Annotated in this window: 66 protein-coding genes and 10 pseudogenes; 36 read left to right on the top strand and 40 right to left on the bottom strand. The window is 68.5% G+C overall.

Features of this window, described 5'->3' with window-relative positions; all coding sequences use genetic code 11:
* Positions 1–361: 361 nt before the first annotated feature.
* Positions 362–676 (top strand): CPCC family cysteine-rich protein, encoded by a 315-nt coding sequence (locus ACWGIH_RS35810; RefSeq protein WP_453449525.1) that lies wholly within the window; start codon positions 362–364, stop codon positions 674–676.
* Between the two features lie 1,399 nt (positions 677–2,075).
* Here ACWGIH_RS35810 and ACWGIH_RS35805 read toward each other — a convergent pair.
* On the bottom strand, positions 2,076–2,420 hold the full coding sequence (locus tag ACWGIH_RS35805) for a hypothetical protein (RefSeq protein WP_453449524.1): 345 nt from the start codon (positions 2,418–2,420) through the stop codon (positions 2,076–2,078).
* Positions 2,421–2,769: 349 nt separating this feature from the next.
* Here ACWGIH_RS35805 and ACWGIH_RS35800 point away from each other — a divergent pair, with 349 nt between their 5' ends.
* Positions 2,770–3,429, top strand: coding sequence for a hypothetical protein (locus tag ACWGIH_RS35800; protein ID WP_453449523.1), 660 nt, complete (start codon positions 2,770–2,772; stop codon positions 3,427–3,429).
* A 134-nt stretch (positions 3,430–3,563) separates the two neighbouring features.
* Here ACWGIH_RS35800 and ACWGIH_RS35795 read toward each other — a convergent pair whose 3' ends face one another.
* Positions 3,564–4,571, bottom strand: a complete 1,008-nt coding sequence (locus tag ACWGIH_RS35795; RefSeq protein ID WP_453449522.1) for a pentapeptide repeat-containing protein — start codon at positions 4,569–4,571, stop codon at positions 3,564–3,566.
* 475 nt (positions 4,572–5,046) lie between these two features.
* Here ACWGIH_RS35795 and ACWGIH_RS35790 point away from each other — a divergent pair, with 475 nt between their 5' ends.
* The 3 genes from ACWGIH_RS35790 to ACWGIH_RS35780 all read left to right on the top strand — a co-directional run bounded on the left by ACWGIH_RS35790 (position 5,047) and on the right by ACWGIH_RS35780 (position 7,511).
* A complete protein-coding gene (locus ACWGIH_RS35790) occupies positions 5,047–5,517 on the top strand; it encodes a hypothetical protein (protein ID WP_453449521.1) in 471 nt (156 codons plus the stop codon).
* A 1,164-nt stretch (positions 5,518–6,681) separates the two neighbouring features.
* Positions 6,682–6,912, top strand: coding sequence for a hypothetical protein (locus tag ACWGIH_RS35785; RefSeq protein WP_453449520.1), 231 nt, complete (start codon positions 6,682–6,684; stop codon positions 6,910–6,912).
* Entirely contained in the window at positions 6,909–7,511 is a 603-nt protein-coding gene (locus ACWGIH_RS35780; protein ID WP_453449519.1) for a class I SAM-dependent methyltransferase, read from the top strand. Before ACWGIH_RS35785 ends, ACWGIH_RS35780 begins: the two co-directional genes overlap by 4 nt.
* Before the next feature lie 243 nt (positions 7,512–7,754).
* Here the strand turns inward: ACWGIH_RS35780 and ACWGIH_RS35775 are convergent, their stop codons facing one another.
* The 13 genes from ACWGIH_RS35775 to ACWGIH_RS35715 all read right to left on the bottom strand — a co-directional run bounded on the left by ACWGIH_RS35775 (position 7,755) and on the right by ACWGIH_RS35715 (position 20,521).
* Positions 7,755–9,035: a hypothetical protein gene (locus ACWGIH_RS35775; RefSeq protein ID WP_453449518.1), complete on the bottom strand. Its 1,281-nt coding sequence runs from the start codon at positions 9,033–9,035 to the stop codon at positions 7,755–7,757.
* Positions 9,036–9,478: 443 nt separating this feature from the next.
* Positions 9,479–9,748, bottom strand: a complete 270-nt coding sequence (locus tag ACWGIH_RS35770) for a hypothetical protein (protein ID WP_453449517.1) — start codon at positions 9,746–9,748, stop codon at positions 9,479–9,481.
* A gap of 9 nt (positions 9,749–9,757) precedes the next feature.
* The gene (locus ACWGIH_RS35765) at positions 9,758–9,958 is read right to left on the bottom strand and encodes a hypothetical protein (protein ID WP_453449516.1); all 201 of its coding nucleotides are present in this window, start codon (positions 9,956–9,958) and stop codon (positions 9,758–9,760) included.
* Between the two features lie 606 nt (positions 9,959–10,564).
* The gene (locus tag ACWGIH_RS35760; protein ID WP_453449515.1) at positions 10,565–11,725 is read right to left on the bottom strand and encodes an oxygenase MpaB family protein; all 1,161 of its coding nucleotides are present in this window, start codon (positions 11,723–11,725) and stop codon (positions 10,565–10,567) included.
* A gap of 111 nt (positions 11,726–11,836) precedes the next feature.
* Complete coding sequence (locus ACWGIH_RS35755; protein ID WP_453449514.1) at positions 11,837–12,892, bottom strand: polyprenyl synthetase family protein; 1,056 nt, start codon at positions 12,890–12,892, stop codon at positions 11,837–11,839.
* Complete coding sequence (locus ACWGIH_RS35750; RefSeq protein ID WP_453449513.1) at positions 12,882–13,160, bottom strand: polyprenyl synthetase; 279 nt, start codon at positions 13,158–13,160, stop codon at positions 12,882–12,884. The genes ACWGIH_RS35755 and ACWGIH_RS35750 overlap by 11 nt, the downstream gene beginning before the upstream one ends.
* A 494-nt stretch (positions 13,161–13,654) precedes the next feature.
* Positions 13,655–15,028 (bottom strand): tryptophanase, encoded by a 1,374-nt coding sequence (locus ACWGIH_RS35745; protein ID WP_453449512.1) that lies wholly within the window; start codon positions 15,026–15,028, stop codon positions 13,655–13,657.
* Positions 15,001–16,257: a tryptophan dimethylallyltransferase family protein gene (locus ACWGIH_RS35740; protein WP_453449511.1), complete on the bottom strand. Its 1,257-nt coding sequence runs from the start codon at positions 16,255–16,257 to the stop codon at positions 15,001–15,003. The genes ACWGIH_RS35745 and ACWGIH_RS35740 overlap by 28 nt, the downstream gene beginning before the upstream one ends.
* Before the next feature lie 348 nt (positions 16,258–16,605).
* The gene (locus ACWGIH_RS35735; protein WP_453449510.1) at positions 16,606–17,964 is read right to left on the bottom strand and encodes a cytochrome P450; all 1,359 of its coding nucleotides are present in this window, start codon (positions 17,962–17,964) and stop codon (positions 16,606–16,608) included.
* The gene (locus tag ACWGIH_RS35730) at positions 17,961–18,566 is read right to left on the bottom strand and encodes a GTP-binding protein (RefSeq protein WP_160509866.1); all 606 of its coding nucleotides are present in this window, start codon (positions 18,564–18,566) and stop codon (positions 17,961–17,963) included. The genes ACWGIH_RS35735 and ACWGIH_RS35730 overlap by 4 nt, the downstream gene beginning before the upstream one ends.
* The gene (locus ACWGIH_RS35725; protein ID WP_363213271.1) at positions 18,541–18,930 is read right to left on the bottom strand and encodes a DUF742 domain-containing protein; all 390 of its coding nucleotides are present in this window, start codon (positions 18,928–18,930) and stop codon (positions 18,541–18,543) included. The genes ACWGIH_RS35730 and ACWGIH_RS35725 overlap by 26 nt, the downstream gene beginning before the upstream one ends.
* Complete coding sequence (locus ACWGIH_RS35720) at positions 18,927–19,325, bottom strand: roadblock/LC7 domain-containing protein (RefSeq protein ID WP_371749953.1); 399 nt, start codon at positions 19,323–19,325, stop codon at positions 18,927–18,929. Before ACWGIH_RS35720 ends, ACWGIH_RS35725 begins: the two co-directional genes overlap by 4 nt.
* Complete coding sequence (locus ACWGIH_RS35715; RefSeq protein WP_453449509.1) at positions 19,322–20,521, bottom strand: ATP-binding protein; 1,200 nt, start codon at positions 20,519–20,521, stop codon at positions 19,322–19,324. Before ACWGIH_RS35715 ends, ACWGIH_RS35720 begins: the two co-directional genes overlap by 4 nt.
* Positions 20,522–21,321: 800 nt before the next feature.
* Between ACWGIH_RS35715 and ACWGIH_RS35710 the strand changes: the two genes are divergently transcribed.
* A complete protein-coding gene (locus tag ACWGIH_RS35710; RefSeq protein WP_453449508.1) occupies positions 21,322–21,981 on the top strand; it encodes a DUF5701 family protein in 660 nt (219 codons plus the stop codon).
* On the opposite strand, the pseudogene ACWGIH_RS35705 reads toward ACWGIH_RS35710, so the two are convergent.
* Together ACWGIH_RS35705 and ACWGIH_RS35700 are read right to left on the bottom strand one after the other, a co-directional pair.
* Positions 21,978–22,870: pseudogene (locus tag ACWGIH_RS35705) on the bottom strand (IS630 family transposase); the annotation flags it as partial. The gene ACWGIH_RS35710 and the pseudogene ACWGIH_RS35705 sit on opposite strands and share 4 nt — an antisense overlap.
* A 478-nt stretch (positions 22,871–23,348) precedes the next feature.
* Positions 23,349–24,608, bottom strand: coding sequence for a DUF418 domain-containing protein (locus tag ACWGIH_RS35700; RefSeq protein ID WP_453449507.1), 1,260 nt, complete (start codon positions 24,606–24,608; stop codon positions 23,349–23,351).
* A 118-nt stretch (positions 24,609–24,726) separates the two neighbouring features.
* Here ACWGIH_RS35700 and ACWGIH_RS35695 point away from each other — a divergent pair, with 118 nt between their 5' ends.
* Both ACWGIH_RS35695 and ACWGIH_RS35690 read left to right on the top strand, forming a co-directional pair.
* On the top strand, positions 24,727–25,383 hold the full coding sequence (locus ACWGIH_RS35695) for a GNAT family N-acetyltransferase (RefSeq protein ID WP_453449506.1): 657 nt from the start codon (positions 24,727–24,729) through the stop codon (positions 25,381–25,383).
* Positions 25,380–26,282 (top strand): PaaX family transcriptional regulator C-terminal domain-containing protein, encoded by a 903-nt coding sequence (locus ACWGIH_RS35690; protein WP_453449505.1) that lies wholly within the window; start codon positions 25,380–25,382, stop codon positions 26,280–26,282. Before ACWGIH_RS35695 ends, ACWGIH_RS35690 begins: the two co-directional genes overlap by 4 nt.
* Positions 26,283–26,672: 390 nt before the next feature.
* On the opposite strand, the gene ACWGIH_RS35685 is transcribed toward ACWGIH_RS35690, so the two are convergent.
* From ACWGIH_RS35685 to ACWGIH_RS35660, 6 genes are all read right to left on the bottom strand, one after another.
* On the bottom strand, positions 26,673–26,918 hold the full coding sequence (locus ACWGIH_RS35685) for a hypothetical protein (RefSeq protein WP_453449504.1): 246 nt from the start codon (positions 26,916–26,918) through the stop codon (positions 26,673–26,675).
* A 61-nt stretch (positions 26,919–26,979) separates the two neighbouring features.
* On the bottom strand, positions 26,980–27,192 hold the full coding sequence (locus ACWGIH_RS35680; RefSeq protein WP_453449503.1) for a hypothetical protein: 213 nt from the start codon (positions 27,190–27,192) through the stop codon (positions 26,980–26,982).
* Between the two features lie 1,808 nt (positions 27,193–29,000).
* A complete protein-coding gene (locus ACWGIH_RS35675; protein ID WP_453449502.1) occupies positions 29,001–29,498 on the bottom strand; it encodes an ATP-binding protein in 498 nt (165 codons plus the stop codon).
* A gap of 179 nt (positions 29,499–29,677) precedes the next feature.
* Positions 29,678–30,280, bottom strand: a complete 603-nt coding sequence (locus ACWGIH_RS35670; RefSeq protein ID WP_453449501.1) for a class I SAM-dependent methyltransferase — start codon at positions 30,278–30,280, stop codon at positions 29,678–29,680.
* A complete protein-coding gene (locus ACWGIH_RS35665; RefSeq protein ID WP_453449500.1) occupies positions 30,277–30,465 on the bottom strand; it encodes a hypothetical protein in 189 nt (62 codons plus the stop codon). The genes ACWGIH_RS35670 and ACWGIH_RS35665 overlap by 4 nt, the downstream gene beginning before the upstream one ends.
* Positions 30,466–30,610: 145 nt before the next feature.
* Positions 30,611–31,129 carry a hypothetical protein gene (locus ACWGIH_RS35660; RefSeq protein ID WP_453510430.1) on the bottom strand — a complete coding sequence of 173 codons (519 nt, stop codon included), beginning with the start codon at positions 31,127–31,129 and terminating at the stop codon, positions 30,611–30,613.
* Positions 31,130–31,454: 325 nt separating this feature from the next.
* Here ACWGIH_RS35660 and ACWGIH_RS35655 point away from each other — a divergent pair, with 325 nt between their 5' ends.
* Positions 31,455–32,324, top strand: a complete 870-nt coding sequence (locus ACWGIH_RS35655) for a helix-turn-helix domain-containing protein (protein ID WP_453449498.1) — start codon at positions 31,455–31,457, stop codon at positions 32,322–32,324.
* A complete protein-coding gene (locus tag ACWGIH_RS35650; RefSeq protein WP_453449497.1) occupies positions 32,315–32,533 on the top strand; it encodes a DUF397 domain-containing protein in 219 nt (72 codons plus the stop codon). Before ACWGIH_RS35655 ends, ACWGIH_RS35650 begins: the two co-directional genes overlap by 10 nt.
* 319 nt (positions 32,534–32,852) lie before the next feature.
* Here the strand turns inward: ACWGIH_RS35650 and ACWGIH_RS35645 are convergent, their stop codons facing one another.
* Complete coding sequence (locus tag ACWGIH_RS35645; RefSeq protein WP_453449496.1) at positions 32,853–33,713, bottom strand: hypothetical protein; 861 nt, start codon at positions 33,711–33,713, stop codon at positions 32,853–32,855.
* Between the two features lie 322 nt (positions 33,714–34,035).
* The gene (locus tag ACWGIH_RS35640) at positions 34,036–34,347 is read right to left on the bottom strand and encodes a hypothetical protein (protein ID WP_453449495.1); all 312 of its coding nucleotides are present in this window, start codon (positions 34,345–34,347) and stop codon (positions 34,036–34,038) included.
* Here ACWGIH_RS35640 and ACWGIH_RS35635 point away from each other — a divergent pair.
* Positions 34,346–35,014 (top strand): annotated as a pseudogene (locus tag ACWGIH_RS35635) (NrtR DNA-binding winged helix domain-containing protein); the annotation flags it as partial. The gene ACWGIH_RS35640 and the pseudogene ACWGIH_RS35635 overlap by 2 nt on opposite strands.
* A 5-nt stretch (positions 35,015–35,019) precedes the next feature.
* Here the strand turns inward: ACWGIH_RS35635 and ACWGIH_RS35630 are convergent.
* From ACWGIH_RS35630 to ACWGIH_RS35615, 4 genes and pseudogenes are all read right to left on the bottom strand, one after another.
* Positions 35,020–35,262 (bottom strand): transposase family protein, encoded by a 243-nt coding sequence (locus ACWGIH_RS35630; RefSeq protein ID WP_453449526.1) that lies wholly within the window; start codon positions 35,260–35,262, stop codon positions 35,020–35,022.
* Between the two features lie 278 nt (positions 35,263–35,540).
* Complete coding sequence (locus ACWGIH_RS35625) at positions 35,541–37,040, bottom strand: SulP family inorganic anion transporter (RefSeq protein ID WP_453449494.1); 1,500 nt, start codon at positions 37,038–37,040, stop codon at positions 35,541–35,543.
* Positions 37,037–37,627 carry a carbonic anhydrase gene (locus ACWGIH_RS35620; RefSeq protein WP_453449493.1) on the bottom strand — a complete coding sequence of 197 codons (591 nt, stop codon included), beginning with the start codon at positions 37,625–37,627 and terminating at the stop codon, positions 37,037–37,039. The genes ACWGIH_RS35625 and ACWGIH_RS35620 overlap by 4 nt, the downstream gene beginning before the upstream one ends.
* Before the next feature lie 422 nt (positions 37,628–38,049).
* A pseudogene (locus ACWGIH_RS35615) lies at positions 38,050–39,140 on the bottom strand (IS701 family transposase); the annotation flags it as partial.
* 137 nt (positions 39,141–39,277) lie between these two features.
* Between ACWGIH_RS35615 and ACWGIH_RS35610 the strand changes: the two are divergent.
* The gene (locus ACWGIH_RS35610; protein WP_453449492.1) at positions 39,278–40,051 is read left to right on the top strand and encodes a hypothetical protein; all 774 of its coding nucleotides are present in this window, start codon (positions 39,278–39,280) and stop codon (positions 40,049–40,051) included.
* 129 nt (positions 40,052–40,180) lie between these two features.
* On the opposite strand, the gene ACWGIH_RS35605 is transcribed toward ACWGIH_RS35610, so the two are convergent.
* Complete coding sequence (locus tag ACWGIH_RS35605) at positions 40,181–40,378, bottom strand: hypothetical protein (RefSeq protein ID WP_453449491.1); 198 nt, start codon at positions 40,376–40,378, stop codon at positions 40,181–40,183.
* Positions 40,379–40,738: 360 nt separating this feature from the next.
* On the opposite strand from ACWGIH_RS35605, the gene ACWGIH_RS35600 reads away from it, so the two are divergent.
* Entirely contained in the window at positions 40,739–42,811 is a 2,073-nt protein-coding gene (locus ACWGIH_RS35600; RefSeq protein ID WP_453449490.1) for a tetratricopeptide repeat protein, read from the top strand.
* 39 nt (positions 42,812–42,850) lie between these two features.
* On the opposite strand, the pseudogene ACWGIH_RS35595 reads toward ACWGIH_RS35600, so the two are convergent.
* Positions 42,851–43,042, bottom strand: a pseudogene (locus ACWGIH_RS35595) (transposase); the annotation flags it as partial.
* A gap of 3 nt (positions 43,043–43,045) precedes the next feature.
* Here ACWGIH_RS35595 and ACWGIH_RS35590 point away from each other — a divergent pair.
* Both ACWGIH_RS35590 and ACWGIH_RS35585 read left to right on the top strand, forming a co-directional pair.
* A pseudogene (locus tag ACWGIH_RS35590) lies at positions 43,046–43,285 on the top strand (transposase); the annotation flags it as partial.
* A gap of 34 nt (positions 43,286–43,319) precedes the next feature.
* A pseudogene (locus ACWGIH_RS35585) lies at positions 43,320–44,356 on the top strand (ISL3 family transposase); the annotation flags it as partial.
* An 89-nt stretch (positions 44,357–44,445) separates the two neighbouring features.
* On the opposite strand, the gene ACWGIH_RS35580 reads toward ACWGIH_RS35585, so the two are convergent.
* Positions 44,446–45,186, bottom strand: coding sequence for an SDR family NAD(P)-dependent oxidoreductase (locus ACWGIH_RS35580; RefSeq protein ID WP_453449489.1), 741 nt, complete (start codon positions 45,184–45,186; stop codon positions 44,446–44,448).
* Between the two features lie 350 nt (positions 45,187–45,536).
* On the opposite strand from ACWGIH_RS35580, the gene ACWGIH_RS35575 reads away from it, so the two are divergent.
* From ACWGIH_RS35575 to ACWGIH_RS35535, 9 genes are all read left to right on the top strand, one after another.
* Positions 45,537–47,291 (top strand): non-ribosomal peptide synthetase, encoded by a 1,755-nt coding sequence (locus ACWGIH_RS35575; RefSeq protein ID WP_453449488.1) that lies wholly within the window; start codon positions 45,537–45,539, stop codon positions 47,289–47,291.
* A gap of 194 nt (positions 47,292–47,485) precedes the next feature.
* Entirely contained in the window at positions 47,486–52,261 is a 4,776-nt protein-coding gene (locus ACWGIH_RS35570; RefSeq protein WP_453449487.1) for an amino acid adenylation domain-containing protein, read from the top strand.
* Positions 52,258–55,686, top strand: coding sequence for a beta-ketoacyl synthase N-terminal-like domain-containing protein (locus ACWGIH_RS35565; RefSeq protein WP_453449486.1), 3,429 nt, complete (start codon positions 52,258–52,260; stop codon positions 55,684–55,686). The genes ACWGIH_RS35570 and ACWGIH_RS35565 overlap by 4 nt, the downstream gene beginning before the upstream one ends.
* A 78-nt stretch (positions 55,687–55,764) precedes the next feature.
* Complete coding sequence (locus ACWGIH_RS35560; protein ID WP_453449485.1) at positions 55,765–57,357, top strand: amino acid adenylation domain-containing protein; 1,593 nt, start codon at positions 55,765–55,767, stop codon at positions 57,355–57,357.
* Between the two features lie 5 nt (positions 57,358–57,362).
* The gene (locus ACWGIH_RS35555) at positions 57,363–58,700 is read left to right on the top strand and encodes an MFS transporter (protein WP_453449484.1); all 1,338 of its coding nucleotides are present in this window, start codon (positions 57,363–57,365) and stop codon (positions 58,698–58,700) included.
* A gap of 43 nt (positions 58,701–58,743) precedes the next feature.
* Positions 58,744–59,796 carry a MupA/Atu3671 family FMN-dependent luciferase-like monooxygenase gene (locus tag ACWGIH_RS35550; protein ID WP_453449483.1) on the top strand — a complete coding sequence of 351 codons (1,053 nt, stop codon included), beginning with the start codon at positions 58,744–58,746 and terminating at the stop codon, positions 59,794–59,796.
* Entirely contained in the window at positions 59,793–60,395 is a 603-nt protein-coding gene (locus ACWGIH_RS35545) for a flavin reductase family protein (protein WP_453449482.1), read from the top strand. The genes ACWGIH_RS35550 and ACWGIH_RS35545 overlap by 4 nt, the downstream gene beginning before the upstream one ends.
* Positions 60,392–61,255 (top strand): ACP S-malonyltransferase, encoded by an 864-nt coding sequence (gene fabD / locus ACWGIH_RS35540; protein WP_453449481.1) that lies wholly within the window; start codon positions 60,392–60,394, stop codon positions 61,253–61,255. The genes ACWGIH_RS35545 and fabD overlap by 4 nt, the downstream gene beginning before the upstream one ends.
* A complete protein-coding gene (locus ACWGIH_RS35535) occupies positions 61,252–62,037 on the top strand; it encodes a thioesterase II family protein (protein WP_453449480.1) in 786 nt (261 codons plus the stop codon). The genes fabD and ACWGIH_RS35535 overlap by 4 nt, the downstream gene beginning before the upstream one ends.
* A 374-nt stretch (positions 62,038–62,411) precedes the next feature.
* Here ACWGIH_RS35535 and ACWGIH_RS35530 read toward each other — a convergent pair whose 3' ends face one another.
* Positions 62,412–63,974, bottom strand: a complete 1,563-nt coding sequence (locus ACWGIH_RS35530; RefSeq protein ID WP_453449479.1) for a hypothetical protein — start codon at positions 63,972–63,974, stop codon at positions 62,412–62,414.
* Positions 63,975–64,386: 412 nt separating this feature from the next.
* Here ACWGIH_RS35530 and ACWGIH_RS35525 point away from each other — a divergent pair, with 412 nt between their 5' ends.
* From ACWGIH_RS35525 to ACWGIH_RS35495, 7 genes and pseudogenes are all read left to right on the top strand, one after another.
* Positions 64,387–66,594 (top strand): hypothetical protein, encoded by a 2,208-nt coding sequence (locus tag ACWGIH_RS35525; RefSeq protein WP_453691746.1) that lies wholly within the window; start codon positions 64,387–64,389, stop codon positions 66,592–66,594.
* Between the two features lie 1,289 nt (positions 66,595–67,883).
* Positions 67,884–68,991: pseudogene (locus tag ACWGIH_RS35520) on the top strand (helix-turn-helix domain-containing protein).
* Between the two features lie 12 nt (positions 68,992–69,003).
* Positions 69,004–69,585 (top strand): HD domain-containing protein, encoded by a 582-nt coding sequence (locus ACWGIH_RS35515; protein ID WP_453449477.1) that lies wholly within the window; start codon positions 69,004–69,006, stop codon positions 69,583–69,585.
* Between the two features lie 31 nt (positions 69,586–69,616).
* The gene (locus ACWGIH_RS35510) at positions 69,617–69,823 is read left to right on the top strand and encodes an abortive infection family protein (protein ID WP_453449476.1); all 207 of its coding nucleotides are present in this window, start codon (positions 69,617–69,619) and stop codon (positions 69,821–69,823) included.
* Between the two features lie 439 nt (positions 69,824–70,262).
* A complete protein-coding gene (locus tag ACWGIH_RS35505) occupies positions 70,263–70,640 on the top strand; it encodes a DUF6083 domain-containing protein (RefSeq protein WP_453449475.1) in 378 nt (125 codons plus the stop codon).
* A gap of 437 nt (positions 70,641–71,077) precedes the next feature.
* Positions 71,078–71,670: pseudogene (locus tag ACWGIH_RS35500) on the top strand (transposase).
* Between the two features lie 255 nt (positions 71,671–71,925).
* Positions 71,926–72,627: a phosphotransferase gene (locus ACWGIH_RS35495; protein ID WP_453449474.1), complete on the top strand. Its 702-nt coding sequence runs from the start codon at positions 71,926–71,928 to the stop codon at positions 72,625–72,627.
* Here the strand turns inward: ACWGIH_RS35495 and ACWGIH_RS35490 are convergent.
* The 3 genes from ACWGIH_RS35490 to ACWGIH_RS35480 all read right to left on the bottom strand — a co-directional run bounded on the left by ACWGIH_RS35490 (position 72,602) and on the right by ACWGIH_RS35480 (position 75,728).
* Positions 72,602–73,288, bottom strand: a complete 687-nt coding sequence (locus ACWGIH_RS35490; RefSeq protein WP_453449473.1) for a hypothetical protein — start codon at positions 73,286–73,288, stop codon at positions 72,602–72,604. The genes ACWGIH_RS35495 and ACWGIH_RS35490 overlap by 26 nt on opposite strands.
* The gene (locus ACWGIH_RS35485) at positions 73,285–74,775 is read right to left on the bottom strand and encodes a pyridoxal phosphate-dependent decarboxylase family protein (RefSeq protein ID WP_453449472.1); all 1,491 of its coding nucleotides are present in this window, start codon (positions 74,773–74,775) and stop codon (positions 73,285–73,287) included. Before ACWGIH_RS35485 ends, ACWGIH_RS35490 begins: the two co-directional genes overlap by 4 nt.
* A 359-nt stretch (positions 74,776–75,134) precedes the next feature.
* On the bottom strand, positions 75,135–75,728 hold the full coding sequence (locus tag ACWGIH_RS35480) for an ATP-binding protein (protein WP_453449471.1): 594 nt from the start codon (positions 75,726–75,728) through the stop codon (positions 75,135–75,137).
* A 186-nt stretch (positions 75,729–75,914) separates the two neighbouring features.
* On the opposite strand from ACWGIH_RS35480, the gene ACWGIH_RS35475 reads away from it, so the two are divergent.
* Together ACWGIH_RS35475 and ACWGIH_RS35470 are read left to right on the top strand one after the other, a co-directional pair.
* Complete coding sequence (locus ACWGIH_RS35475; RefSeq protein WP_453449470.1) at positions 75,915–77,192, top strand: XRE family transcriptional regulator; 1,278 nt, start codon at positions 75,915–75,917, stop codon at positions 77,190–77,192.
* Complete coding sequence (locus tag ACWGIH_RS35470) at positions 77,189–77,728, top strand: N-acetyltransferase family protein (protein WP_453449469.1); 540 nt, start codon at positions 77,189–77,191, stop codon at positions 77,726–77,728. Before ACWGIH_RS35475 ends, ACWGIH_RS35470 begins: the two co-directional genes overlap by 4 nt.
* 51 nt (positions 77,729–77,779) lie before the next feature.
* Here the strand turns inward: ACWGIH_RS35470 and ACWGIH_RS35465 are convergent, their stop codons facing one another.
* Together ACWGIH_RS35465 and ACWGIH_RS35460 are read right to left on the bottom strand one after the other, a co-directional pair.
* Positions 77,780–78,400, bottom strand: coding sequence for a DUF7691 family protein (locus tag ACWGIH_RS35465; protein WP_453449468.1), 621 nt, complete (start codon positions 78,398–78,400; stop codon positions 77,780–77,782).
* A gap of 174 nt (positions 78,401–78,574) precedes the next feature.
* A complete protein-coding gene (locus ACWGIH_RS35460) occupies positions 78,575–79,120 on the bottom strand; it encodes a hypothetical protein (RefSeq protein WP_453449467.1) in 546 nt (181 codons plus the stop codon).
* Between the two features lie 252 nt (positions 79,121–79,372).
* On the opposite strand from ACWGIH_RS35460, the gene ACWGIH_RS35455 reads away from it, so the two are divergent.
* The 3 genes and pseudogenes from ACWGIH_RS35455 to ACWGIH_RS35445 form a co-directional block, all read left to right on the top strand.
* A complete protein-coding gene (locus ACWGIH_RS35455; RefSeq protein ID WP_453691744.1) occupies positions 79,373–82,657 on the top strand; it encodes an NB-ARC domain-containing protein in 3,285 nt (1,094 codons plus the stop codon).
* A 524-nt stretch (positions 82,658–83,181) separates the two neighbouring features.
* Positions 83,182–85,938, top strand: coding sequence for an NACHT domain-containing protein (locus ACWGIH_RS35450; RefSeq protein WP_453449464.1), 2,757 nt, complete (start codon positions 83,182–83,184; stop codon positions 85,936–85,938).
* A 612-nt stretch (positions 85,939–86,550) separates the two neighbouring features.
* Positions 86,551–87,105, top strand: a pseudogene (locus ACWGIH_RS35445) (DUF4158 domain-containing protein); the annotation flags it as partial.
* Positions 87,106–87,367: 262 nt separating this feature from the next.
* Here ACWGIH_RS35445 and ACWGIH_RS35440 read toward each other — a convergent pair.
* Positions 87,368–88,264, bottom strand: coding sequence for a helix-turn-helix transcriptional regulator (locus tag ACWGIH_RS35440; protein ID WP_453449463.1), 897 nt, complete (start codon positions 88,262–88,264; stop codon positions 87,368–87,370).
* A pseudogene (locus ACWGIH_RS35435) lies at positions 88,240–88,324 on the bottom strand (IS5/IS1182 family transposase); the annotation flags it as partial. The gene ACWGIH_RS35440 and the pseudogene ACWGIH_RS35435, both read right to left, overlap by 25 nt.

Genomic DNA, 88,324 nt, shown 5'->3' with positions numbered 1-88,324 from the left:
CCCGCCCAACGGCGTCCCCCTCTCGCGGGGGCGGGCGGCGTGCCCGGGGGGCCTCCGGGCGAGGGGGGGCTGGTGTTGACGCCGCTCTGCGCGCTGTGCCCGACGGTCCTGGGAAGCTGCCGAGGCGCGCTGTGTCGAGCAGTTCCGTGCCGCCAAAGGCGACTTCCAGCACCAGGTGACAGCGGCTGCGTGGAGCTGCTCCCGTATTGGGAGACAGTTCCACGCAGCGTTCACACGGCGTCGTCAGGCGCCACCGAAGAGAGGCGACATCACCTCTTGCCCCTGCGCGGGATGGGTCAGATGGCAGTCAGCTGGGCGTGGCTTGGGCCGTTTATTGTGGGTCACTCCCGGGAGGGGAAGGATGATGGCCATGGTCTCTGGCGAAACGCCCACCAGTCCCGCGAATGCCCTCATCGCGTGCCCGTGCTGCTTCCAGCGAACGTTGGAGGAGCGGGCGAACTTCGAGATATGTCCAGAGTGCGGCTGGGAGGACGACGGGCAGGACGACGTGGATGCGCACCTCGTCCGGGGCGGCCCCAACGGTCGGCTGAGCTTGGCCCAGGCCCGGTTGGACTATCGGGAGGTAGTAGCCGAGGAGTGCGAGGAGTCGACGACACGCGGTGGTGCGGGGCTGTGGCTGTCAGAAGCACGGCGCCAGGTTCCGGACGTGGGTTAGGGCGTCGTCCAGAAGCGCTTTTCGCCACGCCGCGAATGCTTAACGGCGGCCACAGCTGACTTCGCGCGCTCACGGAGCGGCGTCTCACGACCGCCTCGAGGTGGTTCGTAGTTGAGGGTGCAGACACCGTCCGCGCAATGTCGTCGCGGACGACGCGGTGCCAGACGTCGACGTCGCCGACCCACGATGATGGTTCCTGCGGGGAAGTGGTCGGCAACCGGCACCGGTGCATGAGCAGAGCACGCCTCACGGGTGCGTGTAGAGGTAGCGCTTACGGATGCGTTCCCATCGGAGGCCGTTACCCCTTGGCCGTGGTCGTCCCTCGCCGTTGCTCGGGTTTCCTTGCATGTGCCGGGCAGTGTCCGCCCGTGGTGAGTTCGGGGCAGCCGGGGACAGAGCAAGAGGGCGGGACTTACGGGGCATGGAGGATCACCTCCATCGAGGGGCGGGGCGCGGGTGGAACGTTGCGTTCGCGCGGATAGTTATGCTCCGTAGCGCTTCGTGGGTAATACATCCGGCACACGGACAGCCCCACCAAGTCAGGGAGCCCGCTATGACGTCTGCACCGACCCGCAGCACCCCACCGCAGGTTGAACTGCGGTGCGGCGGATTGCACGTGACCATTCAGCGCGTGCCCGCGTGGCTCGTCTCGCTGATCAGTACGGCGGGCGGCATCGGTGCTGCGTGGTGGACCCATCAATGAGCGGGGTGGAGGGAATCGAACCGTTTCTACCGCCCGGTTTCAGTACGGGGACCACCCGCGCTTACTCGGGGCAGAGTGCACGCCTGCCCCGCACCGCTTCCGCTGGGGCGCATGGAGGCGGGTGGGGCTTGCGTGGCACAGGAGGCACCAAGTTAGAGGTAATTGACCTGTTAGGCTTCTATTTGTCGCACACTCACGTCATCGAGTGAAAGAACGCATTTGGCGCGGCGAAGCGGGTGCTAGAGGGCCAAGCTGAAGCCCAGCGGAGAGGCAACAGTCCCGCCCCATTAACCTTAACTGTAGTTGCGGTTGCTACATGTTCTGGCTTCACCGCGTGGTGCACAAGTCGCTGAACTCTCGGCTAGCCGTCAGAGCCGAGTACCCCAACCCACTCCTACTGATTTATCCGGTGGGTTGTCGGGTGTGCGGGTCAGGCGGGGTGAGGCTGAGTGTCGTGCCTTGGAGGCATCAGTCGATGAGGTCGGGCCTGCCTTGGATTCTGCGCAGGTCTCCTCGGACTGCCCGTTCCAGCTGATCGCGGTCGTTAAAGAGCACGTTCGCGGTGACGCTGCGCCGCAGCAGAGACCAGATGCCTTCGATGGGTTGAACTGGGCGCAGTAGCTGAGTGATTGGATGCCGGTGAGCCAGTCATGATCAGCCGTGTACTGGCGCGCATCCCGGCAGACCGGTGGACGTTCAGTTGTCCCAGATCAACACAATGGGGCCGTCGAGCTGGATGTGCGCCCGCACGATCAGGTCGCGATAGTCCTTCCAGGTGAAGCCCCGACGTGCGCCCTGGTGGCGGCTCTGGACCTGGGGCCGGTAGATCAGTTTGCTGGACCGGCCGAGCTTGTAACAGGCCAGCGCGGCAAGGGAGGTCCGGCCTCGGGAGCCACCACGAACCGGGACCGTGGGTGTGCGGCCTCGGGGCGCCCAGTTTCGCGAGTGGTGCGGCTTCATCAGTTCCACTCTGGACAGCGCCCACCGCTCATCCGACCAGCCACGGCTCACCGTGCCCTTCAGCAACTCCACCTCAAGCACCGCGAATTCCTCCGCGGAAACTTGGGGCGCTTGGCCGGGCCGGAAGACCGCAACGCCTCAATGCTCTGCTCGCGCCAGGCCCGCGGCCAGCGCTCCACCGAACGCAGGCTGACCCGCAACTCCCTGGCAATGATCGCGTTCTTCTCACTCCGGTCAAACCCCTGCCCCGCGACTATCCGTATCCGCTCCCGCGCAACCTGCTGGCCTGGCCCGAGCCCACCACCCTGCGCATACCGCATCCCTACGACATGTCACAGGGATCAAACACCGTCACCCTCCACGACAACCCACCGGAGAGATCAGTAGCTCGACGGCCGGTGCGGGGCAGGGCGTGGTTAGTGTGGCCTGTATGTCTGATCAGATGGATGTGGGCAGAGTCGCAGCAGCGTGGGGACGGATCAGCGGGTGGCTGGCGGAACATGCTCCGTTGTCGAGCGAGGCTTTGCTGCCGCCCGCTTCGCCGGAGGAGATCGCTGTCGCCGAGCAGAAGCTGCGGGATTACGCCGGGCATGGCTTCCCGGTCGAGTTGAAAGCCTTGTGGTCGCTGTGTGGGGGGCTTCGAACCGTTGACTTGCCGGAGGAAGACGAGGACGACGGAGATCTGAACCCGCATGGGTTCATCCCGGAAGGGGATCTGCTGTCCCCGCAGCGGGCTGTCCACGCGCGCCTTCGCTCCGATGGCTTTGCAGGCACGATGACGCCGCCGGGGATCCAATGGGTGCCGTTCTTGGGTGAGCATTGGGAGGGAGGTGTGTTCGGCCGGTACGTCGATGCCGCCCTTTCGCCGAGTCCCGTGGGCCGGTGGGATGCGATGGCGGGCCTGTACATCGGCGGTGTCGGTTTTACCTCGATCGCTGATCTGCTGGAGCAGACCGCCGACGGCATCATTCACGGCGGGGGGCCGTTGGTCACCGACGGCCAGGTGCCGGGGCTGGAGAAGGGTTGTCTGACGTGGGCGGACCCGAGCGACCCCCTGATGCGGCATCCTGCCTGGCGGCCTCTGCGCTAGGTGTGCCGCTCCGACACGGTGGTGACGCGGCTGGCTGGGGTCTGGCCGCTGATTCCGGTGTGGGGTCGGTGGTAGTTGTATCAGTCGAGCCAGTCGAGCCAGTCGAGCCAGTCGAGCCAGTCGGACCGCCGTCACTAGGCGGGATCGTGCGGGAAGAAGCTCAGGGGCTGGAGCGGCGGCGCGTTGTCTGAGCAGAGCACCCCGGCGGCCGCCGCGTCGAAGCCCTGGGGCCAGACCGTGGTGGCGTCGGCCACCGCTTTGGTGAACGTCGCCCCGGTCAGGTCGGTGCCTGTCAGATTCGCGCCGCGCAGATCAGCCAGCTCGAATCGCGCGGCACCGATGACGGCCGCTGTCAGGTCGGCATTGCTCAAGTCCGCCGCGCGCAGGTCGGCGTCGTCGAGCCGGGCGTGGCACAGCAAGACGGACCGCATCGAGGCCTGTCGCAGGTCGGCTCCCAGAAGTATGGCTCTGACCAGCCACGTTCCGGACAGGTCGACTCGTTGCAGCCGGGCCCCCTGGAGGTGCACGTTCGTCAGATCGGCGTAGTGCAGGTCCGCGTCGACGAGATCCGCGTGGTCCAGCATCGAGCGTCGGAGGTCCACCCGCTGGAGACGAAGTGTCAGCCCTTCGGGGCGTGGAGCACGGCCGAGCACGGTGACCGCCGCGTGCACATCCGGGGAGCGTAGGACCAGCAAGGTGTCACCCGCGTGCGCCAGGGCCACTTCACCGCTTCTCGCTATCTCGCCAGGGTCGGGGCGGGCTTCGAGCGGTGTGGCCAGTGCGTTGCGTTGTGCGAAGAGGCAGAGCACCTCGGCGACGGTCCCGCGATCGTCCCGTGAGTCGACAGCGACCCTCTCTAGAGCGAAGACCTCTCCTATGCGCACCTCCACGCTAGGGCTGCCCAACTGCTCCACCGCCGCGGTAAACCGCTCGCTGAGTTGTCCGTACCGCGTCACTTGCAATTGTCGCCAGGTGAAGAAGGCTCCAACAAGCAATGCCACCCCGGCCAGCCCCTGCAGCAGCGTGGTCCGAGTGTCGTTGATTGCCTTCGCGCGGTCCGGAACGCGGGCGCCGGCAGTGTCCCAGGCCAGGAGATGGCGCGGCGCGACGACGACGATCAGCGCGACGAGCAACGCGCTCACGAGGGCCGTACCGACGCCAAGCACCCACGTCCGGCCGGGCTTTCGCACCCCAGAGCCCCGCGCCGCAGGCGGCGACACGTCCCGCACGAGATGTCCGGGCAACGCTGCGGGCCTTCTCCTTCTACGCGCCATCTAAGGAGGCTGCGTCCCCGCGCCCGAACCAAAACGCGGGGCGCGCACACCGCGCCGCTGACCTCAGCTTCGTTCGCACGGCAGGCCGGTGGGCTGAGAGTGACGTCACCAACCACCGCACCGGGTACTGCCCAGACGTCACCTCCTGGCCGACCGTCGCTCGCGCCCTGCAAGATCTGGGGCTCGGTCGGCTGGCGGCGGCAGCAGAATCCGGACGTTGTCACGGCTGCGCAACAGCACCGCACGCCTCACCGTTCACTCCGGGTTCCCGGCTAGCGTTCCCGTCGCCAGCGCTTAAGACCCGGCGGCCGTCCAACGGCCGCGGGACATGGAAGGGAACCTCATGAGGCTCAAGCAACTCGGCCGGATCGGTACGGCTTGTGGGCTCACCGTCGCAGCGGTGGGCGCTTCGATCGTCTTCACACCGTCCATGGCGTCCGCGGACAGCACCTGGGAGTGCTACGGCAAGCAGGTCAAGCGCTGTGCGACCGTATGGTGGGACGACGAGGCCGACACCTACCGGGCACGGGCGAAGATCACCGACACCGCCGGCGGTGGCAACTACACGGTCGCGGTCAACGACGTGAAGCTCCTGCGCTTCAACGGCACCAGGACGCTCACGGTGAAGTCCGCCAAGGACAGCGACGGCTGGCACCGCACTCAAGACCTGGCAAGCACCTCGTCGGTCAACCCGTGCAGGTGGCCGACGAACAGTTTCCAGGTACAGGCCAAGTTCACCTGGAAGAAGCAGGGCGGGACCGCGAGCACCAAGACCTGGCGCCCCGACATGGGCTGGGGCCACGCCTGCAACTGACCGTGTCCGCTCGGGTTCCCCGCCCGAAGAGAACCATCGCGCTCTCGCTCCGGCCAGGGGCACCTGCCCGCCGCCCCTGGCCGATGCCCGTACGTTGAGGACACGGTTATCGCCCCCTGATCCCTACAGCAGTCACTGGACCCGTGGGGAGTGCGAGACCCGAGGGTGGTACTGGGTGAATCGGAACCCCTCGTGGACCTGGGAGTGTGCACCCGGCCTCGGCACTGACGGAAAGTTCAAGTACCACCTGTACCTGTGGTAATGAGGGGCAGGTGTAAGCCCGCGAGCAGGGCATCTCCCGCACGGTGTCCTGGAGTTGCGGACCGAGCGGATGCAGACGGGCACGTTCGCTGGGCTGCGGATGACGCCACCCATGGTGGCTTCCGCCGACTGACCGGATGCTGCCGGTAGCCGTGTGCTTCCGCGCACGACGGGGCCGTTAGCCCTGCTGTGCAGCGGCTCGGTCCGCTGCTCACGCAGGAGTCGGCCGAGCTGCTGTGGACCGTGGACGGCTCGCCGGTCCGGTCCGCAGCAGCCAGGTCTTTCGGAGTCCGGTCCCGGGGCGGTGGTCGGCATCTACCACCAGGCCTGTGCCGGCGCTCGGATGACGGCGGACGGCCCCCCGCGCACCCATTGCGCACTCTCTGCGCAGTGGCCCGTCGGCGCGCCGGGGCCGGGCGATGCACACCGGCAGCAACAAGTGATCGGCCTCGTGCGCATGGCGAGCTGAAGAGACACGTTCGCAGAGGTAGCGGACTCGCTCCACATGCGCCAGCGCCGCCGTCGACTCACCGCTTCTCGGCCCCCGCTGTAGGCGGGATGCGTGAGACTTTCGCTGTGTTGACGACCGAGGCTATCCCCGTGGTTATCGCGCTGGTGCCCGTCGTCGGCTTCGCTCTGTTCCTATTTCCCGGACCGAAGTGGCGGCGCAGGGCTGCGAGGCCATCTTTGCGGGGACCGGCGGAGACGAGATCAACGCGTGCCACTCAAGAGCAAAGGCTGAACTCCCCGACTCCGAGCCGGTTCCCTGGCTCGCCAGGTAGGCGCGGGACGCGGTCGCCGGCGTGAACGCGAACCTAGCCCCCCATCCCAGTCTTGCCCCTGCCGGCCATCATGGCGAGCGGGCTTCACAATCCGGGATACCGGCGGGTTGGAGTCTGGCCCGTGAACCAGCTGGTACATCCCCGCATCGTGCGGTTCATGGAAACCGGGTTGCGCACGTACGGGCTCCCCCTCCTCGACCGAATGTTGCGAGGATCGCTACTCGTCGATCTCGGCTACGTAGACCCCAAAGCGCTCGCTCCGGCCCGAGACCACGCCGAACGCGCGCCCACGGTGCCCGATCTGCTCTGCGACACACGCGCCCTGGAAATCGGGCTGCGGGCCCTCGCATGACCAGCCCCGACGGGAAGCCGAGCGCCATGGAAGCTACGAACGTCTTCTACCGGAACCCCGCGCTCCACGACGCAGTGCAGGCAGACAGCGGTACCGCCGAGACCTGCCAAGCACTGATCGACCAGCACCAGCCGGACGCTGCCACGTTGGTGGACTTCGGATGCGGCACTGGGCGAGACCTGGAAATCCTGGCGAAGCGGTTCGAGTGCGTCGGCGTGGACCTATGGGAACGCATGGTCTTCGCAACGTTCCCGGCGCACGCGCGCCCCGGCGCGACCCTCGTGCTCTGCTCTCCCGTATCGCCGATCACTCAGGCAGGGCCCACAACCGCCACCGTCGAGACGCCGGACACACGAGCCACGGTCACCGTCCGGTATGAGTGGGATCTCCGGACGCAGATCAACACCATGCACCGGCTGTGGACATTTGAATCCGGCGAGGAAGCGCAGGACGTGATCAGGCGACGGGTCCTGTTTCCGCGCGAGCTGGAGCACTACGCGGCAGGAACGGGGTTCGAGGTGGTCGACATGGTGGACGAGTCCGCGCCAGGCTCACTTACCGGACCGACCGCGTACACGGTGGCGCGCTACCGGCCGTGAACGCCTGACGCTATTTGCTGCCGTCGCCCTCGCCCTGTACCTGAACATACGTGCCGTGCTGGGGGGACAACGAAGAGCAGGTTTTCGGCGGCCAGGACCGCAACCGCGCGGCCACGTGTCGCGGTATGGCTGCCTGGATCACCAGCCGTGCACCGATGCCGCCAAGTGGACGCTGGGTCAGGGCCTTTGGGCGCGGTGAGCGGACCACGCGGTTGCCCCCGTGGGCAGCCGCCCTGCTCCCATCTACGGCATCAGACGGTGCAGACGACTGGGCACCTTCACGTTCACCTCGCCGCAGCCGACGCGCTTCGCCTCCGCCTTGACGTACGGCGGCAAAACGGCGAGGGCGAGTGACGTGCCCTCGTGCGACTCGCTGTCCGTTCCCGGCTCATGCGCCACGAATGCGACCCGCCCGCGCCGGCACTCGGCCGTGTAGACGCTCAGACCGCCCGCGTAGGCGCCCTGCCCGTCACCGCCGAGGGAGGCGGCCCTGTTGCCAAGGACGCGGGAGACGACGCCGGCCATCTCCGGGTCCGCCACAGTCATCAGCCGGAGCCTGCTCGGCCCGAAGGGCTGGCGCACGTCGCACGCCCGGATGCTGTCCGCCGAAGAGCCGCCCGGCTTGAGGCCCGGTGTGGTGCTCACGGCCTTCGTTTCGGGCCCCTTGGCCCACCTGGGCAGCCGGACGCCCTGGATCCCGCAGAGCCGGTCGGCGTCGACGTCCGGCAGCTTGTTGCCCTCCGGGACACGGGGGAGCTTCGGCGGGTCGGAGTAATGGCCGTCGCAGCCATACCGTTCCATGACCCCGTTGGCCAACCGCACCACCGCGCGGGACATCGCGTTCAGGCCCCGCCGCGCGTCGACCTCGTTTTGGCCCTCGGGGTCGGCCTCGTCCGAAGCGAGGGTGACCACCCGCAACGGCGGCTTCTCGCCGGGTTCATACGAGATTTCCTCACAGCTCGCGGGAAGCGCCACCCAAGCCCGGGTGGAGGAAGCCATGCCGGTGATCCCCTCGCCGAGCGGCGTCATACGGGAGGAGAGGTACTCCTCGGTCCAGCTCCATGCCTGCGCCCCCCGCAACTCGCCCAGCGTCCGCACCGACGCCGTGACCTCCGACTCCAGCTCGTCGGCCCCGAACCCCTGCATACTGCACTCCGTGTGCATGTGGTCCTCTGTGGCCCGGCGCAGCGGTAGCTCACGGCTGCGGACGTCCGTGTCCGAGAACAGCGCGTGCGCGACATCGGGCGAGAGTGAACCCCAGCACACGTCCCGCTCCACGAAGGGCAATTCGTTGGAGCGCCATGCCATGACGCCTACCCCGAGCAGCGCACCGACGAGCGCGCCGATGACACCGATGCCACTACGGCTACGGGACAAGCGGCGCATCCGGCCCGGGCGCTCCGGCGCGGAAGGCCGGGAGGCGGGGGCGGCCTGCCACAGGGCCCCACCCACGTCGGAGGCCCCCGGCCCAGAGTTGACCATCTTGGAGCTCTCCGGCCCGGTGCTCTCCGGTTCGTCCGGCATCTCGTCCTTCCTCTCGGGGCTGTCCAGGCGATCCGCCGCGGCCCCACGGCCGGGCAACCGAGACCCTGGGCAACGGTGACGGACCGCCTCCCCGCTCGCCATCGACGGTCCGAGGAGGCTACCTGTTGGTTACACGCGTTCAGGGAGCAGGGCAGCCTTGTGGAGGCCGACGCGCGGCCCGACGGAGTTCGCGCAGTCGGCGTGCGCGGAATACTTCACCCTCCACGCCACCCCCAACGGGGTGGACCTACGGGTCCGTGACGACGGCCATGGCGTCGGCCGGAGCTTGGAACCGCGCGCCGCCGAAAAGATCAGCCAGCCCCACCGGTTCGCCGACGGCTAGCAGGACAGGACCCCACCGGCCTCTATCACTACGAAACCCGCTACTACGACCCGGTCCTGGACGAGATCAAGGCCGCCGGCTCCTTCGGTCGCGGGCTTGCTCAGGCTTCGAAGTAGGCCACAGTGACGATGGTGCGCCTGATCGTCATCGTGTAGATGATCCGTACCGCGGTGCCGGGCGCCTTGTACTCCCACATGATTCCGCCGTGTTCGGTGCGGGTGCGCAGGACGCCGATGGTGGGGTCCGCTGCGATGGCGGCGAGGGCCCGGTCGACGGCGATCTCTTCAGCGGGTGTGAAGCGGCCGGCCTGTTGGACGGCGGTGGGGCCGAGGATGATGCGGGATCCGGGCCTGCGATGCGGGGGCGCCATGGCCCTGGATTATGCCGCGCTGCCGCTGACGTCGATGCCGTGTTCGGCATAGAGGTCGACGCGGAGATCTTCCCAGTCGACGGTGGGAGTCTTGCCGTCCCGGACGCCTTGCCAGTAGTCGGCGAGCTCGTCGTTGCCGGACTCCCGCGCGGCCGTGATGGTCTCGTCGAAGTCGGCGAGCTCGTCGGTGGTCCACGGCTGGTTGCTCATGCCGTCCTCCCGATCGCTGCGGTTTTCGCTTGGTAGTCCCGGAACGAATCGCCGATGTGATCGCGGATCTGATTCCGTATGTACCGAGCGATATCACCCTGATATCTCCGCCACCGTAGCGTACTCGCGTGGACGCGGGCAGGGCATCGACGACGGACGCTCTGACCTGCTGCTACGGGTTGACTGCGGGGGCCTTCGTCGCCCTGTACGCCGTCGAGGGTGCGGATGGTGGCGCGCCTTTCGCCCGTCTCCGTCCGTGGCCCTCGTCGTTTCCCAGACAGGTATGTGCACAGAAGGTCACTGACCATACACCTTGCGTCGTGGTGTGAGCGGATGGTGCGGGCGTTCGACACGACGCCGCTGACCGAAGGCCGAGCCGCCTGCACTTCGGGCGGGCAGCCGGGACGTTCGGCATCTTCCAGCAGGCGCTGTTCTTGTGTGCGTCGCAGCGGATCACCTGGTGGGCCAGGTAGCTGAACCACCGCTCGACCTGGTTGATCCAGGAGGATCCGGTCGGGGTGAAGTGCGGCTTGGACCGCGGGGGTTTGGTCAGCCAGGTCGGCGATCGTCTACGTGTTCCCCTCTGCGCCGGTGAGAGACTGGCGGTCAGTGGACCGTGGTGGCTGGTGGGGTCCACCGGTGGGTGCGGGGGACCGTGTTGGAGACGCCGAAATCCTTTTTGAGCTGCTCGGGGATGGCGTAGTGCATGACGCGTCCGCGGGTGAGGGAGGACAGTTCGAGAACGCTGGTCAGATGGCCGAGGCGGTCCAGCGCCCAGGCGCCGAGGGGGGAGCGGTCCTCGATCGTCTCCAGTACGCCCAGGAGATGGGGCACGGTCTTGACGACGGTGTCCCACGGGGTGCGGGGAACTGCCAGCCAGTCGGCGCAGGTGTCTCCGACGAGGAAGCGGATGAGGGCGGAGACGATCGGGTCGAGCACGGTCCCGGGCACCACTTCCTCGTAGAGGTCGATGAGTTGCCGGGTCAGATGCGCGCCCTCCTCGGAGGGCCCCATGTGCCGGACCATGTACAGGTCGAGGAAGCGGCGGGCGTCGTCGACGGTAGTGGGGACGGCTTCCTGGTCGACGCCGAGCATGGCGCCGACCACGCGCCAGGCGTAGTAGTACGCTTCCGCGCCTTCTGTCGACATGTGGATGCCCAGGCGGTGGAGGCTGTCCAGCACGAGCATCGAGAAGAACATCTGTCCGCCGATCATGTCCTCCTGACAGATCGGCGTCCCGAGCGCGCTGGTTTCCCACCGGTTCTCGCGGGTGAGGTGGTGGCGAATGGAGGCGTGCAGCAGGCGGACCTTCTGGGCGGCTGGAATGAAGCGGCTGCCGCTCTCGAAGGCGTCGGGCTGCATGAGGTAGACGGTGAACTGCCCGGTCTCCGCCATCCGTTTGGACGGGTACTTCAGTCCATGGGTGGTCGACAGCAGCTTCGCCACGTGCGGGACGACGTAGCAGGCGGGCATGGAGGCGAAGGACAGCGCAGTGGAGATGTGCACGTTGTTGTCGATGAAGAACAGCCGAGCCTTCTCCATCTCTCCCCAGTCCACCCACGCCGGCGGGGTACGGGTCGCTTCGAGGTACTCGCGAGCGACGTCTGGAAGCCCGTCCGGCAGGGGTGAACCGGCGGTGGAGACGTATCGCATCAGGGTGTTGAACGTGCCGACCTGCCCGCGTTCGAAGAGTTCGGCGACAGTGGCGTCGGCGAGCGCGTCCCCCGTCTGCCGCAAGGAGTCCATCGATGCCTCGGTGTAGATCATGGCGGGGTCCTCGTTTTCTGCAACTGCTGCGTCTATACGTGTGTCTGCTGCGGGGCCGGCCGACACCGGCGGGCCAGGAAGGCGCAGGTTCACCCCGTGCCGGTGCGCGAGTCAGGACAGGCGGAGGGCCGCCGAACGCGCCAACACGGTCAGGGCGGTTGCGGCGTGCGTCGGCACATCCAGGGCGTGCAGGGCGTCGAGCGCTTCCTCGACCCGCGTGTTGATCATGGCTTCGATGCGGGCAGGCGCCCCAAGGCTGTCCATCACGTGGCGCACCTCTTGCAGGCCCTCCGCGCCCAGGTCGCGCTTGCCGAGAAGGGCACGCAGCCGCTCCCGTTCGTCGTCGCCGGCCACGCGCCAAGTCTCCGCGAGCAGGGCTGTCGGCCGGTGGCCACGCACGTCGTCGGCGTTGGCCTTTCCGGTCAGATCCGGGTTTCCGAAGAGGCCGAGCAGGTCGTCCCGGAGTTGGAACGCCTCGCCCAGCGGCAGCCCATACGCTTCGTAGCCCTCGCGCAGGCGGGGCCCAGCGCCTGCCAGGGCCCCGCCGATGAGCAGGGGTTGCTCGACGGTGTACTTCGCGGTCTTGTAGCGGATCACTTTCAGCGACGCCGTGATGTCCGGACCGGATCCGGTGCGCAGGATCTCCATACACTCTCCCGCGATGAGCTCGCGGGCCATCACCGACCAAACCGGGCGGGCTCGGGCCAGGTAGGCGGCGGGCAGCCCGCTGGTGGTGAAGAGATCTCCGGCCAGCGCCATCAGCAGGTCTCCCACCAGCATCGCCAACGACCTCGCCGCGGCGTCGGCGCGCGGGCGACGGCGTACGGCGCCGCGCAGGGCGCGGTGCGCTGTGGGCCGCCCGTGCCGCAGCGGGCTGTCGTCGATGAGGTCGTCGTGCACGACGGCCGCGGCGTGCACGAGCTCCATGGAGGCCGCTGCCCGCACCAAGGCGTCGTTGTCGGGCTGTCCCACCGCGCGCCAGCCCCAGTAGCAAAAGGCCGCCCGCAGCCGTTTGCCGTCCGCGACCGCCGCCTCCAGTTGCCCGGCCACCGGGCCCAGGAGTGGATCGATGGCCACGAATTGGTCTGCCTCCTCAGCGACGAACCGGCGCAGCGTCTCGTCGACGCGGGCCTTGAACGCGTCCGGCTCCCACGCCTCAGACGTCATCGGCGGCCTGTCGAGCCAGTGCCCGCTGGGCCAGCACCTCCAGGTGAGCCGGGGGCATGGTCGCGTACCGGTCGATCACCAGGCGGCCCCGCGCCAGAAGTTCACGCTCGGCCTCCGTCGCCAGCTCCGCGGCGTCGGAGCGTCGCAGCATCCCGCGAACCGTCCCCAACGCCGACTCCAGCGTGCTCACCGTCAGGTCGGCCAGTCCGGCCACCAGCAGTACCGTCTGGCCGTTCAGGCTTCCGCGCCGTTCCGCTGGCTGTTTCATGCCACGCCCCCGCCCCAGTGGACATCCGGACGGCGCTGGTCACGCGCCGCCCTTGCGAGCATCCCGCCGTTGTCGGACGGAGAACGGAAGAACTCACGATCGAGTGATCACATCGCTCGACAGTACGGATCACCCGACGATACGGATGACGCTGGAGAGTCCGGTGTATTCGGCGAGGCGCACATGCCCTGCGCTGAGCCGTCGGTCATGGCCCGAAAGACGTGGGGCCCGGCACTCTTGGAGGTGTGACACGTTCGCCCCGTGAAGCAGTGGAAGTGACCCGACTGGTCACCGGTAGATGAGGTTCGGATGGTACCGAGGGGACGCGGATGAGTCGGGAGCTCTGGCGGACGGTCAGCGGGCCCTCAAGAAGGACACCTGGGCGGCCCACCTTGTCGTCTTTTGCGCTGCGCTGCCGTCGCCGCCCTTGCGGCGCAAGTGGGAGCCGGCGCTGCCGGCCCCACTCTTGCGCGACGCGACGTGCCGAGTTGAGATCAGCCGCCGGACTGCACGGGCTCCAGCTTGATGCTGAAATGGCGAAGGATCGGCGACTGACCCACGATGCGGTAGCCGTGCACCGATTCGGGGTTTTTGGCTATGTCGGCCAGGGTGGCGGCGACATGGTCGTAGTGGCTGCGGGTGTAGACCCGACGGGGGAGTGCCAGCCGCACGAGTTCATAAGGTGCGGTCTTGATGGAGTTGCCTTGTTCGTCCTCTTCCCCGAGGTACAGGCTGCCCAGCTCCGCCGAGCGGATGCCTCCGCGGAGGTAGAGCTCACAGACCAGTGCGGTGCCCGGGTACTGGTGCGGGGGGATGTGGGGCAGCAGCCGCCCGGCGTTGACGTAGAGGGCGTGCAGGCCTGCCGGCTCCACGATGTCGACTCCGGCCTCGCGGATGCGTGCGGCGAGGTGGGCGGCTATGTCGGCGCGTTCGGCGAGGTAGGCCGGTTCGGTGACTTCCACAAGCCCGCGGGCCATCATGTCGAGGTCACGGCCGGCCAGGCCGCCGTAGGTGGTGAAGCCCTCGGTGGCGATGAGCAGGCCCGCGCACTTCTCGGCGAGTTCAGGGTCCTTGAGACCGATGAAGCCGCCGATGTGGACGATGCCGTCCTTCTTCGCGCTCATGACGCAGCCGTCCGCGAGGCGGAAGGCTTCCTCGGCGACCTGGCGGGGGGTGCGGTTGGCGTAGCCGGGCTCGCGCTGGGTCACCAGCCAGGCGTTCTCCGCGAAACGTGCGGCATCCAGGATCAGGGGGACGTCGTGGCGGCGGCACAGTTCGGCGGTCCGGTACAGGTTCTCCATGCTGACCGGCTGGCCACCGCCACCATTGTTGGTGATGGTCATCAGCACGGCCGCCACGGGCGCTTGATGCGCGTTCTCCAACGCCTGCTCGAGGGCGAGCAGGTCGATGTTGCCCTTGAACGGGTAGTCGCTGTCGAGGTCCTTCGCCTCGGCGCAGGGCAGGTCGTAGGCCTGGCAGCCGGTCAGTTCGACGTTGGCGCGGGTGGTGTCGAAGTGGGTGTTGGACAGCACGCTCGTGCCGGGCTTGAGCAGCGCGGAGAACAGGATGCGCTCGGCGGCGCGGCCCTGGTGTGCCGGCAGGATGTGGGGGTATCCGGTGAGTTCGGAGACGACCTCGTGCCACCGGTAGTAGCTGCGGCTGCCGGCGTAGGACTCGTCGCCGTGCATGCCCGCGGCGAGCTGGTCCGCGGAGATGGCGCCGGTCCCCGAGTCGCTCAGCAGGTCGATGGTGACCTCGTCGGCACGCAGATCGAAGGGGTTGTAGGCGACCCGCTTCAGCGCGGCCTCGCGCTCCGCTCGGGTGGTGAACGCGATCGGTTCTACAACTTTGATGCGGTACGGCTCCACGAGACTTCCTTTGGTGCGGTGTGCGGGATGGCATGATCGGCGGCCTTGCGACCGGAGTTCAGAGCGCTCTGGGTGCGGTGTGCGGCTAACAGGCCGACTTGCGCGTACTGCTCTGTCGGCGCCCTGGTCAGATAGGCCTCAGAGGACAGATAGGCCGTGATGCGGGGCTGCCGGCTTCGCTCGTGCACGAGAGCGAGGTAGGCGATCAGCCCCACACCGTCGGTGAGTTGTCGTTGTGTGAGAGCGCGCAGGCTCCGGCGCAGGACCGTGGGGTCCATGCCGAACCGGGTCAGCAGGGCGGTTGCCCGGTCGAGGGCCTCCTCGTCGTCGCGCACGTAGTCACGGACGGGGATGTGGAGGGTGAAGCCGCTGGGGTCGCTGTCGCCTTCGGTGAAGGAATGGCAGGTGAGCGCGGACCGCCGCAGCAGGCGTGGCGTACCGTCCCCGTGCTGCCCGGATGGCGGGAGGGGGCCGGCAGCCGCGTGGAAGAAGTGGCGGATGTCTGCCGCTGCGGCCCCGGAGGCATCGCTGAACGCGCAGGCGTCGTCGGCCGACATACGCGGGTGCTTCACGTAGACCTTGACGCGAGGTGACTCCCAGGAGCCCAGGTCCAGGGCGAGGAACGGATAGCCCGCCGCGGGGGGAAGCTGCGCGAAGGCCTTGTCGTAGCCAAGTCGGCGTAGCGCCTCTTGCACGGTGTGTGCAGCGTGCTCGGGTCCGGCGGCGGAGGGGTTCAGATAGACCTTGACGCCGGGGACGCCTCCCGTGCGCAGATCGAGCGCATACCACAGCGACAGCGGCCCCTCGGCCGTGTCGGGTAGGAACAAGTCGTGCAGGGTGTCGAGTTGGGCGGTGGAGAAGTTCCAGCGGGCGGCCATCGCGTGGATGGCCTCGAGTCCGGCGCGGCCGCTGTCGCCCATGTCCTCGTGGGCCCATCCGGGCTCCACGAGCACCCGCGGTGCCGGGGCGGCGTCCGCCGTGCAGGCCAGGGAGAACTCGACGGGGGTGTGGTCGTCGGAGAGGAAGCTGGGCGACGCCGGGGGCAGAGACAACGGTCGCCGGGCGGAGTCCGCGAGGGAGTCGAGCAGGACCTGCCCGTACAGCGCGGTGTCCGCCTTGTTCAGGCCCACCGCGGCGCCGAGGCGCTGTAGTTGGCCCAGCACGTGATCGCCGAGCGTGGCCTTACCGGGTTCGTCTGCCGGTATGCCCGCCTCCGGCAGGGACGTCATCGCGTTCCTCGCACGGTACGGCGCAAGAAGCGTCCGTATGGCGCGGAGGTACGGGGACGTGCTGCGCCAACGAGGCAGGAGACGAGGGCCGATCCGCCGTAAGCGGCGAGTATTCGGCCCTGCGCCTTGTCGGGGTCGTCGCACCCGCACGAGTTCCGGCTGCTGGATGTGGTGCGCCGTTGGCCCGGCCGGTTGCCTGCGGAACGGGGCGCGGAGGTTGCGAGGTTCACTGCCTCTCCTTTATCTCGTGTCACTCCAGACACTCCGCGCTGTCCTACCCCAGCAGTTGATCTTTCATGCAGGCTACAACAACTGCCTGTGTCGCCTGCGTCACAGGGGGTGCACCGGCTACTGGCCCGTCAGCCACCTCACGAAGCTGCTCCAGCGCGCCGGCTTGCCGGTGGCCTGCGGCTCCGCGGGCGCGGGCGCGGGCGTGGGTGCCAGGGGAGGGTGCGTCTGGTGGCGAGGGGATGCGGCCGTCGGCTCAGGCGCGGCCGCGGGGCGCGGGGTGACCGCTCCGAAGCGGACGGGCAGGCTGGCCAGAGCCCGGTTGAAGGGGCCGGGCCGCCAGGTGAGGCTGTCCGCGGGGACCGCGAGTTCAACGTCCGGCAGCGCGTTGAACAGAGCCTCCAGGCCGGTCAGGGCGATGAGCCTGGCCGGTTCCTTGGACGGGCAGGCGTGCGGGCCTGCGCTCCAGGCCAGGTGACCGCGGGTGTCGGCCCCCTGGTCCGCGAGCGCCGTATTGGCGGCACCGAAGGACACCAGGACCAGCTCACCGGCGCGGACCTTGTCGCCGGCCACGTCTGTGTCGGAGACCGGGTAGTGCGGCGCGTAGTTGGACATGGGCGCGTTGCGCCACAGGGTGTCATCGAGGGCCTTGTCGAACTGCCCGTTGCGCGCGTACTCCTCAACGGTCAGCATCGTGTAGAAGGCGTTGCCGATGAGGTTGCCTTCCGGCTCGCCGCCCGCGCCGAGGAGCAGCACCAGCGTGTGCGCCAGTTCCTCGTCGGTCAGCTGTGCCGGGTGCTGCATCAGGTAGGACGTGATGTCCTCCCCGGGATGGACGCGCTTGAGTGCCACCAGCTCGCCGACCGCCTGGAGCAGGACCTGGCTGGCCTGCTCGGCATTGACGCCGTCGAACATGCCGGAGATGCCGAACAGGACCCGGTCGCCGATCTCCGCCGGGCAGCCGAAGAGTTCGTTGAAGACGTACAGGGGCAGCTGTTGCGCGTAGTCCCTGAGCAGGTCGGTACTGCCGCGAGCGCTGAACTGGTTGATGAGGAACTGGGCGGCCTGGTTGACGATGCGGCTCAGCCGGCTGTTGCTGACGCGGGCGAAGCTCTCGGTGATGGCCTGCCGCAGTCGCACGTGCTCGGCGCCGTCGGTGAACATGCAGTTCGGCCGGTAGGCCAGCAACGGCAGGACCGGGCTGTCGGGGCGGATGAGGCCCTCGTTCAGCGCCCGCCAGCGGCGCGCGTCCTTGCGGAAAGTAGTGGGGTCCTGCAACAGCTCAAGAGCCGCGTTGTAGTCGGTCACCAGGGTCGCCTCCACGCCGGGCGCGATGGTGACCGGCGCCGTGGGGCCGAGCTGGTGCATGTAACGGTAGTACGCGTGCGGGTTGGCGGCGAACTCCGGGGTGTCGAGGGATATGCGCTGCCCGCTGCCGTGTGCGGGGCAGCCGGGCGGAGGTACGGGAGGGGTTGTCATGCGTGCTCCAGGGCGGCGCGCTTTTGCAGATAGCGGACCATGGTGATCAGGGCGTTGACGGACGACGCTTTGTCGCGCGCGTCGATGGTGACGACCGGGGTGTCGGGCAGCAGGTCGAGCGCCTCCCGGACTGCTTCGGGGGTGTGTACCGCGCTGCCGTCGAACTGGTTGAGGGCCACGGCGAAGTCGAGGCCATAGCTCTCGACCAGATCCATGACCTCGAAGCTGTCGGCCAGTCGCTCGGGGTCCACCAGGACCAGGGCGCCCAGCGCTCCGCGGGCCATGTCGTCCCACAGATTGACGAACCGCTGCTGGCCCGGTGACCCGAACAGATACAGCACGATGCGCTCGCTGAGGGTCAGGCGACCGAAGTCCAGGGCGACCGTAGTCGTGGTCTTCCCCTGCACTCCCTTGAGGTCGTCGACTCTCTCCGAGAGGCTCGTCATCTGCTCCTCGGTGGACAGCGGCGCGATCTCGGAGAGCGAGCCGATCAGAGTGGTCTTGCCGACGGCGAAGTGCCCGACGACCAGGATCTTCACCGCAGTCTGCTGTGCACCGCTGCGCACGTAGGCGTCCTCAGACAGAGAGAGCCTTGAGACCATCGAGCACCTCCTGAAGCAAGGCCTTGTTGGCGAGACGAGCCGAGGGCACCGGCGCACGGGTGACCAGATAGCCCCCCTCGGCGAGGGAACTGAGCAGCACCTTGACGACACCCAGAGGCAGCTGGGAATGGGCGGCGATCTCAGCGACCGAGAGGTAGCCGCTGGAGCACATCTCCAGGATCTGCTGCTCCTCGGGCGAGAGCCGCTGGGGGCGCTGCTGATCATCGGTGGATGTCGTGACGAGAGTGATGAGGGCGAACGCGCCCTCGTCGAGCAGGTCACGTCCACGGGTGATGACATAGGGCCGGACTAATTCTCCGGCCTCGGACACGAGCTCGGGCTCGGTACGGTCCGGATCCGTCATGAGATGACCGTGTCGGTGCGGCGGCCGGTCGACATGGCCTTGCCCAGTCGGCTGACCAGCTGCTGCATCCGATACGTGATGTCTCCCATGTCGACCTCGGCGGACGCCGCCACGGCGAGGTAGGAGCCACCTCCTGCGGCATTCAGGAACACCCAGCCACCGTCGAACTCGATGAGCGTCTGGCGCCAGGTCGTGCCGTCGTCACCACAGAAGAATCCGACGGACCGGCTGAGCGACTGCAGTCCGCTCACGGCGGCGGCCACCTTGTCGGCGTCGTCCCGGCCGATCTCCGCGGTGCGGGACATCTGCAGGCCGTCAGCAGAGATCAGGACCGCGTGCAGGGCATGGGGAATCGCCAGCGCGTCCTCGAGCATCCAGGACAGATCGTCGCTCACGGGGCATCGAATCCTTCGTGTGTATCGGCAGGAGTGTCGCGTTCGGCGGCCGGTACCCCCGCACTTCGGCCGCTGAGAGTGCCGCGCTGAAATGCGCCCATGGCCGCCACCCGTGCCTCCGCCGACCGGGCCGGCGGCGCAGTCGCTTCATCGGGCTGGTTGTCCGGCACGAGTGCCATGGCGCGGCGCTTGTTCTGTCGCCGGGGCAGGTCGCCCGCTGTCGTCGCGGGAGCCGAACCGCTGTCCCCTGTGCCCGCGTTGGCTCCGTGCGTTGCGGTGGGCCTCGCGGGTTCCGGCATGTCGGTCAGCAACTCCTTCGGCACCATCACCACCGCTCGGACGCCGCCGTAGGGAGAAGTGCTGTCGATGGTGACCGTGAACCCGAAGCGCGCGCACAGCGCACCGATCACCGCGAAACCGAACGCGGGAGGATTGCCGAGTTCGGAGACGCTCACCGCGGCCCCACTGGACAGCAGAGCTGTGGCGGCCGTCTTCTCTTCCTCGCTCATCCCGACGCCTGCATCGTCGATCACGATGCACATGCCCTTGGGCACCGTCCGCACTTCGACGTCGACCATGGAGGACGGCGCCGAATAGCTGGTGGCGTTGTCGAGCAGTTCGGCCACCGTCAGCGCGACCGGCTCGACGGCGCGGCTGGTCACCGCGATGTCCACCCGCGAGGCGATGTCGATGCGCTGGTAGTGCCGGATACGGCCCTGAGCTGCGCGGATCACGTCGTAGATGGATGCGGCATCCCGCTGCCGGCCGAGCCACCCGCCGCAGAGCACGGCAATGGACTGTGCACGCCGGTTGAACTGCGAGTTCATGTGGTCGACGTCGAGAAGATCCCGCAGCACGGCCGAATCGCCGTACTTCTTCTGCAGCCCGGAGATGGCCCGCTGCTGTTCCGCCGCGAGGCCCTGAAGGGTCTGCATCGCAGACTTCAGTACGGTATTGGTGGCGTTCTCCGCCTCTTCCTTTGCCTGTCGGACCACCTCGTCGTAGCCCCTGCGGAGCTCTGCGATGGTGGACTGGAGGTCAGCGTGGCTGCCCTGAAGTTCGGTCAGGTCGCTTTCGAGTCCCCGCTTCTGACGGCGCAACGACTCAGTCGTTTTTCGCTGGCGAACGACCACCATGGTGGCGACAGGGACGCCGGCAGCAAGCGCCCAGACCGTCGGATCCTGCAAAATTGTCATGTGACTCTCTTTGAGCGGCTGGAGTCCAGCTCTCGGATCTGTCCATGCGGACCCTCGGCGTGGGCAGCCTTCACCACCCGGAGAGCCCCCTGGCTGTAGCCAAGCCGAGGAAAAAGTCCACGTGGCATGTGCCCGAGATCGTAACACCAAACGATCATGACACTTTGTCAAGTACGCCACGCCGTGGCCACGTTGGCGAAAAAGCCATGCATAGGTCAGTGAAGAAGATGTGAGCGCGACGTGGAGACTCGCAGCAGGCGGCCGCGCACTGAGTCGCCCAGCAGTGTGCCGTCCGAGTTTCCGCAGCGCAGAGAGCCCTCACCTCGTGACCGGATGCCCGCACCGGAACACGGGTCGGCAAGGCGAAGCACGCACGAGAGGCGTCCGCTCAGCGCAAGATGGCTAATTTGGGTGCGGCTGGGGGAGTGCGAGGCGTCGACGCAGGAGCGCGCGCAGCGGGCATCAAGTCACCACGCCCTGACCGACCTTGATGCCCTCGTGGGCCCGGGGTTTACTGCCGACCCTGCCCATGAGGCCGTACTCGCTGACTGGAAAGCGCTTGTCCGGGCTCCCGGACCTGCGGCGACTACTCCGGGACCTCAACGGTTTGACCCCCAACGCCCGAATCACCGCTTTTGGGGTAGAGCCCAGTCTTCTGAGTCTTGAGTTCTCTTCATTGCCGCACGCCGATCGCCATCGCGTACGCCGCAACTGGCGCTCCATGCCGGGAACCTCCCGCCCGCCTCCCTCGTTCCCTCGGGGCCGCTACCGGTCCCGCATGCGCCGAATCAAGGAGTACCGTGCCCGAGTCATCGTCCACCGTGACCGCTCTCCCACCGCTCGCCGTCCAGGCCCAGCGTCTGATCGAGCTCGGCGTGCACGAAATCTCGGGGATCCCCGCCGGCGAACTGCGCGCCTTCGCCGAGAAGTTCACGGAGGGCGACGCCGACGGTTACACGTTGCTCGCCGTCCACCCGGACCGCGCCCCCGCCTCGGCCCTCGCTCCACTGCTCCGTCGCGGCGACAAGCCCGGCTTTGTGGTCGTCGACATGCCCGACGTCGACGACTTCGCACCGGTCGGCGCGGTCGAGGTGCCCGAGGCCCCGCTCTATCTGGTGAGCGGTATCGACCGCGGCGACCACATGTCCAACTGGAGCCCGGAGGAAGCCCTTCCCGCACTCACCAAGGAGGACCGGACGCCCCTCACGCTCAGCGAGGGCATCCACTGGGTGCTGCAGCAGCCGGCCGCGCTGGAGCGCAACCTCTGCTTCATGACGATCGGCTCCCGGCTGCGCAAGGCGAAGGGCGACTTCGACGCCCGTACGCCGGCGATCTGGATCAGCAACGGCACGGGCCGGGACGGCCGCGAGCGGCGCAACGCCCCGAAGGTCGGCTGGTGCTGGTGGAACAACCGCCACACCTGGCTGGGCTTCGCGTCGACCACGGGCCGCACGTCCTAGTCTTCTGAGCCGGGAATTCTGTTCAGATAACCGGCGAGGCGCTTGAGGATCTCGTCTGCGGTTTTGGTCCAGACGTAGGGTTTCGGGTCAGTGTTCCATCTGGCGATCCAGGACCGGATGTCCTTCTCCAGGGCCTGGACGGACTGGTGGATGCCTCGTCGTATCCGCTTGTTCGTCAGCTCCGCGAACACCGCTCCACCAGGTTGAGCCAGGGTGATCCCGTTGGCGTGAAGTGCAGATGGAAGCACGGCTGCGCCAGTAGCCAGGTCTTGATGGCCGGGGTCTTGTGGGTGGCGTAGTTGTCCAGTACCAGGTGGACGTCCAGGCCCTGCGGGATCTCGTGGTCGAGTTTGACGAGGAACTTCTTGAACTCCTCGGCGCGGTGCCGACGGTGGAGTGAGCCAATCACCTTGCCGGTGGCGACCTCGAGCGCGGCAAACAGGGTGGTGGTGCCCGTCCGTACGCAGTCGTGGGTCATGCGCTGGGGCACCCCGGGCATCATCGGCAGTACCGGCAGAGAGCGACTCAGGGCCTGGCTCTGCGACTTCTCGTCCACGCAGAACACCAGTGCCCGCTCGGGCGGGTCGAGGTAGAGGCCGACCGCATCATGGACCTTCTCGATGAAGTACGGGTCGGTGGACAGCTTGAACGTCTCGCTGCGGTGGGGTTGCAGACCGAAGGCCCGCCAGATGAGCGAGACACTCGACTGCGACAGTCCCAACTCCTTGGCCATCGACCGTGTTGACCAGTGTGTGGCGTCCTTCGGGGTTGACTCCAAAGTCTTGGTGACCAGTGCGGCGACCTGCTCGTCGGTAATCGTCCGAGGGCCACCGGAACGCGGCATGTCACCAAGCCCGGCAATCTGATGCTCGACGAACCGCGCCCACCACGACAACGTCAACTCGGCCATCGGCTGCCCAGTCTTCGCCGCCCGGCCAGCCCACATATCTGCACAGAATTCCCGACTCAGAAGACCAGCGGGGCGGGGGAGACACGCAGCTCATCGCTGCCCGCCGCGCCCCGCTCGTTCTCGCCGACAGCGACTGGCTCCGGCGGCAGCGGCCCCCGGAGCCGGACTGGGCAGTGGGCAGACGGACGGCGCAGGAGCGTCGGCCAATTCGGGCTCCGGCGTGAGCCCAGCGTGGCGGGTGGAGGTGGGGAGTGAGCCATCGGCCAGGGCTTCCACATGGGACGCTGGTGAGTCGTCGCTGAAGAGCCCGGTCCAATCCCCCCCGCTGCCGCGTTCTGACTTGCTCCGCCCTGGCGCGGCGTTCATCCGGTGTGGGCCACGACGGTCCTGATGTCCGCACTGGACATGCGGATGCACCTTTGCTCCTGAACGGGACAAGGAAATGAACGTACGAGAACTATGGCTGGGTTGATCGTTTTCCGGGCTGCGGGTGCCACGGTGGTATCGACAGCGTGGTCCAGGCGCGCAGCAGCCACTCCAGCGGGCCGTAGGCGTGGTGTCGCAGCCACCGTCGGCTGGCCACTGTCTGTACCGCGAACAGGGTCAAGGCGATCGCCGCGACTCCGATGGGTGGGACGCGGCCGACCAGGGCGGCCCCGAGGCCGGTGAACAGCAGGGCGCAGACCAGGGACTGACCGAGGTAGTTGGTCAACGACATGCGGCCCGCCGGCGCGAGCGCGTTGACCAGGCTTTGGCCGCGGCGGCCGTGGGTGAGACGGAGCACAGTCGCCGCGTAGGCCGCGGCCAGCAGGGGAGCGGTGACCACGTCGAGGCCCATGGCGAAGAGCTGGTAGGCGGACTCGGGGTGGTTCAGGCTCGCGTCCGCGTACACGATGGCGCCCGGCAGCCCGACCGTGAAGCCGACCCACTGAAGTCGCCGCAGGAGCCGCTGGTGCCGGTCGGTGTCCGCGAGGGCTCGCCGGCGTCCGGCTGCCAGGCCCAGCAGGAAGGCGGCGAGCGCGGACGGCGCCTGGAAGAAGACCAACAGGAAGGCCACGTCCGGGAGTTCCTCGAGGTGGGCGCCGATGACCGATGCCGGTCCACCGCGCAGGGCCTCGGTCGCCTGGGCTGCGGCAGCTGCCGTGGACGGAGAGATCGTGCCGTCCCCGCCTGCGTGGCCGGCGGCGAGTGCGAGGAACGCGTATGCGACGGCGGTCACCGCAAGGAGTGCCACCGCGATCCGTACTGCGGTACGGGGCCGGATGCGGCGCAGCGCGAGCAGGATCAGCCCCAGGACGGCGTACAGAGTGAGGATGTCGCCGGGAAAGAGGACGACGGCGTGCACGACGCCGATCACGAACAGCCCGGTCAGGCGCCTCAGGAAGCGTGGTGTGAACCGGGCGCCGCGCCGCTCGGCCGAGTCGATCTGCAGCGTGAAGCTGTAGCCGAACAGGAACGAGAACAGCAGGAAGAACTTCGCCTCGAAGAGCACCGCCACCAGCCATCGGACGGCCTCACTCACCGGGCCGCTGAGGCCCGGGTCCTCCAGGCCGGTGCCGTGATAGGCGGAGGCCATGTAGGTGATGTTGACCATCAGGATGCCGAGCAGCGCGAAGCCGCGCAGCGCGTCCACCTGTGCCAGCCGGGCGCCGCCGCTTTGCCGCTGTTGCCGTGCCGGGGGGTGCGGGGGGCTCTCGTTACGTGGTCGAACGATCACGTCACTCCTCAGAAACTATCGAATTGAAAACGGTCGTTGCAAATACGAGCGTACTATGATTGTCGGTAGAGGTGAACGGTGAAGGCGCAGGACGGCTCGCGCCGGGAGAGGGAGGATCGTGGACGCACAACAGGAGGAGGCGGACCGGGGCGACAGCGGCGTCTCCCGTCTGCATCGAGGGATCCCCCAAGGAGCCGAACAGCAGGTGGCCGCCTTGTACTGGGAGGCGTTCGGCCGCAAGCTCGGCAGCGCGCTCGGCCCTCCGCAAAAGGGCCTGGTGTTCCTCGCCTCCCATCTGCATCACGACCGCGGCATCACCGCGCTCGACGGTGTGGGCCGCGTCGTCGGCGTCGCCGGCTACGACCTCGCGGGCCGCGCTCTGCACGGCGGCTCGGCACGCGACGTACTGTCCGGATACGGCCCGCTGCGAGGACTGCCCCGGCTTGCCCTGCTCGTCCTGCTCACCCGGAAACCCGCCGAGGGTGAACTCGTGATGGACGGCATCTGCGTGGCCGCGGCACACCGCGGCACCGGCATCGGAGCCCTGCTGTTGCGCGAGATCGCCGCCGTGGCCGCCGAGAACGCCTGCTCCCGGATCCGGCTTGACGTCATCGACGTCAACCCGCGCGCCAAGGCCCTTTACGAACGCCACGGCTTCAGCGACGTGCGTACCCAGCAGACCCCGTTTCTGAGGACGTTGATGGGATTTGGTGCCGTCACCACCATGCACCGTGCCGTCACCCCCGACGACCTGGCCGGAGGAATCCCCCGATGAATCACGCGCAACCGGACCACGCACAGCGTCCCGAGATTCCCACGAGGTTGCTCGTGCACGCCCTGGTCCGTGAGGACGGGACTGTCGACGCCGGTGAGCTCTACGCCGTTGCCGGACTCCTCGGCATGACCGACCAGCAGGTCCGGCTGTGCGTCAAACGCCTTGTCACCGAGGGTCGGTTCAACCAGGAAGGGCGGGGGCGCAAGGCCGTACTGCGGGCAGTGCCCGATGCCGCGACCGGCACCGTCGCCCCCGATACCGAGCATGTCCGCTATGCCTACCGGCAGGACCGCGGGCTCGCACCCTGGGACGGCACGTGGCACCTGTTCGCCTTCGCCATCCCGGAAGCACGCCGCACCGACCGCGACGCCCTGCGGGAAGCCCTGCTGCACCTGGGCGCGGCGCCTGTCCAGGGCGGCCTGTACGTGGCCGCCAACCCCATCGCCGATCTGGTCGAGGCTCAGGCCCGCCATCTCGACGTACTCGACTCCGTCACGTTCCTCACCAGCACCGACATGCGCATCGGGGGCGTCACCGACCCTCGGCAACTCGCCGCCCGCATCTGGCCGTTGGGTGAGATCGCCGCTCGGCACGAACGCCTCGCCGCTTTCGCCGCGACCTGCGCCGACCGACTGGCCCGCGGAACAGACCTGTCCGGAGTCGAGCGGCTCACCCTGGCCGTGGAACTCGCCGCGGAGTTCAGCCGAGCCATGACCCCCGACCCGCTGCTGCCTCCGGAGCTGCTGCCCCGGCCCTGGCCCGGCAGTCGTGCCCGCCGACTCACTCAGGAATGCTGGACCGCTCTGCGTGCCCTCCCTGCGGCTCAGCACACCCCCACCTCACTTCCGCGCCTGTTCAGCCTCTACAGCGACGCCATCACCGCGCCCGACAGGCAGTGATACGCGCCGAAGAGCCTGACATCGTCACTGCGCTGTGCTCGCAACGGTCGGGAGCGTGGACCTTGGACCTTTGGTGGCGATCGTCCATGGCCACGTGAGGCCGGCTCCCACGTGACTCCCACATGGCTCCCACGAGGCAACCTCGACGACATGCGTACGGGGTGTCGGCTGACCTGCACGTCCATGGGCCGGTCAGCGACGAGCGGGGTGCGCAGGTTGGCTCCCTACTCGGCGAAGCGCACCCTCTGCAGCACACAGGGGCCGACGTGCACGCCACGCCGGGCGTAGGCGGCGGTGTCGAGGGATCGACCGGAGGCGCCGACGCTGGCCCGTCGGCATACGTACCCCTATCAGGGAGCGGTTTCCGCTGGGGGCCACGCCCGACTGACTTCAGGCGACCCGAATGCGCGCCTGCGCTACCTGGCCTGGCTGCACTGCCGCAACAACAACGACCTCGACGACGCCGACGTCGAGCCCGCGCTCCCCGCCGGCCTCGCCGACCTTCCGGACTCCCTCACCGACCTGCGACCTGATCACCGCAGCGTCCGCTTCTCGCCCGCACGCCGATCCTGGACCCACCCGCGCCATGTAGGAGTCCTGGGTCAGCACCCTGCCTCCGGCGGACAAGGACGCCACCTTGGTACGCCTCCTCCACGACGACTCCCATGCCGCCACTGAACTGCGCCGACGATTCCGCCTAGCCCACCCTGCAACTCTCCCTCGCACAGCCGACCGCACCGTTGCCCAACTGCGAGCCGCCGTGCCTGCGGTGACCACCGAGCGCCACGCCCGCCAAACGCAGGAAAAAGCCGAACGCGAGGAGGCCGACCGTCAAAAGGAGCATGCCGCCCAGCAACGTCGGCTCACCGCCATCCAGGACGATCCAGAGGCCGCGTGGAGCCGCATCCACGAGATGATCGCGCACCAGAAGGGCCGCAACTACCCCACTGCAGTGCAGCTGCTGGTGGACCTGTCCGCACTCGCCGACCGATACGGCACCAGCGAAACCTTCGCCGAGCGCTACCGCGCACTGCGCGCGGCCCCACCACACCAAGAAGGCCCTGCAACGCCTGTTGGACGCCGCCGGAGCGATGGCGAGGGGTGCGCATCGCCGTGGGGCACGGCGGCCAGGGGAGGCAATCGGCCGTATCCGCAGTGCGCATCGCTGCTGCGCACACGGCGCATGCAGCCCATCACTGGCGCTGCACACCAGCGTTCGCGCCACTTGCCATCGGTGATGGCCGGTCGCGGGCGACGGCAGCACTGTCCATCAGCCAGTACGCACCCGCCATGGCCGCCAGCGAGCAGGCCGGGCGGGTACCGGGCAGCTGACGCATCGCCCGTCGGCTGCGGCAGTGCTGTGACCTGCAGTGGTCGGGTCCGGTGGGGGAGTGGTCGGGGGTGATGACGCCACGCGTGGTCGATATCTACCACCGCTGATCCACCGGTGAGGGCCCGTGGGCGGTCACTGCACATCGTTGCTGTGACGCCCCGTTGCGCGTGCGGACCGGATGCGATGGGTGCGCACTGTGCTGCCCCGCGCGGTGCGCAGCGCAGCCACCCCAGGGCCCGCCGACGAGTGCGCAGTCAGACGATGACACCGATGCCGGTGATTGTGCGTCGGGACGCCGGTGCGCAGCTGGCCCCTTGCCCGACCGGGATGCCGTGCCAGAGCTGCGGGCATGCATCGGATTGGCGGTGATCGCGCTCTGCCTGTGGCTCACCGCTGGCGTCCTCGTGGCTCACGGTGGTTGGCGTCCTCGCCGGCATCGGTCATGAGCGGACCGAGAGGGCCCTGCGTGCTTTGGTTCAGCCGGTGGTCGGGTCTACCACTGTGCAGTGGGCGTGTGGTGACGCCTTCGTGATGGTGGTCGGGGGGCAGACCGGTCGGCGCGGCGGTGTTTTCTCAAGCCATGGACCACGCCCACCCCTTGTTCCTCTGCACGCGGTGGCCGGGCGTGGTGGTGTTCCTTATCCGTCGATCAGATGCAGTGTTTCGATGGTGTCCCATCCGTGTGCGGTGAGTCTTTCTCGCAGCGCTAGTTCGGGGGTGGCTCGGATGATGAGGCAGTGGGGTGGTTGGAGATGGTTGGCGAGAGCTACGAGGATCTCCGGGGCGCTGCTGGCGAAGTAGTGCACGCCGGTCAGGTCGGGGCGGGCGGCAGGGGCTGTGCGCCGTGGCGAAGTCCAGCAGCACCGCCGCGTCACGCGTGATGATGAAGTGCTCCTCTTTCAGGTCGCCGTGCATCCAGCCGTGGCCGTGCAGGTCCGCCACGGCCCGGCACATTGCGGCCGCGTACTCGGCGACCAGGGACGGCGTCAGCCCGTCGCGGGCGTCGGCGAACGCGCTCTGTGCGTCCTCGCCGCTGATCCAGCGCAGGATCAGCCACGATCAGGCCTCCTCGGGCAAAAGCCGTGCGCCTGGTAGACGGGCACTACCGCGCCCGCGCGTTCCATGCCGCGCAGCAGTCCGGCTTCGAGGGCCGCTAGCCGCTCTGAGGACACGTGCCCGCGCGGATTATCGCTGGGGTCGTGCTTTTCACCCCTTAGGTGCCGGTCGCGGCCTCGACGTTCCACAGCGCGGTGCCGCGCCGCTCGATGATAAGTTCGCCGTCCTCCTCGTCGGGGCCCCAGCCGGAGCCTGGTCCGCCCCAGCCGCAGGGAGTTGGCCCGGCCCAACAGCGTGCGAGAGTGCCAGCACGCTGCCGGGCGCGGTGATCAGGGGGCTTCCAGGCCCGCCTGCGGCAGCACGGCGCGCACGGTCTTGGCGTCAGCTTGTGGAGTGAGGAACCAGGAGAGCGCGCCGCCGGCCTTCGCGACGAGTCCCAGACCGCTGTCTGATTTCTCGGCTATGGCCTGGTCGAAGCCGGGGAACGTGGGGTTCGGGTCGGTGACGTCAACGACAAGCTCGTGGGCTTCGGTGACGCGGAGGTAGGCACTCAGGTATTTCCCGGTCTGCCCGGGGGCGAGGCCATACTGTGCGGCGTTGTCGACGAGGCAGTGCAAAACACGGATGGCCACCGCATGATCGCCGGGCCAGGACAGCACGGTGAGCAAAGTACGACCGTTGATGCGTACGCGGGAGAGCAGCTTCACGCCCGTGTCGCCGGGGATGTCGAGCCGGAGTTCGCGCAGGACCGGCGCGGTGACTGCCGCATGGTGCATCTGTGCGGGCAGTCTCATGTCGTCCTGCGGTACGGGGAACGCAGATGGCATGCCGAGCCTCCGGGGGCTTGCGCGTTCTGGTGTGGACATCCCCCGCCACCGGCCACCGTGTGACGGTGGCGGGGGAGACTCCCGGCCCGTGATCCGTGGGCCGTGATGCGCGGATCGGGTACCGGGACCCGCTTCCCTGCCCGCAGCCCGCGACGGGCGGCCAGGGGCGGGAGCTTGTGTCAGCTTTCAGCCGGGTAAGGGCCGCGCAGAGCCAGGCAGGTGAGGCTGCCGTCGCCCTTCAAGTGGTAGCGCGTGGCTCTTTCCCAGCCCGTTTCGAGATCGTCGACGGCCTTGCTGGTCAGGCCGCAGTGATGCAGCGCGCCAGGGGCGTGCTCGACGACGTGCGTAGTGATGTGCAGGACACCGTCCGGCGTCAGCCATCGCCTCGCGTCGACCAGGAAACGCTCACGATCCATATGCGCGAGCGACAGCCTGCACACGATGATGTTGATCGAACCCGGCTTGAGCCCGCGGTGAATGGGACCGGCGTTGAAATCGTGCAGATCGAAAGTGACGTTGCTCCGGTCCTCGAACCCCCGCCGCGCTTCATCAACAGCCCTCGCAGCGAAATCCAGGCCCAGCACATCAAGACCCCTGGTTCCCAGGTAGGCGGCGAACTTGCCCCGCCCACACCCGGCATCGAGTGCGGCCATGCCGCTTTTAGGGCCGACGTACACGTTGAACTTGTTCAGCTCGCCCCCGGTGATGCGGGGCTGGTGTCTGCCGGCCTCGTAGTGGTCGTTCCAGTACTCGGGCGTACTGGTTTCGCGTACGGCAGTCATCCCGCGGACTCCGGGGCGCTCTGGCCGCGGCGTGCCCGGCGTAAGCGGGCCACCTCGAAGGATGTGACCACCAAGTCGCCGGCACGGAGGTTGAACAGGCTCACCGGCGACGGCTCGAGCTCTTTGGGTGTCCCCTCTTCCAGGGCCTTGCCCGGTGTGCGCTTGGGCAGATCGTCGGCGGTCATCACGATGTTCCTTTCAGGGGAGCCGACCGGAGGCGGTCAGCACGATCGGAAGGGTGAGTCCGGCGGCGATGAGCATGATCAGGAGTTGCAGGCACCATTGCCGCCAACCCCACCCGCGCTCGTCTAACCACCGAAGTGGTGCTCTTCAAGTGGCCGCCTCGGGCACAGCCAGCAGCAGCAGCCCGGGGCGCTGCCCGATCCAATGGATCTCTTCCTCGTACGCGTCATCGCTGCGACTGATCGCGTTGCGGTCGACGGCCGCGATGCCGTCTGCGAACCCGCAATGCAGCAGCCGCCGCGCCTCGACCCAGCCCGGCCGCTTCTGCGGGGCATCCAAGGCCCAGGTTCGGGTGTCGGTCAGCTCGTGCCTGACCGTGTAGCCCTCGCGTTCGATCAGGTCGTGTACGACCGCGAGGCCCTGGTCCGCACGGCCGCCCGTCTCGTTGATGGCGTAGGCGATGATCCGGCGGGGCCGGTCCGGGTTGGGTACGTGCTCCAGGGCGTTGCCGTTGTAGTCCAGGCGCAGCCGCTTCAAGTACAGGCCACGGTGGACCGCCGGTTTCGGCGGCAGCCGCACCGGCTCACCGTGAATTAAGGGTCTGACTTCTTTGTCACGGTCCATCCAACTGGTGTCCCGCTTTGTGCCTGCTGTGCTGGATGACATGGGGGTGTCTCCGTAGTCCGGGCCACTGGTGACCCGCCGCCGTGAAACTGCGGCAGCTGGTCACGCGACTGGGCCATGGCAGGGCGCTGTACGCACGGATCTCCGCCCGTTTCCGGGGCGTCGCTCTCCGTGCTCAACTACCGTGGTACACGTGCGATTTACTGTGCAAGGGCAATGGCGAAAGCACTAACATTGGCAATTGCCAGAACACACACAGGGGGTTGTTCAGAGAGGTACAGGGGGTGGCACACTCAGGGGCACGGCTCGCAACAGCGCAGGGCAGAAGGCGTGTTGAGTACCTACAGGGCTGGGGAGAGGGTTACGGGTGGCAGCAAAGCGCGGCGCTACGTTCCGACGTAGAGAACTGGGCAAGGAGCTTCGCAAGCTCCGGGAGAAGCAGGGGCAGACCTGCCTAGAAGTTGCCAAGGCTCTGGGCTTCTCCCACACGAAGCTCGCACGAGTCGAGATCGGCGAAAACGACCTCCCGCGCGTCAGCGACCTACAGGCCCTCATCGACTACCTGGCCCCAGAACTCCCCAGAGAGGACTTGGAGACCCTGCTCCAGCTCCACCGGGAGTCTCTGAGCAAGGAGCCGTGGACGCCGTACAAGGCTTACATGCCGTCGAAGATGCCGACCTACCGAGGCTTGGAGCAGGACGCCACGGTCATGCGGGTCTGGCAGCCAGCCTTTGTGTACGGCCTGTTCCAGACGGAGGACTATGCCCGAGCGCTCTACCAGATCGCCAAGCCGGTCGATGAGACGACCAGTGAGTACATCGAGCAGAACGTACGGTTGCGTCTGGAACGGAAGGACCTGATCACTCGCACGGACGACCCGCTGGAATTGCGAGTGATCATGGACGAGGGTGCTGTTCGGCGGATGGTCGGTGACTCCGACATCATGCGCGCTCAGTACGAGGAAATCGTGAAGCTGGCCGAGCTGGACAATGTGACCGTCCAGATCCTGCCGCACGACGTCGTGACGTACCGCTCAGAGAGCAACTTCACGATCCTCGACTTCGACGAAACCCTCGATCCTGTCGCGCAGTCAGACCAGACGAACACGATCAATGTTACCGACGAGCGGCGAGAAGTTCAGCGAAGCATCCGCCGCTTCGACGCCATGCGCGACAGCGCCCTGCCCCCGGCTCGAACAGCCAGGTTCCTGCAACTACTAGTACGAGAGTGGAAATAGCTATCAATACCAAGATCCTGGCCCCAGATGTGGCCCCAGAAAGCCGCTGGTACAAGTCCTCCTACAGCAACGACACAGGCGGTTCGTGTGTCGAGATCGCGGGCCTTGACGACCAGGTGGGTATCCGTGACTCCAAGGACAAGAGCGGGCCCGCCCTCGTGGTGCCCGCTACTGCCTGGTCCTCCTTCATTGGGCTTGTGCGTTCCTAGAGGGCAGCCGGAGCCGTCCCCTCCACCTGGTGCAGGGGAATGCAACCCGGGCGGTCACTCGTCCTAGCGCAACGGGTGGTTCCTCCCCAGGGGATTTGGGGAGGAACCACGCCTCTTTGCTCAATACGCGAACACAGCAGGGGCACGCCGTTCAGCACCTGCTGCAGGCGGGCTGGACGCTGGAGCGTCACGTCATCGCCGCGGCCGCGGCCGCTGCACTACACAGTGTGTGCGATCATCCCCGCCCGCCTGCGCACGGCACAGGCCACCCCCCGCGCCAGGCACCGCTGCCGTACACGAGTGGTCGGCGGGGGTGGGCTCACATCGCCGGTGGTTGTCGGGTCCGGGAGGGTGTGGTGTCGGGGGCGAGCGCAGTGTGCGCGGCAGCGAGGAACTCGGTTCGGGCCTGCCAGAAGGCCTGTCGGCGTTCTGCGATCCTGGACAGGAGCCGTGTGCCGTAGAGGGCCTGTCCGGCAGGGCGCAGGCTGCTGATCAGGGCGGCCGCATGGGCGGGGCGTAGGCCGGGGCACAGGCCCAGGGTGTGGCGGAGCCTTTGTTGGGCGGCCTGCAGTTCCGCGGACGGGGCGGCCCCGGAGGGGCGCTCACGCAGCAGTTCTTGGAGCCTGTGCAGGGCAGTGAGGGTATTTGTCCCCGGACCGCCGCCGGCCGGGGAGTTGCTCTCAGATGCGCGGAGCTCTTCCAGGAAGGCGAGCGCTGCGAGGTAGTCGGCGCAGCGCGCCATGGTCCGCTGCCAGTCGGAGAACCGGTCGGCGCTGACCGATGCTGCCGCCGATGTCAGGGAAGGGCCCTCGAGTTCGACCACCGCGAGGGCATCGCGGATCTCGCCCACCCAGCTGAGCAGCGAGGTGGAGCATTCGGCCACGCTCTGCGCGGAGTCTGTCTCGAAGTCATCGGCTGCGTGAGCGGCTTTGCCCAGGACGGAGAGGAAGGCGGCATAGGCGTCCCGGCGCAGCGATATCTGCCACTGATCGTGGACGGCCCGGGAGGTGTCCACGGCTGCCTTGTAGGTGGCTTCGGCCTGAGCGAGGCCGGCCTGGTGGGTGGCTTCCGCCGAGCGCAGGGCGGCACTCACTTGCCAGCGCACCGCGAGGACGGTGGCAGGTATCGCGAGCAGGGCGACGATTGGCGCCGCGACAGCGCCTATTCCCGCAAGGTCCATGGGGCACCATCCTGCCGTACGGCCCCAACGGCCACGGCAGTTGCCCGGGAAAGGGGCGCATGGCACCAGGGACCGAACCCGTGAGGATGGAGAGCAGGAACGCGCCGTGTCGCGTCACTCGCCGCGCACGAATTCCTCGAACCCGCGTAGTGCAGTGTCGCGCCGCTGAGATGGCCGTTCTTTGCGGGTAAGGGCCAGGCCGCCCGCCCATCACCTTCCTTGTAGAGCCCGGTTCTCGCCCCGCGTCCGCCGTGCCAGGGTCTTGCCTCGCAGGTCGGGGCAGCACCGCGATGCCGATCAGCGCCAGGCCTTACTGGTCAGTTCAGCAGGTGACGACCTTCCCGTAGGAGCCGCGGCCCCAGTTCCATTCCCACTGCTCACCATGCTGGTAGGTGAGGCACGGTGAGTCGTTGCCCCAGTCGATGACGACCTTCAGGTGCATGGTCTGGCCGCAGAGGTTGGTGACCTTCACGTACTTCTTGTGCTTGATGACGTCTCGCTTGACGCAGGCCGGGGCGGTGCCCTGGATTGATGCCGCGGGGGCCGCCGATGCCGCGGAGACCGTCACGAGGCCGGCGCCCAGTAGAGCAGCTGCCGCGACGAAGCCGTCGGCGAGACGCTTGCGGTACTTCATGCCTGATTTCCTTTCATCGGGCCAGGAGGCCGCGGGACATTTGGTTGCTCCGCAGACTCTGCCGATCTTTTCGGCCCCGGGGCCCGACACGACGGAAGTACATCCTTTCGGGTACCGCACCTCTCAAACGAGGGCGCTCACGCGGGAGTCGCGGCGCGGTGCGTTCCGAGGCGGCGGCGCGCAGCGGTGGGCGGGGGTGGGCCGGGTGCTGCATAGACCGCGGGCTCTGGCAGCGGGAGGCTGCGGGGCGGGCAGTCCAGGCCGTATGCGCCTTCCTCACGGCCGGTTCCGCTACGGGCGCGACACGCTATTCACCACCGTTCAGCGGCTCCCCGAGCACTCCGCCGCGTACGCCGATGCCGAGGAACTACGCCTGGCCTACTGGGCTCCCGTGTCACAACTGGCCAATGGTGAAATGGACCTGGCGTTCGATCATCCGGCCATCCTCGCGGAGGCCCTGGAGGAGGTTCGCAGAAAATTGGAGTACACCGCTGTCGCCACGGCCTTCTGCCGGGAGCCATTCCCCCTGAGTGAGCTGCGCGCAGTTTATGAAGTGATCTGGGGGCAGTACCTGGACCCGAGCAACTTCCGCCGCAAAGTGCAGAACACCGCAGGGTTTGTGCAGCCCACCGGGGAGCAGCGGCTGCCGCCCACCGGGCGCCCAGCCGCTCTCTATCGCAGGAGGAACGCATGGCTGCTCAACCCGCCGCTCCTGCACACAAGACGACGTGCCCGCAGATGGATCGGCACCCGCCGGCCAGCGGCAGGGCGGTCTGCGAGAGATCGCTGGTAGTAGCAGTGCACCCGTGAAGATCTCCGCCCGCACCCCGGGCAGGCGGCCGAGGTTGCCGGAGACCGCACGACGAGCCGGACCCCAGTTCCCTCGAGGACAACCCTCTCGACCTCCACCCCCATACCCGGCAGAAGTACGTCAGCGACGCTCACTGCATTTTTCACACAACAGGTGATGCCCACCCGCCCGCGATCGAGTGCACCCCTAAATCAGCGATAGAGCCCACGAAGTGGACCAGAACCGAAACTCACCGCCATAGCCAGGGGGGAGCGGCGACACCAGGACACTCCGTGGCGTCCGGAACCTGAGCCCCGAGCGCCGACCAGCGTCCCTCTCTCGGGCCCCGCCACGTCAGACAGGAGCCCGAGAGAGGGACGCTACGCTCCCGCGAGAGGCCGCGTCAGCCGGACGTTGCCCGCTCCAACGGCAGCTCAGTGACCTTCACCGGCTCGGTCCCGGCTGCACTGTGCCGCGCCGACCAGTTCTCCAGCGCCGTCCCGCACGCGTGGTCGAGGTGGTGCAGGCCCGAGAGATCCAGCCGGATGGGACGGTCTTGAGGCAGCGCCTCCAGGTTGTCGAGGATCTTCGGCAGGCGCAGGAAGGTGGCATTGCCCGTCAGGCACGCCTCGATGGGGCCGGAGCCCTTGTCGGTGACCTCCAGCCTGATGTGCGAGGCCTGCCAGGCGGTCTTCGCCACGGACAGCGCCAGGCCGATCAGAACACCCTCGAACATGTTCACCGCGACGATCGCCACCGCGGTGACCACCAGGATCAGCGCCTCGCCCCGGTGCGCGCGCCACAGCGTCACTGTCGAACGCAGCGGGATGAGCTTCCACCCCGCGTGGACGAGGATGCCCGCGAGGGCCGGGATCGGGATGAGCGCCAGTGCGAAGGGGAGCAACGCCGCGAACAGCAGCAGCCATACGCCATGAAGGACGCGCGAGGCCTTGGTCCGCGCGCCTGCCTGGACGTTGGCGGAGCTGCGTACGATGACCGCGGTCATCGGCAGCGCGCCGAGGAACCCGCTCACGACGTTGCCTGTGCCCTGGGCGATGAGCTCCTTGTCGTACTCGGTGCGCGGCCCCTCGTGCAGCCGGTCCACGGCCGCCGCGCTGAACAGGCTCTCGGCCGACGCGATCAGGGTGAAGGCCAGAACTGTCCCGAGCACGCTCACGTCGGCGAGCCCACCGATGGCGTCGAGCCCGGGCAGTTGAATGGAGCCGGCCAGCCCTTGCACCTCGACCGTGTCGACCGGCATGGCGAATGCCAGAGACGCCAGTGTGGCCAGCGCGACCGCGGCGAGCGCCGCCGGAACGGACCGTACGGGCCGCGGCAGCCGCTTCCACATCAGCATGACGGCGATGGTGCCGGCGCCGAGAGCGAGGGATGCGAGGGCAGTAGTGCTCCCGGCGGCATCGACCAGTGCCCGGGGCAGCCCGGAGATCTTACCCAGGCCGGAGGCCGGGGCCGTCATGCCGGCCGCCGCGTACAACTGGCCCGCGATGATCACGAGTCCGATGCCGGCGAGCATGCCCTCGACGACCGAGACCGAGATGGCCCGGAACCAGCTCCCCAGTTTGAAGGCTCCCATGGCCAGTTGGAGAAGGCCGGACGCGAGCACGATCACCCCGAGCGCGGGCAGCCCGAATTCCTGCACGGCCTCGAAGACCAGAACGGTCAGTCCGGCGGCAGGGCCCGAGACCTGGAAGCTGCTGCCGCGCATCATGCCGGTGACCAGGCCGCCCACGATGCCGGTGATCAGGCCAAGTTCGGCTGGCACACCGGAGGCCACGGCGACGCCCACGCACAGCGGCAGGGCGACCAGGAACACGACGAGCGAGGCGGCGAAGTCCTGCCGCAGATGAGGGAATTTAGTCCGGTGGTCCACGGTCGCGCTCACAGGGCCTGGAAGGTGTCGCCGTGCACGTCATGGGCCAGTACGGACCCCGTGTGCACTTCGTAGAACCAACCGTGCAGGCGGAGTTGGTTCTGCGCGAGGCGGCTTTCGACGTAAGGATGGGAACGAAGTCGCAACAGCTGTGTCAGCACGTGGTTCTGCACGGCCTGGGCGACGGCCGGGTCTTCCACCACCCCGTCGGGCCGGGGCGTCGCGTGCGCGAGCCAGTCGCGCACCGCGGGGACGGAGGTCAGGTCGTCACCGCGTAGCAGCGCGCCCACCGCGCCGCAGTGCGAGTGGCCGCAGACGACGATGTCCTGGACTCCGAGCACCTCCACCGCGTACTCGATGGTGGCCGCCTCGCCCGTGGGCTGCTCGGAGGCATATGGAGGGACGATGTTGCCCGCGGTCCGCAGCTCGAAGAGCTCACCAGGACGGGCCCCGGTGATCAATGAGGGGACGACCCGGGAGTCGGAACAGGTGATGAACAGAACCTGCGGGGACTGGCCCTCGGCCAGTCGGGCAAACTCCTCGGGTCGTGCCGCGGACTGTAGATGGAAGGACCGGGCGTGATCGATGAGGGGCTGCATATCGGAAAGTTCCTCCTGGCACGCCAATTGACGGCGCGTCGGTTGGTGCGAAGCGGTGGGCTCGACAAGATCCACAGTGGCGGAGTGATCCTGAAGACAACCTGAAGCCACCTGAACCCGCCTTCAGGTGGCCGGTGGCAGGGTGGGGTCCGACTCACCGCTCGCCGCCCCCAACCTTCCGCTCACACCACGGCGCCGGAATCCCGCGCCCCTCCGCGTCGCTCCAGCGGGCTCCACGCTCCGTTGTCCTCGCCGGGCCACCCCGCCGGCCTCCACCCGCGTGCCTCGATGATCTGGATCAACGACCTCCTCAAGACACCCGGCTGACCACAACGTCACACACGCCTCAGTTCCGCTCTTGCCCGGAATGCGCCCCGTGCTCACCAAATGCCAGGTGGGCTCGGGCCGCATTCGTCGGCAGCCGCGTCCGGCGCCTTGGCCTGCCAGCTGGCCAGGCAGCGGCGCGTGGCCAGGGTGTACGGGTGGTCGGGGCCGAGTATCCGTAGCTGATCGATCAGCAGCTGAGTGAAGGCGGCGGTGGCGCCCATCGAATCGCCCGCCCGGCCTCGCCACTCGGCGACTCTGTGGCGGGCGGACAGGGAGTGGGGGTGGTCGGGACAGAGCACCCGGAGACGATCGGCCAACGTCTTCTCAAGTGCCTCTACGGCGCCGGGCGCATCGCCCGCCTCGCCCCGCCATTGGGCATGGTTCGCGCGGGTCGTCAGGGTGTCGGGGTGATCAGGGCCCAGGACCCGCAGACGATCTGCCAACAGCGCTGATGCGGCAGCGGTGGCGCCCGCCGGATCCCCCGCCTTTCCGCGCCAGTAGGCGAGGTTTGCGCGACTCGTCAGGGTGTCTGGATGGTCAGGGCCGAGCATCCGCAGCCGGTCGGCCAGCACCCCCTCCAGCGCGTCCACAGCGCCGGGTGCGTCTCCTGCCTCGCCGCGCCAGGAGGCGAGATGATGGCGGGTGTCGAGGGTGTGGGGGTGGTCGGGGCCCAGGACCCGCAACTTGTCGGCCAGCAGTTCCGCGAATATGCGCTGGTGATCGTCCGCCCACTCTTCGGGGAGGAACAAGTCCCATTCCAGGGACAGGATGCGGTGTCGGTGGCTGCGTGCACGCTGAGCGCGACCTGGCAGTTGGCGCGTTTGCCCAGCGTTCCGCAGTACTGCCGGGCGACCCCCACCGATGCCTGCCCGCACTTGGGAAACGACACGTCGTCGACCACCCACACTTTCGGCTGGATCACCCGGCAGAGTCTCTCGGCGATCCGCCGGCGCACCGGCGTCCAGTCCCACGGGGACTGGCTGACGAACTGCTGCAGGGCCTGCATGTCGCCGTCCGGCAGCCGTTCGGCCATCGGCTGGATCGACTTGCGCCGCCCGTCCAGCATCAGACCCCGCAGATAGCACTCACCCTTGACCCGCTGATCCTTGCGCGGCACCGACGCGAACATATCTGCCACGAACAATCCCAACGCGGCCCGCAAACGGTCTACTTCATGCGCGTCCACACCTCCAACATGCTCCTGATCAGCACCAACGGAAAGACCTAACGAAGCACTACTAGCGCAATACCCATACACGGTGCTGGCTGGGCGCTAACTTCATACAACCGCGGAACAGTTGGCGGAAGGAGAGGGAGGAGTACATGCCGGGAGACGGCAACCACAGGCGAGCGCGGATGAGGCTGGCAAGGCATCGTCCGTCACCGAACCGCGTGAGAGCGCGGGTGCAGGGCGGCGGGGAGGAGCCTGGCGGCGAGGGGACGCAGCGAATCGACTGGGCCAAGTGGGGGACGGTAGCCGGAGTCATCGCGGGTATCGGCACACTGCTCTTCACTGCCATCGCAACCTACTACGGGGCCGTGACGACTTCGTACGGGGTTGAGGTAGCGAAAGACCAACTGGAACAGTCCCGGGAAGACGCTGCCCGCGAGGACCGCGATCAGGCAAGCCAAGTAGCCGCCTGGACGGAACGCGACGAAACGGAAGGCTTTTCTGTTCGCCTGCGGAACAGGTCTCAGGACCCAGTGGACTCAATACGAATCCGCTTCTGGGTATATATCGATCGCGAGGGCCGCGACCATGCGACTGTCGCCCAGTTTACGGTAATCGAGGGGATGATCGGCCCCTGCACAGACCTGATAGTCGAGGAGAAACCCTTGCGGTACACCAAGAAGTTTCTTGGGCGTACGTACAAGATTCCTGATGACGCTGGTGTTGAGATCAAGAGCGTGGAGTTCCGGGATCGAGACGGTGTGCGATGGCTGCGCGACCTCGGGAGCGGCCTCGTCCAAGTGGACCCACACTCCACAGGCAGGCGGCTTGTTGACAAGCCGCCCGGTGTGAAGTTACTCCACGGCCTCCACGACGGTAGGCAAGCCACCAAGCCCGCGTCCGGGTGCGACGGCGAGAGGGCATAGAAGGGGCGCTGCCCGAGGTGGCGCGGGGTATCGGGTGGGACTAGTGCTCGATCTTCATTGACTAGCTGGGCTGTTGGTCGGTGCGCTCGACACGCTGAGGAGCCCCCACTCAGTCCTGGTGAGGGCTCCTCACATGCATGTCGGGATCATTCCCCGTCGGAAAGCTTCATCCGTCCCGCTCCGCTGCCCGCAACGCCACGATGGCTGCGCCTCCCATTCGAGCTGGTGCTGCCGGCGGTAGAAGTACATGCGGAGCTGATCTGCCAGCTGCCAGGCGAACGCGCGCGGCGTGATCAGCTCGCTGGGAAGCAGCAGGAACTGCTCCATTCATGCGCCTCCCGCATTCCGTCTGTGACCACGCGCCTCAGGGTGCTTGGCCGACACCGCCCACCCCAAACCCGCTTCACACGGCGCTGTTTGTCCATCACAATGTGCGATCCCGAGTGAGGTGGGCAAGTTTCCAGACCACGAAGCAGGAACGGCATGTCGAGATCCCTACGCAGCCCACGCATAGCGACGGTCGTGGCCGCAACCGGTGCTACCGCCCTCTGCATCGCCATCCCTGCGATGCTCTCCGGAGCTGTTGCGACCTCATGGTGGTTCATAGTGCCTACCACTGGGCTCGCCGCTATCGCGGGTACGTTCACTCCCGTCCTCGTGGCTGCCTTGCAGGGCAGGTGGGAACGGATGGAGGCACGGGACCTCGTCCTGATGCGGGACTGCGTGGCCTCACCGGGCGGACAGTTGCCCTTCGTTCGCGAAGCGACGGATCCGATCCTGCTGGGGGTACATCCCGCTCGGGACGTCGACAGGAGGGGACCCGAGGGTTTGCCCGCGGCGTCAGCGCATCCCCAAAATCCGGACGGGCCTCGGGTTCCGTCGTACATTCCGCGCGACATTCACCATCGGGTCGTCGAACTGGTGGCAGCCGGGGGGTTCGTGCTCTTGGTCGGCGAGTCCACCGCGGGAAAGTCCCGCCTGGCCTACGAGGCGATGCGGGCAGCCCTGCCCGATCATGTCCTCGTTGCTCCTCTGAGTCGAACAGCCTTGACTGCCGCAGTCGACCGGTCTTCCCGGCTTGCCCAGTGTGTGCTCTGGCTCGACGACGTCGAGCGTTTCCTCGGCCCCGAAGGGCTGTCGCGGTCGAGCATCGGCCGTCTGACGTCCGGAAGCGGCCACCATCGTGTCATTCTCGGCACTCTTCGCTCGTCGGAGATGACGCGATACATGTCCCACCCATATACGAGGTCGGCGGACGCCGCATCCCTCGCCGAAGCGCGCGAAGCCCTCGAGCAAGCCAAGCAGATCCGGCTGGCGCGCATGTTCACCGCAGAGGAGTGCGAGCGGGCACAAACCAGAGTCTGGGACTCGCGGATCGCCGACGCACTCGACCGCGCAGGCGAATACGGAATCGCCGAGTACCTCGCGGCCGGCCCGGAACTGCTCGGCGACTGGCACGACGCGTGGGACGTGGGCAACCACCCACGGGCCGCGGCACTGATCTCCGCCGCAGTCGACTGCCGACGGGCGGGTCTGACCCGTCCTCTCCCCCGACAGCTGCTGACAGCTTTGCACGAGGCCTACTTGCACGAACGGGGCGGTAACCGGCTGCGGCCGGAACCCCACGAAGACGCCTGGGAATGGGCCACACATCAGCGTCGCGCTACGACAGCGCTGCTCACCCCCATCGAAGGCCCGGTTACCACGGGCCCTGTGAACGTCTTTGACTATCTCGTGGATATCACCCATCTCGAAACCGCTCCGGCCAGACGAGTTCCGGATCGGGTGTTTTCCGCGGCCCTGGCACACGCAGACGCAAACGAAGCCGTACGCCTTGCGTCGACAGCCCACGAGTACGGCCTGTACGCCATCGGAGCACAGGCTTACAGTCACGCAGTCCAGGAGTACCGGTCTCGCCTCGGCGCAGCGCACCCCAAGGCATTGATCAGCCAGAGCAATCTGGCCATGCTGTTGCGTCAACTGGGCCGTCTCGAAGAGGCCGAGAGAGGCGCGCGTGCCGCGCTCCAAGACCTCCGAGTAGCCCTTGGCTGCGATCATCCAGAAACACTGACTGCGGCCAACCACCACGCCACGTGTCTCTTTGAGCTGGGGCGCCTGGAGGAAGCCGAAACGGCCCATCGATCCGTACTCGACGCTCGGCTGCGAGTAATGGGAGCCGAGCACCCGAACACGCTGGCGAGTCATGCCGATCTGGCCCTGGTACTGTGCCAACTGGGCAACCTGGATGAAGCCGAGGCACAACACCGCATCGCACTCGACACCCGCACCCGGCTCATGGGACCGCAACATCCGGACACCCTGAGCAGCCGTGGCAGCTTCGCCGGACTCCTGCGTCGCCTGGGACGGCTGGAAGAAGCAGAACGCGAGCACACCGCGGTGCTACAGGTCCGTCGGTGCACCCTCGGCGACGAGCACCCTAAGACCCTGACGAGCCGCGCCAATCGTGCATCGCTTCTGCGCCGGTTGGGGCGCTGGGAAGAGGCAGAGCGTGAGCACGCCGTCGTGCTGGAGGCGCGCAGGCGCATTCTCGGAGAAGAGCATCCCAAGACGTTGTCCAGCCGGAACAATTTGGCGCTCGTTTTGCGCGATCTGGGGCTGCTCGAGCAAGCAGCACGCGAACACCGAACCGTCCTGCAGCTACGCATCAGCACCCTGGGGCCTGAGCACCCCAAGACCAAAATCAGCCAAAGGCACCTGGCAACGCTCCTGGAATCTATGCACCATGGCGGTCCGTCCTGAAAGAGCGTTTTGTCGCGGCGAGGTTGTTTGGATCGGGGTTCAGGTGTCGCGCCAGTTCAGGGTGGATTCGTGAGTGAGTCTGCGGCTTATGAGATCGATCATTGCGATGTGGATTATGGCTTCGGAACGGTGGGGGTGGGTTTCGTAGTCGCGGGCCAGGCGGCGGTGATGCATGAGCCAGCCGAAGGTTCGCTCGACGACCCAGCGTCGCGGGATCACCTTGAAGCCTTTGACGCCCGCCTCGGCATCGACGTCCACCCCGTCCAACGCGACCCTGGCGTCAAGGGATTCAAAGTCGTACCGAGACGGTGGACCATCGAGCGCAGCATCGGCTGGCTCATGCATCACCGCAGACTCGCCCGTGACTACGAGACCCATCCGCACCGCTCCGAGGCCATGATCCACCTCGCGATGATCGACCTCATGGCCCGCAGACTCACCGGCGAGGCCACCCTCAACTGGCGCGGAACCTAGTTCGGGACCAAACACCAATCAACGGGCCAAACGCTCAGTAAGCCGCCGTCACCGCTACGCCACGATCATCACGGACGCCACCACCGGCAGGCGGTTGAGGTCCTGCCCGACCGCGAGGCCGCCCCCCTGGAGTCCTGGCTACGGCGAGATCCCGGCATCGAGGTCGTGTGCCGCGACGGCTCACAGTTCTATGTCGAGGCTGTCCGTCGTGCTTTGCCAAACGCGATACAGGTCAGCGACAGTTGGCGCTTCTGGCGAAATCTCTGCGACAAGGTCCGGCTCGAGGTCCGTGCCCACGCTGGCTGCTGGGCCACCGTCAACCCGCCCCGTCCCGGCGGAGTACGCGAGCAGACCACCCGCGAACGCTGGAACAAGATCTACAATCTTCTCGACCAAGGCGTCGGCCCTTTCGCCTGCGCCCGCCGCCTCGACCTGGCCCTGAACACCGTCAAACGCGACGCTCGCATGCCCGAACCTCAGGCTCTGCGCCTCACCCCCGCCTACCGGCCCACCCCGTGGACCCCTACCGCGACCACCTCCGCGAACGACGCCGGCCGATCCTGCGGTCCCCGTGCCCCACCTGCTGTGGGGGATCCGCGAGCTGGGCTACACCGGCGGCGCCAACCTGTTGGTCCGCTATCTCAACCAGGGCCGCGCCGAGGGCGGCCGCCCCGTCACCACCCCGCGCTATGCCAGCCGACTCCTGCTAACCGATCCCGGGAAGCTCCGTCCGAAGGAGAGGGCCTTGCTGGAAGAGATCACCGCGGCCTGCCCGGAGATGACCCAACTCGCCGATTTCGTAAGCGGCTTCGCTGCCCTGCTGAAACCGGCCGAGCGTAACGACGTGAAGCTCACTGAGTGGATCACGACCGTCCGCGCCGCAGCCCTGCCCCACCTGCGCAGTATCACCAACGGGCTCGAGATCGACCGGGCCGACGTGGACGCCGGACTAACCCTGCCTACCACAACGGCCGCACCGAAGGCGTCAACACCCGCACCAAGCGGATCATGCGGCAGATGCACGGACGCGCTGGATTCGACCTCCTCCGCCACCGCATCCTCCTGCCCTGACAGCTACTCGGCGCTACCACCGACTACGGGCCAGACCCGTTACTTTTACAGCCCCGGTCACGGCCTGCGGCGAGTGAGATGGCTGCGGATCAGACGATGTGGCGGCCGCCGTCGACCGTGATGACGTCACCTGTCGTGTAGGTGGCGCGGATCAGGTAGTGGACCGCCTCGGACACGTCCTCGGGAGTGCCCACGCGCTTGAGCGGGGTGTTGGCGGTGATCCAGTCGCGGGAGCTTTCCCAGACCTCGTCGGCCTCGGCGTACCAGGCGGTGTCGACAAGTCCGGGGGCTACCGCGTTCACACGGATATCTGGGCCGAGTTGGGAGGCGAGCAGACGCGTCATGTGGTTGAGTGCGGCCTTGCTCACGGCGTAGGGGATCGAGCTGCCCAGGGCGCGGGTGGCCGACACGGAGGAGATGTTGATCACCGAGGCGGAGCCGGAGGTGCGCAGGTGAGGAATGGCGGCGGTGGTCAGCTGCCAGGCGCCGAAGACGTTGACGTCGAAGATCTCCCGCCAGGCGCTGATGTCTGCGCCCTCAAGGTCGTTCAGTGGGATGAAGCGTGTCGTGCCCGCGTTGTTCACCAGGATGTCGAGGCGGCCGTATGCGTCGATCGCTGCCTGCACGATGCGCTGGGCGTCCGCGGGGTCGGCCACATCACCCTTGACGTACACGGCGTCCGGCAGCGACGACGCGAGTTCCTTGCCGGCGGCCTCGCTCCTGGCGGAATTGACGACTATTCGCATTCCTTCGTCGGCCAGTCGGCGGGCAACGGCCGCGCCGATTCCAGATGACGACCCGGTGATTAGTGCGGCGCGGCTCTCGGTCATTTCCGTCCCTTGTTTTGCTGTTGACATGATCAGGAGGCGGATCATAGCCTACCGTCAGACGGAATAGATATTCCGCATTGCGGAAGTCTATCGGTGAAGAGTGTCCCGTTCGGGCAGCGTCGCCCCATTTTCTACCGGACCCTTCCCCGCGCCCCGGGACTCTTGCGCCACGGGTGATCCGGCGTTCATTCATGCCCTGGGAGAGAGCGTCCTCTGCCCGGGTAGGGCATTCGCAGCAAATTTGGGGGAGATTCATGCCGTCGTGTCCTGTGGCTGGTTTGCGCAGCGGTACCGGGGGAGTGCACCGTCTTGTCGCCGAGCGCATGAGGGACGGCTCCGCAACCTTGTCCGTGCGTGAGGCACTGACCGGACGTGAACTCAGCCGCGAAGAGGTGTGGCGGGAGGCCGGCGTTGTGGCCGCTCGGCTTGCGGGACGCGGGATCGGCACCGGTGACGTCGTCGCGCTCGACCTGAACCGCAGCGCGGATCTCATCGTCGCCGCGCTGGGGGTGGTCCGGGCCGGGGCCGCCTATCTCCCGGTGGATGGCCAGGCGCCGACCGACAGGGTTGCCACAATTGTTCAGGACGCCCGAGTGGCGGCCATCATCGTGGGCCGGGGCGAGGGATACCGTGACCGGCCGCTGGGAGCTGACGCTGGTGTGCCCGTCCTGACCATCGGCGACGGGGACGACCCGTATGGGGCGCTCGACGCCCCCGACGTCACCGTGGCCGACGACGCCCCGCTATGCGTGGGGTACACCTCGGGCTCCACCGGTGTTCCCAAGGGTGTGGTCGTACCCCACGGGGCCGTGCACGACCTGGTGGCCGACACCGCACAGCCCGGCGCAATCACTTCCGGCGACCGAGTCGGGCAGCTCGCCAACCCGGCCTTCGACGCATTCACCTGGGAGATCTGGGGCGCCCTGACCACCGGAGCACCGCTGATCGTGCTGCCCACCGTCGTCGAGACCGACCTCGAGCGATGGGCAGGCCTCCTCGTCTCCGAACGCATTTCCACCGCGCTGCTGACCACCTCGCTCTTCCATATGGTGGCCCGCGAAGCTCCTGCGGCGCTCGGTTCCCTGCGCCAACTCCTGGTGGGCGGTGAGCAGATGGACCTGGCCGCTACTGAACGTGTGCTCGCCGCGGGCGGGCCCGAACTGTTGCTCAACATCTACGGGCCCACTGAGACCACCGTGTTCGTCACGACGTTCACCTGCACACCGCGAACGCTGGCGGGGCGTACCCGGATCCCGATCGGGCAGCCGGTGCGCAGCGTGGCGCTGCATGTGCTCGACGAAGGGATGCGCCCTGTCGCCCCCGGCGAGACGGGTGAACTCTGTGTTGGTGGCCCCTCGGTGACCAGCGGCTACCTGCACAACCCCGAGCGCACCGGTCGCTCCTACGTCACGTACACGGCGCACGATGGCGCCACCGAAACCATCTACCGCACAGGTGACCGCGTTCGACAGCTGCCGGACGGTCAGTACGAGGTCGTCGGCCGCGCCGACCGGCAGGTCAAGCTGCGCGGCTTCCGTATCGAACTGGAGGAGATCGAACAGGCCGCCGTCGCGACCGGCCGGATCGAGGCGGCCTTCGTCGAGAAGCACGGCGAGGGGCACACCGCCCGCCTGGTGGGCGCCTTCCTGCGCCCTGCGGTATCGGGGGAGGCGGCAGCCGGAGAGCTGGCCGCAGCACTGGCGGAGCGGCTGCCCGCCTATATGCTGCCCGCCCTGTGGGTGCCGCTGGCCGAGCTGCCGATGGGTTCCACCGGAAAGGCCGACCGGACCCGTATCAAGTCCGTGCTGGCCGAGGCCGCCGAAGCTGGCGTGACCACCCCGGCGGCTGCCGAAGAGCCAGCCGCGACCAACCCGGCCGGTACGGTCCTCGCCGAAGTATGGGCCGAACTCCTCGGCCTTCCCGGCCCGTCGGCCGTGCAGGCCACCGACGACTTCATCGGCCTGGGCGGCAACTCGATCCTGGCGACGCAGGCGGCGTTCCGCATCGGTGAACGCCTGGGCATCCGCCTCGACCCCACCGACGTGCTGCTCACGCCCAGCTTCGCCGAGCTGGCGGACCAGCTGGGCCGAGCCTCGAAGGTCTGAATCCGACCAGCCCTCAAGCACAGACGTCCGCCACCTTTCCCGGCCGCGGGCTCCCATCTCATCGCCCAGCCGCGGATCTGGCCGTACGGGCCGGACCGCCATGTGGGCGTGCCGGCGAACGGCCGTACATCGGCCCTGCAGCCCTCCCGCCGCATTGCCGCACTTGCCCTGAACCATCGTTAGGAGAACCACTGATGGCGCCTGAGCGCCCACCGGCGCCCGCACGCCGCGAGGTCACCGGCACCCCCCTCTCGCAGGCCCAGGAACGGCTCTGGTTCATCCACCAGGCGGCCCCCGAATCCCCTGTCTACAACGTGCCCCTCCTCACCCGCTGGCATGAGCCGATCGACCTCCCCGCTCTGGCGCGTGCGCTAGAAGCACTGGCTGCACAGCATGCGATCCTGCGCACCACGTACGCGATGCGCGGCGGCTGCCCAGTGCAGGTCGTCGGCACACCCGGTCCCGTGCCGCTGGAGGTGGTCGCCGCCGCGGCACCGGATCCGGACGAGGTGGCGCGCCGCGCTCGTGTCCCCTTTGCGCTGGGAAGCGAGGCGCCGTGGCGCGCCACCGCATGGCAGCACGCGGACGGCGGGCACGGCACCCTGCTTTTGAACATCCATCACATCGCCGTCGACGGCTGGTCGTTGCCCGCCCTCTACGAGGGCCTGGCCTCGGCGTACGAGCAGGCACTGGCCAACGCGGACCGGATCGACCTTCCCAAGCTCCCTGTGCAGTATGCGCAGTTCGCCCTAAGGGAGCGGGAAGCCTCGACGGAAGACCTACTTGAGGAGTTGGTCGCGCAGCGGGCCCTCGCCCTGGCTCCGGCTGCGGGCCGTGACCTCGCGCTCGGCCCGTGCCAGCCGCGGCAGCGGGCATTGGAGGGTGACCGGGAAGGGGCGCAGCACCGCTTCACGCTGCCCGCCGAATTGGCGTCCGCCGTGACGGACTTGTCGCGCACCTTGAGGGTCACGCCCTTCGTGGTGCTCTTCGCCGCGTTCCAGGCCGTGGTCCAGCGGTGGAGCGGTCGGGAGCGGTTCCTGCTTTCCACCGTCGCGGCGAACCGGCCGAGCGCCGATGTGGAAGGCCTCATCGGGTTCTTCGTCAACGCCGTCCCGCTGCTGTGCGCTCCCGACCCCGAGGCCGGGTTCGACCGGCTGTGCGCCGACTCACGCGCAGAGGCCCTCCGCGTCCTGACGCACCAGCGGATTCCCTTCGACAAACTCGCCGCGCGCCTCGGCGGCGAAGGGCTCGCCGACGTGGGCTTCATCCTGCAGAACGCCCCAGCCGCAAGCACCGGCGGGCGGTGGGCGCCGCCCGAACTGCTGCCGACCGGCACGGCCAAGCAGGACCTCTCGTTCGTCCTGGAATACGCGCCCGGCGGCGGACTGGCCGGCACGGTGGAGTACGCCACCGACCGTTACTCCGCCGCCACGGCCCGGCGCATCGCCGAGAGTTACGCGGCGCTGCTCACCGCGGCCGTCGCTGCACCCAACACCCCGGTCAAGGAACTCCCCGTCACGCTGCGGGCTCCCGGCGCGCTGCCGCACGGAGTCCTTGTGGGACGGGCCGCCGCCCCTTTCCCGGCCGTCACGGTCGCCGAGGCACTGGAGTCGGCGCTCGCCGCCGCGGACCCCGAGCGGATCGCCGTGGAGTGTGCGGGCGGCAGCCTGACCTGGGGTGAACTTGCCGACTGGTCCGGTGCGGTGGCCGCGCGCCTGCGTGCCGAGGGGGCAGGTCCCGCAACCTGCGTTCCGGTCCTCGCCGCCCGGGGCCCGGCTCTCGTCGCCGCATGGGTCGGGGTGCTGCGATCCGGTGCGGCCTTCGTGCCGCTGGCCATGGACACCCCCGTGGCACGGATCGAGTACATCCTCGAACAGACCGCTGCCAACACCGTCCTCGTCTGCGCCGCAGGCGCCGACCTGCTCGCCCAGCTTGACACCCTCGCCAAGCCGCAACTCCTCGAGGAACTCCAAACACTGCCAGGCGAATTCACCCCGCCAGCCACCGCACCGGGACCGGACGACCCTGCAGCGGTGATCTACACCTCCGGAACCACCGGCCGCCCCAAAGGCGTCCTCGTGCCGCACCGCGGTCTGCTCGCCACCGCCCTGTGGTGGGGTGACGACTGCGGTCTCGGCCCCGACGACCGGCTGCTCCTGACCGCGGGCACCGCCTTCGACCCTGCCGCTTTCAACGTCGTCGAGACACTGCTCGCCGGCGCCCGCCTCGTCGTCGCCGACGATGTGCAGCGGCGTGACCCGCGCGCCCTGTTGAGCCTGGTGCGCGGTCCCGAGGGCGCCACGGTCGCCGGATCGCTCACGCCGAGCCTGCTGCACGCGATGCTGGAGGCCGACTCTGGTGGCGCGCAGGGCAGTTCACTGCGAGTCGTGTACTCGGGCGGTGAAGCCCTGCCACAGCGCCTCGCCACCGAGTGCGCGGCGCGCTGGGGCGCGCGAATCGTCAACGTATACGGCCCGACCGAGGCCTCCTGCAACAGTACCTACGCACCGGTCGATCCCGCCGCGGACGAGACCCCCGCCATCGGCGTGCCGCTGCCCGGAATGCGTGCGTACGCTCTTGGCCCGCACGGCGAGGAACTGCCACCGGGGGTCCCTGGTGAGCTGTATGTGGCAGGTCCGGGTGTGGCGCTCGGCTACCTCGCGGCGCCCGAGCAGACTGCCACGGCCTTCCTGCCCGACCCGCACGCCGAGCGGTTCGGTGCCGGTCCGCAAGCCCGTATGTACCGCACCGGCGATCTGGTGGTGCTGCGCGATGACGGCCAACTCGGCTATCTGGGCCGCGCCGACGACCAGCTCAAGATTCTGGGCAACCGCATCGAGCCGACCGAAGTCGTCCGCCTCATCGAGGAGCATCCATCCGTCGCGATGGCCGCAGTGCACGCCGCCGGATCACCGCCCGTGCTGGTGGCTTATGTGGAACTCGCCTCCGGCGCCGAGCCACCCACCCGCGAGGACCTGGTCAGGCCACTGCAACGCTGGCTGCCGCCTGCAGTTCTGCCACGCGAGGTGTACGTGGTCGACGGCCTTCCACGGACCGCCAACGACAAGGTCGACCTCGAGGCCCTGGCGGCCCGGCGGGACCGGCCGCTGTCCGCGGCCGAGGAGAGCGGACCCGTCGACCTGACCCCGATGCAGCGCAGAGCAGCCCTTCTGATGACCGACGTGCTCACCCACAGCCGGGGCGCGGACCGCGGGAGCGCGCCCTGCGAGCCCGAGGCGCTCCCCGGCCCGGACGCCGACTTCTTCACCCTGGGCGGGCACTCGCTGCTGGCCGTACGGGTCATCACCGAGGCCGAGCGCCGCTACGGGACACCCGTGGCGCTGCGCACCTTCCTCGCCGATCCCACCGTGGCCGGTCTTGCCCGCGCTCTGGAGAACGCGACGCCGGCCGGTGACAGCGACATCGGGTTCGACCCCGGTGCCGAGCACCCCGCGAGCCCCGTGCAGCAGCGGCTGTGGTCCCTGGACCGGATGCGGAACGTGCGGACCTCGTATCTGGCGCCCGGCGTCGTGGAGTTCGACGGGCCCGTGGACCGTCCGCTTCTGACGGAGGCCTTCGCCCGCGCCCTCGCTCGCCATCCGGGACTGCGCTCACGCTTTCGTCTGGACACCAGAGCCCGCCGGGTGGTTTACCGCACCGACGGCCCGCCGCCGCAGGTCGCCTCGGCCGACGCCGCCTTGTGGAACGAGGCGGAGCGCGAGGAATACCTCGCGAAGGTGTGCTGGACCCCTTTCAACCTCGCCGCCGAAGCCCCCGCGCGGGGCGCGATCGTGGAGCTTGGGCCCGAGCGGACCCTGCTCGTGTACGGGGTGCATCACCTCGTCTCCGACGGCTGGTCCCTCGACCTCGTCCTGTCCGACGTGGCCGAGCTGTACCGGTCCCTGACCCATGGCACGGAGCCGAACCTGCCGCACGCCGGTCATCCCGCCGCCCTACGCGAACCGGCAGCTCCCGATGCAACAGCGCTGGAACACCTGCTTGCCTCCCTGCGCGAGGCGCCCATCGATATCGAGTTGCCGCACGACCGGCCTCGCGGCACGTTTCAGACCGTCGAGGCGGACCGACGGGAACTCGCCCTGCCCGCCGATCTGGCCGACCGGCTACGGGGTGCTGCGGCCGAGCTGCGCTGTACGTCGTTCATGCTCGGCGTCGCCCTGCTCGGGGCGGCACTCGCCCGGCGTGGTACACAGCGTGACTTCCTGTTCACGTTCCCCTGGGCGGCCAGGGACGGCGCCGCCCGAGCCTCCACCGTCGGCATGTTCGTCAACACCCTCATTGTGCGGGCCGATCTGACCGGCGAGCCGAGCTGGCGTGAACTCCTGTGCCGCGTACGCGAGTCCGCACTGTCGGCCTACCGGCACGCCGACACTCCCTACGACCTGATCGCCGCAGCGCTGCAGCCCGACCGGGACCTCAGCCGGCCCGCCGTCACCCCCGTCTACCTCACCGCGGCCGACGAACCTCCGCAGCCGCCCGCGCTCGGCGAGGCGATCCGCGCACGGTTCGTGACCCCGCCCCGCCTGAAGTCCAAGTACGAGCTGGAGCTGACCGTCACCAGTGGACCGGGCCGCTACCACCTCTCCCTGACCTACCTCACCGCCCTGTTCGACGGTGCCACCGCCGAAGGGCTCCTCACCGACCTGGCGCAAGCCGCCGCCGACCTCGCCGACGATCTGGAGAACCCCGTGCTCACTCCCGCTTCCGACACCCAGCAGGCACCCCCCGTCGACCTCACCGACCAGGTGGCTGCCCTGTGGACCGAGGTCCTCGACGGCGCCGAGGTCGCCGGGGACGTGAACTTCTTCGACGCCGGGGGCGACTCACTGCTCCTGATGGTCCTCATGGAGCGCCTGTCCGAGCTCACCGGCCGGGACCTCGACGCCGCCGACCTGTTCGAACACAGCAGCATCGACGCCCAGGTGGCCTTCCTCGAGGAGGACTCCGCGTGAGCCACGACGGTCCCATCGCCGTCATCGGCATCGGCTGCCGCTTCCCCGATGCCTGGAGCCCGCAGGAGTACTGGGCCAACATCTCCGCGGGCCGGGTGTCGGTCCGCGACCTCGATCCGGCCGCGCTCAGGACTGCCGGTCTCAGCCAGGAAACCCTGGACGCACCTGACTTTGTCAACCGGGCGGCGTCCCTACCGGACGCCGGCGCCTTCGCCGCCGACTTCTTCGGCTACTCACCGGCAGAGGCGGCGGCCACCGACCCGCAGCAGCGGATCTTCCTCGAAGCATGCTGGCAGGCGCTCGAATCAGCCGGACATGCGCCCTCGGGCGGAAGGCTGGTCACGGGAGTGTTCGCGGGCGGCAGCCCGAGCACCTACATGGCCGCTCTGCAGGCCTTTCGCGCCCACACCGACGGGATCATGGGCGCCGTCGACGACGTCTCCCTGCACCTGGGCGGCCTGGGCGACTTCTTGCCCTCACGGGTCGCCTACAAACTCGGGCTGCGCGGCCCGTCCATCGGGGTCCAGACCGCTTGCTCCTCGTCGCTGACCGCGGTGCATTACGCGGTCCTCAGCCTGCGCGCGGGCGAGTGCGACCTGGCGCTCGCGGGCGGAGCCTCCGTCAACGAGCCGCTGCTCGGCTACCGCCACCACCCCGGTGGTCTGCAGTCCACCGACGGCTACTGCCGCCCCTTCGACGCGCGGTCGAGCGGCACCTCTTTCAGCTCCGGCGTCGGTGTCGTGGCGCTGCGGCGTCTTTCGGACGCCCTGCGTGACGGCGACACCGTCGTTGCGGTGCTGCACGGCACCGCCGTCGGCAACGACGGGGCGGCCCGATCCGGTTTCACCGCACCAAGCCCCTCGGGCCTGGCCAACGTGGTGGAGACGGCGCTGGGCGTCGCCGGGATCCGCGGCGATCAACTGCGCTATGTGGAGGCCCATGGCTCAGGCACACCGCTCGGCGATCAGATCGAACTGCGCGGCCTGACCGCGGGATTGCGCGCCACAGCGGACCACACCGACGCGCCCGCGGCATTCTGCGCGCTCGGCTCCGTGAAGGCGAACATCGGGCACGCGGGCCCGGCCGCCGGAATCGCCGGTCTGATCAAGGCGGTCGAGGTGGCACGGACCGGCGCGCTGCCGCCGCATCCGCTCTTTGAGCGCCCCCGCAACCCGGGAGTGCTCGCCGAAAGTCCGTTTACCATCAGCGCCGACGCGGGCCGGGTGGCGCCGCAGGACGAGAGTTACGTCCTGGTCAACTCGATGGGGCTGGGCGGCACCAACGCCACCGCGGTACTCGGCCCGCCGCCCGAGCCACAGCGCACCCGTGCCCCAGCACGTGACCGGGCACGCCTGCTGATCTCCGCCCGCACCGCGCAAGAACTGACGTGTCTGGCCGAGGAGTTGGCCGACACCCTGATGACCGATAGTGCCCCGGCGCTCGCCGACGCAGCCCACACCCTGCGGGTGGGCCGGACGGCACACGCCTACCGCAGAGTCATCGAAGCCCCCGGGGACAACCCGCGGGCCGTGGCCGCCGCGCTGCGCGACCACCCCCCGACCGACCCGGTCAAGGTCCTGCGCAAGGTAGTGCTCGTGCCGCCCGCCGACACCCCCGACCACCCGGTGCTCGCGCTGCTGGCCGCGGCCCTGCGCGGTCGCACGGAGATCGGCGTCCCCGGACAGCGACCGCGCGCCGACCGTTTCGCGATCCTGATCGGCCACGGCGAGCCGGCTCCGGATCGCCACGTGCTGCCGGACAGCGCCGGTGGCGTACGGCCCGAAGACCTGGAAGCCGCGCTCACCGCCGCCTGGCAGCGCGGCGCAGCAGTGGACTGGGAGGCGCTGCCCGAAGCCACAGGCCGTCGTGTGCCGCTGCCCACCTACCCCTTCACCCGCGGTCGTTACTGGGCCTTCGACACCCTGCCGCCGATCGCGGCTCCGCTCGGCGGGATGGCTCCGCAGACTGAGGCACCGGCCGAGCAGGAGAGCGAGGTACCGACCGGTGCCGACGCCGTGGAGCGCGAACTTCTGGCCATCTGGCGCCGGTTGCTCGGTCACGCACAGCTCGGCCCCGAGGACACCTTCGGCTCCTACGGGGGCGACTCGCTGACTGCCATGCGCATCGAGGCAGCCGTGCGGAAGTCCTTCGGCGTGGACATCAACCTCTACCGGGCGGGCGGAGCCGAGGCGACCGTTCGCCGTATGGCCGAGATCCTGCGCACCCCGACCGCCGCCGCACAGACGGGCGACGGTGGCGATCTCCTTGGTGCCGACCTCGCGCTCGACCTCGGCACACCGACTGCGCCCGCAGCCCGCGCCGGGGCCGGCGGCACCCTACTGACCAGCACCACGAGGTTCCTGGACACCTTCGTCCTGTACGAACTGCTGCGCAGCACCGACGGCCTGGTCCACTGCGTCGTCCCCGTGGACGACGAGGACGAGGGCCGCGCCTTGCTGCGTGCACGGGCCGCCGCCTGTGCGCTGCCCGAACCCGACCCGCAGCGCGTGGCTCTGCTGCCCGCGGGTGCCGTCGAGGAGCGAGACTGGACCGCGTACGACCCGCGGCTCGCGAGCCGGATCACCCGTGTGGTGCACACCTGTGCACCCTTCGGCCTCACCGGCACCTACGACCAACTGCGCGAGAAGACCGTGCTGGTGACGGCCTCCCTGCTGCGCTGGATGCGGCAGCACGGCATCGAGGACCTCACGGTTCTGTCCACGCTCAGCGCCTGCGGTTCGGGTCTCGGGGAGCAAGCCCGGATCGAGGAGAGCCGGGAACAGCCGCTACGGCCCGGCATGCCCGGCGGCGCCGTCGCCGCCTGGGTCGGCGAGCAGCTCGCCGAACGAGCGGAGCGGGACGGCATGCGGGTACGGGTCTTTCGCACCGGTCTACTCCTTGGCGCGCAGAACAACGGAGCGTGTGACCCCGACCACCCGCTGTGGAGGCTGATCGCCGGTTCGCTCGCCGCGGGAGTCCACCCGCGCGATGACCGCCCGCTCGCCGTGAGCCCCGTGGACCTGGCGGCCCGTGCCATCGCCCAGCTGGCTCTGTCGCCCGCGTCCGAGGGACGCGCGTATCACCTGGTGGGGGAGGAGACCCTCACCACACAGCGTCTGTTCGACCTGCTCGCCGGCGTCGACCGGCCCACCCGCACGGTCACTGAGCGCGCGTGGCAGCGGGCCGTCGCGCTGCGCGCCCTCGACCGCGAGAACGAAGCGCTCGATCCGCTTGCGATCCGGGACCTGGGCCGGCTCGTGCTGGGCGCGTCCAGTGTCGAGGCACAGGCCTGGCAGCCCTGGCTCAAGGCCGCGGGCCGCGACCCGCGCCCCGGCGCGGACACCCTGCTGAGCAGCCTCGCTTTCGCCGCGGCCCGCCGACCGGGCTACGCGGAACTGCTCACCACGGCCGCCGGAGCGAGCTGACTGGCCTCCCGCGGGACCGAAGCGACAGCCCGGTCCGAGCAGACCACCCATGAACTTTCTGACGAAACAAGGATTTTGATGACCGACCCCCTCGCTGCCGTCCACCCGGCGGCAGACGACCGCACGCTCTACGACTGGTTCGCCGCTACGCTGGCGGACCACCCCGACGAGCCCGCCCTCGAAGTGCTCGGCACCACCTACAGTTACCGCGCACTCGACGAGCGTGCCGCCGCCGTCGCCGCGACCCTGCTCGCGGCGCACGGCGGGAGCGCACCTACGCGGATCGCGCTGCTCGCCTCCCGAAGCCTGACCGCATTCGCCGGCTACCTCGCCGCACTGCGCCTCGGCGCCACCGTGACACCGCTCAACCCGGGCTACCCGGTCGCCCGCAACCGCGCGGTGTGGCAACTGGCCCGCGCCGACGTGTTGCTCGCCGACGCCGGCGGTGCCGCGCAACTGACCGTCGACGAGCCCGAGGTGACCGTCGTGCGGCTGTCCGAGGAGCAGACCGCTGCGCTTCCCGTGCCCGCCCACCTGCCCGAGCGCACCACGGCACCTGGCGACGTGGCGTACGTGCTGTTCACCTCCGGCTCCACCGGGCGCCCCAAGGGCGTGCCGATCAAGCACCGCAACCTCGCCCCCTACATCGTCCACAACATCGACCGCTTCGAGGTGGGCCCTGGCTGCCGTGTCTCGCACACCTTCGACCTGACCTTCGACCCGTCGGTCTTCGACCTGTTCGTCACCTGGGGCGGTGGCGCCACGCTGGTCGTGCCGCAGCGCAGCGAACTCCTCGAGCCCATCCGGTACGTAGAGGACCGGCGCATCACGCACTGGTTCTCGGTGCCCTCCGTGGTCTCGGTCGCGGCGAGCCTCGGCAAACTGCCCGCGGGCCAGGCCACCGGACTGCGCTACGGCATCTTCATCGGCGAGCAGCTCACGCAACGCCAGGCCCAGCTGTGGGCCGAGGCTGCCCCCAAGGCCCGGATCGAGAACGTCTATGGACCCACCGAACTCACCGTCGCCTGCACCGAGTTCCGCCTGGCCGCCGAGACCGCCGACTGGCCCGCCACGTCGAATGGCACCATTCCCATCGGCCCCGTCTACCCCTTCCTCGAGCATGTGGTCCTCGGCGAGGACGGCCTGCCCGCCGAGGAGGGCGAGCTGTGCGTCCGCGGCCCGCAGCGCTTCGACGGGTACCTCGACCCCGCCGACGACCACGGCCGGTTTCTCGCCCACACCCCGGGCAGTGGACAGCTGGCCGAGATCTACCAGGGCGCGGGCCCACTGACCGCCGAGCACTGGTATCGCACCGGCGACCGAGTGCGCTGGGAGAACGGCACCCTCACCCATCTCGGACGCCTGGACAACCAGGTCAAGGTCCGCGGCTACCGCATCGAGCTCGGCGAGATCGAATCCGCGCTGCGCCGCCACCCCGGTATCGCCGACGCGGTCGTCCTCGCGGTGCCGGGCCCGGCCGAGACCGAGCTGGTGGCCGTGCACACCGGTGGTCCGCTCAAGGCCACCGACCTCATGCTCTGGCTGCGCAAGCAGGTGCCGGTTCACATGGTGCCGCGCCGCTACAAGCACGTCGACGCCCTGCCCTTGAACCCCAACGGCAAGACCGACCGCCCGGCCCTGACGCGCCGCTACACCCCCGAAGGGAGCTGACTGGCATGGTCACCAACTTCGCCGCCCTGCTGCGCGATCTGAAGCCGCCATCGCCCGTGGTACGGGTGCTCGCGGTCAGCAACCTCGCCCGCACCGTCGCGAACGGCTTTCTGCTGTCGGTGAGCGTGCTGTTCTTCATCCGGGCCGTGGGCATCGATTCCGCCCGCGTGGGTCTCGGCATGACCGTCGCCGCGGTCCTCGCCATGCTGGCCAGCATTCCGGCCGGACACCTCTCCGACCGGCTCGGCTCCCGCAACACCTCGGTCGCCTTCGGCATCGCCCAGGGCATCGCCGTGTGCGCGTACGCCCTGACCGGCGAGTTCGTCTCCTTCCTCGCAGTGGTCGCCCTGTCGGCCGTGATGGACGCGGGCGGTGCCGCGGCCCGCGGCGCACTGATCGCCGAGGCGCTCCCGCCCGCCGAGCGGGTACGGGCCCGTGCCTATCTGCAGTCGGTCATCAACGTCGGTCTGTCCCTCGGCACGCTGGCGGGCGCCATCGCTCTTGCGGCCGACTCCGGTGCGCTGTACCGCGGGCTGCTGGTCGCGGCCGGCGCCCTGTTCGTGGCGGCCGGACTGATGTGCCTGCCGCTGCCCGCCGCTCGCGCGGCCGCGGCCGGACGCCCTGATGAGCGCCGCAATGTCCTGCGCGACACGCCCTTCGTGGTCGTCGCAGTGCTCAACGCGGTCCTGGTCCTGGGCACCGATGCCCTGCTCACGGTGGCCCTGCCCATCTGGATCGCCGAACGCACCGACGCGCCCGTGTCGCTCTACGCGGGCCTGATCTTCATCAACACGGCGATGTGCGTGCTGTTCCAGGTGCGGATGAGCAAGGGAGCCGAGGACATCGCGGGTGGCGCCCGCGCCATGCGCCGCTCCGGCATGCTGCTCGCCCTGTGTTGCGCCTGCTTCGCGCTGTCGGCGGGGCAGCCCGCCTGGGTCGCCGCGGTGTGTCTCGTGGTCGGTGCCGTGGTGCATGTATGCGGCGAGATGCTGCACTCGGCCGGCTCCTGGGCCCTGTCGTACGAGCTGGCACCGGCCGACGCACACGGCCAGTACCAAGGCATGTTCAATCTGGCCCAGCGCGTCGGCGCCGCCGTCACGCCCGCCCTGACCACCGCCGTGATCATCGGCTGGGGCTGGCCCGGCTGGCTTCTGTTCGCAGGCATCCTGCTCGCCGGCGGCCTGGCGACCCCGGCTGTGGCCCGCTGGGCCGAGCGCTCCCGTGCGGTCGAAGCAGCCGAGGAGCGGGGCGGTCTTGAGCAGTCCGTCGGCGCCGCGGAGCGCACCGGGCCCGCGCAGCCGGCGCCGTCCGCCAAGTCCGAGCAGCCCGCCGACGTGGCGTAACCCCGCCCAGGCCCGGCATTTGACCGACACACAGAGAGTTCCGATGGACTTCAGCCTGTTCTACTTCGGCAACGACAGCACAGCACCGGCCGACAGCGCGGACCGCTATGAGCTGGTGATCGAAGGCGCGCGCTTCGCCGATCGCCATGACTTCACCGCCGTATGGACTCCCGAGCGGCACTTCCACGCCTTCGGCGGCCTCTACCCGAACCCGGCCGTCACCGGAGCCGCCATCGCGGCCGTCACCAGCCGTGTCGCGGTGCGGGCCGGCAGCGTCGTGGCACCGCTGCACCACCCCGTGCGGATCGCCGAGGAGTGGTCGGTGGTCGACAACATCTCCGGCGGCCGCGCCGGACTCGCCTTCGCCTCCGGCTGGCACGCCACCGACTTCGCCCTGCGCCCCGAGACTTACGAGAACCGCCGCGACGTCCTCCTGGAGACCGTCGCTCAGGTCCGCGCCCTGTGGCGCGGCGAGGAGAGCGAGGTACTCGACGGTACGGGCGAGCCGCGGCGGGTGCGCTCCTACCCGCGTCCGGTCCAGGCCGAGCTGCCCGTCTGGATCACCAGCGCGGGCGGCGTGGAGACCTTCCGTAATGCGGGCCGGCTCGGTGCCGGTGTGCTCACGCATCTGCTGGGCCAGGACATCGACGAACTCGCCGAGAAGATCGCCGCCTACCGCGAGGCGTACGCAGGCCGCCCCGACGCCGACGGCTCCCGAGGGCATGTCGTCGTCATGGTGCACACCTACCTCGACCGTGATGAGGACGCGGTACGCGAGCTGGTGCGCGCACCCCTCACCTCCTATCTACGCACCTCCGTGGGATTGCTTCTGGGCTCCCAGGCGCACGGCCCCCGCCGGATCGACCCGGCCAAGCTGCGCGACAAGGACCTCGACTTCCTGGCGGCCCGTGCCTTCGACCGCTACTTCGAGGACGGCGGTCTGCTCGGCACCGTGCCGAAGGCCGCACGGATCGTCGAGCGCCTCGCCGCGATCGGCGTCGACGAGACCGCCTGTCTCATCGACTTCGGGCTTCCTGCGAAGACCGTCCTCGACGGTCTCGGCACGCTGGACGAACTGCGGAGGCTGACCGCGTGAGCGCGCCCGCACCCACCGCGGCCGCGAGGGCGGAGGAGACGGAGACACCCCGCCGTCGCTTCCGCCGCACGGCGGCCCGCTTTCCCACCGGCGTCACCGTGGTCACTGCGCTGGCCGAGGACGGCGAACCGCACGGGACGACCGTCAACTCCTTCACCACCGTGTCCATGGACCCGTATCTGGTGATGGTCGGCCTCGGCCTCGGCTCGCGGCTGCACGACCGGATCCTCGCCCGCGGTGCCTTCGCCGTGAGCGTGCTCTCCGACACTCAGGAGGCCGACGCCCGCTGGTTCGCCGACCCTGCGCGGCCGGCCGGCGCGGCCTCTTTCACCGGCCTTCCTTGGCGGGCCGCGGACCTCTCCGGTGCTCCGGTGCTGATGGAGGCGGTCGCCTGGTTCGACTGTACGGTCCACGCCACCCACGAGGCCGGCGACCACACGCTGTTCGTCGGCCGCGCGGAGGCCTTCGGTGTACTCAGCGACCGGCCCGCACTGACGTTCGCGGACAGCCGGTTCGTGTCGCACGAGACCGCCGACAGCCGCTTCGCCCCGCGAGACGCCGCTCCGTCCTGCCCCTCCGTACGAAAGGACCTGCCGTGACCCGAGTCCTCATGTTCCCCGGGCAGGGCGCGCAGCGCGTCGGCATGGGCGGCGCCGAGCTCTTCGACCGCTTCGCCGACCTCGTGGCCGAGGCCGACGCCGCACTTGGCTACTCGCTGCGCGACCTCTGCCTGACCGGCCCTCACCAGCGGTTGAACCGGACCGAGTTCACCCAGCCCGCTGTCTACGCGGTGAACGCTCTGTCCCTCGCGGCACTGCGGGCCGACGGCCATCCCGATCCCGACGCCGCGATCGGACACAGCCTGGGCGAGTACAACGCGCTGCAGGCGGCGGGAGTGTTCGGCTTCACCGACGGGCTGCGCCTTGTGGCCGCCCGCGCACGCGCGATGGCCCGGATCACTGACGGCGCCATGGCTGCCGTCATCGGTATGGACGAGGCCGTCATCCGGCTGCTGCTGCGGCGCGCAGGCCTGGAAGCGGTCGAAGTGGCCAACCTCAACACGGCCGACCAGACCGTGGTGGCCGGACCCGCGGCCAAGCTGGAGGCGGCCGCGGTCCTGTTGAAGGAGTCCGGCGCCCGGGCGGTGCGGCCGCTTAAGGTCTCAGGGCCGTTCCACACCACTCATATGGCGCCCGCTGCCCGCGAGTTCGGCGAGCTGCTCGCCCGGACACCGCTCGCAGCTGCCCGCTTTTCCGTGTACGCCAACCGCACCGCGCAGCCCTACTGCGCCGAGCACACGGTCCGGCTTCTGACCGAGCAGATCGATCATCCTGTGCGATGGCGCGAGACCGTCGAGCGGCTGCTCGATACCGACCCGGACACCGAGTTCCTGGAGGTCGGGACCGGCCTGGTACTCACCCGCATGCTCCGCGCGATCCACACCGAGAGGACCCCATGACGACCACCGCCGTCAGGGCCGCCATACGCCCCCGCCCCGTCGACGACCCCGCACTCAGGCTGTTCGTCCTGCACCACGCGGGCGGCTCACACCTCGCCTACACCGACTGGGTCGAGCACTTCCCCGATGACTGGGACATCTGCCTCCTGGAGGCGCCCGGCCGAGGACCGCTCAGCGGCTTGCCGGCCCGGGAGGACGCCGCCGCGCTGGCGGTGTTCCTGCTCAAGGACATCCATCCTCTGCTGGACGCCCCGTTCGCGTTCTTCGGCCACAGCATGGGCGCGCTCACCGCGTACGAGATGACGCTCCAGCTCGTCGAGCGTGGCCTGGACCTGCCTGTGTGGCTGGGCATCTCCGCCTGCGAGGCACCCTTTGATGAGCAGCCGCCCGTCGGCGGTGCTCCGCTGCACACCCTGCCCTCGCTGAAGCTCCGCTCGGCCCTTGCCGCGATGGGCGGGCTGCCGCAAGCGATTTTGGACGACGAGGACATCTGGCAGGTCTACGAGCCCCGGCTGCGTGCCGACTTCAAGCTGGTGGAGACATGGCGGCCCCGTCCCGAGGACCGCAGCCGCATCCCTGTCCCCTGCTCGCTGTTCGGCGGCGAGGACGACGATGTCGTCAGCCGCGCACAACTGCGCGCCTGGGGTGAGGGAGCCGACCGGCTGATCGGTGAGCACTTCTTCCCTGGCGCCCACTTCTACTGGGACCGGCAGATCCCGCTGATCACCGCACAGATCGCGGAGGAGGTCGACACGGCAGCGCCGGGCCTGTCTGGCTGGTGAACCACACCTCAACGGACTCCGCACACCAGGTCGCAGACGTAGGGCCTACGGTGCGACGGACGCGCCGACCACGGCCATGGCGGGCAGTGGTCGGCTCCGCCGCACAGGCGTCTCGCCCGTTTTTCGAACTGCACGTCGGTGGCGTGCACGTAATCGTGCAGCGCCTGCCGTACCGGTTGCTGGCGCTGGCGAGCGCCGCGGCCGGCATGTGCGGCGGCGCCGCGTGGTTCACCGGCCGGTAAGGCCAATAGGCCGACGCGTCGCTGCCCCAAGCGACGGTTCAGCGCTTGGTCAAGGACCTGGACCCGGCCCATCGTCCCGGCGGTCCCTTTCCCGCCGGCGGTGCTCTCTTGTGAGGCGGCGTGGACCGTCGGCTATGGGGTGTCGTCGGCTTGTTGCGTTCGGGCGTGTTCGAGTTCGGCCCGCGGGAGTTCCGTGCCATGCGCCCGGGTTTGGTTGAGCAGTTTTGTCAGGCCGGCGGGGGCGTGGCGCCAGTGGTCGGTCAGGGTCACGTGTGTACTGATGTCGTCCATGAGCTGGGAGATGACCCAGGCGGCCTCCGTTGGCCGGTCCCCTCCGCCGGGGCCCCACCACAGGTGAGCCCCATGGGTGCACGGACCGGGATGAATCCGGCCGTCCGTGGTCTGTATCCATACGGTGTCTTCCAGGATCACGGACTCGAGCTGGGCTCCTTGCTCCGGTAGCTGCAGGGGGGCCAGGAAGACCCAGGAGCCGTCGCGGGAGGGTCCCTTGCGGACGACGGGAATGCCGGTGGTGTGGTCGGTGTAGAAGGTCACGTCCTGGGCGTCATCGGCAAGCACGGCGTGCACGGCGGTGGGGGTGCACGCCGTGAGTTGCTGCCCCCATCGGCGCGCGGCGGGTCCTCGGGAGCGCACGGTGGTGTGCGGGCCGAACGGCAGGAGGTCGGATGCGTAGTACAAGCCGATCTGCATGGGTTCGTAGGCTTCGAAGAGCTGGCTGGAGGCGATGGTGTGCCAGCCTGCGGCAAGCAGGTCACGGTCATCGGTGCGGGGCAGGGGATAGCCCTCGGTGCGGTGCCGGGCGGCGATGAGGAGCGGGTCGCCGTGAGGATGCCCACCGTCCTCGCTGAAAATGTGAATCTCCCTGGCGAGGCTGCTGATGTCTTGATTGCGCAGGGAGTTGGCCAGATCCACGAGTGCCGTCTTGGCAGCGCCGTCAGGCCATCGGACGGTGGCTGCCTGCCGCAGCGTGATCTCCTTCTCGTCCGGCAGGACCTCAGCCAGAGTGACGGGTGCGCCCGGCGACCATTGGCTGATCACGTCGGAGCGCCGCAGCGCGTGGGGCCACCAGGGCAGCGGCTGGCCGACGAGCCGGGTGACGAGGCCCCACTGGGCTTCGTACTCCAGGGACGGCTGCGCGGTGTCGGCCGCGATCAGGGCCGGTCCCGAGAATCCAATGTCGCCGAACAGGGCGCATACGGTGATGACGCCCTGGGTGCCGGCCTCCTCGGCCAGTTCTTCGGCCATGGCGCAGGCCGCGCCATGACGCGTGGTGTGGACGATGCGTATGACACCGAGGTCTGTTTCCCAGTCCATGGCCGGGCCCTGTGAGGTGGGCTGGAATCCGAGCCACTTGCCGGGAGCGACAGGCTGTGTGCGCAGGGACGGAGCAAGCAGCACGGCTCCTCGTTCACGAAAACGGCTGGAGCGGGCGGCCCAGATGTAGACCGCGCCGCCGTCCCACGTCACGGGGGGCTCTTTGTCGAGTGCCAGTTCGAACGGGTCGTGATGTTCCCGGGACCCTTGAGGGAAGTCTTCGTCATCCTCCAGCAGACGATCCAGCTCGCCTTTCTCCAGGTGAAGGAGCTTCTCCACCTCGTGTCTGCGCAGGTATGCCATGTTCCGCCCGGCCACGTTGCCCTCTCCTTGGTGCAGTTGCTCCTCGATGGCAGGCATGCGCCGACCGTGTCGGCCGCCGGACCTTGAGGGGCCGCATCCATGAGATGCCGCGACCGTCAGCTGCTACCAGCGACTTTGCGTCAACTTTCCTGATCTCGGGCCCTGTTGCGCACGATGGCTCCTACGATGCTGCCTCGGTCCAGTGGTGCCGTACGGGACATCAGGTGTCGGCACCTTAAGGTTTCCCGTCGTTCTCGGGCCGCGGGATGTGCTCGCTGCTCAGAGGAAGGCATGGATGCCGAGCGGAATCTGGCACCTGGAGCCCCGGCGGATCCGGCCCTGGTATGAGCGTGCCGTGACGGCATCGATCGAGCACCCAGAGATCCGGGCATATCTGGGCCTGGACGGTCCGCAGGTCACGGACGAGCACTTGCGGCAGGCCTTCGACCAGCCCCGGATCATCTGCGAAGTGCTGCGGGCCGATCCCTCCTACTTCGATCTGCGCCTAAGGGCGGCCCGCGTCGACTCCTTGCGCCAAAGTCTCGTCGAGTCCAGGGAGCGATGCCGCGCCACGCTCTTCCTGTCCCTCGTGTTCCTGGTGGCCCTCGTCTACTGGCCGGTTGATGCTGTGTTCGCAGTGCCCTGGTGGGTGGACGCCACGATCCTTATCTGGCCTATCGGCTACTGCGGCGTCAAGGAGTTCAGGGACGCGGACAATCGGAGCAACTTCGTCGAACAGATGCAGACCGCCCTGTACGGCGTGCTGTGGGCCGCCTGCGCGGCCGACACCGAGGTGCGACTGGGCTGGTGGGCGCTCGTCAAGCTGAAGAAGACAATGGACCCGATCATGAGGCGTGAGATGACGGCGCTGCTCGGGCCTGATCACGAGTCACTGCTGGTGGCCCGCAGCCATGACGGTCTCATCGACGCCGGCAACTCCCGATACTGGATATCGACGCAAGCCGAGGCCACGCTGCAGCGCAAGCTCGACCAGATGAGCGGCGGCGCGATCGCGATCTGCGGCCCTCGGGGCGTTGGCAAGAGCACCCTGCTGAAGAAGGCGTGCCAGGGCCGGCTCGGCCCATTTCCCAAACTGCATTTCCACACCATCGTTCAGACGCCGGCCAACTACCGCCCCGAGGAGTTCCTGCTCTCCCTGTTCCAGTCGGTGTGCCGGGACTACCTCACCCTGTACGGCCGCCGCCCGCGTACCCCGTTTCTGTTCCGCTCGCGGGCCCGTGCAGTCCACCGGCCCCAGCGCCTGTACCACTCGGTCCGTCGCTGGGCCCAGCTCCTGGCCGGGGTCGGCCTGGTTGTCCTGGCGATCCAGAGGGAAGTCCGCGCTCTCCTCGATACCGTTTACCAGTCCGCTCACCCCGCTGCCGCGGGGTGGGCGGTGGGTCTGTGGGAGTGGACGCTGACCGCATGGCAGGAGCATCCCGTGGTCTCCCGACTCGTGCTGCTCGCGGTAGGGGCACTGTTGCTGTGGTGGGCCGATCCGAGGAGCTGGTTCACCGGACGGCCGGTGCGGCGCCTGGTGCACGACTGCCACAATTACCTGAATCTGCTGCAGCACATCCAGACCGTTGGCACCTCGACCTCGCTCGGCGCGTCGGCCCGCGCGCTCACCCTGGGATTCGGCCGTACCAGCGGCAGCAGCTCCCGAACCTTCACCTACCCGGAGCTGGTGTGGGAGTTCCGAAGTCTGCTGTCACGCATCAGCGCCATCGAGCGCCAGGACAACTGGAAGGTCTTCGTCGGCATCGACGAGCTCGACCGGCTGGGCTCGAGCGAGCAGGCACGAGCGTTCCTCGCCGAGATCAAGGCCATCTTCGAGGTACCGCGCGTGTACTTCGTCCTATCGGTGTCGGAGGATATCGGGTCAGCCTTCATCCGCCGCGGACTGCCCACCCGCGACGTCACCGACAGCTCGCTGGAGGACGTCTTGGTCATCGAGGCGCGCACCCTGGAGGAGTCCAGCGCGCTGCTGCAGATGCGGGTCCCGGGATTCACCGACCCCTTCGTCGCACTCGTCCACGCGCTGTCCGGCGGGCTCCCTCGCGACCTCATCCGCTACACCCGCAAGGTGACAGAGACTCACCGGCGCACCGGGCAGCCCGGATTGGCGGTGCTCGCCCGTGAAGTGCTGTGGGAGGAGGCCGCGCAGGCCCTGGCCGGATTTCGCGCGCTACTGGCCCGCCACGACGACTCCGCCGCCACCGCGCAGACCGTGCACGACCTGCACACCCTGATCACCCTGATCCGCGAGGCCGACTCCAGTCGGGCCAACCCCGAACTCGAGCAGCGCATCCTGCACCTGGCACACGCAGGGCACCCTCCCCACCCCGAGGCCACCGATCCCGTCGGGGAACCTGCCCAGCGGTGGGAGGAGTTCTCCTGCTACCTCTACTTCATCGGCACCCTGCTCGAAGTGTTCGCGGGACGTAACTTCGCGGCCCGCAAAGCGGCCTATACCGGCACGGACAAAGCATCCGCTGACCTCCAGCGACTGGCCGAAGCACGCCTGGAGATGACCGTATCCCCGCACAGTGCCCGCAAGATCCTGGAACAGTTCCGCGTGCACTGGGCACTGCGCCCCGCGGCCCTGTCGCGAATTGTGCCGCAGCCCGGAACGGACGCGGAGCCCAGACGATCCGCTGTCCGCGGCCATTCCTGACACCGCAACCCGGCACCTCATCACCGAAGGCCACCATGGGCCTGTCCGAGGGCCCCCGTGGCGGGTCTGACGGCCGGCAACCGAGCCGGGAAGGGGAGGCCCGCACGCCCGAAGGCCGATAGGCAGCTGTCCTTGCCGCTGCGGAACCCGGGCCTGATGTCCGAGGCTCGGGGTGCCAGGCCCCGGCCCGGGGGCGTAATGGACCCCTCGCTGACCACAGTCAGCGAGGGGGGTCTCGGACGAGTGAACTGAGGCAGGGATACGAACTCTCAGCGCTGTCCTGGGTGCGCGGGCACGCCCGCGTGCCGTGCAACTTTCCCCTAGAACGACTCCGGCACCGGATCCAGGCGTTTCTTCGACAGAGGGGTGGGCGGCCGCTCGGCGCTCATCGGAAAGCGGCCGCCCCTTCCCGCAGCAACCCTGTTGGCAATCGCTGCGAGGTTTAAGGGTGGCGGCGGGGCGGGGCAGGGGCGGCGGCGGTGCGGGCTGCTTGCAGGGTTCGTCTGATTGTTCGGCCTTCTTCGCAGGGTGCTTGGTTGCGGCAGCGTCCGCAGGTGTTCACGTGTGTGAGCTGTGCCTGGTAGGCGGCTTGTGCGAGGGGGTTCGTCGCGTTGGGGGGGCGGGGCCAGCTGTGCGCGGCCGATGGCGATCAGCAGGGCGACGGTTTCGGCGGTGGCCAGATGGCCGGGACGACGTGGCGGCACTGCCCAGTACGGGAGGGGCGGCTTTGTGCGGGCCGGCGTGGGGATGCCGAGGTAGGTGCCTGGTCCAAGGAGCGGGGCGAGGTCATGGTGCGCCCACGCCGGATGTTGGCGGTGTTCGATCAGGATGTAGTAGGTGTCGCCTCTCGTCCGCTTGTCGTAGATGACCGGGCCTTTGAGCCGGCTGTCCAGGCGTTCGGCGACCTGCTCCGGGTGGCTGGTTGCCACGGCTGCGTGCACGAGGGATGCGGGCAGGCGTGCCGCATCGTAGGCGCGGCCCAGGGGCAGCAGGGCGACGCCGACCTCTGCCCACTGGCTCCAAGCCTGGGCGGGGCTTGGCTGGGCGCTCGCGAGCCACTGAGCGATCGCGCCGTCAACCTGCTGATCACCCCGGCCCCTCAGCCGGTCCCCTTCTCTGGGCGGCATCGAGGTTCGGTCTACGGAGTCCACGGCGGCACCACCCCCACTACGCTGAGTTGCCAGACATCACCCCTTGACCGTAGGCAGTGGTGATCGTCGCCAGAAGTGACCGCAGGTACGGGTAAGTGCCCGCCGCAATGCGGGCAGGGGAGTGTCATGGAGCACCAGATGCGGCCAGCCCTGACCGGGGGTCAGGGAACATCCGATCGCTGCCGTGCGGGCCTGGTCTCCGGCTACGTCTTCCGTCTGATGCGCGAACAGCTGGGCCACACTCAGGACGGCTTCGCCGAAGCGTTCAGCGTGGCACCAGACACCATCGCCGGGTGGGAGTCCGGGCGCCGGCCACTCACGTCCGTGCCTGCGGGACAGATGCTCGTACACCGCCACAGGCTGATGCGCATGGGTACGACCCCGGCACTCCTCAAAGCCCTCGAACGTGCCATGGAAGCTGATGTACTCCTGGCCAGTGCCCTCGATGACAGCCAACCCACCGAGGCGAGCCCGCTGGGAGCCTGGGTGATGCAGCGGGACCTCGTCGAGGTGCTGACCTGGCCGCTCAATGGTGTAGCGCCCACATCCGTGCGGGAGCTTCCCAAGCCGCCGCGGCCCCGAAGGGGCCCTGTACCCGACGCCCCCGAACTTCCGGCCCAGGACCGTGCACGGTTCTTCACCCGCATGCGAGAGACGGCTGAACAGGCCCGCGGCGGCGGGGACTTCCTGCTCCGACGCCAAGCCCTCTATCTGGCGGGTTTCGACGGGAACACCGACACCTCCGATTGGCTGGCCCACCAGCAGAAACTCGAACGTCCAGGCGACTGGGTGACGCGCTGGCTCAACTCCCGTTCCGTCGCCGTCGTCGAAGCCCGCCAGGGCGATCGGAGCCGTATGACGCACTTCATCACGCGCACTCTCGGAAACGAGGAAACAGCCGAAGCAGCGAACCTGAACTATTGGGCGTACTGGATCGGAGAGTCGCCGCACATTCAGCTGTCGGACGACTTCATCGCCTCGCCGGTGCCGGGCCCCTGGCAGGGCGACCGTCTGCTAGACCACCTCGTCCGCGGGCTCACCCCCCCGGCACGGATTCTTCGATCTCAACGTCCACACGCTGTGGGCGCTCTTGGCCACCCGCCCGAACTTGCTCCGCGTCCCATCCGCCGCCAGGTCCGCTCTACGGCAACGGCTTCCTGTGATGTTGGATGACTTGCAGCTCTCCCCGCAGGCCCGGCGAGAGCTGGAAGGCATCCGGTACGCAATCCGCCTCGCCGAGGCGTGAAAAGGGGACACCGTGGCTGATCAGGACCTGACAGAGGTTGCCCACTTCCTGTGGGAGGCGGGCGCGTTGAAAACGGCGCGCCGAACGGGCTGGTGGATGGCGGGCGTTCGGGATCCCGAGAGCGTGGCCGAGCACGCCTGGCGCACCTCCGTCATCGCCTCGGTCATCGCGACGCTTGAGGGAGCCGACGCGGCCCGCGCTGCTCACCTGGCCGTGTGGCACGACTCCCAGGAGACACGCACTGGCGACGTCAACCACCTGGGTAAAAAGTACGCCGCGCCAGGGGACGCACAGGCGGTGACCGCGGACCAGACAGCTGGCATGCCCGAAATCCTGCGCACCGCCGTTCGCGCCGTGGTCGCCGAGTACGAGGCCAAAGAATCCCCCGAAGCGATCTGCGCGCGGGACGCCGACAAGCTGGAGTGCATGCTCCAGGGCCTGGAATACAAGAGCCAGGGATACGCCAGCGCTCAGCGGTGGATCGACAACAGCCGAGCGCGGATCGTCACGGCATCTGGGCGGCAGCTGGCTGACGAGCTGCTGGCCCAAACGCCTCTGGACTGGCTGCGCACCGCCATGGGGGAGAAACGCTGACCCCAGACAAGGCGAAAGTTACCCAAGGACGGTGGGGGCTTTGCCAGTCACGACGCTGCTGGGCCTGAACGCCGACGCCGTGGCCGACCACGCTAAGGCCAGCGCCACGGTGGTCAAGATTCTGCGCACACCCACTACGACAGTGCAGGGTCCGGCCGAGTTACGCAATCAGCTTGGACTCGATCACGGGCGCGCCCACCAAGTCCGGCGCTGCCGCGCCGTGCCCGGTTCGCGCTGAACAGAACGGTGACGGTGACGGAGTTCGTGCTGGACACCTGGCAGGACCGTATCGATCGAGGGCAGCTCTCACCCCTCTCCGTAACCTCACGCGCCCAGTGGAACCGGCCGCCGCCGAGCAGATAGCTCGGGCGGGAAAGCGACGGTCGCGGTGACGACAACGCGACGGGCTGGCAGGTCGTGGAGGTGGTATGCCGAAGGCTGTCGGCGAGCTGGCATTCCGGATCCCTGGGGCGTGTGGGAGTACGTGGCGGGGCCCGCTCTGCTGTGAGGCGTGGATGACGCCCCGTCTACAACGCCTGCTCGGCCGTCGCTGCTGCGCCCCGAGGGTCAGGGTGGTCCGGCTTTCAACTCCTGTGCATATTCCGCTTCCTGACGCCGCATAATCCCCGACCGGTTCGCGCCGTGTCGAACAGGATGGTGACCTGCACTCTCACGCTATGGGGGAATCACGAAGTCGCGGGACGGCCCGTGTGCAGCTGACGTGCCCGCGTTGCCGGCTGCCGCAGGATCAGGTCGACACGCTCGGGCCCGAGCCGGTTTTGCTGGAGCCGGTGCTGCGGCCTCTGGCACACACGGTGCCGCCGGAGCGCCGGTGGATCGAGATATCGCGCGGTCGGGTCACGGTGTACGGCGTGTGTCCGCCGGTCGCGGAGCAGCGGTGCCGGATCGAGCATGCGCTGGTCTGCCCTGGGCAGCCGTTGCCGGACCTGTGGCCGGAGCTGACGAAGTTCCGGGAGGTGAATGTGGAGAAGGCTAGGCGGCGGGAGGACAAGCCCCCGCTGCCCGGCGGTGAGCAGTTGCCGGATGTCGGATAGCCGCTGTCCGTCCGCCGGCTTGCGCGTTGTCCTCGTTGTCGGCGAGTGAGCCGACCTCGCCCATCCCGCCGCATTCCCCGCAGCCGACGGTGGTCTCGTTGCCGTCTGGCAGCTGCGGAAGTCACCGCGGGTGGCGCTCTGCGCTGTGTGGGCCTTTTCCTGTGGTGCCTGTAGTGCTGTTGCGGGGACGCCGATCTTGTCCCTTAGAGGTCGTTTTCCTTCTGAATGCAGTGTTCTGAGTTGGTTTGGTCTGCCGCTCGATGTGCTGCTGATGAGGCTGGAGGGGCTGCTTCTTCTGGCGAGGCGGGTGGTGTGACGAATGAGGCGCAGGGCTGCTTACGTCTGTCTCATTCCAGGACGCCCCGGTCTGTTCCGTGCTTCGCTTTCCCAGGACGCACGCCTGGGCGCACGCCCCCGGGCGGCGGTATGCCGAGGTCATGAGGGAACGCCGTGCGTATCCGAGTGATCTGTCCGATGCCCGCTGGGAGTTGATCGAGCCGGTGCTGTCCGCCTGGCGTTTCGAGCGCCGCGGCCGGGCCCTGGACTTCGGACGCCCGCCTCGGCATGACCTGCGCGAGATCATGAATGCAATCCTGTATGTGGACCGCCTCGGCCTGCTCCTGGCGGTGCTGGTCACCGCGGCCGGCGTCCAGGATTCCGCCGCAGGCCGCGCTCTGTTGGAACAGGCCGCCGCCGACCACCCCGGCCTACGGAAGGTGTGGGTCGACGGCGGCTACCGCAAGCACTTCATCGAGCACGCCGCCACCCTCGGCGTCGACCTTGAAATCGTCCAACGCAACCCCGGGGCCAAGGGGTTTACCCCGATCCCGAAGCGGTGGGCGGTGGAGCGCACCTACGGCTGGCTGATGCTCCACCGCCGCCTGGCGCGCGACTACGAGACCCTGCCGCATCGCTCCGAAGCCATGATCCACCTCGCATGACCGACCTCATGGCCCGCCGCCTCACCGGCGAGAGCACCATCTCCTGGCGCGACCCGACACCGGCACACCAAAGCCGCATCCAGGGATGAAACAACAGGATGAAACGACCTCTCACAACCACTGGAAGTCCTTTTGTCGTCGGGGAACTCCGTAGGCTGGTGCCCATGACTTTGTCCTTCGCCCCGCGCCCTGGGTGGGGTGAGCTTCCCGGCGCTGTGCGGTTCGCCGTTGAGGCGCGGGCCGGTGCGTCGGTGGTTTCGTCGTCCTCTGCCGTGGGGGGATTTACGCCGGGCACAGCCGCAACCCTGAGGCTGGCATCGGGTGATGAGGTGTTCGTCAAGGCCGTGGGGCCAGATCACCCGGGCATCACCGAGATGATGCATGCCGAACGGCGCACCAACGAACTGCTCCCCTCGACGGTCCCTGCCCCGGCGCTGCGGTGGTCGCTCGGGGTGAAGGGGTGGAGCGTCCTTGGATTCGAGAGTGTGGCGGGCCGCCACCCGCAGCTGCACCCGTCCTCGTCCGATGTGGCGCAGGTGATGGGCGTCCTGGAGACGCTGAGTGCTACGCAGTGCCCGGCCGGGCTCCCCGATGCGCCGTCCCGGTTCACCGGATGGCGCGATTGCGGGGCATGGGCCGAGCGGGGAGGCGAGCTGGTGTGGTGGGAGGAGCGGTGTTCCATGGCAGGGGACACGCTGGTCCACGCCGATCTGCGGGCGGACAACATGCTCCTTGCCGCCGGGGGCCGGGTGCTGGTGGTGGACTGGGCGGCGGCCGTGCGGGGCGCTGCGTGGGTTGATCCGGCCTACGTGTGCGCGCAGTTGGTTATGTCCGGGTGGGAGCCCGCGGCCGCGGAGCAGCTCCTTGGGGTGTTGCCCGCGTGGAAGGAAGCCGATCCTGAGCAGATCACGGCGTTCGCGGTCGGTCTGTGCGGGATCTGGGAGCGCGGTGCGGCCCGCGAGCAGCCGCCCGGTCTGCGGGAGTACCGCAGTCGGGCAGCCGTCGCGGGCCGCGCGTGGATCAGTTACCGGCTGGGATGGAGCTAGCTGTCTGCTGCCAGCGCCCGCCGTCGGGGTAGGCCAGGCGCGCGGCGGCCAGTTCGGCGAAGCCCCGGCCAAGGACCGAGCGCAGGTGCGCGGCGTGCAGGTAGCCGAGGAAGTCCTTGCCCTGCGCTCCTGCGGGTGAGCGCCACAGGGCGGCGAGGGCCTGTTCCACCGTGATGGCCCGCGGGGAGGTGAAGGCCAGGGCGAGCAGCGCGGCCGAGCGCTCGGCACGGCGTATGTGCCGGCGGTAGACGGTGACGTCGCCGCCGAGGAACACGTGCGGGCTCGTCAGCACGTTGAAGACGAGGCGGAGCCGGAACGTGTCGGTGGCCAGGGCCGTGTCCGTGCGCTGGGTCGCCAGCGGCTGCGGCCGGGCGGGGAACCCTTCGAGGCCGGCGGCCTGTTCGGTCTGCCGGCCGGTGGCGTACAGCTTGATCCGGTAAGGGACCTCCTCGTCCAGGTCGAGGCCGTGGCGCAGATGAAGCCGTGTGACCTCTGCGGTCAGCCGGGCGATCTGGTCGATGGGCAGGGCGGGGCCGCCGACATAGAGCAGGTCCAGGTCGGAACGGGGCCCGTGAGTGGCGGTGGCGTGGGAGCCGTAGGCCAGGGCGTATCCGCCCTGGCCGGGGTGCAGGGCTGCGGCCTCTGCGAAGAGCGTGCTCATGTGTTCTCCAAGGCCCGGCCCAGCCCGGTGACGTAGGCAAGCGCATCGCGCATGTGGCCCTCGGTGATGCGGCCGTTGTTGCCCATGAACCGCAGCGGGTACAGGGCCGCGCCCTGGCTGATGCGGCCGGTGTCGTCGGGGATGGAGAACTGGTGGAAGTGCCAGCGCCCCTCCTCCAGGAGCCGGGCGTGGATGCGCCGGCTGATCTGGTTGATGCGGTCGACGTCGGGCCGCTGCGGGTCATGACCGGTGGGGAGGTAGACGAACACCACGGCCGTCATGTCGGGGCCATTCAGCCGCAGCAGGCGCGGGTTGTCGTCCACCAGGCCGCTGAACGTGCGCGTGGTGATCAGGCGTCGCTGCATCATCTCGGCGAGCCCGGCCCGGCCGTGGGCGCGCATCATCGCCCACAGCTTCACCGAACTCCATTCCTTGGTGCCGATGAACGGCGTGACCTGCCCGAAAGCGAAGTCCTCCTGCATGATCAAGTCCGAGTAGGAGGAGACCAGACGCAGGGAGGCCGGGTCGCGGACCAGGAGTGCGGACATGGCGTAGGGGATGTCCATGACCTTATGCGGGTCGACGGTGACCGAGTCGAATGCGGTGATGCCGTCGAGCTTGGTGGCGAGTTCGGGCGTGAAGGCGCACATGAGCCCCCAGCAGGCGTCCGCGTGCAGCCAGATCTCCGGCCTGGCGGCGCGGGTGATGTCGTGGACGGCGCGCAGGTGTTCCACGGTGTGGGTGCGGCTGTCGCCGGTGTAGGCGACGACGGACATGATCTCCTCGCGGCGCTCGGCGAGAGTCTTCTCGAGCTGGCGCAGGTCGTACCGGTAGCCGCGAGTGGGCACTTCGATGATCCGGCCGCCGCAGCCGATCCACTCCAGGGCGGACTTGACGCTGTAGTGGCCGATCCCGGCCGGGACGACGATGTGCATCCGCTCGGCGTCGGCGACACCCGAGTGCATGGTGCCCGGAGCGATGTTCTCCCGCGCCAGGAGCATGGCCATGGTGTTGGAGCCGGTGCCGCCGTAGGTGGTGACCCCGCCGACATCCCAGACGTTACGGACGTCGGCGACGGGCAGGTTCGGGTAGCCGATCAGGTCACGCAGCCAGCGAATGACAGCGATCTCGGTGAACGTGGCGGACGGCGCGGCGAAGGACTGGTTGATGAGGTTCTGCTGGGCGAACAGCGCGAGGAGCCCGGCAGCCAGGGCGGAGACGTCAGCGCCGGTGTGACCGAAACCGAGGAACCGCGGGGACGCCTCGTTGTTGCACAACGGCAGGACGACATCCACAAGTTCCTGCGCGACGTCCTGGACGCCGGTCGAGTGCTCCGGCAGCTCGGTGACCAGGAGATCGCGGATTTCCTCAGGGCTGAGCTTCTTGCGGGTCACCTGGTCATCCAGCTTGAACTCGACGCCGACGGTGACCAGACGGTGCAGCAGATCAACGGCCGCCTGGCGGTCCATGTCGTGAATCAACGGCACAGGGTCCTCCTTGAGTGAAGGCCTGGTACGCCCACGACGGGGGGCGCGTGCGTACCAGGCCCGGTTCCGCCCGCTCCGACGCGGGCGGCCATGCCCCGCTCTCGCGTTCAGCAGCCGGGCGCCGTCTCGGGACACTTCGGATGGTGAAGGTTGCGGGAGCGGGAGTTCAGGGTCGGCGAGGGGATGCCGAGGCCATCAGCGCCTCGATGACCGGATAGGGGGCCGTCACCGCGGGGCGGCGGGCGCGTGCGAGGTCACAAACAGCGCGGGAGGCGCGAGCCCGACCAGCCCGAGCAGACCAAGAACCACGATGGTCAGGGCAGGGCACGAAGAGATGGGCTCGGCCGCAGGGCACCCTGTCATGACTCGGCGTCCGTGTTGCGTTCGGCGCGTGTGCGGGTCACCCGCAGCCCCTCGGGATCGGCGGCCGCCCACTCCACGCCGCCCGGTCCGCGCAGGATCGGCCACCCCTTGTGGATGTCGGCGAGGACGGCCCGGCAATGGGGGGCGTACTCGACCTCGTCGCCCACCCGCGGCTTGATCTCCAGCTGTGCCCAGACCTTCTTCCCGCGTCTTCCGTCCGGTCCCAGGCGGGTGCTGCCCCAGTGCTGGCTGAGCGCGTCCACCAGAAGCAGCCCGCGGCCACTCAAGCCCTCGGCAGACGGGGCACCCATACGCGGCAGGTCACGTGAGGTGTCGACGACGGCGACCAGCACACGGTCGGGGGCCGGGTGTTCGACGATCACGCGGATGCAGCGGCTGCCGGTGTGGCGCACGGCATTGGTGACGAGCTCGGAGATCACCACCTGCGCTATGTCGGCGTGCTCCTCGACGTCCCACGCCGAAAAGGCGACGCGAACCAGGCGCCGGGCCTCGCCAGCGGTCTGCGGGGCGTTGACCAACGTGGTGTTGAAGCCCGGCTGGTCGGTCGATCTGGCTGGAGCCATAGTCATGATCACGCCTTGAGTGGAGACAGTGCCGTGCCCCCGGGTGGGGGCCCGACGGGCCGTACACAACAGGTAACGCCGTTTGCCGGTAGGGGAGTTAGGAGCGAGACATCGCCATCGCGACGTTTCCCCTAGGAGGTTTTGGCCACTCGTTTACCTGACTGTGCGTGAGTGTGGGTCTACCGTGTGGACATGGACACCACGCGCAACGTGGTCCTTGAGACGTGGATGCGCGAGCACGGACACAGCTCCACCAGCCTGGCGCGCGAACTGAATTCAGCCCTGGAACGTCTCACCGGGCGCCCCGGCAGGTTCGACGGCCGCACTGTGCGGGAGTGGCGCTCCGGGCGCGCCCGCTGGCCCAACGCGGCTACACGCAGGGCCCTGGAGGAGGTCACCGGGCTGTCTGCGGTCGCCTTGGGTTTCATGCCGCGGGGCCGGGCTGTGACCACCCCCGCCCCACTGCAGGAGGACCCCATGAAGCGCCGCACCATCGTGGCAGGCGGTGTTGCGGCCGTAGCCGCCGCGGCCGCCCCCGGCAACGCGGCAACCCGCCGCATCGGCGTGAGCGACATCGAGCGCCTCCAGCGCACATTCGCCGACGTCATCGCCAGCGACCACCGCCACGGCGGGAAACTCACCATCGAGCGACGTGCCGTGGCCCTTGCGACCGAGGCGCTCAACCTCCAGAACTCAGGCAGCGCCACTCAGCGGGTACGCAGCAACCTGTACGCGTGCGCAGCTGGTTTCCGGTCCTCCGCAATGTGGGCAGCGATCGACGGCCGCCGCTACAACGAGGCCGCCGCACACATGCGCGAGGCCCAGGCCCTCGCCGAGCTCTCCGGCGACCAGGCGATCAAGTTCCGCATCTGGTCGCACGCGGGCAGTCTGTACCGGCACATGGGACGTCCCGCCGACGCATTCGCCGCCAACGACGTGGCCCGCAACCTGTACATCACCCGCCGCGACCCCCTGTTCGCCTCCCTCGGCATGGCCCGCCAGATGGCCATCCAGGGCGTCGCACAGGACCGCACCGGCCTGCGCCGAGCGTATGACCAAGCCAGGGACGCCATGGACCGCGCCGACCCGGGGGCCTACCGGCCCGTGTGGCTGCTCGCCTTCTACGACGAGGCCGAGCTGCACTCCCTGGCGCTCTCGGCCCACCTCTCCCTGGGCGACTATCCCACCGCCGAGTACCACGCGCACCGCTGCCTGGCGTCCCTGCGGCCCTACATGCGCCGCTCCCGGGCGATCACCATCAGCCGCCTCGCTCACGCCCAGCTCGCCCAGGGAGATACGGACGCCGCCACCCTCACCGCGATGTCGGTGCCGCAGGATGCGGCTACCCAACATGCCCGTGTCTCCCGCATGCTTCAGGAGTTCGGGGCTGCGCTGCGCGCCACCGCGCCAGGCAGCCCCACCGCGCACGCCTGGACCGAGCACACCGCCGCCTGGAGGGCTACGACATGACCACGGCACCCACCATCGACCTCCGCACATTCACCGCGCTCGACGACTCCCGCGGCGACCTGCTCGACGTGTACGCCGAGGTACGTGCCCCGCTACTTCACCTGCCCAACTATGCCGTCACCGTGTTCGGTGAACGCCTGGACCGGCACGGCACCGAGCCCGGGTTCGTGGCCGTCCTCGCCTACGCGGAGGGCCAGCCCATCGGCTACGCCTACGGCAACACCATCGAGCACGGCGACCGGTACTGGCAGCGCACCAGCCCAACGCCGGCGGCGCAGTACACCGAGCGCCCGGCCGTGGCCCTGAAAGAGATCGGAGTGCGCCCCGCGTGGCGAGGCACCGGCACCGCGCGGCGCATCCACGATGCCCTGCTCGCCAGCCGCGACGAACCGTACGTAACCCTCATGGTCAACAAGGCTGCCGGAGACGGAAAGGTCCACGCGCTGTACCGGTCGTGGGGATACGAGGACATCGGGCAGAGCCAGCCCTCAGCAGCCTCGCCGGTCCTCACCGTGATGATCCGCCGCTCTCGCTGACCGGAGGCTCGAAGCGCTACACAGGTCAGTCGCCAGGCTGGGCCCGCGGCCCTAGTAGCGGAAGCCGATGACGCCGTGGCCCGGCCGGGCCACGGCGTGCCGCAGCCAGCCGACGCACTGGAGGACGGCCTCGACGACCTCGGGTTCCAGTGGCGGGGCCTGCCCCGAGGCGTCGACGGCTTGCTTGGCCGCCTCGAACTGCTCCAGTGCCTTGGTGCACTGCTCGTGTGTCCACTGGCCACAGTCAAGGACATGCGTCCGCGGCAAAGGGCTAGGCAGCGAGCCGAGCCAGAAATCTTCCACGGACACCGCGGTGATGCCCATGGCGGCCATGCCCTCGTCGACGACGGACAGCCAGTCACCGCGATGCGGGGTGAACCTGCTGTTGTTGAGGAAGGAACCGGTCACGTCACACAGCCGCTCAAAGGCGTAGCCGTACTGGAAGGCGTGGTTCTCGTCGCTGAAGGGCCCGCCGTGCACGACGGCCTTGAGCGCCTCGAACGCGGTGGGCGCGCCGGACTCCTTGATGGAATCGGCGAACTCGTCGTCGGCACGGGTCAGCTGGGCGCTGAAGCGCTCACGTATGACCGTGAGCAGATCATCGTCGCGGGAGCCGATCAGGGCGCGGGTGGCGGTCACATCGAGCAGGTACACGCTCAGGCAGGAACTCATGCCCCGACCCTAGATGCGGCCTCTGACATCCCTGCGGGCAGCCATCCGCCGCGCGTGACCAGGCCGGGCGCCCAAAGAGGAGCGTCGGCGCAACGGCGAGCAGTAGTGGGCTCGGGCTCAGATCTTGGGGAGCCGTGGCGGAGCGTCATCGGGCAGGTCGTTTCGCGGCTGAGCTCACACTTGTTCTTGGTAGATCCCGATTTGCTGGGGATGGGAGTGGCGAATGCTTGTCCAGAATCCTTGGCGGCCAAGGCCGCCGGCCCAGCGGTCGAGTTCGTCGTCCGTGTCGTGGAAGAACCAGGACTCGAAGTGCCCCAGGTCCCGAAGCTGAGGGGCGGGCTCGTATCGAAGTTCGCAGTGGAGCTGGATGTAATGATCATGCTCGCCGGAAGCGTCGTTGATCTCGATTTGCCGGGCAAGGTCCAGCGTGAAGACGGGCGGTCCCTCGAAGGCGTGAGTCCCGTACTGGAAGAGAAGGCCATCAGCGTCCGGCGTGTCCGCGCTGTCGAATCGCTGGGAGCCGAAGCGTACGAACCTGAGCCATACCTCGTCCAAGTCCAGGTCGGTCAGGGGCTGCTGTCCACGGCTCAGTTCATGTTGAAGCCGCTGCTCGGCCTGGTCTATGGGCGGTCTCCTCGACATCCCTGTCCTTCGCGGTCTCGACGGAATCGACATGTTCGGGCGCGACATCCAGTTCAGGACCGCGAGCCAGGACGTCATTCAGAACCCGTCCTTGAACCCTCATGGTCCTGGGGTGTACGTCGTGGAACGGGACTCCTGATGGTCTGTTCGCGAGTACGCTCCGGCCAAGCGCTAGAGCGGGGGGCGTAGGGGTTGCGTACGTGGGTTTTGGCTTTGGTGGCGGGCTTATGCGGAGTCCTGGGGGCACTGCTGGGGCTGGCCGCGAATGCGGCCACCGGGGATAAAAAGTGGCCAGGACCGTTGGATCTGTTACGGACTCAGGCGTGGCCCATGACGGGCGTGCTTGCCGGGTTGATGGTCGCGTTCGGTGTGGTGGCGGTCGTGGTGGAGCGCCGAGCCGAGCCCGCGGTCCGCGGCGATCCACCTCCGCCGAGGCCACCAGTGGTTCCGGCGCACTTCGTTGCCCGAGAGCAGGCCCGGGAGGTGGTGGCGGCGGTCTGTAATAGCGGCCAGGAGGTGGGCATCACCACGTCATTGTGGGGGGCGGGAGGTTTCGGTAAAACGTTGCTGGCGAAGGAGGTGTGCGGTCAGGCACGGGTACGCCGGTACTTTCGTGGGCGCGTGTACTTCGTGACGGTGGGGCGCGACGTGCGCAGCCGCTCCGAGATCACCGAGAAGGTGGCCGACGCCGTCACACTCATCACAGGGAACACGGGCACGCCCGCCACTGACCCGGAGGCCGCCGGGGCGCACCTGGGCCGCCTGTTGGACGAACGTCCCCGCACCCTGCTCGTCTTGGACGACGTGTGGGAGGACCGGCAGCTTGCTCCCTTCCTCACCGGTGGTTCCCGCTGCGTGCGTCTGATCACGACCCGCGACAACGGGCTGTTGCCGGACGGCGCGCCGCGTATCCGCGTCGACCAGATGACAGCCGAACAGGCCGAGCAGGTCCTCACCCGCGACTTGCCCACTCTGGACCGCTCGCAGGTCCAGGACCTGCTGACGGTGACCGGCCGGTGGGCGCTGCTGCTGCGGCTGGCCAACCGGAACATCCACCGCCACGTTGAAGCCGGTACCGACGTGCTCAACGCCACCGAGGACTTGCTACAGCAGTTGCGCCAGCTGGGCCCGTCCGCCGTCGACGGCCTGGCCAGCAGCTGGGACATGGACGACCGTGACCTGCGCAATCAGGCAGTGGAAGCCTCCGTTGAGGCATCCGCCACCCTGCTGCCCGATGCCGAACGCGAACGGTTCGCCGAACTGGGAATCTTCGCTGAGGATGAGCCCATCCCGCTCGCCCTGGCCGCCGTGCTCTGGCAAGCCACCGGCAGCCTGAGCCTGATCCAGACCCGGCTGCTGTGCCAGGACCTCGCCCGCCTCTCCCTGGTCACCTACGACCCGCCGACAGGGCGGATAGGCCTACACGACGTCATCCGCGATTACCTGCGCGCCCGAGCCCGCCCCGAAGGTCTGACGCAGCTTCACGTCGCCCTCGTGGACGGCGTCGCTGCGATGCTGCCCGAGGCCACACCGCTAGCGCCGGGAGCACCGGATCCAGGCCGCGCCTGGTGGCAGGTGTCCGAGGGATACCTTCACGATCACCTCATCAACCACCTCCTGGCCGCCGGGCAGTTGGCCCTCGCTGAAAGCATCGCCGGCGACATCCGATGGGTAGAGATGCGCCTGGCCCAGCGCGGCCTCAACGCTCCCTTGGGCGACCTCACCCGTATCAACACCTCTCACAGCCATTCCCTTGCGCGTCCCCTCGCCCGATACGCCCATATCCCCTCTCTCGCCGAACCGCCCAATGCGGCCATTCATCAACTCCACGCCCGCCTGGAGCAGCACCCCCACTGGTATGTCCAGATCCAGACCCGTCGCTCCGACCCCACACTGCTCCCCTGCTTGGCACCCCTATGGCCCCTGCCGGACATTGCCCCTGCCGCGGAGCGCACGCTTCTAAGTACCAATGGTTGGGTGGAATCTGTGGCGTGGTCGGCCGACGGGCGCCTTGCCGCCGGTGACGAAGAGACGGTGCGTGTCTGGGACCCCAGAACCGGCACCTCTACCGACCTGACCGGTCATAACGGCGCCGTGTTGTCGGTGGCGTGGTCGGCCGACGGACGCCTCGCCGCCGGCAGCATCAACAAGGTGGTGCGTGTCTGGGATCCCGACACCGGCGCCTTCAGCGAAATGGTCGGCGACAGGGGTGCTGTGCAGTCGGTGGCATGGGCGGCCGACGGACGCCTTGCCGTCGGCAGTGTCGGCGGGGTGCGTGTCTGGGATCCCAGGACCGGCACCTCTACCGACCTGACCGGTCACAGCGGCGCCGTGTTGTCGGTGGCGTGGGCGGCTGACGGACGCCTCGCCGCCGGCACCATCGGCAAGATGGTGCGTGTCTGGGATCTCGAGACCGGCACCTCTACGGACCTGACCGGTTACAACAGCCCTGTGTTGTCGGTGGCATGGGCGACCGATGGACGCCTCGCCACTGGTGAAGCCGACGGGACGGTGCGTGTCTGGAACTTCGAGAGCGGCGCCTCCGGCGTGGTGAGCGGCCACGCCGGCCGGGTGAGGTCGGTGGCGTGGTCGACCGATGGACGCCTGGCCACCGCTGGCGCTGACGGGGTGGTGCGCGTCTGGGACTTGGACTCCGGCACCTCCACCGAGCTACCTGGCCACACAAGCCGGGTGAAGTCGGTGGCGTGGTCGGCTGACGGACGCCTGGCCACCGGCGAGGCCACGACGGTGCGCGTATGGGACCCCGACAACAGCCCCTCCAGCGAGGTGAGCGGCCACACCGGCCGGGTCGAGTCGGTGGCGTGGTCGACCGATGGACGCCTGGCCACCACCGGCGACGACAGGGTGGTGCGCATCTGGGACTCGGACACCGGCACCTCCACCCAACTGCCCGACCACCCACACCAGGTGAGGTCGATGGCGTGGTCGGCCAACGGACGCCTCGCCACCGCCAGCGACGACAGGGTGGTGCGCATCTGGGACCCGAACACCCGCACCACCACGCAACTACCCGGCCACACTGACCAGGTGAGGTCGATGGCGTGGTCGGCCAACGGACGCCTCACCATCGCCAGCGCGGACGGGGTGGTGCGCGTCTGGAACCCCGACAGCAGCGACACCAGCGAGGTAATCAGCCATGCAGGCCGGTTCGAGTCGGTAGCGTGGTCGGCCAACGGACGCCTGGCCACCACCGGCGGCGACGGGAGGGTGCACGTCTGGGACCCGAACACTCGCACCATCACACAGATGCCCGGCTACCCAACCCGGGTGTGGTCGATGGCGTGGTCGACCGATGGACGCCTGGCCACCGCCAGCGTCGACCGGGTAGTGCGCATCTGGGACCCGAACACTCGCACCACCACCCAGCTGCCCGACCACCCAAGCCAGGTGAGGTCGATAGCGTGGTCGGCCAACGGACGCCTCGCCACTGCCAGCGCTGACAGGGTTGTGCGCGTATGGGACGTGGCAGAGCGTCGCGTTCTCGCCGCATTCACAGCAGACGGATACGCCACGTCCTGCGCTTGGTCCCGCGATGGCACAGCTCTGGCTGTCGCTGGCTCCTGGGGCCTCCTCCTGCTGCAACTGATCGAGTGAATAGAGTCGCGCGTGCCATGGTCCACGCATGGCAGCTAGCAGTGGTTCAAAGATGGGTTCCCAACGCGGCGCGCTCGTCTTCTCTCAAGGTTGAGGGGTGACGGGTGAGCCAGGGGACGCGCCCCTCAGCTCAGCGAGCACGACACCGGCCCGTCCCGCTCTCCACGACTCTTGCAACGTCGACTGGCTGTGAAGGTGTGAGCGGGAGTCGTTTCGCGATGAGTTGGGGAGTCACTGAGAGCGGCTTGGCGTGATCAATCGCGATGGCTTTTGATGTCACTCACGTTTGCTGAGTGTTTTTCATCCTGGTGCTATCGACGCCGGACGCCACTGGGGCAGCGCCAGCCTCGTCGAGCTGATGCTCGTCGTTCTGGGCGAACACCTGCTCACCACAGATCGGCAGCGCGTCGGCCGACCGCATCAAGGTCCGCGATCCCCTACCGTCTCGCCACCGAACAGCTCACCCACCGGGAGCGGTATTCACCACTGGCCTCTCGCATGGCTCCACGGCTAGGGGGTCGCTCATGCCCCGGACCCTGTTTCGACCGGCTGCATCCGAAATCGCAAATCTGGTGGTTCGACGGGCAGCTTCTCTGAACAATGCCGTCATGGGGCGGACAGGTTCACGTATCCGGCGGATCTGGGTGGTGTACGTCGGAGTGTCCGTCGGCACGGCGGCGACAACCCTGTGGATCTCTCGCAGCTTCGCGCTCGGGGCGCCCGGGACGCTGCTGATGCTTCTCCTGGCGCTTCCCCCGTCGTATCTCGCTTGGCAGGACTTCCGCTTCTCCCGTATGGAGGCGGACCAAACCACGCTCGGCGCGCTGCTCGACTCACTCGCCGACGAAGTGCGCATACGCTGGGAGGCCGAGGCCACGCTGCGGCGTCTCAACGACCCGCAGCCGCTGCCTGTCTCGTGGGAGCCGGCTCCCACGGACCTTACGGAGAGCTGGGACTACCTGCGGGACACGGCCATGGCGTGCCCCGGCGGCCCGCCGTCGGACCCCGCCGCTTGGGCAGCTGGGCCGAACGACCTCGCGGGCTCGGACAACGAGATCGGTGCGGTCTTCGCCAAGGTCCCCACAGGCCGCCTGATCGTCGTCGGTGAACCGGGGGCCGGAAAGACTATGCTGCTGCTCCGCCTCACCCTCGACCTGCTGCACCGACGCCTGCCGGGCGAGCCCGTACCGGTCCTGTTACCGCTGGCCACCTGGAACCCGGATGGGCGGGCCCTCCACGACTGGCTGGCCGCCCAACTTGTCCTCCAGTACCCCATGCTGGGGAAACCCGCACCAGGTCCCCTGAGAGATCTCGACTGTGCCGAGGCCCTCGTGAGCCGTCGGCACCTGCTCCTCATCCTGGACGGTCTGGACGAACTGCCATCAGACCAGCAGGCGCTGGCCGTGAGAACCATCAACGAGGCTCTACGACCCGGCGAGCGCGTCGTGGTGTCCAGTCGTACAGACGAATTCCGGCATATCACAGGCGACGGCCAGGAATACCGGGGCATCGGAAGACAACCTCCGGTGAAACTCCGCAACGCCGCAGCCATCGTGCTGCTCCCGCTGGATCAGATCGCCGTCGCCCGGTACCTGAGGCGGGATGCCCCAAGCCCCACCTACGCCGACCGTTGGGACCCTGTGCTGCACCGGCTGGGCTCAGCCGAACCCGTTGCCCTGGCGCTCAGCACACCCCTGAACATCAGCCTGGCCCGTACCGTATACGCACCCGACAACAGGGATCGGGATCCGGCCGAACTCTGCGACACCGCGCGCTTCCCGACGAGCGCCGTGATCGGGGAGCACCTCTTCGACGCCTTCATCCCGAGCGCGTACCGCACATCCAGCAGCGTTGCCACCCGGCACGACGACTGCGGATGGACGGTCGAACGGGCGGAGAAGGCCTTCCTGTTCCTGGCCGGGACCCTCCATTTGGGCAACATCTCGGCGATCCGCCCGATGGCGGACCTGCGGGACCGTCTGGTGCCAGGCTTCTGGCGCAGGATCACCTATGCGGTCGCCTCCGTCGCCCTCGTCGTGCTCCTGGCTCTGCTGGTGCAGGAGTACACCGGAAGCCTCCCCGACTGGTGCTGGTACACGGTGGCCGCATGGACGGTCTACAGATTCGCTCGGATTCAGCCCTACGAACTGCTGCACTGGCCTTCATCGATGCTGGCCGGTTTGATCGGTCAGTGGCGGTACGCCGGGGCGGCTTGCGCGGTTGTCGCGATCTGGCCTGTTCGAGTGCCGCCCTTGTGGATCGCCGGCTGGTGCGCGGGCTGGCTCGTCAGCCTGGTCGTGGCAGATGGGCGGGACTTCTGCAGGCTCTATACGTGGGCCCATACGTGGGAATCTCTCAGACCCTATTCGTGGTCCGAATGGCTGGCCGGTGCAGGCATCGTGGCCGCGGTCCAGGCAGCCGACAGGTACGCCCACCTACCGATCGCATCCTGTCTCGTCGGCCTTGCGGTGTGGCTGAGCTACCGGCTTGTGGCCGGGGCGGCGCTCTACCTCCGACCGATGCTTGAACGGCGGCCACCGGCCATAGGCGTAGGCGGTAGGGGTATCGGTAGCGGCTTTGGTGGCTGCGGCTCCTGGGCCCCGTGGTGGGCGCGTCATAACGCCACCTTCCGCTGCTGCCACAGGATCCTGTATCGCGTCGCGGACTGGCTGGCCGAGCCGATCGTCGCCGTGATCGCTCTCGTGGTCACGCTCTCGCCGGAACCTGCCCGGCAATGGAGCGACTACGGCCTGCGGGAATGGGTGGTGGTCGGATGCGCGGCTCTTACGGCGGTAACCATCGAGCGGAAGTTCCTGGCGCGCCTCGCGATACGTCTGACGCCCGTTGTGGTCGTACTCACTCCCGTGATCGCACTCTGGCAGTGGCTGGGCACGGATTGGGCCCGGTTCGAGCCATGGGAATGGACAGTAGTCGCACTGACGGCCCTGGCGGCGGAAGGACTGGTTCGGCAGATGCTGGCGCGGGCCGCCTCGTCGCTCGGGACGCTGCTGCTCCTGACCAGTCTCCTGCCTGTGCGCGCCTTTCTGGCGTTGACCGGCGACGTCCCCTGGCGCCTGGTCCGCTTCCTGGCCCATGCGCACGAGACCCATGGCGTGCTGCGCCGGTCCGGTGCCGTGTACGAGTTCCGTCATGTCGAGCTGCATCGCCGCCTCGCCGAACGCTGGTACGAGGAGCACTGGTCAAATCGGCTGGCCGCACGCATCGAGGAGCGGCTGCCGATATCCAGGGAAGGGCAAGGGAGCGGGGCGGGTACCCGATGAGCGCTCGGCATATGCGACCGGCCCGGTGCCGCAGTCGAAGGCCGTCCGCCGGGCATTCCCTGGTCGGACACCTTCCTTCGGTGGCTCCACAGCGGCCCTCCGAGGGCTCTTCGGCGGCTAGTTCGGTACGGTTCCTCTCCATCGTCCGCATCCTGCGGGCCATGTCGACCTGCCCGGATCACAGCCTCGAACAGAGCCTCCGGATCACCCTCGGGCCCGGCGTGCGCGGACAGCACCGCGGCGACGAGACTGGCAAGGACGGCGACCAGGCCAGGCAGGCCCTCACCCGGCACCGGTCAGAGCAGTACACCGCCGACCTCGCCTGCTCACCCCCACCGTCCACGACCGACCGCACACCGGACACACCGCCTGCTCACCCCGCTGTATCCCGCAACCGGGTCCGGCGCATCCTCCTCCACCGCCGTGATCTGCACCGACTTGGCAGGACACCGCGGCCGCCGCCATCGTCACCGGCAACGGATCACCACACTCCCGGCAATAAGGGGCTTGAGGAACATCCGAACGAAAACCGACGCTAAGCCCTGCCCGAGCCTGAGAGGGCTTTGACCTGGGCTTCTGTGTGGGTCGAACCTTCGGCAGTCGTATTGATCGATTGTCTGGAGGTTCGGGGCGCCGGTCGAGTTTTTGACGGATGAGCAGGCTGCCGCGTACGCGGCGTTCCGTGGGACGCCGTCCCGTACGGAGTTGGAGCGGTTCTTCTTCCTGGACGACGCGGACCAGGAGATGATCGAGGGCAAGCGCCGGGCGCACAACCGCCTGGGCTTCGCGGTGCAGCTGACGACGGCGCGGTATCTCGGGGTGTTCCTGGACGACCCGACGGACGTGCCGGCGGAGGTGGTGGACTACCTCGCCGAGCAGCTCGACACCGGGGACGCGTCGGTGCTGGTGGCATACGGGGAGCGGGAGAACACCCGGCTGGAGCATGTGCGGGAGCTGCGGCGGGTCCTGGAGTACCGGGAGTTCGCCGGGGCGGAGGCCGAGTTGCGGGCGTGGGTGGACGCGTGGACCTGGACGACGGGCGAGGGCCCGAAGGCGTTGTTCGACGCGGCGGCCGGCTGGCTGCGCGAGCGCCGGGTGCTGCTGCCTGGGGTGACGACGCTGGCCCGGCTGGTCGCCGCGGTACGGGAGGCGGCGAACCAGCGGCTACTCCTTCTCCCTGCCGGACCTGCCCGGCGGCCTGCGCCCCCTGCGCGACATGGACGCAGTCGACGAGGAGTGAGCAGCGTTCAGCGGACCGGCGCGCCCGGGTGCCAAGGAGCGTCCGGGCGGGTGGGGCGCGTGTCGGCGGCCAGGGGATCGGGGTGCGGCTACGCAGGCAACGGCCTTGTCCTGGACGACGTTCTTCATGACAAGGGCCGAAGCCAGGCGTTGGACACCGGGGAGCCGGGCCAGTTGCTGGTCGTAGATGTCACGGGGTGGACAAGGTGTCGGGGGATAGGCCCACCTCGTGCGTGGCTGCCCAGGAAGCGAGTAGCGCCAGTCCTTCTGCGGACGGGGAGCCGGGTTCTGCGGTGTAGATGGTGAGGGTCAGGCCCGGTTCGGCGGCCATCTCCAGGCCCTCGTAGGCGAGGAAGAGGTCGCCGACGACCCGGTGGTGGAAGCGTTTGGTTCCGGTGCCGTGGTTGCGCACGTTGTGGGCGCCCCAGCGGGTGCGGAACTCGTCACTGCGGGTGCACAGCTCGCCGACGAGGTCGTGCAGGCACTTGTCGTGAGGGTTGCGGCCGGCTTCGGTACGCAGGATCGCCACCGCGGTATCGGCGAAGGTGTCCCAGTCGAGGAAGAAGCTGTGGGAGGCGGGGTCGAGGAAGGTGAACCGGGCGAGGTTCGCCTGGTTGCCCGGGGACGCGTAGACGTCGGCGTGGAAGGCACGGGCGAGCGGGTTGGCGGCGAGGATGTCAAAGCGGCCGTTGCGGACGAAGGCGGGGCCCGCCGTGACGGCGTCCAAGGTCCATTGCAGGCTGCGATGGGGTGTCCACTGTTGACTGGTGCGGCGCCTGGGACGGCGGGTGAGGGCGTCGGAGCCGTCCGCGGCATGAGCCAGGTTGAGCAGGTGGGCACGTTCGGCGTCGTCGAGCTGGAGAACGCGGGCGACGGCTTCCAGGACGGCCGGGGATACGCCGGCGAGATTGCCGCGTTCGAGTTTGGCGTAGTACTCCACGCTCATGTCGGCCAGGGCCGCCACCTCGCTGCGGCGCAGGCCGGGCACGCGCCGCCGGGGGCCGGAGGGCAGACCTGCCCGTTCCGGGGTGATCTTTGCGCGCCGCGAAGTAAGACGCCATTTCAGTTGGTCAGTCTGCGGTGACATATGAGGGTCGCGGCGATGGCGGTGAAGGCGAGGAAGTGTTCTGGCTTTCGCTCATAGCGG

Source organism: Streptomyces sp. NPDC054872, assembly GCF_053610705.1.
Note: the sequence above shows the minus strand (reverse complement) of the source record. Positions and strands in the feature narration are given on the sequence as shown.

Excerpts from the sequence above, each read along its gene's own strand:
- ACWGIH_RS35810 (WP_453449525.1), top strand. The coding sequence starts at position 362 with ATGATGGCCATGGTCTCTGGCGAAACGCCCACCAGTCCCGCGAATGCC.
- ACWGIH_RS35800 (WP_453449523.1), top strand. The coding sequence starts at position 2,770 with ATGTCTGATCAGATGGATGTGGGCAGAGTCGCAGCAGCGTGGGGACGG.
- ACWGIH_RS35790 (WP_453449521.1), top strand. The coding sequence starts at position 5,047 with ATGAGGCTCAAGCAACTCGGCCGGATCGGTACGGCTTGTGGGCTCACC.
- ACWGIH_RS35780 (WP_453449519.1), top strand. The coding sequence starts at position 6,909 with ATGACCAGCCCCGACGGGAAGCCGAGCGCCATGGAAGCTACGAACGTC.
- ACWGIH_RS35775 (WP_453449518.1), bottom strand. The coding sequence starts at position 9,035 with ATGCCGGACGAACCGGAGAGCACCGGGCCGGAGAGCTCCAAGATGGTC.
- ACWGIH_RS35770 (WP_453449517.1), bottom strand. The coding sequence starts at position 9,748 with ATGGCGCCCCCGCATCGCAGGCCCGGATCCCGCATCATCCTCGGCCCC.
- ACWGIH_RS35765 (WP_453449516.1), bottom strand. The coding sequence starts at position 9,958 with ATGAGCAACCAGCCGTGGACCACCGACGAGCTCGCCGACTTCGACGAG.
- ACWGIH_RS35760 (WP_453449515.1), bottom strand. The coding sequence starts at position 11,725 with ATGATCTACACCGAGGCATCGATGGACTCCTTGCGGCAGACGGGGGAC.
- ACWGIH_RS35755 (WP_453449514.1), bottom strand. The coding sequence starts at position 12,892 with ATGACGTCTGAGGCGTGGGAGCCGGACGCGTTCAAGGCCCGCGTCGAC.
- ACWGIH_RS35750 (WP_453449513.1), bottom strand. The coding sequence starts at position 13,160 with ATGAAACAGCCAGCGGAACGGCGCGGAAGCCTGAACGGCCAGACGGTA.
- ACWGIH_RS35740 (WP_453449511.1), bottom strand. The coding sequence starts at position 16,257 with ATGACGTCCCTGCCGGAGGCGGGCATACCGGCAGACGAACCCGGTAAG.
- ACWGIH_RS35735 (WP_453449510.1), bottom strand. The coding sequence starts at position 17,964 with ATGACAACCCCTCCCGTACCTCCGCCCGGCTGCCCCGCACACGGCAGC.
- ACWGIH_RS35730 (WP_160509866.1), bottom strand. The coding sequence starts at position 18,566 with ATGGTCTCAAGGCTCTCTCTGTCTGAGGACGCCTACGTGCGCAGCGGT.
- ACWGIH_RS35725 (WP_363213271.1), bottom strand. The coding sequence starts at position 18,930 with ATGACGGATCCGGACCGTACCGAGCCCGAGCTCGTGTCCGAGGCCGGA.
- ACWGIH_RS35715 (WP_453449509.1), bottom strand. The coding sequence starts at position 20,521 with ATGACAATTTTGCAGGATCCGACGGTCTGGGCGCTTGCTGCCGGCGTC.
- ACWGIH_RS35690 (WP_453449505.1), top strand. The coding sequence starts at position 25,380 with ATGAATCACGCGCAACCGGACCACGCACAGCGTCCCGAGATTCCCACG.
- ACWGIH_RS35675 (WP_453449502.1), bottom strand. The coding sequence starts at position 29,498 with ATGCCATCTGCGTTCCCCGTACCGCAGGACGACATGAGACTGCCCGCA.
- ACWGIH_RS35670 (WP_453449501.1), bottom strand. The coding sequence starts at position 30,280 with ATGACTGCCGTACGCGAAACCAGTACGCCCGAGTACTGGAACGACCAC.
- ACWGIH_RS35665 (WP_453449500.1), bottom strand. The coding sequence starts at position 30,465 with ATGACCGCCGACGATCTGCCCAAGCGCACACCGGGCAAGGCCCTGGAA.
- ACWGIH_RS35660 (WP_453510430.1), bottom strand. The coding sequence starts at position 31,129 with ATGTCATCCAGCACAGCAGGCACAAAGCGGGACACCAGTTGGATGGAC.
- ACWGIH_RS35645 (WP_453449496.1), bottom strand. The coding sequence starts at position 33,713 with ATGGACCTTGCGGGAATAGGCGCTGTCGCGGCGCCAATCGTCGCCCTG.
- ACWGIH_RS35640 (WP_453449495.1), bottom strand. The coding sequence starts at position 34,347 with ATGAAGTACCGCAAGCGTCTCGCCGACGGCTTCGTCGCGGCAGCTGCT.
- ACWGIH_RS35630 (WP_453449526.1), bottom strand. The coding sequence starts at position 35,262 with ATGGGGGTGGAGGTCGAGAGGGTTGTCCTCGAGGGAACTGGGGTCCGG.
- ACWGIH_RS35620 (WP_453449493.1), bottom strand. The coding sequence starts at position 37,627 with ATGCAGCCCCTCATCGATCACGCCCGGTCCTTCCATCTACAGTCCGCG.
- ACWGIH_RS35610 (WP_453449492.1), top strand. The coding sequence starts at position 39,278 with ATGCCGGGAGACGGCAACCACAGGCGAGCGCGGATGAGGCTGGCAAGG.
- ACWGIH_RS35605 (WP_453449491.1), bottom strand. The coding sequence starts at position 40,378 with ATGGAGCAGTTCCTGCTGCTTCCCAGCGAGCTGATCACGCCGCGCGCG.
- ACWGIH_RS35600 (WP_453449490.1), top strand. The coding sequence starts at position 40,739 with ATGGAGGCACGGGACCTCGTCCTGATGCGGGACTGCGTGGCCTCACCG.
- ACWGIH_RS35580 (WP_453449489.1), bottom strand. The coding sequence starts at position 45,186 with ATGACCGAGAGCCGCGCCGCACTAATCACCGGGTCGTCATCTGGAATC.
- ACWGIH_RS35570 (WP_453449487.1), top strand. The coding sequence starts at position 47,486 with ATGGCGCCTGAGCGCCCACCGGCGCCCGCACGCCGCGAGGTCACCGGC.
- ACWGIH_RS35560 (WP_453449485.1), top strand. The coding sequence starts at position 55,765 with ATGACCGACCCCCTCGCTGCCGTCCACCCGGCGGCAGACGACCGCACG.
- ACWGIH_RS35555 (WP_453449484.1), top strand. The coding sequence starts at position 57,363 with ATGGTCACCAACTTCGCCGCCCTGCTGCGCGATCTGAAGCCGCCATCG.
- ACWGIH_RS35550 (WP_453449483.1), top strand. The coding sequence starts at position 58,744 with ATGGACTTCAGCCTGTTCTACTTCGGCAACGACAGCACAGCACCGGCC.
- ACWGIH_RS35535 (WP_453449480.1), top strand. The coding sequence starts at position 61,252 with ATGACGACCACCGCCGTCAGGGCCGCCATACGCCCCCGCCCCGTCGAC.
- ACWGIH_RS35530 (WP_453449479.1), bottom strand. The coding sequence starts at position 63,974 with ATGCCTGCCATCGAGGAGCAACTGCACCAAGGAGAGGGCAACGTGGCC.
- ACWGIH_RS35505 (WP_453449475.1), top strand. The coding sequence starts at position 70,263 with ATGGGGGAATCACGAAGTCGCGGGACGGCCCGTGTGCAGCTGACGTGC.
- ACWGIH_RS35490 (WP_453449473.1), bottom strand. The coding sequence starts at position 73,288 with ATGAGCACGCTCTTCGCAGAGGCCGCAGCCCTGCACCCCGGCCAGGGC.
- ACWGIH_RS35480 (WP_453449471.1), bottom strand. The coding sequence starts at position 75,728 with ATGACTATGGCTCCAGCCAGATCGACCGACCAGCCGGGCTTCAACACC.
- ACWGIH_RS35475 (WP_453449470.1), top strand. The coding sequence starts at position 75,915 with ATGGACACCACGCGCAACGTGGTCCTTGAGACGTGGATGCGCGAGCAC.
- ACWGIH_RS35470 (WP_453449469.1), top strand. The coding sequence starts at position 77,189 with ATGACCACGGCACCCACCATCGACCTCCGCACATTCACCGCGCTCGAC.
- ACWGIH_RS35465 (WP_453449468.1), bottom strand. The coding sequence starts at position 78,400 with ATGAGTTCCTGCCTGAGCGTGTACCTGCTCGATGTGACCGCCACCCGC.
- ACWGIH_RS35460 (WP_453449467.1), bottom strand. The coding sequence starts at position 79,120 with ATGACGTCCTGGCTCGCGGTCCTGAACTGGATGTCGCGCCCGAACATG.
- ACWGIH_RS35455 (WP_453691744.1), top strand. The coding sequence starts at position 79,373 with ATGACGGGCGTGCTTGCCGGGTTGATGGTCGCGTTCGGTGTGGTGGCG.
- ACWGIH_RS35450 (WP_453449464.1), top strand. The coding sequence starts at position 83,182 with ATGCCCCGGACCCTGTTTCGACCGGCTGCATCCGAAATCGCAAATCTG.
- ACWGIH_RS35440 (WP_453449463.1), bottom strand. The coding sequence starts at position 88,264 with ATGTCACCGCAGACTGACCAACTGAAATGGCGTCTTACTTCGCGGCGC.